This is a genomic window from Enterococcus gallinarum NBRC 100675, from assembly GCF_001544275.1.
Lineage (GTDB): Bacteria > Bacillota > Bacilli > Lactobacillales > Enterococcaceae > Enterococcus_D > Enterococcus_D gallinarum.
Map to the genome: position 1 here is coordinate 57,672 of NZ_BCQE01000005.1, position 115,343 is coordinate 173,014.

At 41.6% G+C, this 115,343-nt stretch carries 109 protein-coding genes and 1 tRNA gene (2 of these 110 cut by a window edge); 31 read left to right on the forward strand and 79 right to left on the reverse strand.

The annotated features are described in order from the left end of the window. Positions 1-157: the start of an accessory Sec system protein translocase subunit SecY2 gene (locus tag EG2_RS03535; protein ID WP_060813510.1), read on the reverse strand. 1,061 nt of this gene lie to the left of the window's left edge; only the first 157 of its 1,218 coding nucleotides appear in the window; the start codon lies at positions 155-157; the stop codon falls past the left edge of the window. 263 nt (positions 158-420) lie between these two features. Here EG2_RS03535 and EG2_RS03540 point away from each other — a divergent pair, with 263 nt between their 5' ends. Further along, positions 421-876, forward strand: coding sequence for a hypothetical protein (locus EG2_RS03540; protein ID WP_060813512.1), 456 nt, complete (start codon positions 421-423; stop codon positions 874-876). A 41-nt stretch (positions 877-917) separates the two neighbouring features. Then, positions 918-3,287 (forward strand): accessory Sec system translocase SecA2, encoded by a 2,370-nt coding sequence (gene secA2 / locus EG2_RS03545; RefSeq protein WP_060813514.1) that lies wholly within the window; start codon positions 918-920, stop codon positions 3,285-3,287. Positions 3,288-3,422: 135 nt separating this feature from the next. Here the strand turns inward: secA2 and EG2_RS03550 are convergent, their stop codons facing one another. The 8 genes from EG2_RS03550 to rpoN all read right to left on the reverse strand — a co-directional run bounded on the left by EG2_RS03550 (position 3,423) and on the right by rpoN (position 20,681). Next, the gene (locus EG2_RS03550; RefSeq protein WP_060813516.1) at positions 3,423-11,807 is read right to left on the reverse strand and encodes a pectate lyase-like adhesive domain-containing protein; all 8,385 of its coding nucleotides are present in this window, start codon (positions 11,805-11,807) and stop codon (positions 3,423-3,425) included. A 161-nt stretch (positions 11,808-11,968) separates the two neighbouring features. Further along, the gene (glf, locus tag EG2_RS03555) at positions 11,969-13,081 is read right to left on the reverse strand and encodes a UDP-galactopyranose mutase (protein ID WP_060813518.1); all 1,113 of its coding nucleotides are present in this window, start codon (positions 13,079-13,081) and stop codon (positions 11,969-11,971) included. Positions 13,082-13,312: 231 nt separating this feature from the next. Then, positions 13,313-14,614 (reverse strand): surface-displayed alpha-enolase, encoded by a 1,302-nt coding sequence (eno, locus tag EG2_RS03560; protein WP_003127565.1) that lies wholly within the window; start codon positions 14,612-14,614, stop codon positions 13,313-13,315. Positions 14,615-14,725: 111 nt separating this feature from the next. After that, a complete protein-coding gene (tpiA, locus tag EG2_RS03565) occupies positions 14,726-15,481 on the reverse strand; it encodes a triose-phosphate isomerase (RefSeq protein WP_003127564.1) in 756 nt (251 codons plus the stop codon). Between the two features lie 69 nt (positions 15,482-15,550). Further along, complete coding sequence (locus EG2_RS03570) at positions 15,551-16,741, reverse strand: phosphoglycerate kinase (protein ID WP_003127563.1); 1,191 nt, start codon at positions 16,739-16,741, stop codon at positions 15,551-15,553. A 99-nt stretch (positions 16,742-16,840) separates the two neighbouring features. After that, positions 16,841-17,842, reverse strand: coding sequence for a type I glyceraldehyde-3-phosphate dehydrogenase (gene gap, locus EG2_RS03575; RefSeq protein WP_003127561.1), 1,002 nt, complete (start codon positions 17,840-17,842; stop codon positions 16,841-16,843). 40 nt (positions 17,843-17,882) lie between these two features. After that, complete coding sequence (locus EG2_RS03580; RefSeq protein ID WP_003127560.1) at positions 17,883-18,920, reverse strand: sugar-binding transcriptional regulator; 1,038 nt, start codon at positions 18,918-18,920, stop codon at positions 17,883-17,885. A 447-nt stretch (positions 18,921-19,367) separates the two neighbouring features. Beyond that, entirely contained in the window at positions 19,368-20,681 is a 1,314-nt protein-coding gene (gene rpoN, locus EG2_RS03585) for an RNA polymerase factor sigma-54 (protein ID WP_060813521.1), read from the reverse strand. A 54-nt stretch (positions 20,682-20,735) separates the two neighbouring features. Between rpoN and EG2_RS03590 the strand changes: the two genes are divergently transcribed. Then, positions 20,736-20,807, forward strand: a tRNA-Arg gene (locus tag EG2_RS03590). Between the two features lie 155 nt (positions 20,808-20,962). On the opposite strand, the gene rpoE is transcribed toward EG2_RS03590, so the two are convergent. Beyond that, positions 20,963-21,568 (reverse strand): DNA-directed RNA polymerase subunit delta, encoded by a 606-nt coding sequence (gene rpoE, locus EG2_RS03595; RefSeq protein ID WP_005471809.1) that lies wholly within the window; start codon positions 21,566-21,568, stop codon positions 20,963-20,965. A gap of 86 nt (positions 21,569-21,654) precedes the next feature. After that, on the reverse strand, positions 21,655-22,092 hold the full coding sequence (locus EG2_RS03600) for a YwiB family protein (RefSeq protein WP_005471808.1): 438 nt from the start codon (positions 22,090-22,092) through the stop codon (positions 21,655-21,657). A 179-nt stretch (positions 22,093-22,271) separates the two neighbouring features. Between EG2_RS03600 and EG2_RS03605 the strand changes: the two genes are divergently transcribed. The 3 genes from EG2_RS03605 to yidA are packed head-to-tail and all read left to right on the forward strand — an operon-like array spanning position 22,272 to position 25,300. Continuing rightward, entirely contained in the window at positions 22,272-23,102 is an 831-nt protein-coding gene (locus EG2_RS03605; RefSeq protein WP_082709509.1) for a lipoate--protein ligase family protein, read from the forward strand. Beyond that, entirely contained in the window at positions 23,099-24,469 is a 1,371-nt protein-coding gene (locus EG2_RS03610; protein ID WP_060813523.1) for an HD domain-containing protein, read from the forward strand. The genes EG2_RS03605 and EG2_RS03610 overlap by 4 nt, the downstream gene beginning before the upstream one ends. Before the next feature lie 9 nt (positions 24,470-24,478). Next, positions 24,479-25,300 (forward strand): sugar-phosphatase, encoded by an 822-nt coding sequence (gene yidA / locus EG2_RS03615; RefSeq protein ID WP_060813525.1) that lies wholly within the window; start codon positions 24,479-24,481, stop codon positions 25,298-25,300. A gap of 29 nt (positions 25,301-25,329) precedes the next feature. On the opposite strand, the gene EG2_RS03620 is transcribed toward yidA, so the two are convergent. Continuing rightward, positions 25,330-25,791: an NUDIX hydrolase gene (locus EG2_RS03620; RefSeq protein ID WP_060813527.1), complete on the reverse strand. Its 462-nt coding sequence runs from the start codon at positions 25,789-25,791 to the stop codon at positions 25,330-25,332. A gap of 145 nt (positions 25,792-25,936) precedes the next feature. Here EG2_RS03620 and gloA point away from each other — a divergent pair, with 145 nt between their 5' ends. Next, the gene (gloA, locus tag EG2_RS03625) at positions 25,937-26,311 is read left to right on the forward strand and encodes a lactoylglutathione lyase (protein WP_003127551.1); all 375 of its coding nucleotides are present in this window, start codon (positions 25,937-25,939) and stop codon (positions 26,309-26,311) included. Positions 26,312-26,496: 185 nt separating this feature from the next. Further along, the gene (locus tag EG2_RS03630) at positions 26,497-27,210 is read left to right on the forward strand and encodes a gamma-glutamyl-gamma-aminobutyrate hydrolase family protein (RefSeq protein ID WP_060813530.1); all 714 of its coding nucleotides are present in this window, start codon (positions 26,497-26,499) and stop codon (positions 27,208-27,210) included. A 303-nt stretch (positions 27,211-27,513) separates the two neighbouring features. Here the strand turns inward: EG2_RS03630 and EG2_RS03635 are convergent, their stop codons facing one another. The 8 genes from EG2_RS03635 to zapA all read right to left on the reverse strand — a co-directional run bounded on the left by EG2_RS03635 (position 27,514) and on the right by zapA (position 35,049). Beyond that, on the reverse strand, positions 27,514-28,767 hold the full coding sequence (locus EG2_RS03635; protein ID WP_060813532.1) for an ABC transporter permease: 1,254 nt from the start codon (positions 28,765-28,767) through the stop codon (positions 27,514-27,516). Then, positions 28,760-29,659 (reverse strand): ABC transporter ATP-binding protein, encoded by a 900-nt coding sequence (locus tag EG2_RS03640; RefSeq protein ID WP_060813535.1) that lies wholly within the window; start codon positions 29,657-29,659, stop codon positions 28,760-28,762. The genes EG2_RS03635 and EG2_RS03640 overlap by 8 nt, the downstream gene beginning before the upstream one ends. A 25-nt stretch (positions 29,660-29,684) precedes the next feature. Beyond that, the gene (locus tag EG2_RS03645; protein ID WP_060813537.1) at positions 29,685-30,365 is read right to left on the reverse strand and encodes a DUF2812 domain-containing protein; all 681 of its coding nucleotides are present in this window, start codon (positions 30,363-30,365) and stop codon (positions 29,685-29,687) included. Next, the gene (locus EG2_RS03650; RefSeq protein ID WP_060813540.1) at positions 30,352-30,678 is read right to left on the reverse strand and encodes a PadR family transcriptional regulator; all 327 of its coding nucleotides are present in this window, start codon (positions 30,676-30,678) and stop codon (positions 30,352-30,354) included. Before EG2_RS03650 ends, EG2_RS03645 begins: the two co-directional genes overlap by 14 nt. A gap of 507 nt (positions 30,679-31,185) precedes the next feature. Beyond that, positions 31,186-31,500 (reverse strand): thioredoxin, encoded by a 315-nt coding sequence (gene trxA, locus EG2_RS03655; RefSeq protein WP_060813542.1) that lies wholly within the window; start codon positions 31,498-31,500, stop codon positions 31,186-31,188. A 94-nt stretch (positions 31,501-31,594) separates the two neighbouring features. Then, positions 31,595-33,958 carry an endonuclease MutS2 gene (locus EG2_RS03660; protein ID WP_060813544.1) on the reverse strand — a complete coding sequence of 788 codons (2,364 nt, stop codon included), beginning with the start codon at positions 33,956-33,958 and terminating at the stop codon, positions 31,595-31,597. A 72-nt stretch (positions 33,959-34,030) separates the two neighbouring features. Further along, a complete protein-coding gene (locus EG2_RS03665; RefSeq protein WP_003127541.1) occupies positions 34,031-34,585 on the reverse strand; it encodes a CvpA family protein in 555 nt (184 codons plus the stop codon). Positions 34,586-34,608: 23 nt separating this feature from the next. Further along, a complete protein-coding gene (zapA, locus tag EG2_RS03670) occupies positions 34,609-35,049 on the reverse strand; it encodes a cell division protein ZapA (RefSeq protein ID WP_003127539.1) in 441 nt (146 codons plus the stop codon). Between the two features lie 205 nt (positions 35,050-35,254). Here zapA and rnhC point away from each other — a divergent pair, with 205 nt between their 5' ends. Beyond that, entirely contained in the window at positions 35,255-36,190 is a 936-nt protein-coding gene (gene rnhC, locus EG2_RS03675; protein ID WP_060813547.1) for a ribonuclease HIII, read from the forward strand. 115 nt (positions 36,191-36,305) lie between these two features. Here rnhC and EG2_RS03680 read toward each other — a convergent pair whose 3' ends face one another. The 3 genes from EG2_RS03680 to EG2_RS03690 form a co-directional block, all read right to left on the reverse strand. Next, positions 36,306-38,033 (reverse strand): ABC transporter permease/substrate binding protein, encoded by a 1,728-nt coding sequence (locus EG2_RS03680; protein ID WP_060813548.1) that lies wholly within the window; start codon positions 38,031-38,033, stop codon positions 36,306-36,308. Then, positions 38,026-39,237, reverse strand: coding sequence for a quaternary amine ABC transporter ATP-binding protein (locus tag EG2_RS03685; protein WP_003127535.1), 1,212 nt, complete (start codon positions 39,235-39,237; stop codon positions 38,026-38,028). Before EG2_RS03685 ends, EG2_RS03680 begins: the two co-directional genes overlap by 8 nt. A 118-nt stretch (positions 39,238-39,355) precedes the next feature. Continuing rightward, positions 39,356-40,009, reverse strand: a complete 654-nt coding sequence (locus tag EG2_RS03690; protein WP_003127534.1) for a GntR family transcriptional regulator — start codon at positions 40,007-40,009, stop codon at positions 39,356-39,358. A 346-nt stretch (positions 40,010-40,355) separates the two neighbouring features. Here EG2_RS03690 and EG2_RS03695 point away from each other — a divergent pair, with 346 nt between their 5' ends. Further along, positions 40,356-41,882 (forward strand): AMP-binding protein, encoded by a 1,527-nt coding sequence (locus tag EG2_RS03695; RefSeq protein ID WP_060813551.1) that lies wholly within the window; start codon positions 40,356-40,358, stop codon positions 41,880-41,882. 119 nt (positions 41,883-42,001) lie between these two features. Here the strand turns inward: EG2_RS03695 and menC are convergent, their stop codons facing one another. The 6 genes from menC to menB are packed head-to-tail and all read right to left on the reverse strand — an operon-like array spanning position 42,002 to position 49,257. Continuing rightward, on the reverse strand, positions 42,002-43,105 hold the full coding sequence (menC, locus tag EG2_RS03700; RefSeq protein WP_060813554.1) for an o-succinylbenzoate synthase: 1,104 nt from the start codon (positions 43,103-43,105) through the stop codon (positions 42,002-42,004). A 21-nt stretch (positions 43,106-43,126) separates the two neighbouring features. Further along, positions 43,127-43,945, reverse strand: a complete 819-nt coding sequence (menH, locus tag EG2_RS03705; protein WP_060813556.1) for a 2-succinyl-6-hydroxy-2,4-cyclohexadiene-1-carboxylate synthase — start codon at positions 43,943-43,945, stop codon at positions 43,127-43,129. Continuing rightward, entirely contained in the window at positions 43,929-45,647 is a 1,719-nt protein-coding gene (gene menD, locus EG2_RS03710) for a 2-succinyl-5-enolpyruvyl-6-hydroxy-3-cyclohexene-1-carboxylic-acid synthase (protein WP_060813558.1), read from the reverse strand. The genes menH and menD overlap by 17 nt, the downstream gene beginning before the upstream one ends. After that, positions 45,625-47,001 (reverse strand): isochorismate synthase, encoded by a 1,377-nt coding sequence (locus EG2_RS03715; protein WP_060813561.1) that lies wholly within the window; start codon positions 46,999-47,001, stop codon positions 45,625-45,627. Before EG2_RS03715 ends, menD begins: the two co-directional genes overlap by 23 nt. Beyond that, the gene (gene menE / locus EG2_RS03720) at positions 46,979-48,442 is read right to left on the reverse strand and encodes an o-succinylbenzoate--CoA ligase (protein WP_060813563.1); all 1,464 of its coding nucleotides are present in this window, start codon (positions 48,440-48,442) and stop codon (positions 46,979-46,981) included. The genes EG2_RS03715 and menE overlap by 23 nt, the downstream gene beginning before the upstream one ends. Further along, entirely contained in the window at positions 48,442-49,257 is an 816-nt protein-coding gene (gene menB, locus EG2_RS03725) for a 1,4-dihydroxy-2-naphthoyl-CoA synthase (protein ID WP_003127527.1), read from the reverse strand. Before menB ends, menE begins: the two co-directional genes overlap by 1 nt. A 126-nt stretch (positions 49,258-49,383) precedes the next feature. Between menB and EG2_RS03730 the strand changes: the two genes are divergently transcribed. Beyond that, a complete protein-coding gene (locus tag EG2_RS03730) occupies positions 49,384-49,749 on the forward strand; it encodes a PaaI family thioesterase (protein ID WP_060813566.1) in 366 nt (121 codons plus the stop codon). A gap of 79 nt (positions 49,750-49,828) precedes the next feature. Here the strand turns inward: EG2_RS03730 and EG2_RS03735 are convergent, their stop codons facing one another. Continuing rightward, the gene (locus EG2_RS03735) at positions 49,829-50,041 is read right to left on the reverse strand and encodes a DUF2922 domain-containing protein (protein WP_060813567.1); all 213 of its coding nucleotides are present in this window, start codon (positions 50,039-50,041) and stop codon (positions 49,829-49,831) included. A 17-nt stretch (positions 50,042-50,058) separates the two neighbouring features. Beyond that, positions 50,059-50,262: a hypothetical protein gene (locus tag EG2_RS03740; RefSeq protein WP_003127523.1), complete on the reverse strand. Its 204-nt coding sequence runs from the start codon at positions 50,260-50,262 to the stop codon at positions 50,059-50,061. Between the two features lie 170 nt (positions 50,263-50,432). Between EG2_RS03740 and EG2_RS03745 the strand changes: the two genes are divergently transcribed. Continuing rightward, positions 50,433-51,611: an AI-2E family transporter gene (locus EG2_RS03745; protein WP_060813570.1), complete on the forward strand. Its 1,179-nt coding sequence runs from the start codon at positions 50,433-50,435 to the stop codon at positions 51,609-51,611. 78 nt (positions 51,612-51,689) lie between these two features. Here the strand turns inward: EG2_RS03745 and EG2_RS03750 are convergent, their stop codons facing one another. The 10 genes from EG2_RS03750 to EG2_RS03800 form a co-directional block, all read right to left on the reverse strand. Then, a complete protein-coding gene (locus tag EG2_RS03750) occupies positions 51,690-52,331 on the reverse strand; it encodes a GyrI-like domain-containing protein (RefSeq protein WP_060813572.1) in 642 nt (213 codons plus the stop codon). 94 nt (positions 52,332-52,425) lie between these two features. Beyond that, positions 52,426-53,097, reverse strand: coding sequence for an amino acid ABC transporter permease (locus tag EG2_RS03755; protein ID WP_060813574.1), 672 nt, complete (start codon positions 53,095-53,097; stop codon positions 52,426-52,428). Then, positions 53,097-53,939, reverse strand: coding sequence for a transporter substrate-binding domain-containing protein (locus EG2_RS03760; RefSeq protein WP_060813577.1), 843 nt, complete (start codon positions 53,937-53,939; stop codon positions 53,097-53,099). The genes EG2_RS03755 and EG2_RS03760 overlap by 1 nt, the downstream gene beginning before the upstream one ends. A 46-nt stretch (positions 53,940-53,985) precedes the next feature. Continuing rightward, a complete protein-coding gene (locus tag EG2_RS03765; protein WP_060813579.1) occupies positions 53,986-55,437 on the reverse strand; it encodes an amidase in 1,452 nt (483 codons plus the stop codon). A gap of 353 nt (positions 55,438-55,790) precedes the next feature. Continuing rightward, entirely contained in the window at positions 55,791-57,563 is a 1,773-nt protein-coding gene (locus EG2_RS03770; RefSeq protein ID WP_060813581.1) for an oleate hydratase, read from the reverse strand. 488 nt (positions 57,564-58,051) lie between these two features. Continuing rightward, positions 58,052-58,876: an alkaline phosphatase family protein gene (locus tag EG2_RS03775; RefSeq protein ID WP_060813583.1), complete on the reverse strand. Its 825-nt coding sequence runs from the start codon at positions 58,874-58,876 to the stop codon at positions 58,052-58,054. Between the two features lie 1,039 nt (positions 58,877-59,915). Then, on the reverse strand, positions 59,916-60,758 hold the full coding sequence (locus tag EG2_RS03785) for a DUF368 domain-containing protein (RefSeq protein WP_060813588.1): 843 nt from the start codon (positions 60,756-60,758) through the stop codon (positions 59,916-59,918). 197 nt (positions 60,759-60,955) lie between these two features. After that, the gene (locus EG2_RS03790) at positions 60,956-61,462 is read right to left on the reverse strand and encodes a GNAT family N-acetyltransferase (RefSeq protein ID WP_060813591.1); all 507 of its coding nucleotides are present in this window, start codon (positions 61,460-61,462) and stop codon (positions 60,956-60,958) included. Between the two features lie 147 nt (positions 61,463-61,609). Then, positions 61,610-62,236, reverse strand: a complete 627-nt coding sequence (locus EG2_RS03795) for a glycosyltransferase family 32 protein (protein ID WP_060813594.1) — start codon at positions 62,234-62,236, stop codon at positions 61,610-61,612. A 246-nt stretch (positions 62,237-62,482) separates the two neighbouring features. Then, the gene (locus EG2_RS03800) at positions 62,483-63,586 is read right to left on the reverse strand and encodes an alpha-hydroxy-acid oxidizing protein (RefSeq protein WP_060813596.1); all 1,104 of its coding nucleotides are present in this window, start codon (positions 63,584-63,586) and stop codon (positions 62,483-62,485) included. A 248-nt stretch (positions 63,587-63,834) separates the two neighbouring features. Here EG2_RS03800 and EG2_RS03805 point away from each other — a divergent pair, with 248 nt between their 5' ends. After that, positions 63,835-64,356 (forward strand): FUSC family protein, encoded by a 522-nt coding sequence (locus tag EG2_RS03805; RefSeq protein ID WP_003127505.1) that lies wholly within the window; start codon positions 63,835-63,837, stop codon positions 64,354-64,356. A gap of 180 nt (positions 64,357-64,536) precedes the next feature. Here the strand turns inward: EG2_RS03805 and trhA are convergent, their stop codons facing one another. From trhA to EG2_RS03835, 6 genes are all read right to left on the reverse strand, one after another. Then, the gene (trhA, locus tag EG2_RS03810) at positions 64,537-65,178 is read right to left on the reverse strand and encodes a PAQR family membrane homeostasis protein TrhA (protein ID WP_060813600.1); all 642 of its coding nucleotides are present in this window, start codon (positions 65,176-65,178) and stop codon (positions 64,537-64,539) included. A gap of 424 nt (positions 65,179-65,602) precedes the next feature. Then, positions 65,603-65,929 (reverse strand): DUF1292 domain-containing protein, encoded by a 327-nt coding sequence (locus tag EG2_RS03815; RefSeq protein ID WP_003127498.1) that lies wholly within the window; start codon positions 65,927-65,929, stop codon positions 65,603-65,605. A 22-nt stretch (positions 65,930-65,951) separates the two neighbouring features. After that, a complete protein-coding gene (gene ruvX, locus EG2_RS03820; RefSeq protein ID WP_005471772.1) occupies positions 65,952-66,383 on the reverse strand; it encodes a Holliday junction resolvase RuvX in 432 nt (143 codons plus the stop codon). After that, on the reverse strand, positions 66,383-66,649 hold the full coding sequence (locus EG2_RS03825; RefSeq protein WP_003127496.1) for an IreB family regulatory phosphoprotein: 267 nt from the start codon (positions 66,647-66,649) through the stop codon (positions 66,383-66,385). Before EG2_RS03825 ends, ruvX begins: the two co-directional genes overlap by 1 nt. A 165-nt stretch (positions 66,650-66,814) precedes the next feature. Continuing rightward, on the reverse strand, positions 66,815-67,642 hold the full coding sequence (locus EG2_RS03830; RefSeq protein ID WP_060813602.1) for a TIGR03943 family putative permease subunit: 828 nt from the start codon (positions 67,640-67,642) through the stop codon (positions 66,815-66,817). A gap of 3 nt (positions 67,643-67,645) precedes the next feature. After that, positions 67,646-68,572 carry a permease gene (locus EG2_RS03835; RefSeq protein ID WP_060813605.1) on the reverse strand — a complete coding sequence of 309 codons (927 nt, stop codon included), beginning with the start codon at positions 68,570-68,572 and terminating at the stop codon, positions 67,646-67,648. A 196-nt stretch (positions 68,573-68,768) separates the two neighbouring features. On the opposite strand from EG2_RS03835, the gene EG2_RS03840 reads away from it, so the two are divergent. After that, positions 68,769-69,137: a thioredoxin family protein gene (locus EG2_RS03840; protein WP_082709510.1), complete on the forward strand. Its 369-nt coding sequence runs from the start codon at positions 68,769-68,771 to the stop codon at positions 69,135-69,137. A 65-nt stretch (positions 69,138-69,202) separates the two neighbouring features. Here EG2_RS03840 and EG2_RS03845 read toward each other — a convergent pair whose 3' ends face one another. Next, positions 69,203-69,880 (reverse strand): redox-sensing transcriptional repressor Rex, encoded by a 678-nt coding sequence (locus EG2_RS03845; RefSeq protein ID WP_060813607.1) that lies wholly within the window; start codon positions 69,878-69,880, stop codon positions 69,203-69,205. 215 nt (positions 69,881-70,095) lie between these two features. Here EG2_RS03845 and EG2_RS03850 point away from each other — a divergent pair, with 215 nt between their 5' ends. From EG2_RS03850 to add, 4 genes are all read left to right on the forward strand, one after another. Next, positions 70,096-72,054 (forward strand): ABC-F family ATP-binding cassette domain-containing protein, encoded by a 1,959-nt coding sequence (locus tag EG2_RS03850; RefSeq protein WP_060813609.1) that lies wholly within the window; start codon positions 70,096-70,098, stop codon positions 72,052-72,054. Between the two features lie 67 nt (positions 72,055-72,121). Beyond that, positions 72,122-72,838 carry a C39 family peptidase gene (locus tag EG2_RS03855; RefSeq protein WP_060813610.1) on the forward strand — a complete coding sequence of 239 codons (717 nt, stop codon included), beginning with the start codon at positions 72,122-72,124 and terminating at the stop codon, positions 72,836-72,838. 207 nt (positions 72,839-73,045) lie between these two features. Beyond that, complete coding sequence (gene ald / locus EG2_RS03860) at positions 73,046-74,155, forward strand: alanine dehydrogenase (RefSeq protein WP_060813611.1); 1,110 nt, start codon at positions 73,046-73,048, stop codon at positions 74,153-74,155. A gap of 241 nt (positions 74,156-74,396) precedes the next feature. After that, positions 74,397-75,413: an adenosine deaminase gene (gene add / locus EG2_RS03865; protein WP_060813612.1), complete on the forward strand. Its 1,017-nt coding sequence runs from the start codon at positions 74,397-74,399 to the stop codon at positions 75,411-75,413. A gap of 268 nt (positions 75,414-75,681) precedes the next feature. Here add and EG2_RS03870 read toward each other — a convergent pair whose 3' ends face one another. From EG2_RS03870 to EG2_RS03905, 8 genes are all read right to left on the reverse strand, one after another. Then, positions 75,682-76,512 carry a sugar phosphate isomerase/epimerase family protein gene (locus EG2_RS03870; RefSeq protein WP_060813613.1) on the reverse strand — a complete coding sequence of 277 codons (831 nt, stop codon included), beginning with the start codon at positions 76,510-76,512 and terminating at the stop codon, positions 75,682-75,684. 68 nt (positions 76,513-76,580) lie between these two features. Beyond that, positions 76,581-77,390, reverse strand: a complete 810-nt coding sequence (locus tag EG2_RS03875; protein WP_060813614.1) for a restriction endonuclease — start codon at positions 77,388-77,390, stop codon at positions 76,581-76,583. Positions 77,391-77,682: 292 nt separating this feature from the next. After that, positions 77,683-77,976, reverse strand: a complete 294-nt coding sequence (locus EG2_RS03880; protein WP_005471757.1) for a hypothetical protein — start codon at positions 77,974-77,976, stop codon at positions 77,683-77,685. Between the two features lie 686 nt (positions 77,977-78,662). Next, the gene (locus tag EG2_RS03885; RefSeq protein WP_060813615.1) at positions 78,663-79,736 is read right to left on the reverse strand and encodes an ABC transporter substrate-binding protein; all 1,074 of its coding nucleotides are present in this window, start codon (positions 79,734-79,736) and stop codon (positions 78,663-78,665) included. Further along, the gene (locus tag EG2_RS03890; protein WP_003127479.1) at positions 79,733-80,569 is read right to left on the reverse strand and encodes an ABC transporter permease; all 837 of its coding nucleotides are present in this window, start codon (positions 80,567-80,569) and stop codon (positions 79,733-79,735) included. The genes EG2_RS03885 and EG2_RS03890 overlap by 4 nt, the downstream gene beginning before the upstream one ends. After that, positions 80,566-81,375: an ABC transporter permease gene (locus EG2_RS03895; protein WP_003127478.1), complete on the reverse strand. Its 810-nt coding sequence runs from the start codon at positions 81,373-81,375 to the stop codon at positions 80,566-80,568. Before EG2_RS03895 ends, EG2_RS03890 begins: the two co-directional genes overlap by 4 nt. Before the next feature lie 10 nt (positions 81,376-81,385). Continuing rightward, positions 81,386-82,474 (reverse strand): ABC transporter ATP-binding protein, encoded by a 1,089-nt coding sequence (locus EG2_RS03900; protein WP_003127477.1) that lies wholly within the window; start codon positions 82,472-82,474, stop codon positions 81,386-81,388. Between the two features lie 16 nt (positions 82,475-82,490). Beyond that, complete coding sequence (locus EG2_RS03905; protein ID WP_003127476.1) at positions 82,491-83,033, reverse strand: helix-turn-helix domain-containing protein; 543 nt, start codon at positions 83,031-83,033, stop codon at positions 82,491-82,493. Positions 83,034-83,394: 361 nt separating this feature from the next. Between EG2_RS03905 and EG2_RS03910 the strand changes: the two genes are divergently transcribed. From EG2_RS03910 to EG2_RS03925, 4 genes are read left to right on the forward strand one after another with little or no spacing between them, the layout of a single operon-like run. After that, positions 83,395-84,384, forward strand: coding sequence for an acrylyl-CoA reductase family protein (locus EG2_RS03910; RefSeq protein WP_060813616.1), 990 nt, complete (start codon positions 83,395-83,397; stop codon positions 84,382-84,384). Continuing rightward, positions 84,381-85,133 carry a phosphopantothenate--cysteine ligase gene (locus tag EG2_RS03915; protein WP_060813617.1) on the forward strand — a complete coding sequence of 251 codons (753 nt, stop codon included), beginning with the start codon at positions 84,381-84,383 and terminating at the stop codon, positions 85,131-85,133. The genes EG2_RS03910 and EG2_RS03915 overlap by 4 nt, the downstream gene beginning before the upstream one ends. 12 nt (positions 85,134-85,145) lie before the next feature. Then, entirely contained in the window at positions 85,146-85,703 is a 558-nt protein-coding gene (coaC, locus tag EG2_RS03920) for a phosphopantothenoylcysteine decarboxylase (RefSeq protein WP_003127471.1), read from the forward strand. Between the two features lies 1 nt (position 85,704). Further along, positions 85,705-86,340, forward strand: coding sequence for an ECF transporter S component (locus EG2_RS03925; protein WP_060813618.1), 636 nt, complete (start codon positions 85,705-85,707; stop codon positions 86,338-86,340). A 92-nt stretch (positions 86,341-86,432) separates the two neighbouring features. Here the strand turns inward: EG2_RS03925 and EG2_RS03930 are convergent, their stop codons facing one another. The 3 genes from EG2_RS03930 to EG2_RS03940 form a co-directional block, all read right to left on the reverse strand. Further along, positions 86,433-87,593, reverse strand: coding sequence for a hypothetical protein (locus tag EG2_RS03930; RefSeq protein WP_060813619.1), 1,161 nt, complete (start codon positions 87,591-87,593; stop codon positions 86,433-86,435). A gap of 251 nt (positions 87,594-87,844) precedes the next feature. Next, a complete protein-coding gene (gene murB, locus EG2_RS03935; protein WP_369914735.1) occupies positions 87,845-88,735 on the reverse strand; it encodes a UDP-N-acetylmuramate dehydrogenase in 891 nt (296 codons plus the stop codon). Between the two features lie 75 nt (positions 88,736-88,810). After that, a complete protein-coding gene (locus EG2_RS03940) occupies positions 88,811-89,740 on the reverse strand; it encodes a Gfo/Idh/MocA family protein (protein ID WP_003127467.1) in 930 nt (309 codons plus the stop codon). A 90-nt stretch (positions 89,741-89,830) separates the two neighbouring features. Between EG2_RS03940 and EG2_RS03945 the strand changes: the two genes are divergently transcribed. Beyond that, the gene (locus EG2_RS03945) at positions 89,831-90,583 is read left to right on the forward strand and encodes an exodeoxyribonuclease III (protein ID WP_060813620.1); all 753 of its coding nucleotides are present in this window, start codon (positions 89,831-89,833) and stop codon (positions 90,581-90,583) included. Between the two features lie 105 nt (positions 90,584-90,688). Then, positions 90,689-91,222 carry a 3'-5' exonuclease gene (locus tag EG2_RS03950; protein WP_005471732.1) on the forward strand — a complete coding sequence of 178 codons (534 nt, stop codon included), beginning with the start codon at positions 90,689-90,691 and terminating at the stop codon, positions 91,220-91,222. Between the two features lie 46 nt (positions 91,223-91,268). Here the strand turns inward: EG2_RS03950 and EG2_RS03955 are convergent, their stop codons facing one another. The 5 genes from EG2_RS03955 to EG2_RS03975 all read right to left on the reverse strand — a co-directional run bounded on the left by EG2_RS03955 (position 91,269) and on the right by EG2_RS03975 (position 95,302). Then, positions 91,269-91,790 (reverse strand): GNAT family N-acetyltransferase, encoded by a 522-nt coding sequence (locus EG2_RS03955; protein WP_060813621.1) that lies wholly within the window; start codon positions 91,788-91,790, stop codon positions 91,269-91,271. A 5-nt stretch (positions 91,791-91,795) separates the two neighbouring features. Next, positions 91,796-92,323: a GNAT family N-acetyltransferase gene (locus EG2_RS03960; RefSeq protein WP_060813622.1), complete on the reverse strand. Its 528-nt coding sequence runs from the start codon at positions 92,321-92,323 to the stop codon at positions 91,796-91,798. After that, positions 92,316-92,789 carry a tRNA (adenosine(37)-N6)-threonylcarbamoyltransferase complex ATPase subunit type 1 TsaE gene (tsaE, locus tag EG2_RS03965; protein ID WP_003127460.1) on the reverse strand — a complete coding sequence of 158 codons (474 nt, stop codon included), beginning with the start codon at positions 92,787-92,789 and terminating at the stop codon, positions 92,316-92,318. The genes EG2_RS03960 and tsaE overlap by 8 nt, the downstream gene beginning before the upstream one ends. A 698-nt stretch (positions 92,790-93,487) precedes the next feature. After that, a complete protein-coding gene (pta, locus tag EG2_RS03970; protein ID WP_003127459.1) occupies positions 93,488-94,471 on the reverse strand; it encodes a phosphate acetyltransferase in 984 nt (327 codons plus the stop codon). Between the two features lie 141 nt (positions 94,472-94,612). Continuing rightward, positions 94,613-95,302, reverse strand: a complete 690-nt coding sequence (locus EG2_RS03975) for a uracil-DNA glycosylase (protein ID WP_029487220.1) — start codon at positions 95,300-95,302, stop codon at positions 94,613-94,615. Positions 95,303-95,430: 128 nt separating this feature from the next. Between EG2_RS03975 and EG2_RS03980 the strand changes: the two genes are divergently transcribed. Both EG2_RS03980 and EG2_RS03985 read left to right on the forward strand, forming a co-directional pair. Then, positions 95,431-96,300 (forward strand): Cof-type HAD-IIB family hydrolase, encoded by an 870-nt coding sequence (locus EG2_RS03980; RefSeq protein ID WP_005471720.1) that lies wholly within the window; start codon positions 95,431-95,433, stop codon positions 96,298-96,300. Positions 96,301-96,338: 38 nt separating this feature from the next. Then, positions 96,339-96,860: an LURP-one-related/scramblase family protein gene (locus EG2_RS03985; protein ID WP_003127456.1), complete on the forward strand. Its 522-nt coding sequence runs from the start codon at positions 96,339-96,341 to the stop codon at positions 96,858-96,860. A gap of 5 nt (positions 96,861-96,865) precedes the next feature. On the opposite strand, the gene EG2_RS03990 is transcribed toward EG2_RS03985, so the two are convergent. Together EG2_RS03990 and gloA2 are read right to left on the reverse strand one after the other, a co-directional pair. Beyond that, entirely contained in the window at positions 96,866-97,432 is a 567-nt protein-coding gene (locus tag EG2_RS03990; protein ID WP_005471718.1) for a GNAT family N-acetyltransferase, read from the reverse strand. A 93-nt stretch (positions 97,433-97,525) separates the two neighbouring features. Next, the gene (gloA2, locus tag EG2_RS03995; RefSeq protein ID WP_060813623.1) at positions 97,526-97,903 is read right to left on the reverse strand and encodes an SMU1112c/YaeR family gloxylase I-like metalloprotein; all 378 of its coding nucleotides are present in this window, start codon (positions 97,901-97,903) and stop codon (positions 97,526-97,528) included. Between the two features lie 112 nt (positions 97,904-98,015). On the opposite strand from gloA2, the gene nrdI reads away from it, so the two are divergent. Both nrdI and EG2_RS04005 read left to right on the forward strand, forming a co-directional pair. Continuing rightward, a complete protein-coding gene (nrdI, locus tag EG2_RS04000) occupies positions 98,016-98,453 on the forward strand; it encodes a class Ib ribonucleoside-diphosphate reductase assembly flavoprotein NrdI (protein WP_005471716.1) in 438 nt (145 codons plus the stop codon). A 54-nt stretch (positions 98,454-98,507) separates the two neighbouring features. Further along, positions 98,508-100,154: a MutS-related protein gene (locus tag EG2_RS04005; protein WP_060813624.1), complete on the forward strand. Its 1,647-nt coding sequence runs from the start codon at positions 98,508-98,510 to the stop codon at positions 100,152-100,154. 192 nt (positions 100,155-100,346) lie between these two features. Here the strand turns inward: EG2_RS04005 and EG2_RS04010 are convergent, their stop codons facing one another. The 5 genes from EG2_RS04010 to EG2_RS04030 all read right to left on the reverse strand — a co-directional run bounded on the left by EG2_RS04010 (position 100,347) and on the right by EG2_RS04030 (position 106,212). Beyond that, positions 100,347-102,176 (reverse strand): LTA synthase family protein, encoded by a 1,830-nt coding sequence (locus tag EG2_RS04010; RefSeq protein WP_060813625.1) that lies wholly within the window; start codon positions 102,174-102,176, stop codon positions 100,347-100,349. Between the two features lie 277 nt (positions 102,177-102,453). Then, positions 102,454-103,278, reverse strand: a complete 825-nt coding sequence (gene nadE / locus EG2_RS04015; protein WP_060813626.1) for an ammonia-dependent NAD(+) synthetase — start codon at positions 103,276-103,278, stop codon at positions 102,454-102,456. A gap of 51 nt (positions 103,279-103,329) precedes the next feature. Continuing rightward, positions 103,330-104,796 (reverse strand): nicotinate phosphoribosyltransferase, encoded by a 1,467-nt coding sequence (locus EG2_RS04020; RefSeq protein ID WP_003127448.1) that lies wholly within the window; start codon positions 104,794-104,796, stop codon positions 103,330-103,332. A 200-nt stretch (positions 104,797-104,996) separates the two neighbouring features. Next, positions 104,997-105,347, reverse strand: coding sequence for a DUF1827 family protein (locus EG2_RS04025; RefSeq protein WP_005471710.1), 351 nt, complete (start codon positions 105,345-105,347; stop codon positions 104,997-104,999). Further along, on the reverse strand, positions 105,334-106,212 hold the full coding sequence (locus EG2_RS04030; RefSeq protein ID WP_029487224.1) for an HAD-IIB family hydrolase: 879 nt from the start codon (positions 106,210-106,212) through the stop codon (positions 105,334-105,336). Before EG2_RS04030 ends, EG2_RS04025 begins: the two co-directional genes overlap by 14 nt. A gap of 112 nt (positions 106,213-106,324) precedes the next feature. Between EG2_RS04030 and EG2_RS04035 the strand changes: the two genes are divergently transcribed. Beyond that, positions 106,325-107,086 (forward strand): MerR family transcriptional regulator, encoded by a 762-nt coding sequence (locus tag EG2_RS04035; RefSeq protein WP_060813627.1) that lies wholly within the window; start codon positions 106,325-106,327, stop codon positions 107,084-107,086. Between the two features lie 27 nt (positions 107,087-107,113). Here EG2_RS04035 and EG2_RS04040 read toward each other — a convergent pair whose 3' ends face one another. Further along, positions 107,114-108,049 (reverse strand): LacI family DNA-binding transcriptional regulator, encoded by a 936-nt coding sequence (locus EG2_RS04040; RefSeq protein ID WP_005471706.1) that lies wholly within the window; start codon positions 108,047-108,049, stop codon positions 107,114-107,116. A gap of 10 nt (positions 108,050-108,059) precedes the next feature. After that, positions 108,060-108,332 carry a hypothetical protein gene (locus tag EG2_RS04045; RefSeq protein ID WP_003127443.1) on the reverse strand — a complete coding sequence of 91 codons (273 nt, stop codon included), beginning with the start codon at positions 108,330-108,332 and terminating at the stop codon, positions 108,060-108,062. A gap of 187 nt (positions 108,333-108,519) precedes the next feature. On the opposite strand from EG2_RS04045, the gene EG2_RS04050 reads away from it, so the two are divergent. Then, positions 108,520-108,771, forward strand: a complete 252-nt coding sequence (locus EG2_RS04050) for a helix-turn-helix domain-containing protein (RefSeq protein WP_060813628.1) — start codon at positions 108,520-108,522, stop codon at positions 108,769-108,771. Between the two features lie 394 nt (positions 108,772-109,165). On the opposite strand, the gene groL is transcribed toward EG2_RS04050, so the two are convergent. Beyond that, on the reverse strand, positions 109,166-110,794 hold the full coding sequence (gene groL / locus EG2_RS04055; protein WP_060813629.1) for a chaperonin GroEL: 1,629 nt from the start codon (positions 110,792-110,794) through the stop codon (positions 109,166-109,168). Positions 110,795-110,822: 28 nt separating this feature from the next. After that, complete coding sequence (groES, locus tag EG2_RS04060; protein WP_003127440.1) at positions 110,823-111,107, reverse strand: co-chaperone GroES; 285 nt, start codon at positions 111,105-111,107, stop codon at positions 110,823-110,825. A gap of 232 nt (positions 111,108-111,339) precedes the next feature. Between groES and EG2_RS04065 the strand changes: the two genes are divergently transcribed. Continuing rightward, a complete protein-coding gene (locus EG2_RS04065) occupies positions 111,340-111,984 on the forward strand; it encodes a CPBP family intramembrane glutamic endopeptidase (RefSeq protein WP_060813630.1) in 645 nt (214 codons plus the stop codon). A gap of 132 nt (positions 111,985-112,116) precedes the next feature. Here EG2_RS04065 and EG2_RS04070 read toward each other — a convergent pair whose 3' ends face one another. The 4 genes in view from EG2_RS04070 to walK are tightly spaced (at most 53 nt apart) and all read right to left on the reverse strand, a layout consistent with a single transcriptional unit that may run on beyond the window. After that, complete coding sequence (locus EG2_RS04070) at positions 112,117-112,923, reverse strand: MBL fold metallo-hydrolase (protein WP_003127437.1); 807 nt, start codon at positions 112,921-112,923, stop codon at positions 112,117-112,119. A 53-nt stretch (positions 112,924-112,976) separates the two neighbouring features. Beyond that, on the reverse strand, positions 112,977-113,831 hold the full coding sequence (locus EG2_RS04075) for a two-component system regulatory protein YycI (RefSeq protein WP_060813631.1): 855 nt from the start codon (positions 113,829-113,831) through the stop codon (positions 112,977-112,979). Next, positions 113,832-115,136 carry a YycH family regulatory protein gene (locus tag EG2_RS04080; protein WP_060813632.1) on the reverse strand — a complete coding sequence of 435 codons (1,305 nt, stop codon included), beginning with the start codon at positions 115,134-115,136 and terminating at the stop codon, positions 113,832-113,834. It lies immediately after the preceding gene. After that, on the reverse strand, positions 115,133-115,343 hold the 3' portion of the coding sequence (walK, locus tag EG2_RS04085; protein WP_003127434.1) for a cell wall metabolism sensor histidine kinase WalK. It continues 1,631 nt past the right edge of the window; only the last 211 of its 1,842 coding nucleotides appear in the window; its start codon lies off the right edge, out of view — the gene reads right to left on this strand; its stop codon occupies positions 115,133-115,135. Before walK ends, EG2_RS04080 begins: the two co-directional genes overlap by 4 nt.

Genomic DNA, 115,343 nt, shown 5'->3' on the forward strand with positions numbered 1-115,343 from the left:
TTGATGTTGCTAAGAATTTCAGAATCAAGCTAGTTGATTCCTCTGGTATCTTTTCTGAAATAAAAAAAGGAATCGGAATATGCTTTCCTATCTCAACGATGAACAACAGGAAGAAACTCGCGATGATCCTACGAATAAGTTCTTTTTGATTCTTCATTTTCATCTCCAATTTTTCTTACTTTTTTTCATCTGTAAGGATTAACAAAATAATAGCAAGTTTAAATCCCCCTTTTTTATTTGTTTTTTTGTTGAAACGAAAAAAAAAATGAAAAGCTGGTGATAGTCATTGTGGTATCATCGTTTTAAATTCAAATAAGAAAACAACGCTTCATTTTTAGATGATTGTCTGAGAATGACGAGGATTGGAAAAAAAAAGGGGAGAAAATTCCGTAGAAACATCCCTAAAAAGAAGGATTTCATATGAAGAAACTAATTGAACTCATCATACCTCTTGTTTTGCTGTTAGGAGGTATCTTTTTTTTGAAAGATACTTTGACGAATAATGAAACACAGACTGCAGAATCAAGGACTCCTGACAATGAACCTAGTCCTAGATTAGACTTGAAAGCTGTCGTTTTACGGACTGAAGATACTTTGGAGGTAGCTGATCAAGAGTCCATCTATCATGGGGAATTTCCCTACTATAATATGGACACCACCAAAACCTATACGTTTTCCCTTCACTTCGTAACAAGTTCTGGTGAAGCATTGCTTGATCAAAACAAGGAACCACTTATTGCGTCAAAAAAAATGAAACTAGCTGCTCCGAAGGGAAAAATCGTCTTTTTTTTAGAAGCCAATGATTTGATGCAGGATTATCTTTTTGAACTAGAGGACGTAATGATTCGTGCTAAATTAGCCAGTAATACAAATTAATCTGCTCACACTATCAATTTTTTGGGGAAGGATCAGCAAAAATGAAAGATAAAAAATTCCGCAAATATATGCGGTTAGCGAGAAAGGTTCAAAATCTCGCAGACAAGTATCGGCAATTGTCGGACCAAGAATTACAAATGCAAACTATTCTTTTTCGTCAACAACTCGAACTAGGAAAAAAGTTAGAGAGTATACTCCCACAAGCCTATGCTGTAGTTGTCGAAGCAGACCGTCGTGTTTTAGGAATGGAACCTTATTTTGTCCAAATTCTTGGCGCGATTGCTCTTTTTTATGGCAATGTTGCTGAGATGAAAACCGGTGAAGGAAAAACATTGACAGCCACCATGCCGATGTACTTACACGGTCTGGGAGGCAAAGGCAATTTTTTGATTACTTCCAATACTTATTTAGCATTGCGGGATATTGAGGAAACCGGGAAAGTCTATCGTTTTCTAGGACTAACCGTGGCTGCTGGAGTCCCCGAACATGAAGATGAAGGAGAAGAAATCGACAAAGAGGTCGTCTATGCAGCAGACATTGTCTATACTACCCATAGCGCATTGGGATTTGACTACTTGTTTGACAACTTGGCGGTTTCTCCAGATGAACAATACGTTACTCACTTCAATTATGTATTGATTGATGAAATCGATGCAATATTACTCGATATGGCTCAAACACCATTAATCATTTCAGGAGCTCCCAAAGTCCAGTCCAACTTTTTTACACTATCTGATTGGTTTGTAAAGAGCCTGATTGAAGGGAAAGACTACCTAAGGAGCGAAAATAAGCGCCACGCCTGGTTTACAGAAACAGGTATTCAAAAAGCAGAAGACTATTTAGGTATCGAAAACATTCTTTCAGAAAAATGGAAAAATCTTTACCGCCATTTAGTCATTGCCTTGCGGGCCAATTATCTCTTGCACTTAAACAAAGACTATGTTGTGGAAGACAATGAAATTCTTTTACTTGACGAAGCAAACGGGCGCAAGTTGATCGGAACAAAACTACAAGCTGGGCTTCATCAAGCAATCGAAGCCAAAGAAGGTGTAGAGATCACCACGGAAAGCCGATCCATGGGCTCCATTACCTATCAGAATCTCTTCCGAAAATTCAAGATTTTATCCGGAATGACCGGGACAGCCAAAACAGACGCTGACGAATTTCGTGAAACTTATGATATTGACGTAATCGAAATTCCAACGAATAAACCCATTCGCCGAAAAGATCATCAGGACCTCGTATATGTTACCAATCAGTCAAAGATCATGGCTTCTTTGGAAGCAGTAAAAAATGCTTTGATCCAAGAACGTCCCGTTTTGATTGAAACAGGATCGGTCTCAATGTCGACTTTATACTCCCTGATTCTTTTAAAGCATCGAATTCCTCATAACCTTTTAAATGCTACAACAGCGACCAAAGAATCCTGGATCATCTCAGAAGCGGGCAAAAAAGGAGCCGTAACAGTAGCCACTTCAATGGCTGGACGCGGTACAGACATTAAACTTGAACAAGACGCGCGGGAAAATGGTGGTCTGTTAGTAGTTGGAACAGAACGAATGACCAGTGACCGAATCGATAATCAGCTACGAGGGCGCTCCGGACGTCAAGGAGACCCTGGTGATAGCATTTTTTATGTATCCATGGAGGATAAAATCGTTGTTGAAAGTGCACCTAAATGGGCAGCCCAGGAACGAGAACTATTAACTGAACAAGAAAAATTAGCCAATGGTTTAAAGCCATTAAAAAAGAAAAAATACAATAAATTGATCAATCAGTCTCAAAGCAATCGCAAAAATCAAGAAATTGCTGGACGTCAAACAACGCTAGAATTTGACTCAATCATTACCATTCAAAGAGACAAAATGTACAGCATGAGGAACAGTATCATGACAGGCACGCCAGTTGAGTTAGAAAAAATCTTCAACAAATGCATGGAAGAAGCAATCAATCAATTCATCACCAAGAAAGAGAATCTAAATAAACAAGCGATCCTTGATTTCATCTTTAATAATTTGGACTATAATTTTGATATTTTTGAAATCGAGAAACTTGATAAATTTAATAAACGAACCGTCAAAAAATTCTTATTCGCTCTGATTTCAGATCGTTTGACTCACATTCAACAATTCATGCCGGACAGTTTCCAACAGCTGTTCTTCAAGCGAATCGTTCTTTTAAAAGCGTTGGATACTCTTTGGATCGAACAATCAGACAACTTGCAGCAATTGAAAACAGTCATCAATGGAAGAAACTGGGGACAACACCGTCCCATCTATGAGTTTCAAGTAGAGGCACACCGTTCTTTCACTCAAATGCGTGAAGCAATTTATCTGGAAGCAATCAGAAATTTATTATTATCCGAGTTGGTAAAAACAGAAGATGGTTCATTCGATGTTGAATTTCCATAATCGACTATAGCGAATAAAAAGCGTCACAGTTAGGCAAATCTAACTGTGACGCTTTTTTATTGAGTAGTAACACTTCCATCATTTTAGAAGAGCTAGGAAATTTATCCCAGCCCTTCATAAACTGAAAGGAACTGATTAATCCGTTTCACGCTTTGCTGCATCTTTTTTCTTTTTCATTAAAGCAATCGCAGCTAACAGCGCGGCAATTCCAGCAAGAGACATTTGACTACCGCTTGCATCAGATTCACCAGTCTTAGGAAGAGTAGCTCCAGTCGCATGTCCCCCCACTCCTATGTTGCCTTGTGACGTTCCTGTATTTCCATTCGTTGCATTATTCTGCTCGGAATTTGTAGGAGTTGAAGTAGATCCGCTGATCGATGCACTTTCTGAAAGTGAATGATCTTGACTAGCTGATTGTGATTGTAACTCTGAGAGACTTTCAGAGAGACTGTTACTATGGTATTCGCTGACGATATCAGAGTTGACATCACTTGTGCTTGTGCTTAACGAAGCAGATTCGCTAACGCTTGTACTATCACTGATTGATTCGCTAGCACTCATAGAGACTGAGCCCCGATCAGAAGCACTAAAGCTTTCACTCAGACTAGCAGAGTTGCTAGCACTTGTACTATCGCTTGTAGAGCCAGATTCACTTGTCTCAGCACTGCTCGACATTGAATCACGTTCACTATCACTGGTGCTTGTGCTTTCGCTAGCTGACTCACTCACACTTAGACTTTCAATTGTTGAGTTCGAATCACTTACACTTGCACTATTCGACATTGAATCACGTTCGCTATCACTGATACTTGTGCTTTCACTAGCTGATTCACTCATATCCAGGCTTTCACTTGTTGAGTTCGAATCACTCACACTTGCACTATTCGACACTGAATCACGTTCACTGTCACTAATGCTTGTGCTTTCACTGACGGATTCACTCGTACTTGTACTTTCACTCGTTGAATTCGAATCACTTACACTCGCACTATTCGACGTTGAGTCACGTTCACTGTCACTAATGCTTGTGCTTTCGCTAACGGATTCACTCGTACTTGTACTTTCACTCATTGAATTCGAATCACTTACACTTGCACTATTCGACATTGAGTCACGTTCACTGTCACTCGTACTTGTACTTTCACTAGCTGATTCACTCGTACTTGCACTTTCGCTTTGACTAATCGATGTGCTTTCACTTGCAGAAATTGACTCACTTGTACTGAAACTGCGGCTTTCTTCCGTAGAAATACTTGCGCTTTCAGACTCAGAATCACGAGTGCTGGAGCTGTCGCTTGTACTCTCAGAAGCAGAGACTTGGTCGCTAGTGCTCATCGATTGACTCAAACTTGTACTGTCACTTGCACTAACCGATTCAGAATCTCGGAAACTTTCACTCATACTAATACTTTCACTAATCGAAGTTGATTCGCTAGGTGAAACCACCGTACTATTCCGCTCACTTTCGCTAGTACTGATGCTGACGCTAACTGATTCACTTATACTCGAACTTTGTGAATCACTTGTTGAAGCACTCACACTTTGAGACTCAATCACTTCTTGTTTTTCGCTAAGCGACGTACTGATTGATGCCGATTCGCTTAGACTCGTACTAGTTGATTGTGAGATGCTAGTGCTTTCACTAGCACTTGCTGAGACAGAATCATTCGTACTTGTACTGTCACTTGTTGAAAGGCTAGAACTATTCGATCTTGAATATAGATCACTTAAGCTGTCACTTGCACTAGCGCTATTGCTGATTGATGTGCTAGCACTATCACTCGTGCTGAAACTACGTGATTCGCTTGCACTTTCAGATCTAGATACTAAATCACTTAGGCTCGTGCTTAAACTTAAGCTGTTACTAATCGATGTGCTGCCGCTATAGCTCAGGCTGTCACTTCGCGATTCGCTTGCACTTTCAGATCTAGATAGTAAATCACTTAAGCTAGTACTTGCACTCAAGCTATCACTGATTGAAGTGCTCATGCTGTTGCTTACACTATCACTCCGTGACTCACTAGCACTTGTTGATTGAGAGTTCATTTCACTTAAACTTAAGCTAGTACTGCTGCTTCCGCTAAAGGAAGTACTTGTGCTTTGACTTAAGCTATTGCTCCGCGATTCACTGGCACTGGCTGAACGAGATAGTAATTCGCTCAAGCTAGTACTGCTGCTTTCACTCGTACTAATTGACGTGCTGCTGCTATAGCTGACGCTATCGCTCCGTGACTCGCTGGCACTTACTGATTGAGATAGTTGTTCACTTAGACTTGTACTAGAGCTCAAACTCGTACTAGCTGAAGTACTATTACTGAAACTATTACTTAGACTATTACTTAAGCTAATCCCTTCGGAAAGCGAGTCGCTTGTCAATTGGCTCAAGCTAGTACTCAAGCTGGTACTGTTGCTCATGCTAATTGACGATGAATCACTCAATGAAATACTAGTACTTGTGCTGAGACTCAGACTTGCAGAAGTACTACTGCTGTAGCTTTGACTTTCACTTGCTAATGATTTGCTTTCTGAAAGACTATCGCTATTGCTCAAGCTTGCACTGATTGACAACGAGTCACTCATTGATGTGCTGATACTCAAACTTTCACTCATACTTACAGAAGCACTATTACTAATACTTGTACTATCACTAGTGCTTGCACTAATGCTTGCTGAGGTACTACTGCTGTAGCTAGAACTGTCACTAGTACTTTGACTAATACTTGCCGAAGTACTGCTGCTATAGCTTTCACTCATACTAGAACGTGAATCACTGATTGACGTACTCAAACTATTCGATTCACTATTGCTGATACTTGAACTAATTGAAGCAGAATCACTGACTGAAGTGCTGACACTTGTGCTCAGGCTCAAGCTGGCTGAAGTACTACTGCTATAACTTTGACTTTCACTAGCCCGCGAATCGCTAACTGACGTACTTGTACTTGTTGATTCACTAATACTTGCACTGGTACTACCGCTGTAGCTTACAGAGTCGCTCGCACTTTGTGAAACCAAACCACTAGTACTCAATGAGGATGAATCACTGATTGATGTGCTCACACTTGCTGATTCGCTGTTACTGATACTTGTGCTTACAGATAATGAATCACTTAGCGATGTGCTTGTACTTATCGAGTCACTGTTACTTACACTTGTGCTGCCGCTATAGCTTGCAGAATCACTCGCACTTAACGATGCGGAAATACTTGTGCTCAATGACATGGAGTCACTGATTGATGTGCTCACACTTGCTGATTCGCTGTTACTGATACTTGTACTTAGTGACGATGAGTCACTTAATGACGTGCTTACACTCGTGGAATCACTATTACTGATACTTGTGCTTACAGATAATGAATCACTGATCGACGTACTTGCACTTGTCGACTCACTGTTGCTTACGCTTGTGCTGCCACTATAGCTTGCAGAATCACTCGCACTTAACGATGCGGAAATACTTGTGCTTAGAGACAACGAATCGCTGATTGATGTACTTGTACTTGTCGAATCACTGTTACTTACGCTTGTACTGCCACTGTAACTTGCAGAAATGCTTGCGCTTTGTGATACGGAAATACTTGTACTCAATGAGGATGACTCACTGATTGACGTACTTTCGCTTGTTGAATCGCTACTGCTTACACTTGTGCTGCCACTGTAGCTTGCAGAATCACTGGCACTCAGTGATGCAGAAATACTCGTACTCAATGAGGATGACTCACTGATTGACGTACTTGCACTTGCGGATTCACTGTTACTGATACTTGTGCTTACAGATGACGAATCACTGATCGAGGTGCTTGCACTTGTTGACTCACTGTTACTTACACTGGTACTTCGTGATGATGAGTCGCTTAATGATATACTTTCACTTGTCGATTCACTATTACTTACACTTGTGCTGCCACTGAAGCTTGCGGAATCGCTCGCACTTAGTGATGCAGAAATGCTTGTGCTCAAAGATGACGAATCACTGATCGAGGTGCTTGCACTTGTTGACTCACTGATACTTACTGATAGCGAATTACTTGCAGATATACTTTCACTTGTTGAATCGCTATTACTTACACTCGTACTGCCGCTATAGCTGGCTGATTCACTGCTAGACTCACTATTACTATCGCTAACGCTCAATGACATCGACGTACTAATTGAATTTGAGATCGATTCTGACTCCGATAAACTTTCGGATAAACTCATGCTTGCACTCAATGAATCAGAAATAGATTCACTCAAACTAATGCTTCCACTGAGGGAAGAAGAATCCGATTCACTGATAGCGACAGATAATGATTCTGAGGCCGAAATACTTTCTGATACTGAGTCACTTTCTGACAGAGATAGTGACGTGGATTCACTTAGTGATTCCGAGAGTGAAACTGATACTGACTCTGATAAAGATAAACTTTCAGAATCACTTGTACTGTTGCTCAATGATCCAGAAACAGACGCACTTAAGCTGGAACTATCACTTTCCGAATCAGACTCTGATACACTAGCTGATACAGATAACGATTCTGAGGCCGAAAGGCTTTCTGACATTGAATCACTATCCGATAATGAAATAGATGTTGAAATACTTTCAGATAGGGATTCTGACAACGATTCTGAATCACTAATAGAAATTGATAGAGACATTGATTCGCTTTCTGAAATAGATGTAGATAACGAACCACTTTCTGAGTCTGATACTGAAACAGATTCACTGATAGAAAGAGACGTTGACTCTGAGTCGCTCAATGAAATCGAAACCGATTCTGAATCACTTAAAGAAGTTGAAGTAGAGATTGATGTTGATAATGATTCAGAAGTCGAGTCATTCATGTCAGATTCACTTTCTGAAATAGACGATGACACTGAGTTGCTCTCTGAATCTGATACTGAAACAGACTCACTAATTGATGTAGAAATTGATTCTGAATCACTAACAGAGATCGATTCTGATAATGAGTCACTTTCTGAAATTGATTGAGAAAGAGAAACACTTTCTGATTCAGAAGTAGAAGTAACAATGGATTCTGATAATGATTCGCTTCCCGAAATAGACTCGGACGTAGACAATGATACCGGGTCTTGTTCATAATTGACCGTAAACATCTGAGGCGAAGAATCCGTTTGAGATGCTCCATTGCTGGTAGTATCAAAAGTTTGATTGGCAGCCATAGCTTCCGCTAATGTATTGTAGACTACTCCATCTGGTCCTGTAACCGTATAGATATACCCATTTCTCTCTAAATCTGCATCTGTCACCCCAAGAGTGAAACTTTCATTTGAAACACCGGAAGTGCCATATTTTCCAACAGTGACAGTTCCTGGGATTTGCTCAAATGCTTCCCCTGTAGCAGGATCTGATTCAGGTTGATTATTACCAACGACACCGACTTCTTGATAGGATGGATAAAGAGTGATCGTAATAAATTGTTGATCACTATCTGTTGTACTGCCACTATTACTAGTACTATCAAAAACAAATGTTCCAGTTTGATCTGCATAATAACCAGCTTGAGTTAGGTAATCCGCGATTAAGTCAGAATAGCTTAGTTCTTGACCTGTCGTCCCATTGATAGCAACTGTACCAACTTGGTTTTGTAATGGACGGCCATCTGAATTAACAAAAGTTACATTGACAGTTTGTGTGTCTGCTGCAACGTAAATGGTTGTCAGACTCGCTTCAGTTCCGACTGTAGTAGATCCAGGCTGTACATTGCCATTCAATACGGCACCTGTTGCATAATAGTAACCTGGAGGCAAATTAGTCGAAGTGTAGTAACTATTTGTCCAATCGATAACATTCCCGTAGTTTGCAGGAATTCTATCTGTTCCGGAAGCTTCGGTACCAGCATTCATATACTCAGAAGAGATCACTTGACCAGTCTTAACGTCGACATATTGGTACTGAACCGAATGATTGGCAACACCATATACATAAATATTATAAGTATAATTTGTGTTCTCCATTGGAACAATCGCAACCGTCGCTTGCCCATAGCTGTCCCCATTATCGGCATTAGTCGTACTATCTCCGCCGCTTTGACCATCATTTTTAGCTGAACTAGCAACTTGGGTACCGATTGCCCACATATAATTTTCAGGCATTAACTCATTGGCATACTCCAATGTTTGCAAATCAAGATACTCACCAATGTAATTAACGTCTGGATCAATTGGCATATCAACAGTTTTAATAATATTGCCGTACTGATCAACATAATTTACGGTTACGGTTCCTGGCGCAATCGCAACAGTCGCTAATTCACGGGTAGAAGTGTCTACAATGTTAGATGTAGTAACATTTCCAGCCGTATCTTTAATAGTTGTTGTCGAACCTGAAATAGTCATTTCCACGAATTTTAAGTTACGGTTGCCTTCTGGAGCAGCGGTTTGGCTACTGCTGCCTTGCCATGTACTGATCTGAGAATTATTCATGACAAATGTTCCCGAACCGGTAATCAATCGGCCTGCCGAAACAGCTCCTGAAGAAGTGAGACGTGCTAAGTGCAATGCTCTTGGTGAAATAAAACGAACTGTTGCGCCGGAAGCCACGTTCACAACAGTGTTGGCATTCCATTGTTGCAGATCAAGTACCGTTCCTGCATTAAATGTAACAACCGCTCTATTCGTGACGTTTAGCGAGTTGGAGCCTACTGTACGAGTTGCCGTCATTTGCAGATTTTGACCAAATGTTGCGGTTCGGTCATTTGATTGACTTCCCGAATAACGAGAAAAATCGAGTAACATTTGGAAACCATCTTGTTTCCAAGTCACGTCATCTCCGACAGTGATTGAGTTAAATCCATAATAGACAAGGGGATAGTTATTACTATTGTAAGAACTAAGTTCGTTCCCAATAATTGTCGCGCCATCGCCAACTTTAAAGGTATGATTGAATCCTGTATCACTCGCATTATTGCCACGGATTGCCATATAGTAAAACATGGAGTAACCGGTAGTACCAGCTGTCCGATTCAATTCTACATGGGCGCCATTAGCGATTGCCACTTCACCAATTTGCATCAATTCTTGTTTTACATTCGCTACGATTTTACCTGATAAAGTAACGTGACTATCCTCTGCATCCAGTAGACGTCGTGGTTGATAAGCGGTATCTGTCCCGCTAACACCATCCCGACCTTCAAGAGTCACATTATTGATATTGAAGTACCAGTAACCATAACCTCCAGTTGCTGACCTTGAATCGATCACTCCATCTGCATTACCTGTTCCACTGTCTCCCGAGAGAGTTCCTGATTGCCAATGAATCAAGTTGACATCTGTGATCGTAAAGACAGAACCCCGAACCGTAGAACTTGTCCCTACATTAAATGCTGCTCCTGCCATATTGACTGTAAAACCATTTCCGTCAATAAGCACACTTGTTGCGCGCCAACCTAAGTCACGCGTAGCCACATTGGTAGCAGCCGTAATATTAGCGGTGACCTCAATATAAGTAATCGAAGTATTTCCATATGCTGCTTTCAGCGTAGCCCAGTCATTTACTGCTGCATAAGTGCCATTAGCAATAGCTGTTTGCTTGTATAATTCCTTATTTTTCACTTGGTCTGGCACATCAACTGTCACCCCAGAAGGTGAATTGGTTTTGTTACCATCGTTGATTGCCTGCTCAAATTCTTCTCGGCCCATATCTGGATCCGCAGAAACATTGATTTTAACAATCTGCCCTGATTGGGTGGTGATGGCAAAACTAGCAATCAAATTATTGGCACTAGCATATTGTTGTGCTGCCCGAATCAAAGATGTGCTTGGTGATTTGCCATCTTTGACAACAATTTCTAATGCATTCGTCGTGGTGTCAACCGACGCTTGTACTTTCTTGGGTACTAATTGATCGAAGAGATCTTGTGCTTTTTGTGACTCCACTTTATTTTTTTCGGAGACAGTTTGTTTTGGTTGGTTCTTTTGACTTACTGAAGTTGAATGAGAGCCACTTGTCGATTGTGACAACGATAGACTTGTCGATTCTGAGGCACTTGACGACAATGAGCCACTTTCAGAAATCGAGGCACTTTCAGAGATACTCAAACTTTCTGATTCAGATCCACTCTTCTCTTCCGAAAGACTCATTGATTCAGAAACACTTTGAGATGCTTCAATACTGGTAGCATTGTTTTCAGCTTCTGAATCACTCACACTCTGTGATTCTGTTACACTCGTTGACTCTGTCGCACTTTGTGACTGGGTGTTGCTTTCGGATTCAGAAAAACTTTCCGATGGACGCATGCTTTCAGATTGTGAAGTAGCCTCACTTTCTTGCGTCGATGAAGCAGGAATTTTGGCATTCGTTTTATTTGCCAAGACGTTCTCGGCATTTGCTTCTTTACTTGCATCTAAAGGCGGTGTGATTTCTGACGCATGCGCCACGATTGGTGTGATACTCAATCCAGCAATGCCAGTAAAAGAAGTGATCGTTGCATAGACCCAATGTTTTCCGCTTTTATACATCTTGTAGCGTTCACTCTTATTGGAGCGTAACAACTTTCGATAATTATTCTTTTTACTCATTACGTTTATTATTCTCCCCTTTCATAAAAATGATTTTATAAGCTTCCCCTAGTCCTATTTTTTTATAAGATAGGACAATTCATTATTTCATAGCTAGTAAAAAAGTTACGTTTTGTCCCGGAATTGGGACAAAAAAAGAGCAACCTCTTCAATAAAAGAAGTTACTCTGCTTGAAATTCATGTTTGACAAGTTTTAAAGCTGCTGCAATCGTATCGTCCATATCATAATAACGATAGTTTGCTAGGCGCCCACCAAACAAACATTTTTTTTGCTGATGCGCTAATTTTTCATACTTGCGATACAGTGCATGATTGATTTGATCGTTAATTGGGTAGTAAGGAATGTCTCCCTTCCGCCAAGTTTTTGGAAATTCTTTCGTGACAACTGTTTTTTTTGTCACAACTGGACAAAAATGTTTATGCTCAATGATTCGCGTATAGGGCGTTTGACTGTCTGTAAAGTTCATGACTGCTGTTCCTTGATAATTATCTGTATCATAAGTTTCAGTTTCAAAATGTAAAGAACGATAGGCCAACTCCCCGTAACAATAATCAAAATATTGGTCAATCATTCCAGTATAAACGATCTTCTTAGAAGATGCTTCATGACGCATACGGTCTGCAAAAAAATCAGTTTCTAAAGAAACTTCAATCAGTGGATTTGAAAGCATTTTTTGAATTATTTCTGTATAGCCCAATTTTGGAATTCCTTGAAAAGTATCCGTAAAATAATTGTTGTTAAATGTATACCGGACCGGCAGTCTTTTAATAATAAAAGAAGGTAGCTGAGCACATCCTCGTCCCCACTGTTTTTCCGTATAGCCTTTGATCAGCTTATGATAAATATCTGTCCCCACCAAGGAAAGAGCTTGTTCTTCTAAATTTCGGGGTCTTTTTATTCCTGTCTTTTCAATTTGAGCCATTAGTTTGATGCGAGCTTCATCTGGTCTTTTGGTTCCCCATAATTGGTAAAACGTGTTCATATTGAAAGGGAGATTATATAGCTCACCTTTATAGTTTGCAATAGGTTCATGAATATAGGGATAAAAATCAGCAAACTGATTAATATAATCCCAAATTTTTTTGCTCGATGTGTGAAAGATATGCGCACCATATTTATGTATGTCAATTCCGACTTGTTTTTCTGTATAACAGTTGCCACCGATATGTGCTCGTTTTTCCAACATTTTCACCGAGTGTCCCCGTTTAGCTGCTTCATAAGCAAAAACCGAGCCAAATAGTCCTGTACCAACGATTAGATAATCATACGCCATGTATTTCTCCTAAATTTATTTTTTCTTTTATTATAGAGTTTCGCTAAATCAGAACTATAATTTCTTTTTTTAGAAAAAGAAAATAAAGAAGAAAAGACTGCTCTCTGTTCCATGAGAAAAATATGTATTGATTCAAATCACTTAATCCAGACAGCAAAAAAGCTCTGAAATCACAGCGGTTGATGCTTAAATCAACCGCTGCTCTTTCAGAGCAATGTAATCATCGAAAGATTACTTGTTTTTCAAGTTGTAGAAAGCTTGCAAGCCTTTGTATTCAGCAACTTCACCAAGTTGGTCTTCGATACGTAATAATTGGTTGTATTTTGCAATACGGTCAGTACGTGATAGAGAACCAGTTTTGATTTGGCCAGCATTTGTTGCAACTGCGATATCAGAGATTGTTGAATCTTCTGTTTCACCTGAACGGTGAGAAACAACAGCAGTGTAACCAGCTTCTTTAGCCATTTCAATCGCATTGAATGTTTCAGTCAATGTACCGATTTGGTTTACTTTGATTAGGATTGAGTTACCGATACCGTTTTTGATTCCTTTTTCAAGGATTTCAGTATTTGTAACAAACAAGTCGTCACCAACTAATTGAACTTTGTCGCCTAGGCGTTCAGTCAATAGTTTCCAACCATCCCAGTCGTTTTCATCCATACCATCTTCGATTGTGATGATTGGGTATTTGTTAACTAACTCTTCTAAGTAGTCAACTTGTTCTGCAGCTGTACGTTTCACACCGTTTTCGCCTTCAAATTTCGTGTAATCGTACACGCCATTTTCGTAGAATTCAGAAGAAGCACAGTCAAATCCTAGGTAAACATCTTTACCTGGTTCTAAACCAGCAGCTTTGATAGCTTCTAAGATTGTTTCAACACCATCTTCAGTTCCTTCAAAACGAGGAGCGAAACCACCTTCGTCACCTACTGATGTTTCTAAACCACGTTTAGATAAGATTGATTTCAACGCATGGAATACTTCAGCACCCCAACGTAGACCTTCTTTGAATGTAGGTGCGCCTACAGGCAAGATCATGAATTCTTGGAAAGCGATCGGAGCATCTGAGTGAGATCCGCCGTTGATGATGTTCATCATAGGTGTTGGCAATACTTTTGTATTGAATCCGCCTAAGTAGTGGTATAAAGGTACTTCTAAATAATCAGCAGCTGCACGAGCAACGGCAATAGAAACACCAAGAATTGCGTTAGCACCTAATTTGCCTTTGTTAGGAGTTCCATCTAAAGCGATCATTGCTTTATCGATAGCCATTTGGTCACGTACATCGTAGCCGATGATTGCTTCAGCAATGACGTTATTTACATTGTCAACTGCTTTCGTTACACCTTTACCACCATAACGAGCTTTGTCGCCGTCACGTAATTCAACTGCTTCGTGTTCACCTGTTGAAGCTCCTGAAGGAACCATTCCACGGCCGAAAGCACCTGATTCTGTGTAGACTTCTACTTCGATAGTTGGGTTACCACGTGAGTCTAGGACTTCGCGTGCGTAAACATCAGTAATAATTGACATGTTTTGTCTCTCCTTTGAGTTTGTTTTATCTTAAGGGAATCTCCCTTGCGAACATCTTAATTGTAGTGAAAAAAGCTGTTTTCTGCAAACAATATTTTCATGAGAATGAAATTATTTTACTGCATCCAACAATGCTAGGAATGAATCAGCTTGCAAGCTTGCGCCGCCAACTAATGCTCCGTCTACATTTTCTTTTGCCATGTATTCTGCAATATTTTCAGGTTTTACAGAACCACCGTATTGGATACGTACAGCATCAGAAACTTCTTTACCGTATAATTTTTCAACTGTTTGACGTACAACACCACAGATTTCATCAGCAATTTGTGCATCTGCTGATTTACCTGTACCGATCGCCCAAATTGGTTCGTAAGCAATGACTAGATTGCTGACTTGGCCATCTGTCAATCCTTCTAAACCGGCAGTGATTTGTCCTTCGATCCATTCAGCTGTTTTTCCAGCTTCATAAGTTTCTAAAGATTCACCACAACATAGGATTGGGATCATACCATTTGCGAAAATTGCTTTCGCTTTTTTGTTGATGTCTTCGTCAGTTTCATGGAAATATTCACGGCGTTCTGAGTGACCGATGATCACATAGTCAACACCTAAGTCAGCTAAAGCAGCCGGTGAAGTTTCTCCTGTAAAGGCACCTTCATTTTCCCAGTAGCTGTTTTGAGCAGCAATTTTTAATTCTGTACCTTCTGCAGCTGTTACTAATGTTTCCAAGAACAACGCTGGTGCTCCGATAACAGAATCTACTTTATCGTTGCTAGGAATTTTTGTTTTGACTGCTTCAGCAAATTCTTTTGCTTCTTTCGCAGTTTTATTCATTTTCCAGTTTCCGGCAATAATTGGTTTGCGCATTTTTCTGGCACTCCTTTGTTATTTAAGGGTCACGGCTGCTTATTGCAACGCAGCCGCGTCATTGTTTGATTATTTGTCGTTGATTGCTGCTAATCCAGGAAGAGTTTTACCTTCTAGAAGTTCTAAACTAGCACCGCCACCTGTTGAGATGTGAGTGAATTTATCAGCAAAACCTAATTGTTCTGCAGCTGCAGCTGAATCTCCGCCACCGATGATTGTTGTTGCATCTTCAAGGTTTGCGATTGCTTCACAAACACCGATGGTACCATTAGCAAAGTTTGACATTTCGAACACACCCATTGGTCCGTTCCAAACAACTGTTTTTGCACCTTTTAATGTTTCAGCGAACAATGCAATTGTTTCAGGTCCGATATCTAAGCCCATTTGACCTTCAGGAACATCACCAGTATGTTCTTCTGTTGGAACATCATTTGAAAATTCAGCAGCTGTGATTGAATCAACTGGTAAAACAAGTTTGTCGCCAGCTTTTTCGATCAATTCTTTTGCCAACTCAACTTTATCCGCTTCAACAAGAGAGTTACCAATTTCCATTCCTTTTGCTTTATAGAATGTATAAGTCATTCCGCCACCGATCAAGATCTTGTCTGCTTTAGGAATCAAGTTTTCAATGACACCGATTTTGTCAGATACTTTCGCACCACCAAGAATCGCTACCATTGGACGTTTTGGTTCTTCGACTGCTTCACCAATAAATTTGATTTCTTTTTCCATTAAGAATCCAGCAACTGTTGGGATTCCTGTAGAAGCGATTCCGACGTTTGAAGCATGGGCACGGTGAGCTGTACCAAATGCATCATTGACAAAAACATCCCCTAATGAAGCCCAATATTTACCAAGCTCTGGATCGTTTTTGCTTTCTTTTTTGCCGTCAACATCTTCAAAACGAGTGTTTTCGAAAACAACGACATCGCCGTCTTTCATGTTGTTGATTGCTGCTTCCAATTTTTCCCCACGTGTTTCAGGAACGAAAGTCACTTCTTTACCTAACAATTCGCCTAGACGTTTTGCTACTGGTGCTAAAGATTTACCTTCTTTATCTGCTTCTTCTTTGACACGACCTAAGTGAGAGAAAAGAATTGCTTTTCCGCCATTTTCGATCACGTAATTAATTGTTGGAAGTGCTGCTTTGATACGAGTGTCGTCACCGATCACACCGTCTTTCAATGGAACATTGAAATCCACACGCACAAGAACTTTTTTATCTTTTAAATCGATATCTTGAACTGTCATTTTAGCCATGAACAGATTCCTCCTAATGTAATTGTTAAAAAAAGCGGAGAAGCGCGCTGCTTCCCCGCTTTCTCTTGCGATGGTTTAAATGAATGTACGACGCAAATCTTATAATTTAGCGAAGTATTCTAAAGTACGTACTAATTGTGCAGTGTATGACATTTCGTTATCATACCAAGCAACAGTTTTAACTAATTGTTTGTCGCCAACAGTCATAACTTTTGTTTGAGTTGCATCAAATAGTGAACCGTAAGTCATACCAACGATATCAGAAGAAACGATTTCGTCTGTGTTGTAACCGTAAGATTCGTTTGAAGCTTCTTTCATTGCTGCGTTTACTTCGTCAACAGTTACTTCTTTGTCAAGAACTGTAACTAATTCAGTTAATGAACCAGTTGCAACAGGAACACGTTGAGCAGCTCCGTCTAATTTACCGTTCAATTCAGGAATTACCAAGCCAATAGCTTTAGCAGCACCAGTTGAGTTAGGAACGATGTTTGCTGCAGCAGCACGCGCACGGCGGAAGTCACCTTTAGGGTGTGGTCCGTCTAGAGTCATTTGGTCACCTGTGTAAGCATGGATCGTAGTCATCAAGCCTTCGATCACACCAAATTTGTCATTCAATGTTTTAGCCATAGGAGCTAAACAGTTAGTTGTACATGAAGCGCCAGAAATTACTGTTTCATCACCTGTTAAAGTTTCGTGGTTTGTGTTGTAAACGATTGTTGGTACATCGTTTCCGCCAGGAGCTGAGATAACTACACGTTTTGCACCAGCTGTTAAGTGTTTTTCAGCAGCTGATTTAGAAGTGAAGAATCCAGTACATTCTAGCACGATTTCAACACCTAATTCGCCCCAAGGCAATTCTTCAGGGTTGCGGTTTGCTAGAACTTTGATTTCGTTTCCGTTCACGTTGAATGATCCTTCATGAACTTCAACTGTACCGTTGAAACGTCCTTGTGTTGTATCATATTTTAACAAGTGTGCTAACATTTTAGCGTCTGTTAAGTCGTTGATAGCCACAACTTCGATTCCTTCTACTTCTTGGATACGACGAAATGCTAAGCGTCCGATACGTCCAAATCCATTAATACCTACTTTAACTGTCATTTAAGATTTCCTCCTTATGAAAATCATAAAAATATTTATTTTAAAGGGTTGCCCCTTTTAAAATCTCATTGGCACAGGCTTCATCTGTGATGAGCCATGTTTGTTTTGGTGCATTTTTCATGTATGCATTGATCGCTTTGGCTTTTGATTTACCACCTGCGATTGCGAAAATGATCGGCACGTTCTGCAAGTCCTTCAACTGCAGTCCGATACGAGGAATCTTATAAACGACCTCGCCTGCTTCATTAAAGAAATAACCGAAGGATTCCGCTACTGCATTCTTTTGTTTCAGCATCAGGATCTCTTTTTCTGACATCTTTCTTCGAGCTGCCATATGCAATGCTCGTCCAATACTATGAATAACACAATTTGCTTGACTTATCAAGTTTAAGACATCAAGGATCGCTGGTTCTTTCAACAAAAATTCATAGGTGTTCGTGCTTAATTGTTCCGGTACAAATAGGGAACGATAATTACCATTGGTACGCATCGCCATCACTGATCCGACTGAATTTGCCTGAACATTGACTGCTTCTCCGATGCCCCCTCTGGCTGGGACAAACAAGTTATGGCGTTTGCCAGTTTCAAGATTGCCTAGTTCTTCGGCAACTTTTGCCATTGTTGTACCGCCCATCACAGCGATCGTATTCTCACCATCTGGCAGCAATAAGTCTAACGACTCATTAAGCAGCTGACCGAATTCAGCAATCACTTTTGGTTGACGGTCCCCATCACCGCTGGCAATCAAGCAACGATCAATCCCGAAGTACTCGGATAACCGCTTCTCTGTTTGATGCATGCCAAACAATTGATCCATCAAACTGCCGATTTTTGTATAGATTTCTTCGCCATAGGCCGTTAATTGCATACCGCTTTTAGACGAATCAATCAATTTAAGTTTTTTGAGGATATCCGTTTCAGACCTCAACACACGTTCCGTCATTGCTAAGCTTTCAGACAATGTCCGCCGTCCTACTGGTTGCATCCAATAGATAGTCCGTAAAATACGGTAACGTTCTTGAAGCACCGCGAGGATATCCGGGGTGATTGCCTCAATCAATTTCAATTCATCGAGCATTTTGCATCCTCCCGTTGGACTTTTTTTGTCCTACAATGACTTAAAATGACCCATCTATTCCAAAAAAAATTTAATTCATCTCTTACACCAATAATAGTAGCACTTCTGGACGCCTCATGCAACTATTTCAATTATAAAAAATGATTCTCCAAACTTTTTTTAACCGTAAAGCGGATTCTTATCACAGCCAAAAATAGCTTTCAAACGAGTAAAAGAAATCAACAAAGAAAAACCCGAGCAAAAGGATTAGTGACCGCCTATGAAAAGCGGGCAGAGCTATTTATCACAAGTAGCCCTGCCTTTGCTACGGTTATATGAAACCCAAATTGCTTACCTGTCTTCTTATGTATGAGAGTGTATGAGAGGCGGGGGCATTGGACTTTTTGCCGTCATTCTTGTTGAATCTTTCTTCAATAGCTAGACCAGAACAAGAACTGTATCGAAAAATCAATCAAACCGCTTTCGTTTAGAAGATCCGGGAATATTAAGAGCCTCACGATACTTGGCAACAGTCCGGCGAGAAATTTCCACTTCTTCCGCTTTTAACAAATCAGCCAATTTTTGATCAGAAAGCGGCTTCTGCTTATTCTCTTCGTTGATCAAAGCTGCCAATCGCCGCTTGATCGCTTCCGTGGTGACATCCTCTCCACTTTGGGTGGACACTTTTTGGCCAAAGAAGGACTTCAGTTCAAAAACACCAAATTCTGTCTCCAAATATTTCCCATTGACGGCACGACTGACTGTCGATTCGTGAATACCTAATTCGTCAGCGATTTCTTTGAGGATCAATGGCTTCAATGGTCGATCAGCTTTTAAGAAGAAGGCTTGCTGATGATGAACGATCGCTTCTCCCACTCGATAGATAGTATCCCCTCGCTGTTGGAGTGTCTTTTTTAACCATGCAAATTCTTGGGCTTTGTTGTCTAAATATTTCTTTACCTCAGCATCGCCACTTTGTTTTAATTGATCAAAATAGTGTTGTTGGAAACGGACTTCCGGCATTGCTCGTCGATTAGAGGTAACCACTGGCTGGCCTTCAGTAATCGTAACTCGCAAATCTGGGATGATATACAAACCATCTGTAGACCCAAAGGCCGCCCCTGGTGTCGGGGTCAACGTTTGAATATAGTCAAACACCTTCTGAATTTCTGAAAGCGAAACTGCTAGATTTTTCGCTATTTTGTCCCACTTACGCTCTGCTAATTCCGTGAACCATTCTTCAAGAACGATATAGGCGAGTTCTGGTGCAGCATCGTCCCGTTCAGTTTGAAGCATGAGGCATTCTCGTAGATCTCGTGCGCCGACACCCGCTGGATCCAACTGCTGAATCAATGTCAATGCATCGAGCATCTGAATTTCTGAAGCTCCGATCATTTGACCAGCCTTCACCAAATCAATGGTCAAAAATCCATTCAAATCAATATATTCCACTAGAAATAACACGACGGTGCGTAGAAAGGTGTCACGGTAATTTAAATGGATTTGATCGATCAAATACTCAAAGAGCGAACTTCCTCTATTTGGGATCTGATTCAAATATTCATTGAATTGCTCAGGTGTCCCACTGCCTTGGGTATAACTCGTCGGATATTCATGGTCCGTTAAATCGATCAGAGGATTCTCTAATGCCTGATTATCTACGAAAGCAAGCAGTTCATCTGATGAAAATTGCAGCACTTGGATCGACTGCTGTAATTTCTGCGTCATCGCCAACTTTTGTGTCTGTTTTTGTTGTTGCGAAAATTGTTGTTGAAATTTCATCATTTTACCTCTTGTTTTTTCTGAGAAAATTGGTTAAACTGTTATTTGTGCTTCGCGCCTTTAGTGTAGTGGATATCACGTAAGATTCCGGTTCTTGAGACGGGGGTTCGATTCCCTCAAGGCGCGTTTTTCATTTCATTTATAGTATACTTTATCTCAAGGGATAATTCAAAAGACCACGGAAGTGCTGTCAGCACTTCCGTTTTTTTGTTTTTATTTTGATTGGTCTCTTGCCATCTTCCATACACTGTTGCCTTTGCTAGACACAAAAAAGAAGAGGATTATTCCTCTTCTTCCTCGTCATCAAATTCGTCTTCTTCATCATCATCGATGATCGTTAGATCTTCTTCAATGTTCCCTGGTAGTTCCTCTTCGTCATCATCGTTATTGTCTGCACCAATTTCTTGCAGATCTGAGTTATATGCGGAGATTTCTTCATCCTCATCGTCATCATCGTCAAAAAGATCCTCTTCATCGTCATCAGACAAATCAGTATCCTCTGGGTCATCATCGTTATAATCGATCGCGTCTTCATCGTCACTAATAAAGGCATTAACTTTCTTACGTTTGCGACGACGCGGTGTATCTTCATCTTCATCATCGATTCCGTGGTTGACTTCTTCATCGATTGAGTCGATCGCATACCATGAACGCAATCCCCAGCGATTGTCTCCCAAAGAAATAAAACTGCCATCGATATTCAAGTCTGTATAAAACTGCGCCAAAGAATCACGAATCTCGCTGTCCGAAGTTTCTAGATAGTTTTGGATTTGGTTGACTAAATCAGAAAAATCCATCACGTCACCGCGTTGCTCTAAAATCGCATGGGCAACTTCGATCATTGACAATTCGTTTTTATTTACACCTTCAAATACATTAATTTCCAAACGGGACACGTCCTTTCACAGTCTACTCCTAATCATACAAAAATGTGAGGCAAATTGCAATTTATTCTTTCAAAATTTGCATTTATTTAAGCAGTAAACTCCAAAGAAAGTTTGTATTCTCCTACTTTGTCTTCCATCATAAATAAATCATAATGGACATCGACTTTACCTGAATAAGGACGATCTTTCAGACTGACATGTAGGTGACTTGTATATGTATGGAAATGCATCGTGCCATAAGGCGTTTGATAACTTGTTTCTAAACGCTCTTTGTAAGCGAATTTCAAGCGTGTCCGCATTTCTCCCGAGCGAATCAGTTGGATCACGCCATCTGGCATAATTTTCATCGTCACTGGTACTTCGGCTCCTTCTGGTTGAATCTCTTTGTATCTCAGATACAGCGTATCGCCGATTTTGACCGCCTGTCCTTGTAAATCAAACAAAAAATCTTGTGTTTCTCCCGCTTGTTCGACCTTTGTCGTTAAATGGATCGAAATCGGAATTCCTTGTGACAATTCCCTCATGATAGTGTGCCTCCTTAGCAGATTTCAGTTCCATTTTTCCTTTTTTCCCCTCTTTTGTCAATCATTTCAGCTAAAACATCCACTATAGAACGTTTTCTTAGCTTTTTGATTAAGTTTTTTCATGATCTTCATATATAATAGTAGGAGATCTTATTATTGAAGGAGAATCCAAGCCTACCGTGACCATTGAAATGATTGATCAAATGTTGCCATTTGATCCCCAAACTACCGAGAATCGTTTTTTACCGTTTGCATTGACCGATGTATTGAGTGAATATGCAGGCGTTCATCATCAGGAATTTTTACACTTTTGGCAGTTGCCTGATACCATGATTTTAGGAATGAAAGATACCCGAGTGCCTTATTTCACCGAAGGGATATCCGCTTTGACGACTGCTGGCTTTCAACCAATCATCCGCAACTCAGGCGGGCTTGGGGTCATCAACGATGCCGGCGTTCTGAATGTATCGTGGATTTTCCCAAAAGCGTTAGCTGCTACTACAGATGCGGCTTATCAGCGAATGGTCGACTTGATGCGAGAAGCATTTCCCGAAAAAGAAATTGCTGCCTATGAAATCCCAAACTCTTATTGTCCTGGTACCTTTGACTTGAGTATGGACGGAAAGAAAATCGCAGGGACTGCCCAGCGCAGGATCAAAGCAGGTATTGCAGTCATGATGTACCTTAGTGTCAATGGCGACCAACACTATCGAGGAGAAGTAGTAAGAACGTTTTATCAAACAAGCTTGAAAGAGCAGTTTGGTACGAATGGCTATCCCGCCGTTGAACCTACCAGTATGACGACACTCCAAGATGTGCTTCAGTGCTCTTTCTCTGTATCAGAAGCTGCCTCACGTCTGCAAGAGGCCTTGATGCGGCTAACTAAGTCCTCTCTCAGCCCTGTGACTGCATCCGATTGGGTTGAAAAAAATGATCAAGCGGCATTATTAGAGACTCGTATGACCAGTATGTATCAACGAAATCAACCGATAAAGGAGAGTTCACAATGAGCATCCCATATAAATATCAAACTCTTGCTATTGAAAAAGTATTCCGTGATCCTGTACACAACTATGTGCATGTGCAGCATCAAGTGATCTTGGACTTGATCAATTCGAAAGAAGTACAGCGCCTGCGAAGGATCAAACAACTAGGAACTTCTTCGTTTACTTTTCATGGTGCTGAACATAGTCGCTTCTCACATTCGTTAGGGGTTTACGAAATTAGCCGCCGTATCTGTGATTTGTTTCAACGAAATTTCCCAGTTGAAAAAGTTGGGTCTGATGGCTGGGATGACCGGGAACGCTTGGTCACGCTTTGTGCTGCTTTGTTGCATGATGTTGGCCATGGCCCTTATTCTCACACTTTTGAACATATTTTTCATACCGATCACGAAGCCATCACTGTAGCGATCATTACTTCTCCAGAAACAGAAGTCTATCAAATCCTCAATCGTGTGGAAGAAGGTTTTCCTGAAAAAGTGGCCAGTGTTATTACTAAGACATACCCAAACCCACAAGTGGTGCAAATGATTTCCAGTCAGATCGATGCGGATCGCATGGATTATTTACTGCGGGATGCATATTTCACGGGAACGGAATACGGCACATTTGATTTGACGCGTATTCTGCGAGTCATTCGTCCCTATGCTGGCGGGATCGCATTCTCTATGAGTGGCATGCATGCGGTAGAAGATTATATTGTCAGCCGCTATCAAATGTATGTCCAAGTCTATTTCCATGCCAGTTCTCGGGGAATGGAAGTTATCTTGGCACATTTACTAAATCGCGCTGCCGAATTGTATCAAGAACATGAAGAACTTTTCCAATCGCATTCCCAGCTTTTGCTGCCCTTTCTTAAACAGCACTTTACTTTGGAAGAATACCTAAAACTAGACGATGGCGTCTTGAATACGTACTTCACTCAGTGGACGGAAGAAAATGATCCGATTCTTAGTGACTTAGCCAAACGATTCTTGAACCGCAAACCGCTGAAGTCTGCACGTTTTGAAGAAGACACTCAATTGCCATTGATTCATGAACTGCAATCTCTTGTCGAAAAAGTCGGTTTTAACCCCGACTATTACACAGCAATCAATTCTAGTTTCGATTTACCTTATGACTTTTATCGCCCAACTTCCGGCATGCATCGGACACAAATCGAACTGCAAGAAAAAGACGGCTCCCTAGTGGAATTATCCAAGGCTAGTCAACTAGTAGCTGCACTTGCTGGGCAAACACAAGGAGACCAGCGCTTTTATTTCCCAAAAGAAATGATTGACCCCGCACTACAAAATCACTATGATTTATTTTGGGATACGTATCAAGAGTTTGCGAAACATATTCGCAATGGTGCCTTGATCAATACGAACAACTAGGAGGAAGTTATGAGCATCAAACTGATTGCTATCGATATCGATGGCACGTTACTGAACAATGATCGAAAAATCACACCTGGAGTGTATCAAGCACTAAAAGCTGCGGAGGCACAGGGTGTTCGAATCGTCTTATGTACTGGCCGTCCCTTAACAGGTGTCCAAGATTTATTAAGTGAACTAGACTTGTTTTCAGAAACGGACTACGTAATCACATATAATGGTTCTCTCGTACAGAAGACTAAAACAAAAGAAATCGTTTCTGAATTCGGATTGACGCATGAAGAATACTTAGAAGTAGAAATGACTGCCCGTAAATTAGGGGTTCATTTGCATGTGGAAACCCAAGATACGATGTACACAGCGAATCGAGACATCAGTCCTTATACCGTCTATGAAGCCTTTTTGGTCAATATGCCTTTGAAATATCGTACACCGGAAGAAATGACTGCGGATCTGAATATCATCAAAATGATGATGATCGATGAGCCTGAATTGATCGATGCTATTATTCCGCAATTACCAACTTCATTGACTGAGCGTTTCAATATCGTCAAAAGTGCGCCATTTTTCTTAGAAGTCTTGAATAAGAAAGCTCATAAAGGGGCTGCGGTTCAGAAGCTAGCTGAGGAATTAGACATCTCACAAGCAGAAGTCATGGCGATTGGTGATAACGAAAATGATCTAACGATGGTCGAATATGCGGGTCTTGGCGTTGCAATGGCTAATGCAACAGAAAACGTCAAACAAGCGGCCGACATTATCACTGCTTCCAATGAAGAAGACGGTGTAGCTAAAGTTATCAATGACTATGTGTTAAATGAACTAAAATAAGAGAGTAAAAAAGACAACGATCACTGCCTTTATGCATGATCGTTGTCTTTTTGATTTACCCATTGTTTCACTGCCCAGGCATGACTGCCGCGTTTCAATAAATGAATGGCTTCTTCTGATGTATGCCACGAAAGTTGGTTGTGTTGTTCTGTTGGCTCACCTATTTTTTGCCAATCGGTCATCAAATAAAAATAGGCCGGATGATGGTAATACGTTTCTCGATGTCGCGAGTAAAAATAATCAACCGCCTCCCCTAAATAACTGGCGATCTTTCCTGCAAATCCTACTTCTTCGACCAATTCCCGTTTGATCGTTTCTTCCTTCGATTCACCGGGTTCAATCTCCCCTCCTGGTAAAAAAAAGGCGCCATTTGGCGCTTGGACCAAAATCACTTGTTGGTGTTCATTCGGAATCACGACATAGGCACCGAATCGTGAAATATAGTCAGCCCCCGGCTCTTTTTGCCCAAACACTTTCTCCTTGTTCCCCATGTTTCCCTCCATCATCTCTTTCTTTCCATTCTACCTTAGGAAGCCACTGGCGACAAGCTGCAACTTGACGGGGTGCACTTTTCTTACCACAAAAAATCGGGTTGTGTTATCATAGGCTTACCACAATTGAAAGGATGAATGACAAATGAAAATGGCACATACTTGTGTGCGAGTGAAAGATCTTGAAGCATCACTTGCATTTTATCAAGAAGCATTCGGTTTTGAAGAATCGCGCCGTCGTGATTTTCCAGAAAATAAATTTACGTTGGTTTACTTGACATTACCAGGAGATGATTATGAATTAGAATTAACTTATAACTATGATCATCCCGGCTATGATCTAGGTGACGGCTATGGTCATATCGCGATCAGTACCGATGATTTAGAGAAACTTCACGAGCAGCATAAAGCAGCTGGTTTTGATGTTACTGACTTAAAAGGCTTGCCTGGTACTTCTCCTTCTTACTATTTCGTGAAAGACCCAGATGGCTACAAAATAGAAGTGATTCGCGAAAAATAAAAAAAGTACTGTGACTTAAGTGCAGCAACAAATGGACGATCCGAACGATAGCGAAATTGCATCTACTCTCTGGTAGGTCCTCGCAATTTCGTGGAAAAAGTCAGTTCGGATAGCTTCCTTTGTTTTCCTTTTGTCACAGTTTTTTATTCATTGCTGCTGTCAAAACAGCTGGAAGGAGAATGCTTATGAAACCAGTGATTGGAATTGCTGGCAACGAACGAACGATGATTGATGGGGAAGCCCATTGGATTACATATACCCCGAGAAATTTTGTGACACAGATTCAACAAGCCGCTGGCCTTCCCCTTATTTTACCAATGGGAGCTCCCGAAAATGCCGCCCAATATATTGCCCAGATCGATAAATTACTTTTGGCAGGTGGTCATGATGTGACTCCTCGCTATTATGGCGAAGAGATGCATCCACTGATCCAAGGTACACATCCTGAGCGAGACGCATTTGAATTGGCGTTGATCAAAGAAGCCGTCGCACAAGAAAAACCAATTTTTGGTGTCTGTCGTGGTATGCAGCTATTGAATGTTGCCTTCGGCGGCAGCCTCTATCAAGACTTGTCATTGGTCGAGCAACCAACCATCAAACATGTGCAAGCACCGACACCCTTTCGCTTTCCTACACATGCCGTTGAGATCGTTGCTGACAGTCGTTTAGGAAAATTATTAGGAACCACCTATCAAGTGAATTCGTTTCACCACCAAGCCATTAAAGATGTCGCAAAAGATTTCCAAGTGATCGCAACCGCCCCTGACGGTATCGTAGAAGCCATTGAAACTTCTGCCTTTGCGGCGCCGATTTTAGGGATCCAATGGCATCCTGAATTAACCGCACAAGAGATTGCTTCAGAACAGCAAATTTTCGACTACTTTGTTCATCAGTTTTGACATTATGCCAACAAAGATTTCGCTAGCGGAGTCGATGCCTGCTTGAAAAAAGACTTGGATATATTTGAAACTAGTAGTTTAAATGACTCGTTTAGCTTTAATAGTTAGTAATTAAAGGCTGATTGGATACTAGCTTGATCAATTGGCGGTCTTGACTCATTAAAGCTACTTTACCTAATTCTACGTAGTAAAAAACCGATGAAAAGCAGAGTATTTTCTGGATACCATTTGGTAATCAGAAAGCGCAAGCTTTTCATCGGTTTCTTTATTGAAGCCTAACTAATCGGAGGATTTGTTGGCTGGTCATTTTTCATTCTTCATCAAAACGAAAGATTGTTTCAATGAAGCCAAAATGCCGTTATCGTTATAAATCAGTACGTTTGACTTATACATTCTTGCTGAAATCAGCATCAATGCCAATGTACTTACTGCTAAGATGGCTACAGAGACTGCCGCGCCTCCGATACCTACTGTGTCGTTAGCCAATCGGACTGGCATGATAAATGAAGATAAAAATGGGATATAAGAAGTGACCCGCAAAATGATATTGTTAGGATCTGTACCGCCTAGAATCAAACCTAACATATAACCGGCTAAAGAAAGGTAAGTGACAGGAATGATCGCCTTGGCAGTATCCTCTGCTTTATTGACTAATGAACCGCACAAAGCAGACAGGACAGAGTAAATCAAAATTCCTAATAGGACAAAGATGACCGAGTAAATCAAGAATGGACCGAATAATCCATCAATTGAGAAATTGGCTAATACATCTTTGACCATTGAAATGTCTTTGATCCAATAATAACTGATAGCAAAGATACCGGCGTAAGCCAATAACTGAGCTAATGCGACCATGATTACACCGGTTAATTTGGCATAAAAGTGAACCTGTGCTCTCGTACTGGACAAAATAACTTCCATGATCCGGGTCCCTTTTTCGGAAGCAATCTCTTGGGCAATGATTTGAGCGTAAGTTAAAATAAACATGAATAAAATAATTGTTCCGACATAACTCACAATGTATTGGATCGAACTATGGTCTTCCCCAAGCTCCATTTTGCCATCTTCGGTGAAAGTAACTTTTTGTTTACTGAAGTTTGCTGGCTCACTTAAACTAGCCACTTGCTCCTGATTTAATCCGAGTGCTGCGGCCCGTCCCGAGGCTTGCAATCCAGACAATAATTGTTGAACCGTCAACTCTGTGGTTTGTCCCATAGAAGATTCACTCAATAATTCACCTTTGATACTGTCGGCCTCTGAAGTAACGATCAAGAATGCATCGACCTTTTCATCCGCTAATTGTTTTTTTCCAGCTTCTTCAGAATCCACCACTTCAAAGTGATAGTCTTCATTTTTCTGAGCTGCGATTGTTTGTGCAATAGCTGGTTCATTCGCATAAACAGCAATTTTATCGGCACTGTTCATTCCATCCGTAAAAATTCCTACCACATAAATAATGCCCAATGCAATAAATGGAATCAATATCATGATCAAAAACGAGATCGATTTCACGTTTTTCTTAAACACATCGAGCGCGATCACCCAAAATTTACTCATTGTCTTTTCCCGCCTTTCTCTTAAAGATTTCTTCTAATGTCGGCGGTTGTTGGTTAAACATCGGGATATAGCCATCAGCTGTGGCCAAATCAAACAATGTGCGACCGACTTCAGGATGCGATAATGTAATGTCATAACTCCCATCTTCTTTACGAAGAACTTTTTCGACACCTTCAACTGCTAGGATGGTTTCTTTTGACAATGAAGATTCCAAGAAGACTTTCGTCCGCCCAAACGATTCACGGATCTCATGAACTTTTCCGTTGAGAACCGTTTGACCATCTCGTAGCATGATCAAATGATCGCAGATTTTCTCAACATTATCCATGTTATGACTAGAAAAAATGACACATGACCCTTTTTCTTTTAGTTCAATAATGCCATCTTTCAGCAACTCAGCATTGACAGGGTCCAATCCGCTAAATGGTTCATCCAAAATGACTAATTTAGGTTCATGAATCAATGTTGCAATCAATTGGACTTTTTGCTGATTCCCCTTCGATAATGATTTAACTTTATCTGTCTTTTTCCCTTTTACTTGGAATTTTTCCATCCATTCGTCGATCTTAGGTTCAATTTCTTCTTTCTTTTTTCCACGCAAGCGTGCAAAATAAATCAATTGATCTTGGATGGTTACTTTAGGGTAAAGTCCCCGTTCTTCTGGCAAATAACCAATCAAACTGTATTCCTTTTCTGTGATTTGATGGCCATTCCAGAGTACTTCTCCTTGTTCAGCCCGCAAGAAATCTAGAATCAATCGGAATGTCGTGGTTTTACCAGCACCATTTTGACCGATCAACCCCATGATCTCGCCATCGTTGATTTGAAAGGACAATTGATCCACTGCCCGATAGTCCCCAAATGTTTTCACTAAATTCTTTGCTTCTAACACAATTTCACCTTCCTTGTCTTTTAAGTTAGTATAAATAACCGGCTAAAAAGCCGATAATTCCTCCAATTAATGCGCCGACTCCCATAAAGAGCAGCGTATCCCGTAACACGTGTTGCCGCTTAGCTAGTTTCTCTGGTTCTTTGTAAAAAGAGGCGCGGTTCTTGTACAAGCGACGCATGAGAAATGACACCACACCGATGACAAGAGGCGCACAAATCAGCCCAACTGCAACACCATATGAGAAACCTAGTATCTCATTATAGGTAAGTACTAGCCAGCGAGCGAGGAGATAAATCAAAAGCAGAATAACCAAGCCAACACCTGTTATGCCAAAAGAACGTTTCATAAGATAGCGTGCCTCACTATCGATTCGTTCTTGATAACTTTGCTGATCACTAAAAATAGCTGGTGTCTCTAAAGGAGCCTGAAAATAGTAGTAACGTTTTTTGTAGGAACTAATATACTCCCATCCGCCGGCTTCATACATTGCCAAGTAATCGTCAACATCAGATTTATCTCCTTGAAAAAAATCGACAGCAAACTTCTTCTCTTGTGGTTGGCTTCGAATAAACTTCAAAAAACCGAACTGATTCATATGCACAAACTGCCAACCTTTTGCTGCTTGCTCTTGCAGCCGCATCATTTCTTTTTCTGGATAGTAGGCAACACCTAATGAATATAAGTATTTTGTCTTACGTTTGCTCATCTGCCAGTCCCCCCAACTCACCCATAATCTGTTCACCAATCTCAAAGAAATGTTTTCGTCGCTGAATGTCCTTTTCTAAAGCCGCTTTTCCTTTGGCTGTGATCTGATAGATTTTTTTACGATCTGTCGTCTCTTCTAAACTGATCATTTCATTTTTGGTCAATTTTTTCAATATAGTATACATTGTTGCCGGACCGATTTCATAGGTACCTTGGCTTAATTCATTGATTTGCTTCATGATCACATAGCCATGTTTTGGCTTTAATAAAGCCAACAAAATCAAGTAAGTTGAATCGGTCAATGGTTCATCCATGTGTTTTCCCCCATCCTAGGAAACTATATCACTTATTGATATATTATCGAATGATATAATAAGTGTCAATCTCTTTTTATAAGCAATTTTCTCCCGGATTTGGGTATTTTTCTGATTAATGGTAGTTATAAACTTATCTTGTCATACTAAAAACAACCAAAAAAGAGTGCTAGGATTTTAACGCATAAGTAGGCAACGACATTTGGCAGAAAAAACAAGGACAACTTGTCCAATTTGATTGCCAGTGCCCTATTTTTTTTACAGTAATACTACCAATAGATAACGCTCAAAAGGATCCTTTCTCTGTCAAACCTTTAGCGAATATCTCCTCGCTACAAATAGTACTATCGAGAAATAAGCTTATTTGATATAAAAAATGAGCTAGAGGAGTAGCAGCTATCTTAGAACAAAGATTAGCCATAAAATCATTAGAAAGCAATTTTACATTAAAAAACTACTCAAAAAAAGCAGCGATCTTAATCGATCGCTGCTTACTATAAAACTTTCTTACATGTGGCTTGCTACCATTTCTTTCAATTGATCTTTGGTGTGAACACCAACGGCTTTATCTACCACTTGACCATCTTTTTTTAACAATAGCGTAGGGATCGACATGATACCAAATGAAGCTGGCGTTTCAGGATTTTCATCCACATCCATTTTAACGATTTTCAACTCGTCTTCTTCATATTCATTTGCTAATTGTTCCAAGATTGGTGCTTGCATCCGACATGGACCACACCATGTTGCCCAAAAATCAATAAGGACTAAGCCTTTATCGGTTTCTTCTGAAAAAGTTTTATCTGTAATTTCTTTTGACATATTGTTCGCCTCCATTTGATTGCTAAAAAAAGTATAGCATGTTCACGTGCTTTTTTGAAATCCTCTGCTTACAAAAGGTAAGAAGCCTTAACGATTATTTAAATTTTACGATGGTCGCCCCATTGCCTCCTTGATTTGCCGGAGCAAACTCAAAGCTTTTGACACTACGATGAATTTTCAAATATTCCGTAATTCCTTGCCGTAATGCCCCCGTCCCTTTTCCGTGAACGATCGTCACTTGTGGGTAACCAGCAAGAATCGCCGCATCGAGATACTGATCGACTTCATTCAATGCCTCTTCATAGCGTTTGCCACGAAGATCCAGCTGATTAGGAACATGCGAAGACTCCGCTGAACGGACGGTATGAACGACGCGCTGCACAGGTTCTTTGACAGGTGCTGCCGGCTGCAGATCTGATTCAGGCAGCGTCATTTTTAAGATTCCCAATTGCACTTGCCATTGCGATTCTCCCATCTTTTTGATCAAAGTTCCTCGCTGACCATAGGAAGTAACTAACACTTCATCGCCGACTTTCAATGTTTTCGCAGCTTTGGCTTTTTGCAAGACCTTGTTCTTTTGCAAATGTTCTTCTTGATGAAGATCAGACAATTTTGTGCGGGCTGCGATCAACTCATGTTCTTTGACATGACTCTGTCCGCTGCTCAATTGCATGTTGCGGATATCCGAAATGATTTTTTCCGATTCCTCTTTCGCTTCTTCAACGATTTGATTTGCTTTCTTGCGGGCTTTTGCTAGTTCTGCTTCGCGTTCTTCAAAGAAAAAGCTATATGCTTGTTTCAGTTCTTTTTGCAGCCGTTCTGCTTCTTCTACATAATGCCGCATTTCCAAATACTCTGTTTCGGTCATCTTGCGCCGGTTTTCTAAGTCGGCGATCATCTCATTCAAGTCCTGACTTTCGCCATCCATGATTTGCTTGGCTTGCTCAATGATCTGAGTGTCCAAGCCCAGACGTTTGGAGATTTCAAAAGCATTACTGCGACCAGGCACACCGATCAGCAAACGATATGTTGGGCTTAGGGTATCGACATCAAACTCCATTGAAGCATTGATGGTATTGGCACGATTGTAACCGTACACTTTCAATTCCGGATAATGAGTCGTCGCCATCACATAGGCAGAGCGTGCACCAAGTTCATCAAGAATAGCAATCGCTAACGCCGCGCCTTCTTGCGGATCAGTCCCAGCTCCCAGTTCATCGAATAAGACCAAACTTGTATGGTCCACTTTTTTGAGAACATCGACGATCGTCGTCATGTGAGAAGAGAAGGTAGATAAACTTTGTTCGATGGATTGCTCATCCCCAATATCAGCAAATATTTCTTGGAAAATGCCCATTTGACTCTCTTCATCGACTAAAATCGGCAATCCAGATTGCCCCATGATTTGAAGTAGTCCCAGTGTCTTCAGGGTGATTGTTTTCCCACCAGTATTCGGACCGGTAATTACCACCGCTTGATAGTCTTCACCAATAGCAATATCATTCGGTACGACTTTTTCTTGATCAATCAGCGGATGACGTGCTTGTTTGAACACCACGTGATTATCTGTATTAATTGCCGGTACGATTGCATGTAGCTCTTTTCCAAAACGAGCTTTTGCATTCATGAAATCCATCATTCCGATCACATAGGCGTTGTGCAGAATTTCGCGTTGATAAGGAGCTAGCTCTGCAGAAAGTTCCGCTAAGATTCGTTCAATCTCCGTACGCTCAGCGATTTGATGTTGGCGCAGTCGATTATTCTGATCCACCACTTGTTTTGGTTCAATAAATAATGTCTGCCCAGAAGAACTCTGATCATGCACAACCCCGCCAAACACACCACGATATTCTTGCTTCACCGGAATCACGTAACGCTCATTTCGCATCGTGACAATGGTATCGCTCAAATACTTGGCATTTCCGCCACGTACGAGACTATCTAACGTTTCTCTGATCGTTCGTTCAGAACGACGAATATTTTGTCGAATGACACGTAGCTCTGGAGATGCTTCGTCAGTCAACCGACCGTCTTCATCCACTGCTTCTTTCAGGCGACGGCTAAGCGTGGGCAGCGTTACTAACTGCTTTTCCCATTCATACAGTCGCTCGAACTCGATTTCGCTGTCAGATAGATCTTCAAAGAAACGCTTCAATTCATTGGCTGTCACCAACACTCGACCTACTTGCGCTAATTCTAAACCATTCAGGTCCGCTCCGATTTCGATTCGTTTCATTTGCGGACGAATATTTTCAATTTTTGGTACAGGAATACCGCCCCGCAAGCGCTGCACTTTTAACGCATCTTCTGTTTCAGCCAGCCAAGTGGAAATTTGCTGGGCATCTGCTGATGGCGCTAATTGAGCTAATTCTTCTTTCCCTTGGGCGGTCACTAGATACTGCCCCACCAATTGTTTTACTTGATCGAAAGCTAAAACATCAAGAATTTTTTTATTCATAGTCTCACCTACTTTTTCATTTTTTTACTTAAGAAAAAAAGCAGCATGGTTCTAATGACCAGCTGCCTTATACTAACCAATCACATTAGTGATCCACAAACGGTAAAAGTAATCAGAAATGATTGGCGAACTTTCAACGATAAAGTGTGCCGTGCTGCTCTTATCAAACAAATTTTGGATAGTCGCTAAAGGAATCATCGAGAGGATCATAAAAAAGAAATAGATATTCAGGTAAACTAATAGCGTATTCAAGATCCCTGCTACGACCCAATCATAGCCTTTCAAAAAACGCAGACGTTTGAAACGCAGTCCATTTGCAAAAATGCAAATCAATTTTGTCACTAACCAGCCAGCAAAAAGGATCATAATAAAAGCGACAGCTGCATAGTACGCTTTATCTAGGTCTAGAGCAAGATCTAGGTTATAAAAGACCAACTTTGAGTCTGCGGTCACAGACATATAAGGAACATATAATTCAATTTTTTTTGCCAAAGCTTGGTAATTTGCCACTGCAACTAAAAAAGAAAAAAGGTATCCCAAAACAGAGACTAGCTGCAATGAAGTCCCTCGCCGCGCACCACCATAAAATGCCGCTAACAAAAGAACCAGAACCAAAAATCCTATCATTTCAGAGTCCTTTCCGCGCCTACTTAACCATGAGCTGCTTTTTCTTGGATTTTGCGCTTACGTTGTTCATTTAGTATTTGTTGAGCCTCCACATGATTATGGATCTCCACATCTCCGCGACCTGTCTCATCCAACACTTGTCGCGCTTCAGACTCAATCGCTTCGATTCGCTTGATCCGATTCTCTAGTTCGGTCGCCTTAATCGCTTGACTGCGTAACTCTTCTACCTTATTTTGCAAACTTAATACTTGCTCTTGTTTTTTCAACTGATCAGAAATCGCATTGATTGCTAATAGAATTGCTGCTTGCTCTTTATCGACTTGAGAAGACAGCCCCATGATTTCTGTCAATTGGTCATTGACTAATTTCGTTACCATATCCATATGTTGTTTACTTTCACGCCCAATAATCGTGTAGCTTTGATTGGCGATTACTGCTTTATAACGTTTCTTTTGCTCCGTCATAGGAAAGATTCCTCCCATTGCTGTTCTGTACTATTTTATCACTTTCTGCACGCGTATCGCAAACTCCTACCTATTATACGTGATTTCTAGTGTAATTTCCATGCCAATCGTTTTTTTAGAAAGAGGCTTCGTAAAATTTTTACCTATGGTAGAATCTAAGAAGATGTTCTATTCAAATAACCAGTATGTATATTGGAGGAAGACAATGAGTAATATCGTCATTAAAGTATCTCAAAAAACTATCGCAGAAATGATGAACTTCTATCAGCAAGCGCTATTGAATAAAAAAGTTCCTTATACCGTGTTTGTTGCCAAAAAAGAGCAAACGACCATCACCGCTTATACTTCTGGTAAAGTGATGTTTCAAGGCAGTAGCGCAGAAGCTGAAGCAGCTCGTTGGAGCAATTCTGCCGACTTGTCCAAAACAGCAAATGCGAACAACAAGGCTCCTTCATCCTCCTTGCCTGCTGACTTTTCACAGTGGAGTGTCGTTGGTAGTGATGAAGTTGGCAATGGCAGTTATTTTGGTCCTTTAGTCGTTTGCGCTGTCTATGCCAGTAAAGATCAGTTACCCGTATTGAAAGCATTAGGTGTCAAAGACTCCAAAATGTTGACTGATCCACAAATTCGGGCAATGGCCCCTAAAATAAAAAAACTTGTGCCTTATCAATTACTGACAGTTGAACCAACTAAATACAATGAGATCCAACCTAAATACAACACCGTTCGAATGAAAGTTGCGCTACACAATCAAGCCATTCGGCTACTGTTGCAAAAAATCGCACCAGAAACACCGGATGCCATCTTGATTGATCAATTCACTAGCGAAAAAAATTACCGTACCTATCTAAAATCAGAAAAAAACCAAATCACAGAAAAATTGTTTTTTGCAACAAAAGGAGAGCAATATCATTTAGCAGTGGCTGCGGCCTCCATTCTATGCCGCACTGTTTTTCTGGAGGAACTAGAGAAGGCCTCACAAGAAGTTGGACTACAGCTTCCTTCAGGTGCCGGCAGCAAATCCGATCAGGTCGCTGCTCAGCTTTTGCAAAAAGGTGGAATGCCTTTATTAGCGAAGTATACCAAACTGCATTTCGCCAATACTGAAAAAGCACAAAAAATTGCTGGCTACTATCAGTAGAAAATCAGTAGACAGTAAAAAAAACGAAAGTCTCACACCTGAACTCGGCCACCGAGTCTAGATGCGAAACTTTCGTTTTTTGTTTATTTATCTGATCCTTTCATGCTTCCTTGACTTACTTCGTCCAAGCTGCCACTTCTTCTGGGTGATTGGTTACCCAATCTTTTGCAGCATCTTCAGCAGAAGTTCCATCGTTGATTGCCAGCATGACTTCTTCCATATCTTCTTGTGTCCAATTGAATTTATCCAGTACTTCATAAACTTCTGGCAGATCATCAGCTAATCCTTGGCGTACCATCGTATTGATACTCTCCGCTTCTCCCATCGTTCCTTCGGGATCATCTAGATATTTCAAATCATATTTTGCAAACATCCAGTGAGGCGACCAGCCAGTGATCACAATGTCTTCTTTATTCTTGATGGCTTGTCCTAACGCCACAGTCATTGCCCCGGAAGAAGATGTCGCCACATTCCAATCAGAAAGATTATCATATGTTGCAACTGTCTTTTCAGCAGCAGCGACCACACCTGCACCTGGTTCAATTCCCGTGATCGTTTTTCCTGCCTCATCCGATAGATCTGCGATAGAGTCAACTGCCATGTAGCTAGGAACTGCAATTCCCAGTTTAGCTCCCTCTAAGTTTGGTCCTAGATTTTCTACTTGGTCTTTGTATTGTTCATATTGAGCTTGGTGAGTCGAAGGCAACCAGGCAGCTACCATCCCGTCAACTTCGCCTTTAGCCACAGATTCCCACATGATCGCATTGTCTAATGGTGTCGTCTTGACTTCATAGCCCATTTCCTTTAGCACTTCAGCTACCACATGAGTGGAAGCCACTTCTGTATCCCATTCGACATATGCTAAGTTGACTGTTCCTTTATTGTCTGAAACACGACCAAAAGCTACAGAAGCACCAATCAGCGCAACAACAGCTGCAGCAGCGATCCCGCCAAAGAGACGTTTTTGCTTGCGGCTTTTCGCGGACACGGCTTTTTTCTTATGAGCGGGTTTATTCAAGTTTTGGGTAAACCGATCCATAATGATCGCTAAGATCACTAATGAAACCCCACTAACAAATCCATTTCCGACTTGTGCCCGCTGCAGTGCAGATAGGACACCTCGTCCAAGACCAGGGGCACCAATCATCGAAGCAATCACTACCATTGAAAGAGCAAGCATCGTGGTTTGATTGACACCTGCTAAAATCGTGCTTTTCGCTAATGGCAATTCTAACTTGACCAATTTCTGCCAGCCAGTTCCCCCAAAGGAATCCGAAGCTTCGACTAATTCACGAGAAATTTGACGGATTCCTAAATTAGTCATCCGTACAGTCGGCGGCAATGCAAAGATCACTGAGGCAAAAACCCCTGGTACCATGCCGATCCCAAAGAAAGCGACTGCTGGGATCAGATAGACGAAGCCAGGCATCGTTTGCATGAAATCTAAGATTGGCGTAACGATGCTTTGCGCCTTTTCGCTTTTTGCCATTAAGATTCCGAGGGGAATACCGATAATGATCGATACCAGACTAGAGAGCAGAACCAATGTGACAGTATTCATCAAATCAGTCCACAACCCTTGATTGTAGATAAACAGTAGCCCGACAAATGTAAATGCCGTCAGCCCCCATTTTTTACTTGAAACAAAAAATGCAGCGATTGTCAGTATCAGGATCATGACTAGTGGTGGCACAAAAAGCAAAGTATTGGTCATTCCATCCATCACGAACTGACCAAAAGACTGCAATGCGGAAAAGAGCCCACTAAAAGTTCCTGTTAGCCAATCTGTAAAGGACTCTACCCAATCAGCAACTGGAATCGTTTGTTGAAGAAAATTACCCATTGACGACCACTCCTTCCTCTGTCACTGATGAATCCGTTTCTGCCAGTGCTTCGATCACACTGCCGCGAATAACCACACCGATCAGACGATCATTTTCAACCACCGCTAACGGTGTCGGGGAATCATAAATTAAATTGAAAATATCCGTCACTAGCATATCTTTGTCGATTTTTTGTACATTTTTATCGATGACTTCTTTTAGGGTCAAATTGTTTTTGCGTGCTTCGCGAGCCGACTCAGCTGTCAAACTACCTTTTAGATGACGTTTTTTGTCTACCGCCAGCAACATACTAACTTCCTCTTTACGCATTCGATTTAGCGCAACACTTGGCCCATCGATTTCGATATTTGTCGTTAATGCTGGTACCATGATGTTTTGAGCCGTCAAAACTTTCGAGCGATCGACATCTTCGACGAAATCTCTCACATATTGGTTCGCAGGATTGGTCAAAATCTCTTCTCCTGTCCCAATTTGCATGATTTGTCCATCTTTCATCAAAGCGATGCGATCACCAATTCGCAAAGCTTCATTCAAATCATGAGTGATAAAAATAATCGTCTTTTGGACATTGGCTTGTAATTCTAACAACTCATCTTGCATTTCGCGACGAATCAACGGATCTAACGCTGAGAATGCTTCGTCCATCAATAAGATCTCTGGGTCATTTGCTAATGCTCGCGCCAGACCAACCCGTTGTTGCATCCCACCAGACAGTTGATCAGGATATTGATCCTTGAAAGATAATAGCCCAGAATTAGCTAAAGCTTTTTCGGCTTTGGCTACTCGCTCTTCTTTGGGAACCCCTCGCACCTCTAAGCCATATTCTGTATTCTCAAGAATCGTTCGGTGAGGGAACAAACCAAAGCTTTGGAAAACCATGTTGATCTTATGGCGTCGGACTTCACGTAATTCTTCTTTACTCATCTTCGCAATGTCTTCCCCATCAATATAAATGTCCCCACCGGAAGGCTCGATCAACCGATTCAATAAACGGATCAAGGTTGACTTCCCACTACCAGAAAGTCCCATAATCACAAAGATTTCTCCTTCATTGACTTCAAAATTTACATCATAGACACCAACTGTGGCCCCAGTTTTTTCTAGAATTTCATTCTTGCTGCGTTGTTCTTGGATCATGGCAAACGCTTGTTGCTTCTTCTTGCCAAAGATTTTCGTTAAATGTGCAACTTTAACTTTACTCACTTATACTGACTCCTTTTTCTGAAAAATTTCACGAAAGTGACCATACTATACTAACAGCATGTGGTCACTTTGTCAAAAAAAGATTCCATCTCTTCTTAGAAATGGAATCTTTTGCTCTTCAATTAGCGGAGTCTTGTGGATAAAAAAAGTTCGTCATACGTTGCAGTGCCAACTCATTTCCGACAAAATAAATCGTATTGCCGGCACTAAACTTGGCGTAAGGGCCTGGTGAGAGCAATAACTCCTGTTCCGTTTGGATTGCCACGATGGTTGCTCCCGTTACTTGCCAAATATTCAGCTCGTGGACACTTTTTTCTAAGTGCTGGGCATCTTCTTTCAACAACAATTCAAATGGCAGAAAAGGGCTCATATTATGCACTTTTTTCGTTTGCCGAACCAAAACATTCAATAGTTCCGAAAAATTATCCAGCTCTTGTTGCTGCCGTTCAACGCTTTCTAAAATGTCTTTACGAATCTCTTGGATCGATTGAACATCTTTGTACTGATCCAAAAAAGATTGCGCCTTTTCTTTTGAGGCAATATACGCGCCGCTCCCATGACGGACATCCATGATCCCCAAATCGACCAAGACATTGATTGCTTTACGGGCTGTTTCTGGCGACACATTGAAGTTACTGGCTAATGTCGAACGGGCATGAACCTTTTGTCCAACTTCGTAGCGATTTTCCACGATTCTTTCCGCGATCTCCACAGCGATCTGCTGGTATCGAGGAAGCGAAACATGTTTTTTATTTTGTATCTTTTTGGCCATCGGGATCTTCCTTTGCTTTTTTTTCATGATAGCAATAAAAAGACATACTGACAACTATCGTCCTGCTGATGTTCGCAATAGAATCTTTTGTTCTAACTCTCCTCGGTTGCCCTTGTGCCAATCAAATCATACCAATCGGAGTATCGCTAATCAAACTTGATTGTCTCAAAATAGCCCTACCCGGCTTGTAAGTCAGTTGATTTAAGACGTTATGTGAAAAAAATCCCAAAGTAACTATTCTTAAAAAAAAACGCTATGTTAAAATGAACCATAGTTTGAGAAAGGTGACTTTATTAACCATCGAAGTTAACAAAACACCGTCATCAATTTAAAGGAGTGTGTTATTTTGTCTATTTTAGCGTATCAACCATTGAATCTTTATACCAATTACCGCGATGCGGCGGCGGCTTATCCAGACGTCCCAATCATTCATGATGAAATCTTGCCAGCTTTTCCTGAATTGGGTTACCGCAGCACATATCATTCAAGTCATGAAATGATCTTAAAGCGGGCGTACCAACTTGCCCACCTTGGTGTCCAAGCCGGAGATAAAATCATTATCTATAAATCATCAAAATTTGATACGTATCTTTTAGCTACAGCTGCTGCTTATTTAGGCGCTGTCCCAGCAATGATTTCTTATCATTTTCCAGCTTCAACGATCGAAGTCTTTGTTGACCGCTTAGAAGATCCTTATATCCTTTTTGATGAAGAGACAGAAAACCGAGTGGCAGCTGTCAAAAACAGCAGCTCGAACAAGCAGATTGCTGTCCGCAATCTATTATTGCAACCAGCTGAACCTGTTGGTCAAACCGAATTGCCTCACGATCAAATTTCTTATATGACCCACACCTCAGGCACAACAGGAATACCAAAATTGATTTGTCATTCGGCCAATTCTATGGGGTGGCGGACAAAGTGGCAGCGAACTGTCTTCACAAAAATCGCAGAAACAAAATTAGTGGCGTTCCATATTTCACCGGTTCATTCTCGCTTCAATATTGGGATCTCTTCTTTGATGTCTATGGGCTTTCCAATGATGCCTCTTGCTAGTGCGAATGGTCCTCACGTCGTTCGGATGTTGAAAGAGAATCCACCGATTGCCTTAGAGACACACCCAAATAACTTCGTGCAATGGCGATTCGTTGCAGAAGAACATCCTGAAGCTTTTGCTGGAATACGTTATTATCACTCCACATTCGATGCCATCAATAATCAAACAATGGCAGCTTTCTTACAAACTTCTGCTAATCAAGATGCCATCTTCTTGCAAGTATACGGCCAAAGCGAGTGCGGACCAATGATTCTAAAAGCACATACGCTAGAAAGTATCCAATCAAATGATGCTCGCGATATGGGGATTGGTTTAGGCGATTTGACCAAAGCACGAATCGCAGATGCTGACGGCAATGAATTGCCTGCAAATACAGACGGACATATCCACTTCCTATCCAAAGGACGGGCATTGACTTATTATAAAGAAGATCAGCGTTTTACTGAGAATGTTTATGGAGATTGGTGGGATAGCGGCGATTATGGCAGCATGAATGAAGAAGGCCATTTATTCTTGAAAGACCGCCAAGTGGATCTGATTGAGTCCATCGATAGTAATTTAGCTTTAGAAGATCTGCTTTTAGATACATTGGATTTTCTAGCTGAAGTGGTCATCGTTCGTGACAAAGAAAATTCACCGCAACCGATCATTGCCTTAGCACCAAACCGTGAAATGGATTGGACAGCTTGGTGGCAAGCAGTAGAAGATCTTCCTCGTTTGAATCAGCCAATTCTCTGGGACTTTGAAAAGATCCCTCGTACAGCAACAATGAAAGTTCGCCGTTTGCAAATTGAGAAAGAATTTAAAGAACAGGCTTAGCAACAGGCGCTTGCACGCCCTTTTATCCAAATAGCAGCAAAAAGCACCTTCTCGCTTTTAAAGAGGGTGCTTTTTGCTGCTTGATAATTGATCTGCTGATCAAAAACTATTTCTAAAGTTCAACCTAACAAACGAGTGCGGGAAACACAATAGGCAGCTATTTTCTCTTCATCTAGTGTGAAGCCCGCTCCCACACCAACAGGCACCTGAAGACAGCCATTTTTGATCTTCGCAGGTTCAGTGACGATATCATCGTAAAAATAACGATCAGAAGCAGATAGATCACCAGGGAAGTGGAAGGGAGCTTGGCTGGCAAACTGCAGATTCAACGCTCGTCCCACCCCTGATTCGAACATTCCACCTAGCCAGACATCCAATCCATAATGTTGGCAGGCTGAAACAATTCGCATCGCTTCGGTGATTCCTCCCACTCGCGGAATTTTTAGATTGATTGCTCGGCAACTATCTAATGAGGCCACAACAGCGACATCTTCTGCAGTACGTATATCTTCATCTAAACATAGCGGCGTCTTTAACTGCTTCTGCAGACGGCGATGCCCTACTAGATCCCGGATTTTCAACGGTTGCTCGATCATTGCCAGCCCCAATTCATCTAATGCGAGAATCTTTTCCGGCTGATCTTCATAAGCGCCGTTCGCATCAGCCATCAGCAATAGCTCGGGAAAGGTTTCCCGAACGGCCGCCAATGGCTCTAAGTCGACTCCCGGCTTGATTTTGATTTTTACTCGCTGATATCCTTGCGCGACATAATCAGCGACTTGTGCGACTAGCTGTTCTGTGGATGCTTGAATCCCCACACTGACCCCTACAGCAAGCTTGTCTCTTGTTGTAGGATAAAAAGAGGTCAGACTGCAATGTTTTTGGCGGCCATATAAATCCCAAATCGCCGTTTCAACTGCTGATTTGGCCATAAAATTTCCTTGAACTGTTTGAAATAACGTCCAAACATCTCGCGGATGATCGATGTTTCCTGTCAGCAATGGGAATAAGAACTTGCTAATGGCTTCTCGAGCTGAAGCCAACGTTTCTTCAATATAATCTGGTTGCTGAAAAGCCACCAATTCTCCAACACCCACGGTTCCGTCTTGGTCGGTCAGTACAAGCAGGTCAAATGCTTTTTCCGTCAAGCGACCATAACTCGTCTCAAAAGGCTGCCTCAATGGGAGTCGACAAGCAATCCGTTCTGCTTTGACGATTTTCATACGCGCGCTCCTTTTCCAATATCAGTGTGCGGTCAACCAAGCATGCACTTCATTTGCCACTACATCTGGACGTTCCAAATGCACGCAATGACCGGCTTTTGACACCGAGATGATATTCAACGCTGGTTGTTGCTGCTGCATTTTTTTTGCGATCAGGAAAAATTTTTCATCCCATTCTCCAGTGAGAACCAGAAATGGGCACTGAATGTCTGCCAAATTTTGCCAGAAGCTAGGTTGTGTTCCTGTTCCGCTATAGTACAAACTCATCGCCAAACCAAACGCCTGTTGGCTCAAACGTGTCGCTCGTACTTGCTGCTGTATTTCCTTTGGTAATCGTTTTTGACTAGCAAACAATGGCAGTTCTTGCCAATAATCAACAAAGTCAACCAGCGGTTGCTGAATCAATCGTACCGCCAAACGTTGATCATTGCGTCGGCGAAGACTGCGGGCAGATTCTGATTCCAGTCCCGGAGAGCCGCTCTCCATGATCAAGCCAGCGATCTTGTCTGGGAAAGCAACCGTCCATGCCAATGCCGTACGAGCACCCATTGAATAGCCATAAAGATAATAACGGTCAACCGTTAAACGATCCACCAATTCTGCCAGATCCGTTACCATCTGAATCATCTCATAGCGTAACGGATGCACATGACTGGCGGAACCACCATGACCCAACAAATCGATTGCTAAGACATTGAAGGACGTTTCTTGAGCAAACACTGGGCGAAAAGAATCTGAAGTGCCAGTAAATCCGTGCAGAACTACGAGGGTCGGCAGATCAGCCAGATAAGGTCGATACCATTGATACGAATAGTTCACACCGTTAACGTTTATTTTCATTGGAGATCCTTTCCTGAAACTCCTGTTGCAACGCTTGCCAAGCGATCACAGGATCTTTTTGCAGGCCTGCTACTTCAATGATCTGAAAACAAGGCGTCGTTAATGATTGCTCGATTTGGGAGGCAAAATCAGTCAAAGTTGCTGGAGCGTGCCATTTCGCGCCATAAAGTTTTGCAGCTTGCTGAAAGTCAAGATCCAACGGGGTGCCAAATAGCGGCACAAAGTCACTTTCTGACAAGGTATTTTGCGATAAGAAGGAAAAAATCCCCCCACCGTTATTATTCAGTAAAATGATCGTGACTGGCAGCTGATACTGTTTGAGCAATTGCAGCCCATTCATATCATGAAAGAAAGCTAGATCGCCAATCAATAAATAGGTCGGTTTTTGGCTGGCAGCTGCGATCCCAGCAACGGTCGAAATCAACCCATCGATACCATTCACACCGCGATTGCCAAATACTTGGTAAGCACTACCTGTAACCGTTCCGTATCGATCAACAAAGCGGATCGCATTACTATTTGCTAAGAGCAATTGGGCATCATGTCCCAATGTTTGTTGCAAGATCCGTACAGCAGCAGTTTCATTCCACTCCGTTAAAGAATGAGTCGTTGCCAATGCTTCCTCAGCGACGGCTTGCAGCTTTTGCCATGGCTGAAACCATTCTGGTTGTGGTCTGCTAGGCAACTTGCTTACTTGCTCCACAAAATCCTCTATCGTAAGCTGTAGCAAAAAGGCTGAGCGATGCAATTGATCTTGCCACTGTCCAGATTCATCCACAAAAAGCCAGTCGATGCCTTCCGGCAGACCGCTTAACCAAAGCAAGACATTTTTGGTCATTGGCAAGCGACCAAAACGAAGAACGACTTCGGGAATAAAGTCCGCATCTAGTTGTGGAAAAATCAAATCAGCCTGTGGGAGAAAATAAGCCGACGTTTCCCCGCAAGTAGCCAAATTTGTCAGTGGATCCCCCACTAGCGGCCAGCCAAGATGATTGGCAAGCGCATGTAGTGTTTCTGCTTCAGAAGGTGTCAAACTTTCGCCCACCACTAGGAGCCCTTTTTTCATAAACAATGGTGCCAGTTCTGTCAAAACAGCTGCAGGTAGTGATTGCTGTGTAGGGAGGTAAGCGATATTTTGTTGGATCGAACAAATCCGCGTGAAATCAGGCAGTAATGGTTCCCGCAAAGGAAAATTCAGGTGCACGGGACCACTTGGCTGCTTTAATGCTTCGATCGTTGTCGTGGCAGCCTGCCAAAAGCTGTACTTCAGCATGTTGGGAGTATTCTCCGGCACAGTCATTTCTACCATTTTTTTTACATGAGAAGCATACAGACTTTGCTGATCCATGGCTTGCGGTGCACCAACACCACGTAGTTCCGGTGGCCGATCAGCAGTTAAGACGATCAATGGCAAATTTGTGGCTTCCGCCTCACAAATTGCTGGATAGTAATTGGCTGCAGCAGTACCTGATGTACATAGTAAAAGTGTCGGCTGCAAATCGACTTTGGTCATTCCCAACGCAAAAAAGGCTGCTGAACGTTCATCGACATCGATCCAACAAGTGATTTCTGGATCCCGATGCAAAAGCAATGCCAACGGTGTCGACCGCGATCCGGGACTGATCACCGCTCGCTTTATTCCAGCGGCTTTAAACCCATGGATCGCTGCCAACAAGTAGTCAGTCATGACTTGCTGATTCATTCTCTATCACTCCTCTTAGCATAGGTTGGAATTTCAAGGCTGTCTCTTGGCGTTCTTCTTCTGCAACAGAATCGGCGACGATCCCGCATCCTGCGTAAAGGATGCCTTCTGTCCCATGAAAAACACCAGAACGAATCGCTACTGCAAATTCTCCGATATCTTCTTGGATCCCTAGCCACCCGATTGGTCCTCCATATAATCCCCGACGCGCAGGTTCGTGGCTACGAATCCATGCCAGCGCATCAGCTTTTGGCTCCCCACCTAGGGCTGGTGTCGGATGCAGCTTAGCCACTGCTTCTAAAAAAGAAACAGCGGGCTTCCGCTTGCCAGACAAAGGCACGAATAAGTGCTGAATGTCGCGATTCTTGATGATCGATCGAGCCTCTGAATGGAACCCTTCCGCCAATAAGGAAGACAACGCCTGCTCCAGGCGATTGACAACTACTTGATGCTCATGGGTATTTTTGGGATCAGTTAATAATGCATCAGCTATTTGCTGATCTTCTGCTGGTGTGCTGCCTCGAGGCGCAGACCCTGCAATGCTGACTGTCTCGAAATGACTGGCAGTCGCCTTTAACAAGCGCTCCGGTGTGGCACCAATAAACGAAACCTCGTCTTCAAAAGCAAAGAGATAGGTATTGGTTTGTTGCTCTGCAAGACGGGCCAACACCGCAAAGGAATCAATCTCCTGCTTGGTAGTGATTTTCATTCGCCGAGCTAAAACAACCTTCTCCAAAGGCGTTTTTGCAGAGCGTATCGCTGCGACTGTCTCATCGACCGCTTTTACCCATTGTGGTACGTCTAATTCTGTTTGCTGCAACAAACAAGCCCCTACAGGCTGTTGCGTTTGTTTTCCCCATTGCTCAACGAGTTGTTGTAAATCAGCAAACTGTGCGAACAGCGTTTCCACGTCATTCGTATCCTTCGCTTCGACGGTCAAGACCACACCATACACATCATTTATTTTTCTAAAAAGAATTTTCGGCAACACAAAAAGACCATTGCCGATTGTGCCCCATTCTGCTGCTCCTTGGTTTTGTTCATCAAAAGCAAAAGCACCTAATAATGTAGCAGACATTTGGTCCGTATTTGGTTGAAAATGCTGCTTTTTAAGGTTTCGACGCTGCCGCTCAAAATCAGTCAATGATGGGTTCGCGTAGCGTTTCACACTGCCGATACCCAAAAAACAGGTTGCTTGATCTGATGATCGCCAAAAATAACGTTCACCAATAAATTGACTGGCAGCAGCATATAACTGAACAAAATCACAAGGTGCAAGTGGGTAATAATGACTAAACACCTTTTTGCCAGCAGCTAATGCATGTTGATACTCATTCTTTGATTTGCTGTTCAATGTAGTTCACTCTTTCTTCTGTCAGCAATACACGCTTTACTATTTTCCCGCTAGCGGTACGCGGCATTTCTTTTACTTGATAATAGCGGCGGGGGTGTTTGTACCGAGCAAGCTGTGGAGTTAGATAGGCGATCAATTCTGGTAATGTAATCGGCTCTTTGAGTGTAAGATAAGCAACCGGCTCTTGTCCCCACACTCCACTTGGCTCACCCACCACTGCCGCTTCTTCAATTGCAGGGTGGCTAACTAATGCCTGTTCAACTTCAGCTGGATAAATATTTTCGCCACCGGAAATAATCAATTCACTCAAACGAGATACCACATATAAATACCCTTCAGAATCCAAATAGCCAAGATCACCGGTGGCAAACCAGCCATCCTGCGTCCACTGCTCCTCCCCGCGATCATTCAAATAGCACGTAACGATCGCAGGTCCTTGCAACTGGATTTCCCCCAGTTTTCCTTCTTTTTCGACAACAGATTCCTTCAAAGACTGCGACTGAATCCGCAAATTGACTTGTGCTAATGGTAATCCAGCAGAACCAATTTTTTCCTCGGCTTTATCTGGAGGCAAAGCAACGACTTGCGAACAAGTTTCAGTCATCCCATAGGATTGAATAACTGATAAGCACTTGTCTTGGCATTGCATCAAGACTGATCGGGCAATCGGACCACCACCTAAAAGAATATAGCGCAATGAAGGATAACCAGTGTCTCCAGTCAAAGGCAAAAGATCGGTCAGCATTTTGGTCACTAACGAGAGCAACGTTCCTTTACCAACAGCCAGGTCTGATGCGATTTGCTGCGCATCGAATCGATCATATAATCGAACACTGATCCCTAAAATCAAGGAACGCAACAAAATTGATAAACCGCTAATATGATACAACGGAACTACACAACACCAGCAGTCGTCAGCAATCACCGACAAGTTGATCTGCGTAGCTTGTGCACTGGCAAAATGGTTGCCAAATGTTTGAGGCACGCCTTTGGGATTACCCGTCGTGCCAGAAGTGTACATGATCGATGCAACTTGTGTTTTTTGGTAAATCGAAATCGGCGCAGAAAAAATTCGTTCTTGCAATTTGCCAAAAGGTAGGAGCTTGATTGTCGGCAAGGTAAGCGATCGATTTGTGACTACCCACTGACAAGCAGCATCATTTAATTGATAGTACAGCTCTTTTTCAGTCAATCGAGTGTTTAAGAACTGAATTTGTTTTCCTAATTCCCAAAGTGCCAAAATCGTGAAATACATCTCAGGAGAGTTATTGCTTAAAATCGCTACTCGCTCGATTGTTTGAGGAATCCGATGTTCATAATAGCAAGCATAAGCCGTGACTTCTTTTTGCAAGGCAGCAAACGACCAGCTTTTATCTTGCCAATAAAAAGCTGGTCGTTCTGGATGAAGTTGTGCTTGCCGTTGCAGCCAACTACCATTCATTAAGGGAATTTAGGGAATTGGTCGAAATTAGGCTGACGTTTTTCTTTAAACGCATCGCGGCCTTCTTTTGCTTCATCCATTGTGTAATACAATAAGGTCGCATCGCCAGCAAGTTGTTGGATTCCGGCTAGCCCATCTGTATCGGCATTCATTGAGGCTTTGATCATGCGCAAAGCCAATGGGCTTTTTTGCAGCATCGTTTCTGCCCATTCCATCGTCACATCTTCCACTTGATCAAGAGGAACGACTGTATTGATCCAGTTCATTGCTAAAGCTTCTTCTGCTGTATACTGTTTCGTCATAAACCAAACTTCTTTGGCTTTCTTGTGGCCAATCGTTCGAGCAAGATAGCCTGAACCGTAACCACCATCGAAACTGCCGACATTCGGTCCTGTTTGACCAAATTTCGCATTATCTGCCGCGATCGTTAGATCACAAACCAGCTGCAGCACGTTTCCGCCGCCAATAGACCAACCTTTGACCATAGCGATCACCGGTTTTGGTAATGTCCGGATCAAACGTTGCAAGTCCAGCACATTGAGACGAGGAACTTGATCTTCACCAACATAGCCGCCATGTCCGCGAACTTTTTGGTCACCGCCAGAACAAAAAGCTTTGTCGCCAGCCCCTGTTAGAATGATCACACCAATGCCAGGTTCATCGCGACTGATTGAAAAAGCATCGATCATTTCAAACACCGTTTTCGGTGTAAAGGCGTTGTGGACTTCTGGACGATTGATCGTGATCTTCGCCACTTTGCCGTGCTGTTCAAATAAAATTTCATCGTATTCCTTTAAGGTTTTCCATTCTCTCATTACAGGTTCCTCCTTATGTCACATGTTTCCATTATACACATTTCTGAGCGAATTTCGTCAGAAATTGCTTTCTGTCAAACGTTTGTTATAATCAAATCATCAAATTCTCAGAAAACGAGGGACTCCATGAACTTACTTGACTATTTAGGCATCCAGATCGAAGAAACAACCGCTACTCAGGTTCGGTTATCTTTAGTGGTCACCGATCGGCATAAACAACCTTTTGGTATTCTGCACGGTGGTATCAATGCCGTCTTGATTGAAACAGCTTGTAGCCTAGGGGCAAATCAAGCCGTAGCTGAAGACCAGTTTGCCGCCGCGATTGATCTGCAAGTCAATCATTTAAAAGCGGTCAAACAAGGAACTGTTACTGTGGAAGCTGTCCCTGATCGAATCGGTGGAAAGATCCAAACTTGGCAAGCTACGATCAGACAATCCGACGGCACGAAAACGGCTGTCGGACGTTGTACATTAACTGCCGTCACCAAATAAAAAGAAGAAGTACTGCAACCAGTACTTCTTCTTTTTGATTGTCGAGCATTTCTTGATGAACTTTCTATTTCAACTTATTTCAAAACAATGGCGTCTCAATCGTCTCTACGATTTTGGCGCCAGACAGCTCCTCGTAATAACGGACACCATCTGATTCAAAGATACCGATTTTTGTAATATTCTCCATTGCTGTCCGTGCTGCTTCTGCCGTTATCTCTTCATCAAAAACTTTTGGCTGCAATGTGTGTTTTTTGCCCTCACTAGTCAAAAATAATGCATGAAGCTTTTTCATTGCTTTCTCTCCTTTCGTTATTTTACGTACTCATTCTGGATCGTTTCTACCACGCCAGCCAAAGACGCATTCTTAGAAAATCCTGCCATGGCTTCACCAAACGCTAACATCTTAGCCTCCTCTGGAGCATTCATGACTTGATTGACGGTCTGGCTGACAGTTTTTTCTGCATCTGGTGCTTGGATTCGAATCGTCAGCCTTGTGGTGGTTTTGGTCTTCATCGCTTCTTTTCCTCCTCTATTGAGTTTTGATTGCTTCGTAAGTGGCGCCCTTACATATCTATAAACGAATCAAATACGCAAAAGTAAAAAATAAAATTGGTTTGACTCGCTCTTTTTTTACAGAAAGTGCTGCTTTCGTTATAATGAGGCTAAGAAAGTGAGGCTCTTCTATGAAAAAAAACCGTTTAATCCAATTTTTAGGAGGAAAAACCAGCTATTATGTACTGGGATTGATCATTCTCTGTGCGATCGCTGCTTTTTTACTTAAACAAATCTCGTTTCTTTTTGATCCTTTTTTTGTCATTATTTCTACTCTTATTCCACCATTTTTATTCGGCCTGATCTTGTACTATTTGTTCAATCCGTTGGTTGATCGCTTAGAAACGAAAAAGATTCCCCGCATTGTTTCCATTGGCGGGATCTATCTTCTGATTCTTTTAGTGATCGTTTTGGCTGGGTTTCAGCTTTATCCAATCATCCAAAAACAAACAACCGATTTGATCAATCAATTCCCAGATTTGATTGCTGATTTCGAGCGAAATGCTGACTCATTCCTAGCGAATACGCCATTTGGTACTCAAATTGATCAAATCACGGATACTCTTCAAAAAGTTGCCAACAATATCATGGATTTCATTGGTGACTATTGGCAAACTGGTGCTGCAGGGCTTAGCAGTATCTTTTCGACGATCTCAACGTTGTTTATCGCATTGTTTACAGGACCGATCATTGCTTTTTTCTTACTAAGAAATCCAAACAAGTTTTATTATTCTCTCCTGTCAATCGTACCACCGCGATTTCGTAAAGATTTCAACACGATCGTAAAGATCGCTGACCTACAAGTTGGTGCCTTTCTGAAAGGACAGATTATTTCTTCCTTTATTTTAGGCGGAATTTATTGGGTGATTTTTTTGCTGATTGGTTTAGAATATGCAAGTATCTTGGCGATCGCTGCCGGGATTTTATGTATCATTCCATATATCGGTCCATTTATCGTCTTCTTCCCGGCCCTTTTCATCGCGGCACAAGATTCAACAGGAATGCTGATCAAATTCCTGATTGCTTGGTTCGCCGTACAACTGCTTCATGGTGACTTGGTCGTTCCTCGTGTAATGGGAGATCGTCTGCAGATCCATCCGATCACGATTCTCGTTGTTTTATTAGTTATGGGGGATTTGATGGGGATCGTAGGTGTCATTTTCGGAATACCGATCTACTGTCTCTTAAAAGTATTAGTGGTGTATGGATTCCGCAAATTCAAACAACGGTACAATACCTATTACGGCGACGAAGGCAAGTATTTTCACAGTGAATTCACCAGTGAAGACTATTTAAAAGATGAGCAGTAAAAGAGAGAGAATCGCTTAAGCGCGGTTCTCTCTCTTTTCATTATGTGTTTTCATTTAGTACACCAACGGCTAAATGGATCAAGCGGGTTCTTTGTTTGTTCCGGTTACCCGCCAGCGTAAGACGGTTTTTGCTTTTTCTGGTACTGTCTTTCGCGGATCTGACAGATAGATCTCCCGATGCTGATAATTGCCCATCGTGGGAACAATTGATAGACCGTGGGCTTCGCAATAGCCTTGCATTTTCGCAAACGTTTCTGTTTCTGTGTCAAAAGGACCGATGTGACAAGCTTGCACAGACCAGCCTTCTCGGTATTCTTCGAAACGAATTCGTTCCAAAAAACGATTTTCTTTTTTCTTCATGACTTGTGTCAACTGTTCGGCGGCTAAATCAGCAGTTACTTGTTCCGGTTGCCGAATCATGATTTTATAGATCAACTCTTCTTTAGCAATCGGTCCTTGTGGTTTTTCAGGTAAAGTCCATACGCCTTCTAACGGGTACACCGTATACTCAAAAGGCGTATTGCCGAAGGAGCCTTTTTTCAATCCCATGCGCAATCCATAGGCCATCATATAAAGTGCACTGACCTGCTCGGAAAATTCAGGACGGTTAGGATTTCCTTCGCCAGTCAACGTAATGAACTGATAAGCAGGCACTTCGATCAGCTGTGGTTCTTTTGGTAAATAGTAAGCTTTTTCTTGTTTTCGCCATTCATATTTCATTGTCCAAACTCCTTTTTTGTAAAGTGTACCACAATCAAAGAGATTGGTTCATAAATAATCCAACCAGCGAATTTTTTGGCTGCTTTTTTGACGATCAGCCTTTTTGACTTTCAAAGCGGGCAGCAAATCGTTTTTCTAAGCGATGTTGGAGCGCTTCGATCCCGATACACAACAACCAATAAATGATCGCCACTAACACGTACATCGACATATAATCAAACGTCCGGCCGCCAACAATTTTGGCTTTTTGAAAAATGTCCGGGATCGTGATCATTGCCGCTAACGAGGTTCCTTTCAATAGGTCCATCGCGACATTGCTCAATGCTGGGACCGATATGCGAAATGCCTGAGGCAGAATGATCAACCGCAATGTTTTAGAAAAACTCAATCCCAGAGCATACGCTGCATCCCATTGCCCGCGATCCACTCCGGCGATCGATCCTCGATAAATTTCTCCAATAAAGGCACTGCTAGTCAAACTAAAACAAATAATGGCAGCTGTCAATGCGGGTAATTGATACGGCAATCCGAAATAGAGCAAAAACAACAGCACCAATGCAGGTACTCCTCGCAGAAAGGAGATATAGCCTCGAACGATCCCTCTTACCCAAGGGTTTTGAAGCATCCCCAGAAAAGTCAGCAATAAACCTAATGCATTTCCTGCGAGAAAAGAAGCAATGGCAATCCCTAACGTATAGGATAACCCTGTCAGTAAAAAAGGAAGCGACTCCCACATCAGTGGAAGATCAAGAGTTGGGATATACATTACTTCTCAACCTTTTGGATCTCTTTGTCAGATGGTACAGATACATCTGTTTGGAAGTATTTTTCGGAAATTTCTTTTAACGTTCCGTCTGCTTTCATCTCTTTTAAAACACGATTGACTTCGTCATGCAATGCTTGGTTGTCTTTCGCAAAAAGAAAGCCTGTTTCGTTCGGATTGAAGTAGACATCTTCCAAGATTTTAACTGGAATATCTGGCAAAGCTGCCACCGACATTTTTTGCAGATAATAATCATTAAGAATCACATCGGTCCGTCCGTTTGCCACATCGGTCAGATACTGGTCATTCGTGGCGTTATCATAGGTCACAAGTTTCGCACCATATTCTTCGGCTAACTTCATGTAGCTTGTATTGGGTTCTCCCGCTGCTTTTTTGCCTGCTAAATCATCGAGAGAGGCAATGCCAGAATCATCGCTTTTTCGCACGATCATACTGTCAAATGAATACTTGATTGGTTCAGACAGACGAAACTTATCCCCACGGTCTCCGCTGAGACCGAAATCATTTGCGGCAAAGTCCGCTTCACCTCTAGTCAAGGACGCCACTTGTCCGTCTACGTTGTATTCTTTGAACTGGATCGAAACACCCATCCGCTTGGCTACTTCTTTTGCAACGTCTACGTCATAGCCAACTAATTGATTGTCATCATTGTAATAAGAGGAAGGAAATAACGTACCTGACGTAGCAACCGTCAATTCTTTTGACTCTTGAACACGACTTAAACTATTGTCCTCTTTAGCCTTACTTCCGCAAGCACCTAACAACATCACAAAGGCACCTAATACAACGATATTTTTCCACTTGTTTATTTTGTTTGTTTTCATCTTTATCCCCCTAGAAAATCATTCTTGAACCGTCATTCATCGACAGTTATTTTTTAGGCAAATGAAATTGCTCCCATCGTTCAAACAATTCACCCACTTGAAAAAGTAAATCTTCGCGGCCTTTTGATGCCATAAACTGAATTCCCAATGGCAAACCTTCCTCACTAACAGCTGTTGGAAGGCTGATTGCAGGTTGGCCCGTTAAATTGGCCAATTGCGTATAGGGCGTCAGTGCCAAACTTTTGTCGAACATCTGATAAATCAAGTCTCCGGCAGCGGCAGCTGTTCGTCTTTCTATTTCTTGCAGTTCGCGACGAATCGTATCACTTTGCAAATCTTCTTCAATCAATGGCGCCGTTTGTGCTGTTGCAGGGGTCAAAAATAACTCATAATCTGCAAACAAAGCTTCCATCGTTACTGCCAGCTGATCCCAATATTGCAATGCCTGAATATAATCGGCAGCCGCTAATTTTTTGCCATATTGGTACAGCCCCCAAGTCATCAGCTCCATATCTTTCTGTTCCACTGGTCGTTGCAGCATTGCCTCGATTTCAGCAAACATTGCCGCTGTCTCTCCACCATTCATGCGATAATAACTTGCCATCATCGTTTGACCGTCAACAGGATATCGGATTTCTGTAACCTGATGTCCTTGATCTTCCAAAAATGCGACAGCTTTTTTGACAGCTGAGACAGCAGTTTGTGAAACCGGACTCCCGACTGGAGACTCGGTTGTGTACGCAACTCTCAGTGTTCGATTCTGACTGGGTCCATGATGTTTCCATTCGATTCTAGGTGCCTGATAGGGAGCCGCCGGTTGAGACGTTCGTAATCCATAAAACAAACGTTCCGTATCTCTCATAGAAAGCGTCAATGCAAAATTGATCGAAGCACCTTGCCAACTACGCCATTCTTGCGGCCCCACTGGCATAGTTCCTCGCGTCGGTTTTAACCCAATTAGTCCGTTGAAAGAAGCTGGGATACGGATGGAACCGCCTCCATCACTAGCAGCAGCTAATGGAAATAGTCCAGCCGCTACGACGGCCGCCGCTCCACCGCTGGATCCCCCTGCCGAATAGGCGGACTGCCACGGATTGCGTGTTGGACCGTACAATACTGGATCGGTAATATTTTTGAAACCAAATTCCGGGGCATTGGTTTGTCCCAAAGGAATCAATCCCAGCTGTTCCAGCCCGTTGACAAATGCACTCGTCTGCTCTGCTTTTGCATTTGCAAACAATGCAGCCGCCGATGTGGCCGGCCATCCCGCTTTACTTTGACCTAATATTTTAAGTGGTATTGGCAGCCCGCCGAATAAAGCCGCTTTTGCTTGCGGATTTTGTTCATATTGTTTAATTGCTGCTTGTCGATCAAAAGAAACAAGCGCATTTAACGTTGGCTCAACTTGCTGAATTTTTTCTTCGATCCTAGCTGTCAATTCCGAAAAACTGATTTTCTTCTGCGTTAATTGCTCTGCCCAATAGGTCGCATCTTCCATAAACCCCCCGCCTTTCACCGTAACAATTATATATTCTGTACTAAAAACCAAAAAAGCTTTTAATTAACAACCAATATACCAAACAGAGTAAAAAAGTTCAATACAAATATAACAGAATAACACTCTGTATTATTAAAAAGAAGCGATTTGTTTGATAGCGGTTCCCTTATTTTTCGCTACTCTTGTGTACATCACACAGGGGATTTTTCTACAGCATGGAAATCGTTCCCAAAAAAACTGTGCCATCCGTCAGACATATGTAACCCCAAAGAAAAGAGAGGCCGTTTAATGGCCTCTCTGGTTCTTTCGGGTATCCTGTCTTTAAGTAACGGATGTCACAGCATTCAAGTGTGTTAAACTAAATGATTTTCTTCAAGGATTTCGCCAATATAGGTATCTTTCGTCTTCTTAACAAACCCTTCCACTAATTTGCGTTCGATAAATGGCAATTCCATCTCCGTCAATTTCTTCTTATCCGATAAATAGTAAATCGCATTGGCCAATGTACGCAGATCATAGGCGGAAGCAAAGACTTCTGGAACACCTCGTTCAATAGCTAATAATTGGTAGACAGCTTCCATCGCCGTTCGTACAGAATATTCAGTCGTAAAGACGGTATCACGTTGCGTTTCGGCAAAGTTGCCGATGAAGGCTAGGTTTCGTGAACCATTCGGTATCACAAGCGGACGATCGCCAGGTTCCCGCAACATGAAGTAAGAAGTGATGAAAGGCATATACACAGGGATCGCTGAACATGATTCATTAGAGATCCGTAGAATTTCATCTTCTGGAACACCTAAGTGATACAATAGTTCTTGAACGATTTCTTGTCCGGAACAGTGTTCAATCGGTTTTTTGATATAATTTCCTGGTGTATTAGACAATAGACCATAAACCCAAGTCACCGTTTGTTGATCGCCTTGCTCTTTGAAATGAGGTTGACGATGGGTCGCAAAACTCATCAGCCAATTTGAATCTTTGATGGTGACGATCCCACCGGTCACTACCCTCCCTGTCCGTAATTTCCGTTTTGTCAAACGAGAAATATAAGGTTCAATATCAAAGTTTTGCCATGTGACTGTCGCTGATACAAACCAACTTTCTGCTGGCAGATTGTCATAAAAGACTTCTGGGCGACCAAATTCAGGAGATTGAGCAGCCAAGTTCTTCCAAAGATTCCAACTGCCGCCTAATTCATGAGTAATAGGGGCAGGTGTATGATGATCCCCTTCAGTCGAACTCTCCGTGATTGAGCCATTTGTTACAAACACCAGATCATCTGCTGTCAAAGTGATTTCTTGGGCTTTGCCATTTCTCATCAGTGTGATACTTTGGGCGATTTTCTCTCCTTCAGTGATCTTCACGTCAATATTCATGACTTTGGTTTCATATTGGAAATCGACACCTTGTGCATCAAGGTAAGCTAATAATGGTTTAACTAACGATTCATATTGATTGTAACGAGTAAATTTCAAAGCCGTAAAATCGGGCAATCCATCGATATGGTGAATGAATCTTAAAACATATCTACGCATTTCGATGGCAGAATGCCATTTTTCAAAAGCAAACATCGTACACCAATAAAGCCAAAAGTTTGATTCAAAGAACTCGTCTCCAAAAACATCCTCGATCCGTTTGCCAACAAGCTGATCTTCTGAAGTCATAAATAGTTGGACCAACTCTTTTTGGGCTGCTGCTGATAAAGTGAATTCTCCGTCATCTGCTGCTCGTTGGCCACGATCATGAATGATCCGGCAATTGGATGAGTTTGGATCGTCATGATCCAACCAATAAAATTCATCTAAGACGGAGGCATCTTCTACCTCCAATGATGGAATCGAACGGAATAAATCCCATAAACATTCAAAATGATTTTCCATTTCACGGCCGCCTCGAGTGACAAAGCCATCATGAGGAATAAATTTGCCGTCGAGTGAGCCGCCTGAAAGAGACAGCTCCTCCAGCACATGGATTTTCTTTCCCTCCATGTGTCCGTCACGAATCAAAAAGACTGCTGCTGCTAATCCAGCTAATCCGCCACCAACAATATAGGCCTGTTTCTTTTCGACATCTTTCGGTTTTCTGCTTCTTGCAAAAGCTTCATAATTTCCGTTTGTATATCTCATATGATCCCCTCCTAATATTGGTACGAATCCATGGTAGCAGTATCTTCTATTTGTGACAAAAATAACAACCGCCATTTTTCACAGATTTAGACAAATAAAGTCGTTTGTCCAAAAGTGCAAAGAATAGAAGCACTTCGTTGCCTGGTTCTAATTAAAAAAAGACGGTCCCATAAACAGTCAACAAACAGACGGAACCACCGGATCTAAACAAAACCCAATAAATTCTAACGATCGCAACTGCTGCTATAGTACCTAGGCACTCTCACAGTTTCCAAGACGCGGCAGCCACTTTCTCTCATTTACAACGTCCGTTTATTTTCACTCATGGTACAGTTCTCTGTAGGGGAACCAACAATCGATTGCTTTTTTGCTCATTCATCTGATATAAGCCATCTATTTATGCCTGTTAAGCCAAACCCAATAGACTTCCAGCAATGATGCCTTAATTTATGTTCCCTGACTTTAGCGGTTTTGTTCGTTTCTACAAATCAGCTGCGCCCAATCTGCATGCGTTCAGAAGTATCGATTTTCAATAAACTACAAATCAGTGGTGCCAACTCTAATTGATTCATTTTTTCGATCCCACAGTCTGGCGGAAAAATATCTGAAAAAATATAGAGGGGGACTTCGCGATGAGCAGCCATGCTTCCGCCATGCAACCCATATTCATCCATCCCGTGGTCCGCAGTAACAATCACTTGATATCCTGCAGCCAACCAATCGTGCAAATAAAGACCAATCAATTGGTCTGCTTGGTTGACGGCTTTTCGGTATTCTTTTGAAACAGCCGTATAACGATGTCCCGCTGTATCGATATTCATGGAATGTATCAGTAACAAATTCGGCTGATACGTGTGCAGTAAATAATGACCATCTGCAAATACATGTGAATCAGGATACTGGTTTTCACTATAAAAAATTCCATGTTGGATACTTTTTTTGTGGTCATGTTGAATACGATCTCGCTTGATTGAATAAGGTGCTTGATTGAATAATTCACTTTGCCAATAATGTGCTGCAGCTGCAGTGCTTCCGCCGGCAGCTTTGACAAGATCAAAAATCGAGAGTTCTTTGGAAGGTTGACCATCGGCATTGGTCAGAATCCCATTCCGATAGCTTGGTACACCAGTAGCCAACACTTCATACAGTGGCCGAGAACTGCTGGGCATTTCAGCATGGACTTTGATCAGTTGTGCTTGCTTATAATCCACATGATGATTCAAGATCCCCATCTGCTCAACCGCGGTATCGTATCGGCAGCCATCCAAAACCAGTAAAAGCAGCTTTTCGGTCATTTGCGATTTAATGGACATAGCTTGTCACCCCCATTTGTCTTGCTGATTCTCAAAAGCCATTTCCTAATTACTATTATAGCTAGGCCATTTCGCATCTTTTTCTTAGCAAGTCCACGTTGGAACCGGATACTTTTTTGAGGATCCAAAATCCGTTTGCTTTTTGAGGTGTTTCGTTTACAATCCCATGCAAGGATATGGGTCAGTCTCTTTTCAATAAGTACTTTTAGACTATCATAATTCATCTTTTCACCTCATTACTCATTTACTCCATCCTATCAAGCGATCGTTAACATCCAGTAAGTGTTATGAAAAGTTCATGTTAAGTTGGTAAACTTTTGCCTAACACAATAAAGGGCTCGTAAGTGTCCCCCCTTAAAAAAGCGACAAAAAAAAGCCAAATCAACACTTTGATGGCTTGGCTCTCTCAGGAAAAAATTTATTTTTTCAGTCTTTCTCATATCAATAAACAAATATTGACTTTTATTGACAAATCTCACAGAATTCTGTTATCTTTTCACGTTTTTCTAATAAAACACTTGCATTTTTTCATTAAATATGGAAACGTTCCCTTGATTTATACCCTCGCTTTCTATAAAATAAAAGCGAATAGAAACCAAAAAAGGCACCCCATCCCTTAGCGGCAACTAAGGAATAGGGCCTTGATTTGTCAGCAGCAACTGACCATCAAGTTTGCCATAGTCAATGCAGTACATCAACGTGTTTATTGTACCCAATTTTCTGGGTGATTTCTACCTCTTTTTAGGTAAATCAACACGCTTTGATCTGCTTATTTCACTATGACAAAGGTATTGGGCAGGATCGTCCGATACCTCTTTTTTATATATATCCTTTTTTAAATTTGGGCGCTTAGTGATCAGATGTAAGTTGTCCCGTTCGATCCTGTCCCCTTTTTCCAGCGACGTTTCATGATTATCTTCCAAGGGGGAGTGAGGATAGTACGTGTGAACGTCGCTATTCAGACAAAGGTTGCCTCGGTTTCTATTCCATAAAAAAACAATCGATCATCTGACCGATTGTTTTTTTGTCCACGCAGTGGTTATTTATATTTTTCTTCTAATTTACTCATCCAAGCCCCTAACCAGTACCCCAAAACAAACAGTATCACACCGCTGACCGCAGTCAGCCAGGTAAATCCGCTATAATCAGCCACTGGTGGCAAGACGATCAACACTGTTGACGCAATCACAATTCCCAAAATAAAGTGATAGACTTTCGAATGATAATGCTCCAAGAGCCACTCCATCAATTTTGAGAACAGCAGCATCACGAGTAGACCACCAATTGCGATTGGCAAGAAGACGCCTAAAATATCGAACCCCTTGAAGCCTTTTAACATTGGATCATACAAACCTAATACGAGCAATAAGTTAGATGGGCTTAATCCAGGTACCAACACACCTAATGCAATCAATCCGCCGGCCAAAACAAATCCTAAAAAGTTTGCTGGGATCGTTCCTAGAATATCACCCATGAAATAAAGAAATAAGAAACCGATGATCATTGTACCAAAGAACCAAAATAGATCCCCCATGGTTCGTTTGCTTTTAAGAGTCGATTCTTTTGCAAGTGCAGGCAATGTGCCAATAATGGCTCCGGCAAATCCCCATAAGACGACAATCTGATAATTTTGCAACAGCCATTCTAACGGTTTCGATAAAAGCCCGATCCCAACGATTCCGCCGATCCCTACTGGCAAGAAAAAGAGCAGATTTTCTTTGAAGTTTTTCGTTAAATGTGCCATAAAACGCAGCATTCGTTCATAGATCCCTAAAATTGCCGCTAGAACTCCACCGGAGACCCCCGGCAAAATAAATCCTAAAGCAATAACGACTCCTTTTAAAAATCGTGATAATACACTTTCAGTTTTTTGTTGTTCCATTCTTGTCTCCTTCATCTGTCACCATAATTTTCATTTTTTAGTTAGTCATTTACTACTATACTGGAAGCTCTATTAATTGAAAAGGAATTTTCATCCTCCTCTTGCTCCCTCTTTCGAAGTCACTAATGGCATCTCTCATCGACAGATTTTCGACTTTGATTTTTCAACAACAACGAATCGAAGAAGAGTGACTCGTTTCATATTTGTTTTTCCATTAAATAATCGGTCTGTTCGTCATCCCCCATGAAGAAAGAATGGCTGCCTACTCGTCGAAAGCCCATCTTGTTATAAAAAGCCAATGCATTGGCATTGTGTTCCCATACGCCTAACCACAAAGACGTCTTTTGTTTTGCCTTGGCAAACTCTTCCGCAAAAGACAACAATTGCTGACCATAGCCGCGGCGTTTGTAGTCACTTCGGATGTAGATCCGCTCAACTTCAAGTCCCTCTGGTGCAATCGGCTCAGTTTGAGCTGTTCCCCAATTAAGCTTTAGATAACCAGCAATAGCTTCTTCTTGCAAAAAGAAAAAAGCAGACTGCGGATTTTTCAGTTCTTTGTGCAATTTTTCTGAATGATAAGCAGCTTCTAAATAAGCTTGCATATTTTCTTCCGTATTATATGGCGCAAATGTGTCCTGATACGTCTCAATACTGATGGCTTTCAACTCAACAAGGTCAGCCGGTGTACATTGAATAATTTCCATGATAAACTTTCACTCCGATCCATTTCATTTCGTTCTATTGTGGCATAATTCATTGCCAAAGACAATAAAAAATAGTTCGTCAGCAGGCGCCCAGTCAACTGTTGCTGGGATTCTGCTTGACGAACTATTGGATCAGTAAAAAACTGTTTATAGCCAAGATCCGGAAAATTGGTGGATCACCATAGTAGTTGGGTCTTCCTCAACTTCACCAGTAATATAACTTTTTGGCGAGAAAGTCATTTGCGGGAAAATTTCTACCCCTTTAACCGTTTGACGCTGATTGTTCAGTTGTAGACCATATTCCTGCAGCAATTCAGTGACTCGAATGACGTTGGTTACTACATCTTCCGTTTTTTCTGCTCGCACAAATTCACGATCATCATAGTCATGGTACCACTCTTCCATGAAAGGATGATGGGGCACTGCACCGATGATACCGGTGGAAATTTTTGTTTCGATCTCAAATCCCATAAATGCCTCATAGTTTAATAGATTATCTAATGGTTTCACCACTTCGACATCGGTATCCATATAAATGCCGCCTTCTGTCACTAATGCATACAAACGAACAACGTCAGAAACAAAGGCCCATTCTTCTTGTTCGTAGGCTTCTTGTAAGTAAGAACCAAATTTTGAAAGATCGATCGTTGATTCGTCCCAGCGTTTGATCTCATAGTCTGGGCAAAATTTGCGCCAGGTTTCGATATATTTCTGTTCGCTTTCCCCTAATTCATTGCCCCCAAACCAGCAATAATGAATGATTTTTGGAATCATTTTACCCTCTCCTTTTTGATTTCGTTAATTTAAGTGTACAGGGTTTTCTCTCCTTTTCAAAATCATATACATTGTTACTAAAAAAAACCTTAGCAGCTCGTTCTTGATACCGGTGATTTCCTATAATCAACCCAGATTCAAAAAAGCCATAAAAAAAGCCCCGCTGCCGTGGCTTTCAAAGGTTTCAGTTCTTTGAATTTCTGGCTGCGTGCGGCAGAGGAAGGCTCTTTTTATTACTATTTTTTATTACATATAATGATTGTCCCGAAGTTTTGCTTGTCGAATATCCGCAATCGTTTGAGTCCCTGCTAATTGCATCACCATCTCTAATTCCTTTTTGAAGAAATCGAACACTTGCTGAACGCCTGTTGTACCGCCTAACGCTAATCCGTAAATCACTGGACGTCCAATCGCCACTAGATCAGCGCCAGAGGCGATTGCTTTAAAGACGTGCTGTCCACGGCGCACACCGCTGTCAAAGACGATCGGAACTCTGCCAGCGACGGCATCTGCTACGATCTGTAAAGAATCAAAAGCAGCTGGTCCACCATCTAACTGACGGCCACCATGATTTGAGACCCAAATCCCTTGTGCTCCAGCATCTAATGCACGTGCTACATCTTCTTCTGATTGAACCCCTTTGACATAAACAGGTAAGTCAGATTCCTTGGCAATGAACGCCACATCTTGAGGACTCAGTTTTTGTTTGGAGGAGCCATATACCGCATCCATTGTTTGTCCGATTCCAGACTGATAAGCTTGCACAATTGGCATAGCCAATGGAAAGGTAAAGCCGTTACGGCGATCCGTTTCTCGGTTGCCACCAACTGTAGCATCCGCCGTTAAAACAATCGCTTTGGCACCATTGCGTTTCGCCATCGCCAAAATATCCCGATTGATGCCATCATCTTTGCTCATATAGAATTGAAACCACTGAGGTGCTTGTTCTCCGCCGGCTGCCCGAATTTCTTCTAACGTACAGGAAGCATAAGAACTAGCTGTGTAAATCGTACCGAAGCGCGCAACTCCTTTTGCCGAGGCTTTCTCCGCATTGACATTGGCCAAGCCATGAGCGGCCACCGGAGCCATGATGATCGGTGCATTTAATGTATCACCGGAAAAAGTAATCCTTGTGTCTGGTAATTCAATGTCTTTGAGGACATGAGGAATAATCAGCTTATGATTGAATGCGCGTTCATTTTCTCGATAAGTGAAGGTATCCCCCGCACCGCTGGCAATGTAGCCATAGCCTCCTTTGGGAATCACTTCTTTTGCTGCCTCTTCTAAATCACGCATGTTGATAAAATCGACTGCGCCTTCTGCCGTACTTGCTTGATAAATTTTTTCCATCCCTATCCCTGCTCTCCAATAAGATAACGTTTACAATATTATGTTACGCTTGTTTGGTCAGCCAAGCAACTGATTTGCTCCAACGCTGGTAGTCACTCTTTTTTGATCACTCTCAAGCTGATTGACGTATTCTACAGGAGAGCCACGAAGGTTTTTCACAAAGAGAAGCCTTTACAGCAACCTTGCGGACTTTTTTTCACTAGCAAATACGGCTTATGGTATGATATGATTCGTTTGAAAGGGTTAAGATGATTTCTTATGAAAGGATGGCATTATTGAATCTATTTGGATTAAAATTTGGTTTACGAAATCTAAAAACGGGGATCAGCGTCTTCATTTGTATTCTTCTAAGTTTTCTTCTACAGCGTGAGACATACGTTGTTTCAACGATCACAGCTGTCTTTACCTTAAGAGAAGATCATGGGACCACTGTCAAATACGGCCGGCACCGGATTGCTGGAAATACCTTTGGCGCATTAGCATCGATCATCTGTATCGGAATTTTTAAATTTTTTGGCTACACACACCTTGTTCAGCTGCTATCGATTCCTTTCGTTATCATGCTGATGATCGCATTATTAGTGAAATTCGACTATCACGAAGGAACGGTCGGTGCCTGTGCTACCCTATTGACGATTTTATTTATGGTTCCTCAAACTGAATCCTATCTTTATGCCTTTAACCGGGTGATCGATAGTTTCATTGGGATGGCTGTTGCGATTGCCGTCAACCGCTGCTTGCCTGCATCAGCTAAAATAGTGGAAGAATAAGGTAAAAAAACGTGCTGAGCCAAATTGCTCGGCACGTTTTTGTTTTAGTCATAAAGGATTCCCTTTTCAAACAAGAAGCACTCGAAAACAAACCATTTTCGAGTGCTTCAGTTTTTTTGAGAGTGTAACGAACCTACGTTCCAACAATTTGTTCATCCTTATTTCATCATGCGCAATGTCTTAATTACTTACGTAAATCGCAAAAAACATCAATGCTGCACCTAACATGACAAACAAATGCCAGATTACATGGGTGAATCGTCTATTTTTCATACTATAAAAGAGCGAACCTACAGAATAAGCGATTCCTCCAGCAACTAACAATAGTAATCCAGTCAAATCGATATTCTGATAGAGCTTAGGTAAGACAACAATGATTGCCCACCCCATCACATTGTAGATGATCGTTGAAACTTTCGATACTTTGTTTGTTTTTGTTAATGTCAAGGATTTGTAAATAATCCCTATTACTGCAGTGGTCCAAATGACACTAAGCAAGATCAACCCAGCCATTCCTTGAACGACTAAGAGGCAAAATGGGGTATACGTACCAGCAATCAAGAGATAGATCGAGCAATGATCGAATACTTGGAAAACTTTCTTTGCCTTCGTAAAAATCAGGCTATGAAATAACGTAGAGGAAAAGAAAAGCAGAAAAAGCGAACTTCCATAAATCGCAAAAGCGATATAATCTAAGGTAGTATGGGCGCGATCCATCAGCAAATTAAAGCAAAACAAACTTAACAACGCTGCGATCCCATGTGTCACTGCATTTAATACTTCATTGATGATTTGATACTTTCGACTAAATTCTATCTCCATCTTGATCCACTCCGTTTCATTTCTTCGACTCCATTATACTCGAAAAACCATCTCATTATCAAAACTTTTTCATCTAGTTTTTAAAACTACATGTATTTTTAACTTTTGTAAAATGTTTTATCACCATCACCAAAGACAGCATCAAAAGGACACCGATCAAACCAGTCACGAGTAAAAAGGTCGTTCGTTTTGCTTGCTGTACTTTTGACAATGACGCGCTTATTTCCTCTTGCTCAACTGCGACCCTGTGTCCACGAACTAGCAAACGGTGACTATTGATCATATAAGGAGGTTCTAATTAACTGAATTATGTAAAAAAAGTGTACGATAAGTCCCTAAAATAATTTAGTCCACATCATTTCTGACGGTTTTTTAGATAAAAAAAGCTGAACCCTTGACTATCAAAGGTTCAGCCATCATTTCTTTATTCAGATTCTTCTTCAGCCATGAATGTGTTAAAGACTTCTTCGATCATGTCCCATTCAGCTTCTGTTTCAATTTGTTCTAATTCGCCTTCTGTACCATCTTCGTTTTCAACGTAGGCATAGGCTTGTAATTCGACATCTTCTTCTTCTGGTACTCCAGCTGGATAAAGCAACACGTAGTTGCGTCCAAATTCTTCTTGTCCATCTACTGTCAAAAGAATTTCGTATAATGTTTCATTGCCTTGATCATCGACCAATGTAATGTGTTCGTGACCTTCATGGTCGTGGTTGTGATCATGATTGTGATCATGCGTATGTTCTGACATATTTTTTCCTCTTTTCTGTAAACTAAAACAGTTGTTTTCCAGCACCATCTAAATAATTCTGCAAAATCATTACTGCTGCTAATTTGTCAATGACTTTCTTACGTTTGGCACGAGATGTGTTGGCTTGTTCAACTAGCATTCGTTCTGCTTGAACAGTCGTCAAGCGTTCGTCTTGGTAGTCAACAGGCAAATCAAAACGTTCTTCGATTGCTTTGCCGTAAGCTAGTGAAGCCTCTGCTCTTGGACCAATGGTGTTATTCATATTCTTGGGCAGTCCCACCACAAAACGAGTCACTTCATACTCTTTGACTAATTCTCCAAGACGATCATAGCCAAAGTCGTTTTCATCTTCGTTGATTCGAATGATCTCGATCCCTTGCGCAGTCCATCCCATAGGATCACTAACAGCTACACCAACTGTTCGTGAACCGACATCTAAACCCATGACTCTCATTATAGGTTGATCCCGTGATTTCCTAAGTAATAACGAATCAAAACTTCCAAAATCTCATCGCGTTCATGACGACGAATCAAGTTCCGGGCATCCCGATAACGAGGAATGTAAGCCGGGTCGCCAGAAAGGAGATAACCGACGATTTGATTGATTGGATTATAACCTTTTTCTTCTAATGCACGATACACGATAGCCAGTGTTTCACTGATTTCTTTCTTGCGGCTATCATCAAAATCAAACCGTACTGTTTCATCTGTAAAACCCATTTCACGACACCTCTCTTTGTGTTGTTTTTTAGCACATTGTACGTTTCTATTGTACTCGACGTTTTGTAAAACTACAAACATCTGCACTAGTTTATCTTTATTATAACAAAGCTTTATGATATTTTTGTGAACTTTTTCAAAAAAACCGATATTTCTCTCATTTCGCTAGAATGATCGATAAACATATTGGTTAGCCGGTGCCTCGATGGTTTGTTCTTGGTCAACGACTACCATTGGCAAGTCTCGTTTAAAGGGTTGATAGTATTGCGACTGGATGGTTCCTTCAATGTGCAGCCATTGGTCATTCTCGGTAACCGTTTGTTCAGGTAATTCAACACGTAATCCAAAAACACCGGAATCCGCTACACAATGGATGATCCCAAAACGAAACAGAAAGATTTCATTACGATCATCTTGCGCTGCGTGATAAACAAAACCTTCATAGCTGATTTTTTTTCCGATAAATTCACTTGGATACGTATAGATCAATTCCATGAGTTCCAAATAATTCTCGTCGGTGACAGCAATTGTTTGTTTATCAGCATACTTCGCTAACGAAGTCGTCATTTGCTCGTCATAATCATCTTTATTGTAGTAAAGACTAGTATCTGGTTTAAGGTATTGGGTATTCATTTCGGGATCGCCGACAGACTCTTCACTCAGCGGGAAATTAAACCCTTTTGCTTCAACAATGGTCGTATCCAGACTGACTGTGGGGAAAAACAAACCAACAATGATTGGCAGTGCTAATAAGAAATACGCAATGATGCGCTGAGATTTTTTTTCGAGTCCATGGTGATGCTCATCTTCATGTTCATCAGGCGTTTGCTTGACCCAAAAATACAACTGGACTAATGCCAAAAATAAAGCGACAATCATCGAAAGAATCGCTAGATAACGATAGTGGACATTGATGAACTGATTCAGTTTTCCTGATACCTGCAAGTACATCATCAACTCAAAATATCCAGATAAAATCAAAAAACGGATCATTGTTTACACCACCCATGCATAAATTGAGACCACAACAGCAATTAATCCCACCATTGTTGCAATAAAACGACCGGTAAAATATCGTTTCATCATCAGAAGATTCTTGATGTCCACCATAGGACCAAAGACCAGAAAACCCACGACTGGACCGGCGCCGAACAGACTAAGCAGCGAAGAACCGATAAACGCATCTGCTTCAGAGCACAGCGACATCGTCAATGCCAAAACAAGCATGACCAATACCGCCAAGAATTTCGTAGAACCCAAAGTCAACATCATTCCCGTTGGCAAATACGTCTGCATCGCTGCTGCAATCAATCCGCCAATGATCAAATACCGACCAGTATCGAAGAATTCATCAATACTGTGTTGCAACAAATGCCGTATTTGATGGGACCATTTTCGTTTCACAGAACCTGTATCATGAGCATGCCCATGGTGATGTCCTTGATGGGTATCCTCTGAAGCTGTGATCAATTGGGTTTTCAAAATCTCTTGCTTGCTGAAATAAGCCAGCCAAACGCCTACCACCATTGCCACCAACAAGCTGCCAAGCACTCGCAAAAAGGCAAACTTCGCTGAATTGCCAAATGCGATGAATGTCGAAAAAATCACAATGGGATTCACAATAGGGGCTGTCAGCATAAAAGCAAAAGCCGTGTAGACTGGTACGTCTTTTTTGACGAATTGATTGACGATCGGAACGATTCCACATTCACAAGACGGGAAGAAAACGCCTAAACCACACCCCATTGCAATGGAGGCCAATTTATTCTTTGGCAGGATTTTCGTCACTCGTTCTGGCGTCAGAAAAACTTGCAGCGCCCCTGAAATCAAGCAGCCTAATAAGACAAAAGGCAAGGCTTCAATGACGATAGAGAGAAAGATCACGCTCATCTGCAGAACAGAATTAGGTAAGCTTTGTAACATATATTCAACCTTCTTTATGAAAAAAATAATTGCGCTGGAACTACTATACGTTTTTTTGCCTCAATGCACAATGTTTTTTACAGTCTTTGCTGGCACCTTAAAGCTTGCTTTAGTTTTTATTCCTTTCCAGCAGTTTCTTTGACAAGTTGTCCCTCAAAACGTACATTAGACAGAGAATCTGCTTGGAGGAATTTGCATGATACAAATGAATACATTAGATGAACTGCTGACGAAGATAAAAGAAACCCCATTGGCACTTATCTATCTCTCACAGCCGACTTGCAGTGTCTGCTTAGCAGACAAACCTCGTCTTAATAAATTAGCTTTAGAGAAGCAGGTGCCGCTTTATGCTGTCGATGTAGCGGAAGTCCCAGAGGCGGCTGGCCAATTTTCAGCATTGACTGCTCCTGTCGTCCTTCTTTATTTTCAAGGAGATGAACGCCACAGAGAAGCACGAATCATTGATTTTAATAGGTTGGCTGCTATTATTGATCGCTATAGGACTGCCTTGACCAAAACTGAGACCATCTCTTATGACGATCTTTTTGATCAACTGATGGAATAAAAAAACACTGTCTTTCCATCACCTGCTAGACGCGAAGGTTGATGGAAAGACAGTGTTTTTGGGTTTTATTCTGATTCAGTCGTTTCATGGTTTTCCGGTTCATCTGTCGTTAAGACGTTGCCAGAATGCAAGAAATAAATCAGTGTTTGTAATTCATTGGTCAAATCAACATTTTGGATCAGCACACCTTTTGGTGCAGTGATACGCGCAGGCGTAAAGTTCAAGATTCCTTTGATCCCTGCTTTCACAAGCTCATTGACTAAGTCTTGCGAATGTTGTGCGGGAACCGTCAAGATCGCGACATCGATCTGTTGGATCTTCACTTGTTCTTTCATATCGCTCATTGGATAGACAGGAACGCCATCCACGATTCGACCTACGATATCTTCATTCACATCAAATGCAGCACTGATCCGAATGCTATTGCTCTGATGGAATTTGTATTTTAACAGTGCGCTACCTAAATTACCAACACCTACTAGCGCGACATTTGTCATGTGGTCTTCATTCAACGTTTTAGCAAAAAACTGCATCAGGCTTTCCACGTCATAGCCATAGCCGCGTTTTCCCAATTCCCCAAAATAAGAGAAGTCGCGACGAATCGTTGCGCTATCCACTTGGACAGCTTCGCTTAATTCAGTAGATGAAACCTTCAACTTGCCAGCATTGTGCAAGATGCGTAAATAGCGGTAATACAAAGGCAAACGTTTCGCTGTTGCCTTTGGAATTTGATGATCTTTCAAGAAATACTCCCCCATTGTGAAAAATTCACGTGTGATGTAGCTATCATATCAAATAGTTTGCTCAAAAATCAATTTGATTGCTCACAATTTGAAATTTTTTTTATTTAATGATACAATCATTCTTTTTTCATAATCGCTGTTTATCACAAAATATGATAGACTGATAGTATTGCAACCAAGGAGACAAGTGACTTCAAGAATAGGAATGAATACATATGATACTATTACAAGCAAATCAAATCGCCAGACTATTTGGCGCTGAAGTTTTATTTGAGAATATCAACTTAGAGATTGCCAGCCATTCCCGGATCGCGCTTGTGGGAAGAAATGGCGCCGGAAAATCGACACTGTTAAAAATCATTGCCGGGATCGAAAGCCCCGATAAAGGAACGATCGCCAAAAATAAAACTGCGACACTAGGGTATCTTGCCCAAGACACTGGTTTAAACAGTACTGCTACAGTCTGGGAAGAAATGTTGACGGCTTTTGCCGGCATTCGACAGATGGAACAGCGGATGCGCTCATTAGAAGTCGCCATTTCAGAAACAGACCCGACAGCAGTCAATTATGAAGGTCTATTAAAAGAATATGACCAGCTACAACATGAATTTGCCGAAAAAAATGGCTACGGATATGAAAATGAGATCCGTTCTGTTCTACACGGCTTTAAGTTCGACGGCACTTTTTATGAGCAATCCATTGAAACATTGTCTGGTGGTCAAAAAACTCGTCTAGCACTAGCGAAGATGCTGTTGCAAAAGCCAGATATTTTGATTTTGGATGAACCGACTAACCACCTGGATATTGAGACATTGTCTTGGCTTGAAAACTATCTTCAAGGGTATGCCGGTGCTCTTTTGATTGTGTCTCATGACCGGTATTTCTTAGATAAAGTCGTCAATGAGGTCTATGAGCTTAGCCGACGGAAAATGCACCATTACAAAGGGAATTACAGTCGTTATCTGGTTTTGAAAGCCGAGCAGCTACAAAGTGAATGGAAAGCTTTCGAAAAACAACAAGAAGAAATCAATAAATTAGAAGACTTTGTAGCGCGTAATTTAGTTCGTGCCTCCACAACTAAACGGGCGCAAAGCCGGCGCAAACAATTAGAAAAAATGGAGCGGCTCGATCGGCCTCAAGGAGATGAAAAATCCGCAAACTTCCTTTTTTCAATCAGTAAACCTTCTGGCAATGTGGTAATGCAAGTAGACAACGCAGCCATCGGTTATCAAGAGACTGTTCTATCCGAGCCGATCGATTTGGATGTTCGCCGGAAAGATGCCATTGCATTAGTCGGCCCTAATGGAATTGGCAAATCGACATTATTAAAATCACTGATCCACAAGATTCCTTTGATTCGCGGTGACGTTCATCTAGGTGCCAATGTCTCAATTGGGTATTATGATCAAACCCAATCAGATCTCCATTCAACAAAAACAATCTTGAAAGAATTATGGGATGAGCACCCCACTACGCCAGAAGTAGAGATCCGCACAATTTTGGGAAGTTTCCTTTTTTCTGGTGAAGATGTCGAAAAACCCATCACATTGCTCAGTGGCGGCGAAAAGGCTCGGGTCGCTTTAGCAAAACTTGCGATGGATCATGACAACTTCCTGATCTTAGATGAACCGACTAACCACTTGGACATCGACAGCAAAGAAGTACTCGAAAATGCCTTGATCGATTATGAAGGCACATTGTTTTTTGTTTCTCATGACCGCTACTTTATCAATCGAATCGCGACCAAAGTCATTGAATTATCTGAAACTGGCAGCAAATTGTATTTAGGGGACTATGATTATTACGTGGAGAAAAAACTGGAAGAAACAGAACTAGCTGCGATGCAGCAATCTGATGTTCAAGAGAAAACCATCTCACAAGGCAAACAATCTTTCTTCCAGAGCAAAGAACAACAAAAAGCCATTCGTTCATTGCAGCGTAAAGTCACTCAAATTGAAGCAGACCTAGCCAAAATCGAAGCAGAGCTTGAAGAAATCGAACAAGCAATGACTCTTCCTGACGCATTGAACGACCACGTCCGTTTGTCTTCGCTGAATCAAGCAATGGAGACTGCCCAAGCCACGCAAGAACAGCTGATGGAAGCTTGGGAAAACACGAGTCTGGAATTGGAAGAACTAGAAACAACTGACACGAATCAGTCCACAGGCGGATGACAACCTTCCTTCCCTCTGCTTTACTTGGAGTAAGGCAAAAAAGGCACGATACTTCGGGAGGGAAGCTATGAAGAAAAAAGGGAACCAAAGAAAGCGTTATGTCTTTCTTGTTTTGTTGGGTTTATTATTGATTTTTGCTGCATTTATCCGACTTTCTCATGTGAGCTATTCCAGCCAAGATTATGAAGAATATCCCATGATGGATGACATGGATTTTGATCAAGCAGCTTACAATGAACAAGCGAACGAGTACTTACAAGAACATGGAGTGACTACGCCTCTTTACCTACAAACAAATGAAGAATGGGCTGATTATTCCTATGGTTCAGATGGTACGCAAACTTTAAGCGATAACGGCTGTGCCCTGCTCTCTCTTTCAATGGTACTCGCTTATTTGCGAGAGGATGACGTTTCGCCGCTTGAAGTTTTGGATTGGGCACAAGATAGCTACTATGTCGATGGGCAAGGAACCGATTGGCGGATTTTCTCTGATTTTGCGGATTCCTTTGGTTACTCGTATCACGATTTGGGCACAGACACAGCGCAAGTAGCCAATTATCTGGCAGTTGGACAGCCAGTGATCGTCTCTGTGACCAGTGGAGATTTCACAGATACTGGTCATATCATGGTGCTGGCTGCTATGCAAGACGAAAATGTGGTTGTTTTAGATCCAAACGATACGCCGGAAAAAAACCATTATTTAACGTCCTATTCATTGGAAGAAATCGCTGCTCAAAGTTTACATTTTTGGACATTTACAGAGGACGAAAGTACCAATTTATAAAAAAGAAACTACCTATAAGTTGTCAGGAAGGATCAAGCACGATTACCTCTTTCTTGACATTCTATAGGTAGTTTTTTTATAAATAGTCCTCATCAATGCATGTTGATAATAACCACGCCTCTTGACAGCTACCTTGAGAAATCTTCGCTTTCTCCTTACAATGGATCCGCTTTCCTTTATAATAGAAGAAAGAAAGGTGTGACGCATATGAAAATCGGAATTCCTAAAGAAATCAAGAACAATGAAAATCGTGTAGCTTTGCCGCCAGCTGGCGTCTATGAATTGGTTCAAGAAGGGCACGAGGTCTTGGTTGAAGCAAATGCAGGTATCGGATCAACTTTTTCAGACGAAGCCTATCGAGCAGTCGGCGCAACGATCGTTGCTAACGCTGCAGACGTCTGGGCGGCTGACATGGTGATGAAAGTCAAAGAACCGCTGCCAGAAGAGTATTCCTACTTAAGAGCGGGATTACTGTTGTTTACTTACCTACATGTTGCTGCCAATCCAGAATTAGCAAAAGCGCTCATGTCCTCCAAGGTTCGAGCAATTGGCTATGAGAATGTCCAATTGGCTAATGGAACGCTGCCTCTCCTCTCTCCCATGAGTGAAATCGCGGGTCGAATGGCAGTTCAGATCGGCGCACAATTCTTAGAAAAAATCTATGGCGGCAAAGGAATCCTCCTGTCCGGTGTCCCGGGTGTTCGAAAAGGTCAGGTCACGATTATTGGTGGTGGCGTTGCCGGAACCAATGCCGCGAAAATGGCGTTGGGGCTTGGTGCGCAAGTCACGATTCTCGATGTATCCATCCCACGCTTACAACAATTAGACCAGCTATTTGACGGACAAGTTCAGACACTCTTCTCTAATCGTTTCAACATTGAAGCGGCTATTCAACAAGCAGACTTGGTGATTGGCGCCGTCTTGCTGCCAGGCAAAAAAGCACCAAATCTAGTAACTCGTGAGATGGTGAAAACAATGGCAGAAAAATCAGTGATTGTAGATATTGCGATTGATCAAGGAGGCATTTTTGAGACAGAAGATCGTGTCACTACACATGACGATCCTACCTACACCCAAGAAAATGTGATCCATTATGCTGTTGCCAATATGCCTGGCGCAGTTCCACAGACTGCTACATTGGCATTGAGTATCGCCACATTGCCCTACGCTAAACAATTGGCTGCCGATCCTGAAAAGGCATTAAGAACAAACGCTGCACTGGCGCGTGGTGTCATCGCATTTGACGGTCACTTCACGTTGAAGGAAGCCGCACAAGATCTGGCGATCGATGCCGTCGAACTCTCAGAGCTGATTTAGTTTTTTCAGCAAAAAAAGTGCCAACTCAACAAAATCGTACGCTGCCATGAGACAAGCCTCCCATGGCAGCGGCTTTTTTGATACGAGCTTTTTTATAGAGGGCTTTTTTATAAAGGCTTTTTTTGAGAGAGAGAGTTTTTATCATGAGAATTTCCTTTTTTCACTAGCACATAACCCTTATCTATGCTATATTCATACATAAAAAAATTCAGCGTACCCTGCGTATGCGAGGAGGAATGACGTGTTAACGAAAAGCCAAATCCAAGCCTTCCCTAAAGTAGAATTGCATTGCCATTTGGATGGATCGATTCGTCCAGAAACATTACTTAAGATCGCCAATCAGCAAAATCTGCCTATCCCACAAGAACTGTCGATCCTTGAAGAACGGATGCAAGCCCCCCAAGACTGTTCTGATCTTAATGAGTACTTGGAACGCTTTGATTTCGTTCTTCCTTATCTCCAAAGTGAATTTGCATTAGAAGCCGCAGCGTTTGATGTCATGGAACAAGCGTTTGAAGATGGCGTCGCGTATATCGAAATCCGCTTTGCTCCTAGTCAGTCAATGGAACAGGGTCTTTCCTGCCCGCAAACGATTCAAGCAGTAGCCAGAGGGATCGCTCGTGCGGAGTCCATCTATCCGGTAAAAGGGAATATTTTGATCATTGGGATGCGGCAAGAGTCTGTTGTCGCAATCTCCCAGATTTTTTCGGAGTCTATTTCTGAAGAGAAAGTCGTGGGCATCGATTTAGCTGGTCCTGAAGAAGATGACTATGTTCTCAAATTAGCGCAAACTTACCAACTTCTCATAGATGGTCAAAACGTGCAATTGACATTGCATGCCGGGGAATGCGGCTGTATCCGTAATGTCTATCAAGCAATCGAAAGCGGTGCAAAACGCATTGGCCACGGTATCATTTTGAAAGGGGATAAGAAAGCCCAAGAATTTGTCTCCCGCAATCAAATCTGTATTGAAGGTTGTCCTACTAGTAATGTGCATACCAAAGCCATCACGGATTATCACCAATATCCTTTCAGGGAATGGCTGACAGCTGGGGTCCCTTTTTGCTTAAACACAGATAACCGCACCGTTTCTAAAACAACATTGACTGATGAATATGTACACATGACCCGTCACTGCCAAATGTCGGAAAGTGAACTGCGCCTATTGAATGAGACCGCCGCCCGCCATTCCTTTGCCAGTGAAAAAGAGAAAGAACAGCTGATCCATAGGATTCGTCATTGGCAGATCAACGAATAAAACAGCCTCAATTAGAACGTATCATTCTCAACAAAAAAAGAAGCGACAGATTAACGTTTAACGGGACAGAACACAAACATCCTCATCGCATATTTTGAGCGTTAATTCAGAATATTGGCAGGATTATGCGCTAGTGTCTGTTTGTCCCATTCTAACTTATGCTGTCGCTTCTTTTAAACATTTCACCTAAATAGTTTATTTATTAAAGGCAATCAACTGTTTGTACCCTTCAACTTTAATTGTTAATTTGCAAATATAGCCATTCGACTCAGCTCAGCCCCTCAATCATAGCAACCGCTCGCTTGATCCCTTCATCTTTCGTTCCTTCTAAGACGACATAGCAGTAAGGTTTGTATTGGTCAACGATTTGTAAAATGGCTTGATAAGGAATGACTCCTTCTCCTAAAGGGACAGAAACAATGCGGTCACCTTCAATCACATAGTCTTTCAAGTGGAGGCAGACAATTCGTTCACCAAATTTCTCAAAGGCCTCTGCAACGATTTCCACTTGTTTACTTGCCGTTTCTGGAGTGATGAGATTGGTAGGGTCATAGACGATACCCAGAAAATCAGAAGGAACTCTTGTGATCAATTCCTGAATTCGGTCATTGGAAAATAGAGGATGATTTAATCCTGCTTCGATCCCAACCATTGTTTGATAACGTTCCCCGGTTTTTACCAACCGCTGTGCGACAGTTACAAGGTCATCGAAAACTTCATCTGTGAAATTTTCTTCACTGTAACCAAGTGTAGGAATAACAGAACCCGTTTCCGAAGCAACCATTGACGCCCCAAAATAGCGTGCATGAAAAAGATAGCGTTCAAACTTTTGCAAAATCTTTTCTCGTTTATCCGCATCGGGATGAATCAAATTACTATAACAGCTTAATAATGCCACTTGAATCCCTTGTTGCCCAAATTCATTTTTGAAAAAGGTACCCATTCCAGGACTGATCAATGGGGCTGCACTAAGTTCCGGAAATGAGGCATTTAGTGCAAATTGAACATTTTTGATGCCTTTTTCAGCGACTTGACAAGCGAGATCTTGTGGATCACAAGCCTTGGTTAAGTCGTGGCCACGAACAGCGAGATTAAACATCTTTTCATTCCTTTCTTCTACTAAGTGTCTGATTCGTTCAACAAATGAGCATTAGAGTACCAGTTATCCTAAGAAGAAATGCTCTGATCTAGTTCTTTTGAGGACGTAGTAAAACTCTTACGTGTGTGCCTGAATGAGACACTTTCCGTATGGGCACACTCTGGAAACATCGTACATCCTTTGAAATAGCTATGTTTTTGCTTATTCCATTTTTGGACAATAAACCCTGATTCACATTCCGGACATTTGACTACTTGTTCTGGCAAACTATTTAAAAACATGTGCTTTTCCATTGTTTCTGGGATCAATGTGTTCAACAACTGCAATAACCCGTACCTATCATACCATTCAATGTTTTGTGCTTTTTCATTCTTCTCGATCTCTAAATAAACATGGGGATTAAATAAAGATGTTGTGATAAAAAGTTTATTTGTCCAATTTTTATCTGAGATTCCTGAATATTTATTGACAAACTCTTTTGTGATCAAGTTGGGTGCTTTCGTGTTCAAGCGGTAATGTTTGGCTTGAACAGCAATCCGTTCCGCATCTTTGGTTAAAATCAAGTCTACATTGTCATCACCAGTGTAGACCTGTTTGCCTTGCAGATAGCTTTTTCTGGTGATCTCAACATCGTAGTTTGCTAGCCGAAAGACCGCTGCCAAAAATTGCTCAAAGGCATCCCCTTGCTGTTTCCGTCCTGCTGGCGTTGCGTCATACTCTCTGTCCATATGATTCAAAAAATCCATAACGATCGATTCATCTTCGTTTTGTTCAAAAGAAAGCCCTTTTATTTCTCTGTGTTCTTTAGATACTACTTCGAATGATTGTTCTACTTTCCCAGTTTTTCGTGTAAATTTTTGCAAAAATTGTTGAATCATGCTTCCTCCTCCAGATTGTTTATCCACTTTGTCGCTATATTTATAATACCCCTAAATAAACTAGATTCATAGATTTTTATGAAATCCTGTCTTTGATAAGCAGCATTGCATATCTAGCTAGACTCTTTAAAAATTCTACTATTACCACTACTACTACCAGTAGAAGCGCAGAGACGATGTTCCATCAAAAAAAATAGAGCCCTCTTCACAAAATTGCAAAGAAGGATCTATTTTTAGTCGTATCCATGTTTGATATCACTTATCAGAAAAATCAGTGACCTTAAAATTTCTTTTATAGCAAGTTTCTTTTTTCCATTTCATCTCGATACAACTTGTACACTTCATTACTTTGTTTTTCATGACTTTTGTAAAAGATTCCATAAGAAAATATGGCTTGCATCGTATTATATTGATTTGACTTTGCCACTGAATGATACAAGTTTACAAGTTGTTGATCTGTCATCTTATTACTCTTCAGTCGTTTTTTAACAGCTTTTTGCGACAAGCTAAATAAAACAGAAGTAACCAATTGATAAATGACCCAAATAACTAAAATAACCAATACAAACTTTACTAAATCTGGCACAACATTCCACTCCTTAGGCAAACGGTTCAGCAAAGCGACTGATAGCTGTCATCAAGCATTCGCTTTCCCATTCATTTGTTTTCTAATTCAGGAGTTGTTTCGTATCTACCTAACAAGTCACTAAATTAGCTATAAAAATTAGTATAAATTTAATCTTCCAAAAAAACAAACTATTTTGCCCTTTAAGCCAAAGAAAATCAGATTCCAAAATCATCCAGTCTTCTTTGGAAAGAAGAGACAGCTTTCGCTTATATGCACAACTGCATTTCTCCCACCTTTCATGGCGTTCTCAATCAAGAGATATTTCATGCGATAATTTCTAGAAAAATTTCATATTCATATCTTCGAATTAGCTGATTCATTCTAAAAACTACGGCTATAAACCCATGGCCCTTTTCAAAAAAAGTTACTGTAACTGACGCATTGTATTTTTAGTTTTTATAGAATAGCGCTTTGTTTAGGACTATTCCTTGTTTCGACCTAGTATTGCTTAGTATTTCTTCTGCATGGCAGCTGCTTCCAGATGTCTTAGCGACTCTTTTCTAAGACAAAAAAAAACCTGTAGACAAAGACTTTTGCTGTCTCTCTACAGGTCGCTAGGAAGCTGTAACTATTTTAAAACACAATGGGGAAAGATATTTTTAAAACTTGCTTCCTTCCCTTGTATCAGTCAATCAGCTGCATACTTACTTTCGATACATCTTCAACTCCAAAAATAGGTCATTATAAATGCCTAAATATTGGGCGCCTAGATTTTCATAGACTTCCAAATGCTTCATCAGCTCATCTGAAGGATAAAACTGTTTGTCTTGCGTGATTTCATCTGGCAACAAAGCGAGTGCTTTTTTGTTTGGTGTGGAATAGCCGATGTACTCAGCATTTTGGGCAGCATTTTCTGGTTCAAGCATAAAGTTCAAAAATGCATAGGCCCCTTCTTCATTTTTTGACGTTTTGGGAATAACCATATTATCAAACCAAAGATTGGATCCTTCGGATGGGATCACATAATGGATATGTTCATTCTCATACATCATATCGGCTGCTTCGCCCGAGAAAGTCACAGCGACAGAGGCTTCTTCGTTTGCCATATACATTTTGATTTCGTCTGCTACGATTGCTTTGATGTTTGGCGTCATTTTGCGCAATTTGTTGAAGGCTGCTTCAAGCTGTTTGTCGTCTTTGCTGTTCAATGAATACCCCAAGCTGTTTAACCCTAAACCGATGACTTCCCGCGCGCCATCGATCAGCATGATACTGTCTTTTAGTTCTGGTTTCCACAGATCATCCCATTCCTTGATTTCACCTTCAGCAAAAAATTTATCATTATAGACGATACCAAGAGTTCCCCAAAAATATGGGATCGAATAGCGGTTGTCAGGATCAAAACTTAGATCCAAGAATCGGGGGTCAATATTGTCTAGCCCTTTGATCTTGCTGTGATCAAGAGGTTTCAGCAAGTTTTCTTCCATCATTTTTTGGATCATATATTCACTTGGGATGGCAATGTCATACGACGTTCCTCCTTGCTGAATTTTCGTAAACATCGCTTCATTGGAATCGAAGGTTTCATAATTGACCTTATAGCCGGTCTCTTTCTCAAACTTCTTCAAAAGATCTGGATCGATATAATCGCCCCAGTTATAGATATTCAAAACTTTGGCGCCCGCCATTCCTGAAGAATGTTCCAACTCCCGTACACCAAACAGCAGTACCAAAATGATGGCGACAATTCCTATGATCAAAGATTGTAATCTTTTCATCGCAGATTTGCCACCTCCGCTCGCCGATTTTTACGTAGTTTTTTCGACACATTTTCTTTGCTGATAAAGTAGTACCCTACGACTAGAATCATAGAGAATAAGAAGACCAATGTGCTCAAGGCATTGATTTCCAGGCTGATCCCCTGACGGGCACGAGAATAGATTTCTACAGAAAGTGTGCTAAAGCCATTCCCTGTTACAAAGAACGTCACAGCAAAATCGTCCAGTGAATAAGTGAAAGCCATGAAATAGCCGGCAATGACCCCCGGTGTCAGAAACGGCAAAATAATGTTCTTGATTACTTGCAGATTATTGGCACCTAAGTCGCGAGCGGCATCAATCATGGAATCATTCATTTCTTGTAGCTTTGGTAAAACCATCAAAACAACGATGGGAATACTAAAGGCCACATGAGACAGTAACACACTAAAGAAACCTAGGCTAAAGCCGCGGAACAAATTTCCGATCATCGTGAAGAAAATCAGAAAACTGGCACCAATGATGACATCTGGAGAAACCAGTAAGACATTGTTCAAACTTAACAACGCTGTTCGTGTTCGCCGTTTTTTCGTATAGTAGATCCCCATAGCACCGAACGTGCCGATCACTGTTGCTAAAAGGGCGGATAAAAATGCCAGCATAAAGGTATTCAATACAATGATCATCAGACGTGTATCTTGAAAGACGGACTGGTAATGTTCAAACGTAAACCCAGTAAAGTCATTCATTGTACCGCCATCATTGAAGGAATAAAAAATCAAATAAAAAATCGGGACGTACAATAGGATAAAGACAACGACAAGATAAAGATTTGACCAGCGGAATTTTTTCATTTTCGTTGTCCTCCTTTTTTCTTCTCACCTGTCAGGAGCATCACTAAGAACATAGCAATAATCAAAATCACACCGATCGTCGAACCCATGCCCCAGTTTTGTGTCACAAGGAAATGCTGCTCAATCGCAGTTCCTAACGTGATTACACGGTTTCCTCCAATCAAACGTGTCAGCATGAAAAGTGAAAGAGAAGGAATGAAAACTGCTTGTACGCCGCTTTTGACACCGTTCAATGACAAAGGCAGAATGACCCGGCGAAAAGTCTCATAGCTGTTCGCTCCTAAGTCACGGCTCGCACTAATCAATGAAGGATTCATCTCCTCTAGTGCATTGAAAATCGGCATGATCATAAAGGGCAGCTCAATATAGACCGCCACCGTTAAAAAGCTAAAATCGGTGAACAAAATCTGTTTTGGCCCGACACCCATGATCTCCAGAAAATGATTGACGCTGCCATGAATCCCAAAAATACCAATAAAGGCATAGGCTTTTAACAGCAAATTGACCCATGTAGGTAAAATAATCAGCAGTAACCATAAGTCTTTATGACGTAGTTTTGTCAAAAAGTAAGCCGTAGGATAACTGATGACCAGCGTGATCAATGTGATCAAAAAGGCATACCACACGGAGTTCAATGTCATGATCAAATACTTGCCGGAACCTAAATAACTTTGATAATTGACCAGTGAAAAATTCCCGTCCATATCGAAAAAGGACTGATAGACAATCAATAACACTGGTGCGATAACAAATAGCAATAACCAAAAGACATAGGGTATTGCATAGAAACGACGCATTTTCGTCATGTGCTCCCTCCTAATCTTCGTAGCTCTCTAAACGAGCATCAAAATCTTCTTCTGATTCATTGAAACGCATGACATGAATGTCTTCAGGCTCAAAAAACAAACCGATCTTGCTGCCTTCTTTGGCTTTTCTAGTCGAATGGACCATCCATTCATTGCCTTGTTCATCGTAACAAATGATTTCATAATGTACGCCACGGAACAATTGCGTGTCTACCTCAACGATCAATTTCCCTTTCTCAGCGGTGGTCAAACTTAGATCTTCTGGGCGGATCACGATTTCAACGGGTTCATTCGCCCGCATACCGCCATCCACGCACTCGAAGCGTTTGCCGACAAACTCGACTAAATTATCATCGATCATCGTGCCATTCACGATATTACTTTCGCCGACGAAGTCCGCCACAAAATGATTGATCGGCTCGTCATAAATGTCTACCGGTGTCCCACTTTGAATGATCTTTCCTTTATTCATGACGAAGATCTCATCACTCATCGCTAATGCTTCTTCTTGATCGTGGGTCACAAAGATAAATGTAATTCCTAATCGCTGCTGCAGTTCCCGCAGTTCGTACTGCATGTCTGTTCGTAATTTCAAGTCTAAAGCAGACAAAGGTTCATCTAAGAGCAAAACTTTCGGCTCATTGACGATCGCTCGCGCAATCGCCACCCGTTGACGCTGTCCACCGGACATTTCACTGATCTCACGATTTTCGTAACCTGGAAGTTGGACCAATCGCAATGCTTCTTTGACTTTCTTTGTGACTTCGTCTTTCGGCAGCTTCTTGATCCGTAAGCCAAAAGCCACATTCTCGAACACGTTCATATGTGGAAACAACGCATAGTCCTGAAAAACAGTATTAACTTGTCGCTGATTTGCCGGAACATCGTTTATACGCTGGCCATCAAAATAAACATCGCCTTCCGTTGCTTCGGAAAATCCGGCAATGATCCGTAAGATCGTGGTTTTCCCACATCCTGAAGGACCTAAAAGCGTATAAAAACGCCCTTCTTCAATATCAAAACTAACATTTTTCAAGACGGTTTCATCGTCATCAAATCGCTTGACCACGTTATTGAACGAAATAATTGTTTTTCCCACACTTTTTCCCCCTAAATCATAAATAAGAATCAGTTACAACGATCAAGGCGCGACTTTTTTGCCGGCCGATATTTCTCAATTGATGCGGTTCTGTTGCTTGGTAATAAATGGACTGTCCCTTGCGTGCTTTGTATTCTGATTCCCCGAGGCTCAGTGCAATCGTTCCTTCCAAAACATAAATAAAAGTTTCCGCTAAAGAAGGTTCAAATGTCTTATACTCGCCGGCTTTCTCAAAAGTCAACACGACTGGCTCCATCTCTTTTTCATTCGAGTCTGGAATCAGCCACCGCAGTTCATAGCCATTTTCTTCATCATAATAACTCGTACTGTCTTCTTCTCGATAGACCACTTGATGGTCTGCATTTTCTTGACGGAAAAATTCTTCCGGGGTCACTCCAAGGACTTCTAAAATCGTAAAAAAAGTTTCCATTGAAGGTGAACTTAAATCTCTTTCTAATTGGGAGATGTACCCTTTGGATAAATCGGTTCGTTCCCCTAATTCTTCTTGTGTCAGATTTTTTTGGACCCGCAAATTGCGGAGCTTCTCGCCAATCTCCATCTACATTCCCCCTCGATCAAAAATATAGTAAAAAAATCCCATAAAAAAGTTTGCTAATAGTAAACTTCAAGTTTAATTTCACTTTTTCCAGTATACAAACTTTTCTAAAAAAAACAAGTCTTTTTTTACCTTTTTTGAAGAGAATTTTTCGAAGCTTTCTTATTGACTAAATGAGCTGCAGCCAATGGGCAGCTGTCACATAATGCCTTTATTTAGCCATTTTCATTCAGTAGCTCTCAATACCCTTCTCTCATTCTAACGAAGAAATTGGCTCATGAATAATCATCTGTTTCGCAACAATGATTAAAAATCAACCAGATTATGGTATCATGAGTTCAAACCATTAAAGGAGTTGCCTTGAATGACAGAATTTTCGTCTTATATCGTAACAAATGAACCAACATTTACTGCCACTTTAAAGACCTGCAAACTGACAGATTTACCTGAGGGAGACGTTCTTGTCAAAGTCGCTTATTCCGATGTCAATTATAAAGATGCTTTAGCAGCTAAAGAAAATGGCGGTGTTATCCGTACTTATCCGATGACACCAGGCATCGACTTGGCTGGTGAAGTCATTGAAAGTCAAAGTCCGGATTTTTCAACCGGCGACCAAGTACTGCTGACAGGTTACGGCCTAGGTGTTTCTCATCCCGGTGGCTTCAGCCAATACCAACGGGTACCGGCTGATTGGCTGATCAAACGACCAGAAACTTTATCGGCTAAAGATAGTATGTGTTATGGTACTGCTGGCTTTACTGCGGCACTGGCTGTCACCGAACTTGAAAAACTTGCCCTTGAAAAAGAAGCGCCGATCGTCATTACCGGAGCTTCCGGAGGTGTCGGAAGTATCAGCATCGCATTGCTGCATAAGTTAGGCTATACAAACATCGTCGCACTTTCTCGTAAAAAAGAGGCAGACTGGTTATTGGCACTAGGAGCAACCAAAATCACTGATCCAGCTGATTGGCAACCAGAAAAAATCAAACCGCTGGCGAAGCAGACAGTAGCGGCAGTTATTGATACCGTCGGTGGTTCCCTTCTTTCCGCATTATTGCCGCAAATCCGTTACGGCGGCGGTGCCTTTTTATGCGGAAATGCTGGGGGGATCAACATCGAAACGACGGTTTTACCCTTTATTCTTCGCGGCATCCGCGTGATCGGTATTGACTCGGTCAATGTTGACACTGCCACTCGTAACGAACTTTGGCAACGTCTAGCAACAGGCTGGTATGTCGCAGATCAGTTGCATAGTCATGAGATTACCTTTGAAACATTGCCGGAAACACTCGCATCCTTATTAGCCGGTACCCATCAAGGTCGGACGATCGTCAAGGTGGCATCAGAAACATGAGAATATTGATCACTGCCGGCGGAACTTCCGAAAAAATTGATTCAGTACGGGCGATCACGAATCATTCAACAGGTTCATTAGGCAAAGCCATCGCTGAAGCGTTATTAGAAAAAGGGATTGAAATTGATTATGTCACAACTCGTCAAGCAAAACAGCCAGCTAACGATTCACGATTGACGGTCCACTATATCGAAGGCACTCTTGGATTACTGAATTGTCTTGAGTCCTTATTATCGGCACATACTTACTTTGCAGTGATCCACAGCATGGCGGTCAGTGATTTCACACCTGCTAACAGTTGGTCACAAGAAGCATTCTTGACAGCGATCAATCAGTTGCTTCCACAATTTGACAACCAAGTATCTCCTGAGTTGTTAGAGACATTAGTAGCACAGTCAATGGAACAGTCAGGCAAACTCTCTTCGAATACTGATCATCTAGTGATGGTCTTAAAGAAAACACCTAAAGTGATCCAGCGAATCAAAGCAAAACAACCTCAGACAAAGTTGGTGGGTTTCAAATTATTAGTCGATGTTTCGGAAGAAACACTTTTTCAAGTAGCCCGTGATAGTCTAGCTAAAAATCAAGCAGATTATGTCTTGGCCAATGACTTGACTACGATCAAAGAAGATCAGCATATTGGTCACTTACTAACTGCCGATAAAAAAATCGGTACCGGCCATACTAAGCTAGAAATTGCCGCATTGATCGTAGATACATTATTGAAAAATGAAGAGCCCCTTGGATAAGGAGGAATTAAAATGAAACAAAAACATGTATTATTAGGTATTAGCGGAAGTATCTCCGCTTATAAAGCAGCGGATATCGCGAATGAGTTGACAAAACGAGGGTATGCAGTCGACGTGATGATGACTGCTAATAGTACGCAATTCATCACACCATTGACTCTCCAGTCATTATCTAAGCGACCAATCCATGTGGATGTGATGCAAGAACGCCAACCTGACCGGATCAACCATATCGAATTAGCGAAGCAAGCGGACCTTTTCTTGATCGCACCAGCCAGTGCCAACTTGATTGGTAAATTGGCTCATGGTTTAGCAGATGATCTGATCTCAACGGTCGCTTTGGCATTGACTGCGGAGGTACCAAAACTGATTGCACCAGCGATGAATACCAATATGTATCAAAATCCAATCGTGCAACGAAATCTAGCCATTTTGAAAGAGGTCGGTTATCAAGAGATCGCTCCTCGCGAGGCCTTGTTGGCTTGCGGGGATTTCGGCCGCGGCGCGCTGGCGACCGTGGAAGCGATCGTTGAACAAGCTGTTGCAGCATTGGAAGTACGAGGAGTCTAACATGAAAAAAATAGCCACTTTTGATTTAGTTTTAACTGCATTTTTCCTGGGGATCTTGATTCTTTTAGCATCCGTTCCTTTTCTAGGGTTCATTCCTTTAGGTCCGATCAATGCTACTACGATGCACATTCCCGTGATCATTGCTTCCATCATTTTAGGACCACGGATCGGCGGCTTTCTGGGAGGGGCTTTTGGCATCATTAGTATGGTCCGTTCAACGTGGATCATCTCGCCGCTTTCTTTTGTGTTCTCGCCATTTGTCCCAGTCTATGGCATGGATCATGGAAGTTGGAAAGCGATCTTGGTTGCTCTGATTCCTCGCATTCTGATCGGAATCGTCCCTTATTTTGTCTTTAAAGCCTGCCAGAAAATGTGGCAAAACAAGCGGCAAAGCACTTCGTTGCTGATTGCTGGAATCGCTGGAGGATTGACGAATACGATTCTCGTGATGAACCTCATCTACTTTTTATTCCAACAAGAATATGCCGCTGCGATCGGTAATGCCGGAACTGCCGTCTATACCGCCATCCTTGGCGTTATTTTGACACAAGGTATCCCAGAGGCGATCGTTGCAGGAATTGCGACCATGACTGTTGCTTCTGTGTTACTGAGATTGACGAAAAAGCCACGTTTTTGATTCATTTGAAAGAACTTCAAACAAAAAGAGCCATTGAAGCAGCTTGATAAGCTTGCTTCAATGGCTCTTTTTTTAGTGTTCCTTTATGCTGCTCATAAATTTTGGCTTACTTGCAATGCCTCAGCCAAACGCTGGTACTGTTCTTCGGTCAGTAAGTCTTCATAAATCAACAAAAAATCAGCGATTTCTTCATCCGTCATGCCCTGTAGATCAGTGGCAACCATCTCTAATAATTGGTCAAACTCCTCGTCTGTTAGCGTATAATTTGTCCAATCTTCATCAGAGAGGGGATCATCGCCGTAATAACTGTCATCCCAAAAAGAGTCTTCTTGATAGGAATCAAAAAACTCTTGCTGATCAACGACATTTTCTGAAGCAGGTAACTGGACTTTTTCATCACTTTGTTTGCCGCTGATAGTAAACGTGATCCCAATAGCCAAAGGCAGCTCGCCAGATTGGGTCATGTTCATCACAACTTTTTGGTTTTGTTTCTTTGCATTGATAGATATAGTCAAATCAATACGTTCACTGTCTTTCAGCAGATCTTCCCATTGCGTAATCTCACTAGTGTCTGCCTTTTGTTTTTTGGCATAGTCAACAAAGTCCAACAGCTCTTGTTTTGTGAATGTATGCGTGATGGTGTCACCATCTCTTTTAAAAGATTCACGATCCAACGTTTTGACATACTCTGCCAATGTCTCAGAAGAAAATAAGCTATTGTTCAATAGCTGGTCCGTGTCAAGATCTGACATCTCATCTGGTGACAGACGAATATATTTATCTTTACCCGTCGTATCTGGCGTTTCGCTACTATCAAATGTATCCGATGCAAACGTATCCGATGTACCGAATGTATCAAATGCAAACAGATTGCTCATTGCCTCAACGATTTCTGCAGAAAGGTAGGTGTCATGGCTCTTCCCATCGATCAAAAGATTCAGTGGGACATCGATTTCTCCAGAAGACAGTGAGGCATCCAAACGAATATTTTTGCTTTTTGGATCTTCAACAAAATTTCCCGTGATCTTGGTTCCCGCCAACTGGGAGAAAATCATCCCTGCGATCATGCTTTCTTGTGAATTTTGGCTGTCCTCGCCAGCAAATTCAAATGTATCGATCGTCACGCTAAAGTCACCAGCATTCATATCTTTTTGTACTGTTAACCCATCAGCAAACTGATCCTGCGGTAATTTCGTACAACCGGTTAAAAAGAATAGCCCAACCAACAAGCCAATACCCAACCACTTTTTCATACTATCCCTCCATTTTCCCCTTTTCTTTATTGTAGCCAAAACGGAATGGGTAGACAAATAGTACAGCCTTCCCATTGCCTTTTTTAATAAAAAATGTGACAACTGCCCAAATAAACAACCGTTCTGAAAGATTCAAGTAATGCTATAGGTTCTCGATACATCGCAACGATGCCTTACGAAGCCTTGCAATACATTCATTCTTCAGATATCGATTTGTCATCAGACGTTGTCACAATTACGAACATGTTGAATTATTTTGCTTCTTCTCCGATAATACGCACTTCTGTCTCTAACTGGACATCAAATCGCTCCTTGATCACTTGTTGGATATGAGCGATCAGTTCCACATAGTCCGTCGCTGTAGCATGATCGACATTGACGATGAAGCCAGCATGCTTTTCAGAAATTTGCGCGCCGCCCCATTTCAATCCTTGTAAACCGGCGTCTTGAATCAACTTGCCAGTGAAATGACCAACAGGCCGCTTGAAGACACTGCCGCAAGAAGGATATTCTAATGGTTGTTTCAGCTGACGGAGTTCCGTCAACTCATCCATTCGTTTCTTGATTTGATCTTGATCCCCTTGCGCCAAATCAAAACGAGCCGACAGAATGATCGCATGTTGGTCTTGAAGCGTACTGTGGCGATAAGAAAACGCCATCTCTTCTTTCATCATAGTCACGACGCGGCCATCTGCGAGCAAGACATCACAGGACGCAAAAATATCTTGAATCTCACCATCATAAGCACCGGCATTCATAAATACCGCTCCCCCGACGCTTCCTGGAATCCCGCAAGCAAACTCAAATCCTGTCAACGATTCATGGAGTGCCACATACGTTGTATCGATCAGCTTCGCGCCTGCTTCGACGATCAAAGTGGTATCTTCTACCGTTATCTGATTCATTTCTGATAGCATGATCACAACACCGCGAATCCCACCATCACGAACGATCAAGTTGCTAGCATTGCCTAAGACCAACCAAGGAGTATCAGTTTCTCGACAATAGGCGACAATTTGTTCTACTTCTTTTGCTGATTTGGGAAAAGCCAGGATATCTGCAGGCCCTCCTGTTTTCGTATACGTATAATTCAATAAAGCTTCATCTTTTAGTAACGCAATTTCTGGAAATTGCTTGATCATTAATTCTTTATTCACAAGAAAGAGTCCTTTCACATTAAACATCTTCCTTATTTTAGCATGTTCATTGAAAAGTTGCTACTTCTCTAAAGAATCACTTTTTGCCCGATGATTGGCAGCGATCATTTCTTGGCAAAGCTGGTGACTGTCTATCACTTGCGCTTGTCGCAGATCGATAGCTGTTGGATCGGCGACTGCTGCAATAAATGCCGAAACTAATGGATAGAACCCTCGTTTGTTCAACGTTGTTTCCCAATCGCCAAACTCATGTTCCACCGTTTTCCCCTCCACATACTCCGTAAGAGCAGTCAAATTCCTCACATCATAGGTTCCGCTTTTGGCGGTGATCCGGTAATCTTCCGTATTGGCACCACTCTTGAGATCCATCGTCAAAATCGCCGTTGTATGTGCTGTTTCCAAGATCAGTGTGGCCGTCTCCAATCCATCCGCTGATTCTTTGATCTGACTAGTATGCGCGATGATCGGTTCATCCAATAAATAGACACCAGTATCCACCAAATGTAAGAAGAGATCATAGATCACATACTTGGTATCATGACTAGCGGCTTGCCGGTGTTTTGACAGATAAATCATCCGCTTATCTGGAATTTGTTTTAATTGATCGACCATCGGGGCAAAGCGGCGATTGAAGCCGACCATCAACAACTTTTGTTTTGCTTTAGCTAGAGCAAACAATTCTTCTACTTCAGCAAAATTCTCGCTGACCGGTTTATCGACAAAGACATGGATTCCTTCTGTCAGACATTTTTTGATCAACTCATAGTGGCTGCCAGTAGCTGTATGAATGAAACAAGCCTCGATTCCCTGATCGATCAGCTCGTCTAAATTGGTGTACATATGCGCCAACCGATAACGTTGCTGCAATTCTTTCTGAACGGATTCACGCCGAGTGGCAAAATAAAAATCCGCTTGATCCTGCAATGCAATATAACTTGGCAAGTATGCTTTTTGTGCAATATTTCCTAACCCGATAACACCGATCTTCATGACTGATTCCTCCTAAACGTTACGTCTTGCTTTAATCTTACACTTTTTTTCGGTAGAATGGAAAATATAGTTGAACCGAGGAGGACAAATATGAAATTTATTTCTTGGAACGTGAATGGCTTACGAGCAATCGTCAAAAAGAACTTTTTAGAAGCCTTTGAGACCTTCGATGCAGACTTCTTTTGTTTGCAAGAAACGAAGCTGCAAGCAGGGCAGATCGAGTTGGATCTGCCAGGATACACGCAATACTGGAATTATGCAGAAAAGAAAGGATACTCTGGTACAGCGATCTTTGCTAAAGAACCGGCACTTACTGCCCATTATGGGATTGGCATCGAGGAACATGATGCCGAAGGCCGGGTGATCACACTGGAATACCCCGAATTCTTTTTAGTCACTTGCTATACACCAAACGCCCAAAATGAATTGCGTCGTCTCGATTATCGCATGACATGGGAAGATGCTTTTCGTGCCTATCTGACCGATCTGAAACAGCAAAAGCCAGTTATCCTATGCGGTGACTTGAACGTCGCTCATCAAAACATTGATCTTAAAAACTGGAAAACCAACCAAAAAAACGCCGGCTTCACTCCTGAAGAACGAGAAAAATTTTCAACCTTACTTTCAGCAGGCTTTACGGATACTTTCCGCTACTTTTATCCCGATACTGAAGGGATTTATTCTTGGTGGAGTTACCGGTTTAATGCGCGCAAAAATAATGCTGGATGGCGCATCGATTACTTCGTTGTTTCAGACGATTTAAATGACCGCCTGGTTGATGCAAAAATCCATACAGAAATCTTAGGCAGTGATCATTGCCCCGTCGAATTACAGTTAAACTAATTGCTTACCTTATTCTTTCGCTGTGTCCTGTCGGCCATCCTGCCAAAAAATCTTGTATCTTTTCATTTCAAAGATTTGTGCTAGAATAGCTTTGAGGTGAAGGCAATGAATTTTATCGCAATGGACTTTGAAACAGCCAATTATCAAAAGCACAGTGCTTGTTCATTGGCATTAGTCATGGTTCGGGACAGTAAAATTGTTGGAGAGTACTACACGTTGATCCAGCCGGAGACAGATTTCTTTTGGAAAAATATCCAAATCCATGGCATTCATCCGGAAGACGTCGTCAATGCTCCTAAATTTCCTGACATTTGGAAACAAATCCAGCAATATTATAATCTCAACAGTCTGATCGTTGCCCACAATGCTGGTTTCGATACTGGCGTTTTAGCTGGATGTCTTGATTACTATGGGATAGAACAGCCAAATTATCTTTCACTCTGTACAGTACGTACAAGCCGCAAACTCTATCCTGAATTCGAGAATCACAAGCTGAATACTGTCTGCCAACAGCTGCAGATTCCTTTGCTGAATCACCACGATGCCCTTGAAGATAGTCGTGCCTGTGCTCAGATCTTATTACGTCAAGAAAACGATTTTGGGATCGACCCATTAAAAAAACTGGTACTCGTAAAATGAGTATCAGTTTTTTACTTTTCTTCTTACTTTCTTACTCTTTTGTCTTTCAGTTATTTGTTGAAAGCCAATAACGACGAGTACTATTCCCATTTACCCGATCGATCCATATATCTTCTAATTGACCACCATTTTTTTCAATGACCTTAGCAGATGCTTGATTGTGAGCATCGCATGTCACCAGTACTTTTTCTATTCCGAAGCTTTTGGCAATCGACAAGGATTGAGCAAGCATTGCTGTCCCATATCCTTTTTGGCGATACGTTTTTTTCACAGAATAACCGACATGACCGCCTTGCTGCAACAAATAGTCGTTGAGCTCTAGCCGAAGATTCAAGATTCCGATGACTGTATCTGCTTGTTTTGCAAGATAAACCCGACTAATGACATGACCAGCTGGAACAGTTGCCGGTGATTTGTAGGCTTCTTGCAGTTCAAGCCATTTTTCGATTGTCTCCGCTGTTTCCAGCCCAGAACCTCCGTGGATAGTTTCATTGTCTTCTAAAAATGATGCGCGATAAGCTGTTAACTGTTCTTTGTCTGCTAGGGCCGGTTCAACAAGCAGGATCATCCTTCTCACTCCTCATCAACTAATTTTGCCATCATTAGAACATCAATTCGTTGCCCATCTTTTGTTTGGGCGGCTTGTTTCATACAACCTTCAATTTCAAATCCGTACTTCTGATATAAATGGATAGCTCGTTCATTGCGCGCTTGGACTGTCAACTCCAAGCGTGTCAACAACCCTACTTCACTGACCCATTCAAGCAATTCTTCTAAAAGAAGTGACCCTAGTCCCATTCCCCAATAGTCTTTTAAAATCGATAGACCTATTTCTCCTACATGGGCCATGCGCCATTCCGAATAATTTTTGATAGAAGCCATACCAATAATTCGTTCTCCATCAAGAGCTAACAATAGGAGGTGATTGTCTTGTTCATACAAGCTTTCTAGTTGCTGTGCCAACATTGCTTCAGGCAGGGCGAGGCCTGTTTCATCCATGACCAAAAAGTCAGTTTCTTGACCAATCTTTTGACTGACTGCCAAGAGTTCTGCCGCATCTTCGCCCCGAGCCTCACGCAACGTCAAGTGAATGTCACTCATTATCTGCCTCCCATTGCGCCAAAATACGCTGTTGGAAGGCCTCAGCTTTTGGACCAAATGTAAGCAATTTCACAAAGCGTTTTTGCTCTTCTGTATTATCTTTTTCCAAAATCAGTTCCAAATAATCTTCCGGTAAAGACTCTTCTAGAAGATTTCCCCACTCGATCACAGAAAGACCATCACCTTCAAAATAATCATCTAATCCCAAGTCTGATGCGCCAAATTCTACCCGGTAAATATCCATATGATAGAGTGGCAACCGACCTTCAGTATATTCACGAATAATCGTATAGGTTGGGCTTTTGATCAGTTGACTGATCCCCAGACCTCGAGCGATCCCTTTGGTCAACGTCGTTTTACCGGCTCCCAGTTCCCCAGTTAACACCAAATTGTCTCCAGGCAGGGCCACTCTGCCAATCACTTCGGCAAATTTTTCTGTTGCATCTAAATCAGCGATCGTTATCATGTTTGATCCGTCCTTTATCTTTTCACTTGCTGTTAGTAGTTAGTATAGCTTGTTTTAGAAACAAAAGTAAAGAGCGTACCGTCGCAAGGAGTTTGAAAGAAAAGCCATTTTTATCCTGCTGTGGGCAGTATTTTTGGAAGCGACGCCCCTCATCTTGCTTTGCCTGCAATTGTTTCTAAGCTTGTTGCGCTAAGTAGACTTCCATGCCACTCTAAGGGCAATCGTTGTGATTCATACTGAGGTTACTACGCTTTCTTTGGTCCCCGCTGCTCACCATCTGCTCTCTGCTTCGCAAGCCAATCGCAGTGATTCAGGCTGAAGGTTATCACGCTTTCTTTGATCCCCGCTGCTCACCATCTGCTCTCTGCTTCGCAAGCCAATCGTTGTGATTCATACTGAAGGTTACTACGCTTTCTTTGGTCCCCGCTGCTCATCATCTGCTCTGTCTTGCTATGCAAGCCAATCGCAGTGATTCAGGCTGAAGGTTACTACGCTTTCTTTGGTCCCCGCTGCTCATCATCTGCTCTCTGCTTCGCAAGCCAATCGCAGTGATTCAGGCTGAAGGTTACTACGCTCCCTTTGGTCGCCTAGTACTGCTCATAATCAACTCTGTCTTGCTATGCAAGCCAATCGTTGTGATTCGCAGCAAAAAGCCGTTCCTTGACAAAAGGAACGGCTTGGTTGTTTGATTAGTTATCTTATTTATCCATCAATGTTTGTGCTGCTGTGATGATGGATAGTTTGTAGACGTCTTCTTCGTTTGATCCGCGAGAAAGGTCTGAGATTGGTTTGTTCAATCCTTGCAGGATTGGTCCAATTGCTTCGAAGTTACCGAAGCGTTGTGCGATTTTGTAGCCAATGTTTCCAGATTGTAAATCTGGGAAGACAAAGACCGTTGCTTTACCAGCTACTTCTGATTCTGGTGCTTTTAATTGAGCGACAGCTGAAATGTAAGCAGCATCGAATTGCAATTCACCATCGATTTCGTACTCAGGCGCCAATTCTTGGGCAATTTTTGTTGCTTCAACCACTTTATCGACTTCTGGTGCTTTAGCTGAACCTTTTGTCGAGAAGCTAAGCATAGCAACTTTTGGATCGATATCAAATAATTCCGCTGTTTTTGCTGAATCAACAGCGATCTCTGCTAATTCTTGTGCAGAAGGGTTCACATTGATGGCACAGTCAGAAAATAGGTATTTTTCTTGATCACGACCACGAACCATCAAAAAGGCACCACTTGTGCGGCTCACGCCTGGTTTTGTTTTAATGATCTGCAATGCAGGTCTAACCGTATCGCCCGTTGAATGGATCGCACCTGAAACCATTCCTTCAGTGATCCCCATGTAAGTTAACATCGTACCAAAATAATTAACATCTTTTAAGATTTCTTCGGCTTGCTCTTTTGTTGCTTTGCCGTTTCGGCGCTCAACAAAAGCTTCGACCATTTCATCCCACCGGTCATAGTTTTCAGGATCTAGGATCTCAAAATTAGCGATGTTGATTCCTCGAGCTTCCGCTGCTTTTTCAATCTCAGCAGGGTTACCAATCAAAACTGGTTCTACCAATTCTTCTGAACGTAGACGGCTTGCTGCACCAAGGATACGAGGATCCGTTGCTTCTGGGAAAACGATTTTGATATGACGACGCACGATTTTAAATTTTAAACTTTCGAATAGTTCCACGGGTAAAGACCTCCAGTTTTTTTATACCCTTACATTGTACAATAGTTGCAAAAAAAAGAACAGATAAAAATGCTGTACTAATCGAAAAAGATAATTTTTGTTACACAATTCACAGTCTGTCTCTTCTGCACTACTACAGTTTCACACCTGTACTATTTTTTCTGGTAATTGCCAGTTGATGGGTGTTTCACCTAACGCAATCAATGCTTGATTGATTTTTGAAAATGGTTTCGATCCAAAGAAACCACGACTGGCAGATAACGGACTTGGATGGGGAGATTCTATGATGATATGCTTTTTCGTATCGATCAACGCTTTCTTTTGCTGGGCTGGTTTTCCCCATAATACAAAGATCACTGGTTTATCCCGTTGATTCAGTTTTTCGATGATAGTATCTGTCAATCGTTCCCATCCTTTGCCTCGATGCGAATAAGCCTGTCCTTCACGAACTGTCAACACCGTATTTAGTAGTAAAATTCCTTGTTGCGCCCAAGGAACCAAATAACCGTGAGAGACTGGCGCGATGCCTAGATCACTTTGCAATTCCTTATAGATATTGCGTAAAGAAGGCGGAATCCGTACTCCGGGTTGGACTGAAAAAGATAACCCATGGGCTTGATGCGGACCATGATATGGATCTTGTCCTAAGATCACTACTTTCACTTCATGATACGGAGTCAGCTTCAGTGCTTCATAAATATGGTCCATTGCCGGGTGGATCTTCTGTGTTGCATATTCTACTTTCAAAAATTCCCGTAACTGTTGGTAATAGGTTTGATCGAATGAAGCTTGCAAAACTTCTTGCCAATCATTTTCTAAAATCTTTCTCATCGTCTCGCTCCTTTGCTTTTAGTTAAGGATAACAAAAGATCTGCCTAAGAAACAAGAAGACATTCTCAAAAATAATTGCTGATTTGTGGTACACTATTCTATAGAAACCATAAGAAAGGACGCTGACAATGATAAAATTAATCGCTTCTGATATGGATGGTACTTTACTAAACGCCAACATGCAGATTTCAGAAGAAAATATCCAAGCGATCAAATATGCCCAATCCCAAGGAGTCGAATTCATGGTGGCCACTGGGCGCAACCGGAAAGAAGCTCTGCCGCCTTTGCAAGAAGCCGGTATTGATTGTGCTATGATCACACTTAATGGTGCACAAGTGTTTGACAAATCAGGAACTTCTTTATTCACCGTTCCTATTTCTAAAGAAAAAACCCGTTCATTGATGGACTTATTAAGAGAAAAAGACATTTATTTTGAGATTTCCACGAGCAATGGCATTTATTCAGAAAGCCAGACGCGCCGAATCGAGAATTTTGCGATCCATACAGCAGAAGCAATGCCCCATCTGACCCACAAAATGGCCATTGCCATGACTGCTGCACGACTAGCTTTTCTTCCCATCAATTATGTCAAAGACTTCAATGAACTGTTTGCGATTGAAGATCTGGAAATCTTAAAAATCATTTGCTTCCATCAAGATGGCGCGCGTGTTTTAGGACCGATCACACAAGAAATCGATGGTTATGGCGACTTAGTGGTTACTTCTTCCGGACAAAACAATATTGAAATCAATCATCGCAATGCCCAAAAAGGGATCGCGGTGGCACACGTTGCTAAAGAGCGAGCGATTCAACTGTCGGATGTCATGACGATTGGTGACAACTTGAATGATGTCAGCATGATACAGCTTGCTGGTGTCAGCTTTGCTATGGGTAACGGGGAAATCGAAGTCAAAGAATATGCGAAGTATCTGACGGATACTAACATTGAATCAGGAGTCGGCAAAGCAATTATTCGGGCAATCGATGAGAATTTATAATTGACGCAGCTTTTCGGGATACAAGAGGAGGCGTAGATATGTCGGAATTTTTTATTCAAGACAGGCAACTCAGCAGTATCACGCGAACGATCGTTAAAGACGAAAAGGGCAAATCGTTATTCTTGATGGTCGGGCGCTGGGGAACTAAAGGCGATGCACTTTCCCTCTATCGTTTGGACGGCACACTGGTCGCCAGTATTAAGCAAATCAGTTTTACCTTTGGCACACGATTTGAGATCTACAAGGACTTTGAGAAAGTAGGTACGTTACAAAAAATTTTCAACTGGCCTGGGGATTTTTATTATATCCAACAGCTCCATTGGGCTGTCCATGGGGATATCTACAATCATCGGTATGCGATCCATCATTTCAACAAGAAGATCATGGAAATGGATAAAGCAACGCTATTGACTGGCGATTATTATGTGATCGATGTGGTCAACGATGAGGATGCGCCAGTTTGCATTTGTATTGCTGCGATTATGGATTATTGGCTCTACAATCGCAAACGCAAGACCCAGCAACATTTGGAGTTACGATTAACGAACGAAACCAGCTGAGATACTCAACTGGTTTCTTTTTGCATATGATCATATAGATGACCACTGATCTTTCGTTCAGCAACCACTTGAAAACCGTGACGTTCATAGAGACGTTTGGCGTGTGGATTGGCTTTATCGACACTTAAACCAATTGTGGTATAGCCATCTCGTTGGGCAATTTTTGGCAGTGCAGCCAATAAAGCTGAGCCAACCCCTTTTCCCCGGAATTTTTCATCGACACAAATGGTATCTAAGTACCATTCGTTCTGCAACGTTTCTTGATCAACGAACAGTTTCATTTCTTTATCCAAACCGTAGGACTCCAGAATCTTCGTTAACGGTTCATCAATGGTAGGTTCATCTTTATCTGGGTAACCAAAAGCAACCCCAGCCACTTGTCCATCGATTTCATTGACCAATCCTCTGGTATAACCATAACGATAATCAGGCTCTAACATCGCTTCAGCCAAGATCTCGAGCGTTTTTTCTTCTCCTATTTCTGCCACAAACGGTAATTCCATATCTTTTAAAATGACTAAAACAAGTTTCGCCATAGCAAAACGATCTTCTTTTTGTGCAAATCGAATCACGATTTCTCCTCCTTGTGTTTTCTTCAGAATAACAGCATTTTTTTGTCATCCCAAGTAAAAAAGTGTCGTTGCGCTTCGAATGAATCCTTGATACTATTCGTGTAGTTCCAGTGGCAACCCATCTGGGTCTTGGAAGAAGGTCATTTTTTTATTCGTAAAGCTGTCAAAGCGAATCGGCTCACACGTAATTCCTTTTGTTTCAAGTTCTGCTACCACTTTCTCAATGTTTGTTACTCGAAAAGCCAAGTGTCGTAAGCCGGTTGCTTCCGGATAACTTGCTCGTTTAGGTGGTTGATCCACGATAAACAACTCAATCTCAGATGAGCCAAAAGCCAAATCGATTTTGGTATCGTTTTTTTCGGGACGATGGTGCTCACGGATCACCTTAAATCCTAATTTGTCGACATAAAATGATTTTGCTCGTTGGTAATCACTGGCAATAATGGCCACATGATGCATCTCAGAAAACATATGCTCACTCCTTTTCTATCTACTTAGTTTACCTATTTTTCCTTCCTTTGGCTACAAAAGACCTGCTCTATTTTATTTTGATTCTGTTATACTGGATACGGAAGGTGATGACATGAAACTACTTTATATTTCAATCTCAGGAAATACCCGGGCATTTGTCAAACGACTAATGGACTATGCCGCCCAGCAGCCAACAGCGCATCCTCTAGAATGGTCCGTCAAAGAAATTGATGACAATTCCATTTTCGAAGAAGAAAGCGAACCTTTTGTCGTGTTTGTGCCGACCTATCTTGAAGGCGGCAACGGCGTAGATAATGGGGATCAGGAAATTTTGACAGAAACCATGCGGGAGTATATTGATTATGCGGATAATGCCCGCTATTGTCGCGGTGTGATCGGCAGCGGCAACAAAAATTTCAATTATCAATACTGCCTGACTGCCAAACAATATGCTGAACAGTTCCAGATTCCATTTCTAGCTGATTTTGAACTGCGAGGAACAACGCAGGACATCGCACGCATTTACGATGTCTTGCGTAAAATCAATTAACTTGGAAGGAGCAGGAGCTAGATCCTGCTTTTGCTCCTAGAAACGGAGAAAAACATGGACGCAAAATATATGGTTATCTTGATTATCTTGTTCGTTAGTGCACTTATTATTGGCTTAGATACTTGGAACCGAATAAAATTAAGACGTCGTGTCAAACAAGAATGGGGAAAATTCCCCCGTCAGCCTCGCTTTGACAAAGAAGAAAGCCTCAAAAAGGCCTGGATGGTAGAGAAAGATTTTTATCCCCATGATAGTGAGATCGATGACATTACTTGGTATGACTTAGACTTATTCGAGGTTTTTGAAATGATCAACAGTACTTACTCCAGTGTAGGTTCTGAAGCTCTCTATCAGCAGTTGCGCAACTTTCAATTTAAGCCGGATCGACAGCTGACCGCGTTAATTGATTTTTTCGCAGCCAATCCAAAAATTCGCGAAGATACCCAATATACCTTTGCCCAACTTGGGAAACTGGATAATAACTTTTCCAAAAACTATCTGGCATCAGGGAAGAAAGAAAGTATTGGCAACTTGCCTGTCTTTATTTTATTGGGCTGTTTGCCGATTGTTGGGCTGATTTTGATAGCTTTTGGCTTTTTGCCAGGAATTGCAGTGATTTTGATAAGCGTCCTCTTTAATACGGTTTACTATTCGATCAAAAAAGCCACACTAGAAACAGAACTCAACAGTATGCGCTATCTAGTTCAGACAGTGGCCTGCGGCAACAAGATTGCCAAACTTGCCACACCATTACAAGAGCAAATCAAAAAAGAACTGCTGCCTCTGAAAAAAATCCCCCGATTCGGCGTTTCTTTTCGTTCAAAAAATGGCAGTGAAGGCGATATGCTTTTTGAATACATCAATATCATCTTTATGCTGCCTTTTATCTCGTACCATTACGTTGTTACCTTATTGGCTCGATACAATCAACAAGCTATCGCATTATGGGAATTGTTAGGCAAGTTGGAAATTGCTTGCGCGATCCTTAATTTCCGTACCTATATGCCGATCACTTGTATCCCTGAATTCAAAAAAGGAACGGTCAGCGCAAAAGGGACCTATCATCCCCTTCTGACTGAAGCTGTCATGAATGATGTCGACTGGCAAACCAATACACTGGTAACCGGGTCGAACGCTTCTGGCAAATCGACCTATGTCAAAAGCATCGCTATCAATTGTCTATTGGCGCAAACTGTCCAAACAGCTGTTGCTGAATCCTTTACGATGGAACCTGGTCATGTGTTGACCTCAATGGCGGTCGAAGACGATTTGTTTGAGGGCGATAGCTATTTTGTTGCAGAAATCAAGTCGATCAAACGATTGTTGGAACAAGTTCAGCAAAAAGAACGCTGCTATTGCTTTGTCGATGAGATACTGAAGGGAACCAATACGATTGAGCGGATCGCTGCTTCTGCTAGTATCATTCATTGGTTGAGCCGTTATCCAAGTTTGGCTTTTATTGCGACTCATGATATTGAACTGACTGAAATATTGAAAAATGACTGCAGCAATATCCATTTTTCTGAACAAGTCACAGCCGATGACGGTATCTCTTTTGACTATAAGGTCAAACAAGGTCCTTCAACAAGCCGTAATGCGATTGCCCTACTGCGAGTGCTTGGTTATCCGAAATCAATCGTTGAACAGGCTGAAAATGAAGCAGCTTACTTCAATCAGCAACGGACTTGGCAAGATCTATAATGACCTACAAGAAATCTGTGATCCTTAGTAAAGACATGCTGCTTAAAACACATCGCTAGGATTGCTCAATAAATAAAGGCTATGACAAAAGAAAGACTTTTAGCGAAGAAACCAGCCTACTCTGAATAAGAGCAATGTGTTTCTTCCTTGATCCTTCTTTTGTCACAGCCTTTTTATGTTAGACAATTTTTCTTAGCCAAATAAATCTGTCTGTAAACTATATTGTTTTCCTTGTAAAATGTCATATTGAATCATCTGATAGTCTTCATAGAGCTGCCGTGATTTCGCATCTAAACTTAGCTCACTCCGCCACTGTTCGCCTTGGTAATATTGCCCGTGTTCAAAAGCCGGCAATTTTTCTTGCAGTGCTAGCAGCAATGCATAAAATCCATTGATTGGTTGCTGACTTTCATTCAACACGTTAGGTGCAAAGTAAAAGGGACTCGTTACCGGAACAGTGTCAGTTGAAAAGGTTCCATCAGAATCCACCATCAAGAATTCCGTTTCATGCAGCGCAGCAGTATCATTTTGATCTTTAATCGCATCCGAGTAGATGCCTGGCAGGTGATCCCCCCAGAAAACGACTACTGTTCTTCGATTCAGCTGCTTCAATTGTTCAATAAAGTCTTTTAGTGCGGTACTACTGTAAGAAACATCTTGCAGATAATTTTCAAGAGCAGTCCTATTTCCATCGCCTGCGGCTTGATAATTTAATGTCTGATACTTTCCTTCATAAGGCATATGGGTCTGCATCGTCACCAAGTGAACGAATTGCGGCTTTTTCTCATCTGACAAAAGAGACAGAACTTCTTTATAAGCAGAAGCATCCGAGATATAAGGATTGTTCTCGATCTTGTCCGTGTAAGTCATCGTGTCTTGATCCAAAAAGGTTTGAAAACCCATCACATCATAGACATCTTTACGTTTGTACATCGATGTATCATAGGGGTGGATCGCAGTCGCATCATATCCTTGTTTTTGCAAGAATGAGACCACTGAAGGCAATTGTGTCAATTTAGGGACCAGCATCGTGTAAGGCGTTGTCATTTGCGGATTCAACAGCCCCATTGAAAAACTGGTCAATGCTTCAAATTCAATGTTTGCAGTCCCACCGCCATAATTTTGCGACAACATTTTCCCACTGATCGTTTGATCGGCTACCGCATAATAATCCTTTAACGGATCTCCCGTGATCGTCAGTCCTTTTAGATGACTTGGATCAGAAAAACTTTCACTCATGACATAAACGATATTTGGCGCTTCTTGGTCACGCGTTTTGTTTGTTTCGGCAGCTTCCGCGGTATATTTTTTTGCGATCTCTTTTATCGCAGCTTCAGAATAATCTGCTGGTCTCTCCATTGCCTCCACTCGTAGATTGAATAGAAACCCACCAATAAAACCGGTATTGTAATAATTCATTTTTTGTGAATAAGGAATCCATAATGCGGTCCGGTTATACGCTTTTCTAAGCAGATTATTGCTGTCATTAAAATGCGAAACATAAACTAAACCAACTGTACAAACGAGCATTGTCAGCCCTCTGAGGATCTGTTTCTTTTTTGATAATTTACGGCTTCGGTAAATACTCCAGATAATTGCTCCCAATGCGAGTATCACACAAAGCATCGCCAAAACGAAAGGTCCAGTTCCGATCATTGTATGCAGCAAGTCAAACTGAGTAATCATTTTCAAATCATCTGGATAAATTGGTTCTTGACGATAAGCCATCTTGAGGTAATTTGCATAACCCAAGATCCCGATCACAATACTATAGAACAGCGCTCCGACTCCTAGCGAGCCAGCAAGACTTGCCAATAATCCGTAGAAAAGCAGCAGCACCAGACAAGCTAAGAAAAACTTTTCTGTATGCCAAGAAAAAGCAAATTTTAATGCTAGCTCAACAGAAAGGTTGTTTTGACACCATTGTAGGTATAGATTACTAAAGATGATCAGAATAAAACTAGCGATTAGTTTTATTGCCAACTTCAAATTGGGATGAATCTTTCTTTTCACGAAGGACATTCCTCCTTTTCTAACCATAACCTGTATTTTATGCTTTGTGATTTAGAATGTAAAGAGCCGTTTGCTTGTTTTGTTTTTTTATTCTTGCCATTCTTCCTTGACGAGAGTTATGACTAAGACAAAAAAAACAAAAAATCCCGAACAATCTATGAATTCCAGAAGCCCTTGCTGATTGATACAGCGAAGGCTTTCCAGAGAAGGTTCATTCATAAATCGTTCGGATATTTATTTTCTCCTAGATGCGATGGACCAAAAACTATCACAGAGTAAAAAAGATTTATTTCCAGAAGTCGTCAAAGATTGATATTGGCAGATGCCGTTTATGCTGTGTTTTGCGCCACCAATTTTCAATCGTTTGTTGCGCATTTGGTGAAACGGTCTTTCCTTCCAAGTAATCATCGATCTCATCATAAGTCACACCAAGTGCTACTTCGTCAGCGATCATTGGTTTGCCATCTTCCAAATCAGCAGTAGGAACCTTTTTGTACAGTGCTTCCGGCGCTCCTAATTCTTGCAACAATTGACGTCCTTGACGTTTATTCAACCGAAATAGCGGCAAGAGGTCAGCTCCGCCATCACCAAATTTTGTAAAGAAACCGGTGATGTTTTCGGCCGCGTGATCTGTTCCTAAAACAGCGCCAGCTTTTTCGCCTGCAACGGCATATTGAGTAATCATCCGCTGACGTGCCTTGATGTTGCCTTTATTAAAATCAGAAACAGGTAAGCCAGCTTCTTCGACGGCTGCCACTTGCGCATCAACGGCTGCTTTGATATTCACTCGTAATGTAATGTCCGGTTTGATAAATTCGATGGCTTTTTTGGCATCTTCTTCGTCAGCCTGTTCTCCATAAGGTAAGCGGATCGCAATGAACTGATAATTGGGATCATTCGTCTCACTGCGCATTTCTTCCATTGTCAACTGAGCCAATCGACCAGCCAGTGTTGAATCTTGTCCACCGCTGATCCCTAAAACAAGAGTTTTCAAAAAGGGATTTTTTTGAAGATATGCTTTTAAAAATTCAATGCTATTACGAATCTCTGCTTTCGCATCAATTGTTGGAACTACGCCTAACTCGCGAATGATTTCTTGTTGCAATGTCATAGAAACGCCTCCTAATTTTTTTGAAGATTGGTCCTAGCTTTCTAGGACCAATTAAATAATTTCTGTTTTGGTTTGCGTACGCACTTTTTCAATGGTCCGCATCTTGTGATTCCAGCACTCTTGAGAGAGATCGACTGGGTATTTTTGCGGATTCAAATCTCGTTTGTACTCATCCCATAATGAATCCAAACAATTTGTAGCATAGGCTTTGATGTGTTCAAGATCCGGCAATTGATAGACTTGCTGTCCTTCTACAAAAATGTCTTGCAGCAAAGGTCGAGCATCAAAATCTGTCACTGTTTTATTGATAAAGGTGTGAACCGGATGGAACATGAACAACTCTTTTTCTTCCTGGGGGTTTTCGTCCCAAAGAGTCACATAATCCCCTTCAGACTTGCCGTCTTTTTTACGTGTGATACGCCAGACTTGTTTCTTGCCTGGTGTAGAAACTTTTTCAGCATTACCGGATAATTTGATCGTATCGATCATTTCGCCTTGTTCGTTTTCAATCGAAACCAGTTTATAAACGGCTCCCAATGCCGGTTGATCATAGGCGGTGATCAACTTTGTACCGACACCCCAAACATCGATTTTGGCTTTTTGCATTTTTAGACTTAGAATCGTGCTTTCATCCAAATCATTTGATGCGTAGATCTTAGCTTCTGTAAAGCCAGCTTCATCTAGTTGTTCTCGGACTTTTTTGGAGATATAAGCCATGTCTCCACTATCGATCCGTACTCCTAAAAAGTTGATTTGGTCCCCTAGTTCTTTTGCGACACGAATCGCATTTGGTACACCTAAGCGCAATGTATCATACGTATCGACTAAAAAGACACAGTCTTTGTGCGTCTTGGCATACGCCATAAAGGCATCATAATCATTGCCATAGGATTGCACAAGAGAATGAGCATGCGTCCCGCTTGCAGGGATGCCAAAGATCTTGCCTGCTCGAACATTACTTGTGGCACCCGCACCTCCGATATAAGCCGCACGAGTTCCCCAAATCGCTGCGTCCAGTTCTTGCGCACGACGAGACCCAAATTCTAATAAGGGATCATCTCCGATCACAGACTTGATCCGAGCAGCTTTTGTTGCAATCAATGTTTGGAAATTAACCATGTTCAATAAGGCTGTTTCGATCAATTGAGCTTGTGCCAAAGGTCCTTCAACTTGAATGATCGGCTCATTGTTGAAGACGAGATCGCCTTCTAAAGCTGAACGAACCGTGCAGGCAAATTTGAATTCTTTCAGATAATCCAAGAAAGCCTCCGGATATCCGCCGATTTCTCTTAAATAATCGATATCTGAATCTGAAAAGGTCAAATTGTTCAAATAATCGACTAAGCGTTCTAACCCTGCAAAGATAGCATAGCCATTCTCAAAGGGCATGTCACGGAAATAGCACTCGAAGACTGCATTCAAATCCGCACGTCCTAATTCCCAATAGGTTTGCATCATGTTGATCTGATAGAGATCAGTATGCAAAGTGAAACTATCATCTTTAAATAATTTTTGCATCGTTTTGCTCCCTCATACTTACTTCTCCCTATTATAGCAAAAAAATAAAAAAAGAAAGTATTTCTTGTTTTTTTCCTCAAAAAAAGTCTGTGCCATAAGTTAGAAAAAGACCGAAAAACTTCATGATACGATGGGGTATTCCACCAGTTTCACTCGAATCATTGGGTCTTGCTTCAACTTATAACACAGGCTGCTAATGGTTAATCAACTGCTAATTGAACTAGGATGATATCTTTGCGAGGTTTCGCAAACTTGACTCCCGCTGCTTCCATCTTTTTACGGATATTAACATCTACAGTGACATCCTTGCGGTCAACTTTTAGTAAGCGATGAATCGCTGTATCCACTTCTCCGCGGCTGATCTTCTTTTTATTGTTGATCAAAACCAGTGTGATCTTGTCAAAAGTATCCACATACATGATCTGGGTTCGATCAAGAGAATAAAGTTTGTAGTATTTAATCGCGACTTTATCAAAAATAAATTTTGAGATGACCGGATAAAATGTCTCCAAATTCAAATTTTGGTTGACTGGTGTTTCAATCAATTTCATATACAACATCCTCTCGTATTAGTTCATCCATGATAAATTGGCCGACTCCGCCGTCAGCTGCACTAGGAATCATACGATCGCAAACGTTACGGATCGATTCACTCGCATTGGCTACTGCAACAGAGACATCTACCACTTCAAACATGGCTAAGTCATTCTCACCATCCCCGATCCCAAAACTCTTTGCATGAGGGAAAGCCTGCATAAAATTCGTGATCGCGGCTCCTTTTGTTGCTAAGGGATCAACGACTTCCAATGTCTGAACAAATGACTGAAACGCACTGACTGGTTCAGTCTGCAGCAATAGACGCAACTGTTCGATCTTTTCATCCGATGCTTCCATCAGTTCGATCTTTAGGACATTGATCGTCGGCCGTTCCTGAATGTAGGCTAAAAGATCCGGTGCATGAATGCAGTCATGCACAAAATAGGCTTGCTTGTATTCAGCAATCATCGCCCCTCTCTCACCGAGATCTGTAACTAATTTATTGGTCAATGCGGTCAATTGTTCTTGATAATCCGCAGGATCTTTGCAGATCACTCCTTGATCGGTGTGCAGAAAATAAAAAACATTTTCTTTCTCTAAAATAGCTGTCACCGCTTCTAAGGTAGCTAGCGGCAAACAATTGGCTAAAACAGGCGCCTGACCTTCCAACTTCAAGCCGGCGCCATTGCCAAAGATGACATCACAGGAGATTCCTTCTTCTATCATCAGTGCTTCTACCAGATCATACCCTCGACCAGTCACAAAAACAAAATGATCGCCTTGTGCTTTCAGATAGTTGATCGCTGTTTTATTGATTTCAGGGACAGGCTGACCCATTTCCTGAAATGTCCCGTCTATATCGGAAAAAACTATTTGCATCGAATCTTCCTTTCTTTGCTATAATTATAACATAATTTGACGAAGCAAAAAATTTTTTGTTGACATTGACGTTACGTAAACCTTTATGATGAGAGCATAAGGAGGGAGAAATTTGGAATATAGTATAACAGCACTGGCTAAAATTTCTGGCGTCAGCAGCCGTACATTGCGCTACTATGATCAAATCGGATTATTAAAACCACAAAGGATCAATTCAGCCGGCTATCGTATTTATGGGGGACAGCAAGTGGATCGTCTGCAACAGATTTTGTACTTTAAATCCTTTGGCCTCCCTCTAGAAGAAATCCGTCATTTGCTAGATGATCCCAAACAAGATGTTCAAACACTGTTGGTTGCTCATTACAACCGATTGTCTCAGGAACGAGCAGCGCTTGATCGCTTATTGACAACATTAGCCCAAACAATCAATTATTATGAAGGAGAACAGACTATGTCAGATAAAGAAAAATTCACTTATTTTAAACAACAACAACTCGCAGCCAATGAAGAAACCTATGGCGAAGAGATCCGTGCCGCTTATGGGGAAGAAGTCGTTGAACAAAGCAATCAAAAATGGCAGAACATGTCATTTGAAACCTACCAAGAATTGGAACAAACCGAAAACGAACTAATTCAAACATTGAAACAAGTGGTACAAGAGCCATTTGACGTGACTTCTTCTTTGGCAAAAACAGCCTTCCAGTTGCACAAAAAATGGCTGCAGCTTGCAGCGCCATTTTATTCTGCCGATTATCATCGCAGTTTAGGTGAAATGTACATTCATGATGCACGTTTTACTGACTATTACGATCAAAAAGCAGGCCAAGGCGCAGCCAGCTGTTTACAGGCAGTCATCGCTCATTACGCAGATTAATGACCAATAAAAAGGACTTGAGCCGCATTATGTGTGCTCAAGTCCTCTTCGTTTGATAAACGTATAAGGAATCCGGATGGACCCTTGTTCTTCCTGGATTGCTAACTTCAACGCCATTTCTCCACATTCATGCAAATGATAGTCGATGGTTGACAATTGAAGAACTTCACTAATAAATAAATTGTCTCTGCCAATAAGTAGTCGTTCGGAGGAAGAAGCCAATTTGATACCAGCAGCTACCTGATCCCCATTGGTAAAAATCGCTTGGACATTTTTATCAGCAAAGAAAGCGGCTGCCTCTCGCCCATCTTCTTCCGTCAAACAATCCCAAAAAATCAATTCTTCGGTAAAAGCTGGGAAATATTCCTGACACAAACGAACTGTGATCTTCGAATTGCTGCTCAGCTTACGACTTCTTCCAAGTGTAATTCCAATACGCTCGATACCATTTTCTTTCAAATAAGCAAACACTTCCCGAATGGATTGCTCACGATCGATATAGGTGCAACCATCTTGGACAGAGTCGATCTTTTCACAAAAAACGATACGACCATAAGCACGATAGGGCAATAGTTTTTCGAGCGGATTTGCTCTCGATGTGATAATCAGAGCATCAAACCCTTTTGCCGCAAATTCCTGCAGGTACTTTTCTTCCATTTCTGGTTCATAGCGGGTAGGCAACAAAGTCACCTTATACCCACGGGAAAAAGCACTTGCAGTAATCCCGCTTAGAAGGATATCAAAATACGGATGATTGACAAATGGGAGAATCACTCCGATGTTCTTCGTTTTTCCCGAGCTTAGTACACGTGCAGTATGATTCGGGATATAGTTGACTTGTTCCATTACCCGCAAAATCTCCTGACGCTTCTGCTCATCCACATAAGGATTATTATTGATGACTCGTGAAATCGTTGAGACCGAATAACCGGTCAACTTAGCAATATCCCGAATGTTCGCCATGCGCTTCTCCTTAGACAAATAATTGTTCTTTCATATAGTCTATCACACTTGCCCCACATTCATAAAATTGGTAATAATCATTCTGATGAATGAAACTGATTCGTTGCGCACCAAAATATTCATCCTGTACCAGGTGTCCAATTTCTGCAAGCGGTATTTGTGCGACCTTTTCCCTAAAAAATCCCTTGGGCTTTGTGAGAATCAAGTTCATCCCATCAAATTCAAGTGCAACATAGCAGCGTTGTATTCCATTGTTTCCCTTTACTTCCATATAAGTGTGCATCTTCATACGCCCCTTTCATGAATAGAATAATCTATGAAACGCGTACCAGAGCAAGCACTTTGTTTTCTTTTTTTCTCCTTGTTTATTTCTGAGGTTGTGAATCATTTCGCTTATTTCTAGAATGTTGTTACAATAGAAATGGAGAAAGAAGTCATCAATCATTTTTCCATTCGAGGAGGAACGCAAATTGACATTAGAAGAAGCTTTTTTATTGGATACATTGCGTTGCCGATTCAAATTTTTGCGAGAAGGGCAAGCATTGACGCAAAAAGAGGTATCGCAGCAAATCGATGTATCGTTGGAAGACTATTTGGATTACGAAGCTGGTGATCGTCTACCAGACGTTATGACGATTTTGCATCTTGCTGCCTTTTATGATGTCTCAGTAGATTACATTTTAGGCCAAACAGAAATTATGCAGCGCTATCCGCTGTCTTGATAAAAAAGTGCTACATGAAACTGCTCCTTGCTAGTTAGAATAAAAATCAAGCTAGTAAGGCGCACGTTCATTTTGAGTAAAAGGACTACTTTTTAAGCAAAAATACCCACTCTTGTAGGAAGAGTGGGTGTCTCAAAAAGAGAATGAAAATGAAATAGATTTGATAGATTGATCATAAACTTCTTCACTGAATCATTCAACATGAAGTTAATTCCTATTTGGTGTAAAAATATGGAGTATCTCTTTTGAGCTATGTTAGCAGTGAATACCAAAATGATTAAGAATTCAATATACCAATGAGCAAGCAATGGATCATTGGTATTGGCTCCTTTCTATCATAGAAATAGAAGCATAAAGAAAAGAACCCCTTCGCTAAGGGGTTCTTTTAGTATAATTACATCATGCCGCCCATGCCCATGGATGGATCCATTGCTGGAGCTGCTGGTGCAGCAGGTTCAGGTTTGTCAGCAACGACTGCTTCAGTTGTTAACAGTAATGCGGCTACAGAAGCGGCATTTTGTAACGCAGAACGTGTTACTTTTGTTGGGTCAACGATTCCTGCTTCAAGCATGTTTACCCATTCGCCAGTTGCGGCATTGAAACCAACGCCAAGATCTGCGTGTTTCAATTTATCGATGATCACTGATCCTTCATATCCAGCATTTTCAGCGATTTGACGTACTGGTTCTTCTAACGCACGCAAGACGATTTTCACACCGGTTGCTGCATCGCCGTCTGCTTCGATGGCTGCTACTTTGTTGATGACATTGACAAGAGCAGTTCCCCCACCAGACACCATACCTTCTTCAACCGCTGCACGCGTAGCGTTCAATGCGTCTTCGATACGTAATTTCAATTCTTTTAATTCTGTTTCAGTTGGTGCACCCACTTTGATGACTGCAACACCGCCTGCTAATTTCGCTAGGCGTTCTTGTAATTTTTCGCGGTCAAAATCAGACGTTGTGTCAGCAATTTGATTTTTGATCAATTGCACACGAGCATCGATCGCTGATTTGTCGCCAGCACCTTCAACAATAGTTGTATTATCTTTGTCCACAACAACTTTACTTGCTTGTCCTAAGTTGTCGATCGTCGCATCTTTCAATTCTAACCCTAAGTCTTCAGTAATGACTGTACCGCCAGTCAAGATCGCAATGTCTTCTAGCATTGCTTTACGACGGTCACCAAAGCCTGGAGCTTTAACTGCTACGACATTGAATGTTCCGCGGATTTTGTTCAAGACCAATGTTGGTAATGCTTCGCCGTCTACATCGTCAGCGATGATCAACAATGGTTTTGATTGTTGTAAGATTTGTTCTAACAATGGCAAGATATCTTGAATGTTAGAGATTTTTTTGTCTGTGATCAAGATGTATGGATTTTCCAAAGCAGCTTCCATTTTATCATTGTCAGTGACCATGTATTGTGAAAGGTAGCCACGATCGAACTGCATTCCTTCAACTACATCTAATTCTGTTTCGATCCCTTTTGATTCTTCAATGGTGATCACGCCGTCATTGCCGACTTTTTCCATCGCGTCTGCAATGTATTTTCCGACTTGTTCGCTACCAGAAGACACAGCACCAACTTGTGCAATAGCTTCTTTTGAGTCAACGATGGAAGAAATGTTGTGTAATTCTTCAACCGCAACTTTAGTTGCCATTTCGATCCCACGGCGAATGCCTAATGGATTCGCACCAGCTGTCACGTTTTTTAGTCCTTCACGAACGATCGCTTGTGTTAGCAATGTCGCTGTCGTCGTTCCGTCACCAGCGATGTCATTTGTTTTAGATGCAACTTCAGAAACAAGTTTTGCACCCATATTTTCAAAATGATCTTCTAATTCGATTTCTTTTGCGATCGTTACGCCATCATTTGTGATCAATGGTGAACCATAAGATTTTTCTAAAACGACGTTACGACCTTTAGGGCCTAAGGTTACTTTTACTGTATCTGCTAATTTATCTACCCCGCGCAACATTGCTGCACGTGCATCTTCTGCAAATTTGATTTCTTTTGCCATGATTCATTCACCTCAACTAAATTATTTTTTATTCAACTACTGCAATAATGTCTTTTGCAGCAACGATCAAATATTCGTTACCTTCAAATTTCACTTCTGTGCCAGCGTATTTTTCGAACATAACTTGTTCGCCCACGTTGACAGCAACAGGAGCTTTTTCACCGTTTTCTAGCGTGCGTCCTTCACCGACTGCAATGACGGTTCCTGTTTGAGGTTTTTCTTTGGCTGCTGAAGCAAGCACGATCCCTCCCACAGTTTTTTCTTCTTCTTTTGCGACTTCGATAATCACGCGATCACCTAATGGTCTTAACACGATAAATCCCTCCAATTGTATTTGATAGATTTTCTATTAGCACTCTCACACATAGAGTGCTAACTCACAAAATTAATATTACTCATTTTCTGTTTTTTTTGCAAGCCTTTTGATTAAATTTATTTTGGCTTTTTCTTTTTATCGATCCATACTGCAAAAACCTAGGGAAAAATTTTGTTTCTAATGAGTCAGTAGTCTATAATAGAAAAAAAGGAGTGTGATGATTTCACTTATGTCTCTAAAAAAATACGCACTATCGACGATTTTGATTTATGGGGTCGCATTTTTTATTCCTGTCGCTTTTATATCTAGTGGTGCCACGATCCCTGCAACGACTGTTTCGTATATCGTCGGCGCAATCTTGATGATTTTTCTTTATTTCAAACAAAATGAACCCTTATCGTTTGAACGTAAGGAGCCAAAAGTATCGGCTATTATTATTTATGGTCTAACAGGAATCATTGCTGCCATTCTTTTGCAAAACTTCGCTGTCTTTATTGAGTCGCTATTTGGCGAAGTAGCGGCATCGGAAAATACAGAAAATATTATCTCTATTATTCTGCAAAATCCGATTTTTGCCCTTGCCGCTATGGTCGGCGGGCCTATCATGGAAGAATTTGTATTTCGCCGTGCCCTTGTGGGAATCGTTGCGAAATATTCAAATATCTGGGTTGGTGTCATTGTCAGCGCTGTTGCCTTTGCCTTTGCCCACAGCGACAATCATCTATTGGTGTATATTCTATTGGGTCTCTTTTTCTCTGGACTCTACGCGTTGACAGGGCGTATCTGGACATCCATGATTACCCACGTGGGAATGAATACACTAGTTATTATCATTCAACTATTGGTTCATGCCGGCTATATCAATGTGCCCTAAGCACTAAAAACAAAAAAACGATGTTGAAAAATTTCAACATCGTTTTTTTATAAGATAAATTTCTAGCTTTGTAAAAACTGTCTGCATTCAATCGCTATTGCTTTTCTACAAAAACTTGCTAGCCAATCATCCTCAAATACTGAATAATTCGGTCGCTTTATCTGGATCAGTGTCATAAACCTCAAAGGCTTCACCGACACCTAAGTCGTGTTCTTTCATCGTATTGACCATGGTTAGATGGGCCAATTCTTTTAGATTGTTTTCTTTACTCAAATGCCCTAAATAGACGCGCTTCGTATTATCCGTCAATATGTCTGCCATGACTAATGCCCCATCTTCATTGGAGAGGTGCCCACGATCCCCGAGAATACGCTGCTTGAGGCTCCATGGATATGGACCCATCCGCAACATTTCTAAATCATGGTTGCTTTCGACCAGATACGCATCGGCTCCTTTGATAATCCCCCGGACATGATCACTGCAGTAACCAGTATCAGTCAACATCACAAAAGATTTGCCATCTTTATGGAACCGATAGAACTGCGGTGCTGCCGCATCATGGGAAACGCCAAAACTTTCGATGTCCATATCTCCCATCGTCAAAACTTTTCCCATCTCAAAAACATGTTTTTGTTCAACCGCAATATTGCCTACCATATTGTCCATCGCCTGCCATGTTTTCGTGTTGGCGTAGACATCCAACTTGTATTTGCGAGCCAAGACCCCTACGCCGTGGATATGGTCACGATGCTCATGCGTGACTAAAATAGCATCCAGATCCTCTGGCTTGCGTCCAACTTCATCCAATAATGAAGTGATCTTTTTGCCGCTCAGTCCTGCGTCCACCAGGATTCGTTTTTTATTGCTCTCGATATATAACGAATTTCCTGAACTTCCGCTAGCTAAAATGCTTACTTGAAAGGCACTTTCCTTCATCATTGTTTCTGTCTTCCTCTCTCTTACTTTCAACGAGTTCCATTATACCTATTTTTCTATGGATTTTCTACTTTTTGTACTGCATTGTTTGTAATGATTCGATTACTAAAGGCATTGACAGTTTCGATCTGAATATTTTCATCCGCATCTGCTTTGACAGCAACGAACCAAGCCGGAATGTACACATTCCGATCACCAACAATCAAAATCCTTGTGTAAGCCAGCTCTGTCCATAATATCTTAGAATGACTAGGCAACTTATTATTCAAATAAAGCGTGTTGACGGCTTCTTTCTCTGAATAGAGAGTCATTTTCTCCCGCAGCGGGGTGATATTGGAAATGTGGGTCTGAGTATACTTAGCGATCTGCAACAGTTTATCTGACGATTCTAAAGTCATATCGATCCGGCTTGAGCTGTCATTGAACGGGATATTTTCATAGGACTGACTGGCAACAATGGTTGGGTATTCTTGATCTAATAGCGACAAGTTCTTCATATAGTGATATTCCTCTCCATAGAGGACTTGATCTTTTCGCTGAAGGTATTCATTGACCGTCTTTTCCGCCTGTGTGTCATCACTAATGTAGAATCCTCCGGAAGAAATATGGGTCAACTGCTGCCCTTTGACAGTAGTCGCCTCGACTAACCGCTTGTCCCCTTGCGCTTCTTTCAAAGCAGCAGCCAAATCGGTTTGTTCACCACTTAAATAGTACCCGCTCAAATACTCGTCAGAAAGTTCTCCTGAATATTTGATGTCTTCTGAGGCTAGTCGCTGTTCAATCGGGATCGTCTGATTTGACTGCAAAACGTTCTGCTGTTCACTGCGGGCTTCACTGTAAATGTTGAACAAAAAGACATTCAACCCCAAAAACGCTAGGAAAAAAATCCATTCGATTCGCTTGAAATCCAATCAAACTCCCCCCGTTTCTGTCAATTTAGCCATTAATTCCTGATAATTGAACCAGTTATTCTCATACTTTACATACCAAGTTGGTGTCAAATCGACGACAGAAGCCCCTTTGATGTCGCCCCATTGATAGCCAACAATAATCTGCTGCAGCTGATCCGTCTCTGCCCCTGCAGAAAGCAAGTCACTGCGAACGGTTAAGCTTGAAGGCAGCTCCACCTCGGTCTCAGAAGGAATCGGCACTTGGATCGCATTTAAACTAGATTCGATTGCCATCTCTCGATTCCCTAATTGCCCACTGTTAGAAAAAGTTACTTTCATCAATCCCTGAGCACCACTGCTGAAGACTGGATACCCTTCTACAAAAATACGATAATCTAGTTGATTGCTTAACCGATCAAAAAAGCGTATCGTTCCGAAATTGTTGCCCAAACGACGAATATAGTCCGCACTTTGCATAAACAGATCCGTTTCATCACTTTCTGAAACAGTGGTTTCAAATTTGACTACTTGATCATCATGCAAAACCGCCATATTCTGTCCACCTTCATAATAATAAGTATCCACACTATCATCATTGACTTTGACATCTTTTGGCGAAGTAAAAAATGCTTCTCGAAAGAGATTCGCCGATTGCAAAGAGGAAACATAGCTGTATTTTTTCAGCTTGATCGTGTCCTGTGTATAGAACTGATTGCTTTTTCCTGATTCTTCCTGGCGCATCGCTGTCCATTCTCTTGGATTATCTTTCAAAATGCGATTCACATCATTTTTATCCCAGTCAATCTTGCCTTCAATGATCCGTGATTCTTCCAAATTCACAAACTGGATTTTATTCTCTTTCAAATCGATTTGAATACGGGAGAAAGCCATTTTGTTGGCTTCGTTGTCACCTAATGCCAATTCAACATCAAAGGTCTCCGCGTAATCATTTAGTAAGAACGGCGTGTAATACGCCAACGTCACTCCCTCATCCAATGTTGCTGCCTCTGAAAAAGACTTGGAATCATAATTTTGTACCGTCAGATCATTGACTTGAGCATCCGAGAGCAGTCCCTGAACGTCACGAATCAACGTTTCAGAATTGGTTTCCTTGACTTCATCTTGGTGGATCCAGGTTAAATACAATGGCAAAAATAAATCACTTTTTTGTTTGTAGGTCTGAATACTCGTATTGACTGTATCTGTAGCTTGTTCGACTGAACGATCGTAACCGGTGGGATTCAGCCAAATCATGTAGGAAAAGTAAAAGCTTAGGGCAACCATAACGATCAGACCTAAACGAATCATTTTTTCTGAGACTTTCATTCCCACCAATCCTCCTCATACGGTTCATATGGCAACATGATATAAAATGTTGAACCGCGGTTTTCTCGGCTTTCTGCCCAAATGGCTCCCCCATGAGATTTGATCACTTCGCGGGAAATGGCTAATCCTAAACCAGTACCACCTTGTTGCCGGGCGCGGGCTTTATCAACACGGTAAAAGCGGTCAAAGATTTTGGTAAGATCCTTT

Excerpts from the sequence above, each read along its gene's own strand:
- EG2_RS03840 (WP_082709510.1), top strand. The coding sequence starts at position 68,769 with ATGATACAAATGAATACATTAGATGAACTGCTGACGAAGATAAAAGAA.
- EG2_RS04005 (WP_060813624.1), top strand. The coding sequence starts at position 98,508 with ATGGACGCAAAATATATGGTTATCTTGATTATCTTGTTCGTTAGTGCA.
- rpoN (WP_060813521.1), bottom strand. The coding sequence starts at position 20,681 with ATGAAATTTCAACAACAATTTTCGCAACAACAAAAACAGACACAAAAG.
- EG2_RS03770 (WP_060813581.1), bottom strand. The coding sequence starts at position 57,563 with ATGAGATATACAAACGGAAATTATGAAGCTTTTGCAAGAAGCAGAAAA.
- EG2_RS03955 (WP_060813621.1), bottom strand. The coding sequence starts at position 91,790 with ATGATCCTGCTTGTTGAACCGGCCCTAGCAGACAAAGAACAGTTAACA.
- gloA (WP_003127551.1), top strand. The coding sequence starts at position 25,937 with ATGAAAATGGCACATACTTGTGTGCGAGTGAAAGATCTTGAAGCATCA.
- EG2_RS03550 (WP_060813516.1), bottom strand. The coding sequence starts at position 11,807 with ATGAGTAAAAAGAATAATTATCGAAAGTTGTTACGCTCCAATAAGAGT.
- EG2_RS03915 (WP_060813617.1), top strand. The coding sequence starts at position 84,381 with ATGAGAATATTGATCACTGCCGGCGGAACTTCCGAAAAAATTGATTCA.
- glf (WP_060813518.1), bottom strand. The coding sequence starts at position 13,081 with ATGGCGTATGATTATCTAATCGTTGGTACAGGACTATTTGGCTCGGTT.
- EG2_RS03540 (WP_060813512.1), top strand. The coding sequence starts at position 421 with ATGAAGAAACTAATTGAACTCATCATACCTCTTGTTTTGCTGTTAGGA.
- groL (WP_060813629.1), bottom strand. The coding sequence starts at position 110,794 with ATGGCAAAAGAAATCAAATTTGCAGAAGATGCACGTGCAGCAATGTTG.
- gloA2 (WP_060813623.1), bottom strand. The coding sequence starts at position 97,903 with ATGTTTTCTGAGATGCATCATGTGGCCATTATTGCCAGTGATTACCAA.
- EG2_RS03985 (WP_003127456.1), top strand. The coding sequence starts at position 96,339 with ATGTCGGAATTTTTTATTCAAGACAGGCAACTCAGCAGTATCACGCGA.
- EG2_RS03735 (WP_060813567.1), bottom strand. The coding sequence starts at position 50,041 with ATGAAAAAGCTTCATGCATTATTTTTGACTAGTGAGGGCAAAAAACAC.
- EG2_RS03890 (WP_003127479.1), bottom strand. The coding sequence starts at position 80,569 with ATGAAAAAATTCCGCTGGTCAAATCTTTATCTTGTCGTTGTCTTTATC.
- EG2_RS03805 (WP_003127505.1), top strand. The coding sequence starts at position 63,835 with ATGATTTCTTATGAAAGGATGGCATTATTGAATCTATTTGGATTAAAA.
- EG2_RS03850 (WP_060813609.1), top strand. The coding sequence starts at position 70,096 with ATGATACTATTACAAGCAAATCAAATCGCCAGACTATTTGGCGCTGAA.
- EG2_RS03610 (WP_060813523.1), top strand. The coding sequence starts at position 23,099 with ATGAGCATCCCATATAAATATCAAACTCTTGCTATTGAAAAAGTATTC.
- EG2_RS03885 (WP_060813615.1), bottom strand. The coding sequence starts at position 79,736 with ATGAAAAGATTACAATCTTTGATCATAGGAATTGTCGCCATCATTTTG.
- EG2_RS04070 (WP_003127437.1), bottom strand. The coding sequence starts at position 112,923 with ATGATGAAGGAAAGTGCCTTTCAAGTAAGCATTTTAGCTAGCGGAAGT.
- EG2_RS03650 (WP_060813540.1), bottom strand. The coding sequence starts at position 30,678 with ATGGATGAACCATTGACCGATTCAACTTACTTGATTTTGTTGGCTTTA.
- EG2_RS03930 (WP_060813619.1), bottom strand. The coding sequence starts at position 87,593 with ATGAAAAAGTGGTTGGGTATTGGCTTGTTGGTTGGGCTATTCTTTTTA.
- menC (WP_060813554.1), bottom strand. The coding sequence starts at position 43,105 with ATGAAAATCGTCAAAGCAGAACGGATTGCTTGTCGACTCCCATTGAGG.
- EG2_RS03875 (WP_060813614.1), bottom strand. The coding sequence starts at position 77,390 with ATGATTCAACAATTTTTGCAAAAATTTACACGAAAAACTGGGAAAGTA.
- EG2_RS03895 (WP_003127478.1), bottom strand. The coding sequence starts at position 81,375 with ATGACGAAAATGCGTCGTTTCTATGCAATACCCTATGTCTTTTGGTTA.
- yidA (WP_060813525.1), top strand. The coding sequence starts at position 24,479 with ATGAGCATCAAACTGATTGCTATCGATATCGATGGCACGTTACTGAAC.
- EG2_RS03635 (WP_060813532.1), bottom strand. The coding sequence starts at position 28,767 with ATGAGTAAATTTTGGGTGATCGCGCTCGATGTGTTTAAGAAAAACGTG.
- EG2_RS03945 (WP_060813620.1), top strand. The coding sequence starts at position 89,831 with ATGAAATTTATTTCTTGGAACGTGAATGGCTTACGAGCAATCGTCAAA.
- EG2_RS03800 (WP_060813596.1), bottom strand. The coding sequence starts at position 63,586 with ATGGAAAAAATTTATCAAGCAAGTACGGCAGAAGGCGCAGTCGATTTT.
- EG2_RS03870 (WP_060813613.1), bottom strand. The coding sequence starts at position 76,512 with ATGTTTAATCTCGCTGTTCGTGGCCACGACTTAACCAAGGCTTGTGAT.
- EG2_RS03815 (WP_003127498.1), bottom strand. The coding sequence starts at position 65,929 with ATGTCAGAACATACGCATGATCACAATCATGATCACAACCACGACCAT.
- EG2_RS03910 (WP_060813616.1), top strand. The coding sequence starts at position 83,395 with ATGACAGAATTTTCGTCTTATATCGTAACAAATGAACCAACATTTACT.
- EG2_RS03825 (WP_003127496.1), bottom strand. The coding sequence starts at position 66,649 with ATGGGTTTTACAGATGAAACAGTACGGTTTGATTTTGATGATAGCCGC.
- EG2_RS03580 (WP_003127560.1), bottom strand. The coding sequence starts at position 18,920 with ATGCTCGATGAATTGAAATTGATTGAGGCAATCACCCCGGATATCCTC.
- EG2_RS03830 (WP_060813602.1), bottom strand. The coding sequence starts at position 67,642 with ATGATCCGTTTTTTGATTTTATCTGGATATTTTGAGTTGATGATGTAC.
- nadE (WP_060813626.1), bottom strand. The coding sequence starts at position 103,278 with ATGACATTGCAACAAGAAATCATTCGCGAGTTAGGCGTAGTTCCAACA.
- EG2_RS03660 (WP_060813544.1), bottom strand. The coding sequence starts at position 33,958 with ATGAATAAAAAAATTCTTGATGTTTTAGCTTTCGATCAAGTAAAACAA.
- EG2_RS03905 (WP_003127476.1), bottom strand. The coding sequence starts at position 83,033 with ATGGAGATTGGCGAGAAGCTCCGCAATTTGCGGGTCCAAAAAAATCTG.
- EG2_RS03765 (WP_060813579.1), bottom strand. The coding sequence starts at position 55,437 with ATGGAAGATGCGACCTATTGGGCAGAGCAATTAACGCAGAAGAAAATC.
- trxA (WP_060813542.1), bottom strand. The coding sequence starts at position 31,500 with ATGTCAAAAGAAATTACAGATAAAACTTTTTCAGAAGAAACCGATAAA.
- EG2_RS03760 (WP_060813577.1), bottom strand. The coding sequence starts at position 53,939 with ATGAAAACAAACAAAATAAACAAGTGGAAAAATATCGTTGTATTAGGT.
- EG2_RS03680 (WP_060813548.1), bottom strand. The coding sequence starts at position 38,033 with ATGGGTAATTTTCTTCAACAAACGATTCCAGTTGCTGATTGGGTAGAG.
- EG2_RS04010 (WP_060813625.1), bottom strand. The coding sequence starts at position 102,176 with ATGTCCTTCGTGAAAAGAAAGATTCATCCCAATTTGAAGTTGGCAATA.
- EG2_RS03755 (WP_060813574.1), bottom strand. The coding sequence starts at position 53,097 with ATGTATATCCCAACTCTTGATCTTCCACTGATGTGGGAGTCGCTTCCT.
- menD (WP_060813558.1), bottom strand. The coding sequence starts at position 45,647 with ATGAATCAGCAAGTCATGACTGACTACTTGTTGGCAGCGATCCATGGG.
- murB (WP_369914735.1), bottom strand. The coding sequence starts at position 88,735 with ATGATCAAGCAATTTCCAGAAATTGCGTTACTAAAAGATGAAGCTTTA.
- EG2_RS04025 (WP_005471710.1), bottom strand. The coding sequence starts at position 105,347 with ATGAAATTGATTGAAACACCAGTCAACCAAAATTTGAATTTGGAGACA.
- rnhC (WP_060813547.1), top strand. The coding sequence starts at position 35,255 with ATGAGTAATATCGTCATTAAAGTATCTCAAAAAACTATCGCAGAAATG.
- secA2 (WP_060813514.1), top strand. The coding sequence starts at position 918 with ATGAAAGATAAAAAATTCCGCAAATATATGCGGTTAGCGAGAAAGGTT.
- EG2_RS03740 (WP_003127523.1), bottom strand. The coding sequence starts at position 50,262 with ATGAAGACCAAAACCACCACAAGGCTGACGATTCGAATCCAAGCACCA.
- EG2_RS04020 (WP_003127448.1), bottom strand. The coding sequence starts at position 104,796 with ATGCAAAAATTATTTAAAGATGATAGTTTCACTTTGCATACTGATCTC.
- trhA (WP_060813600.1), bottom strand. The coding sequence starts at position 65,178 with ATGGAGATAGAATTTAGTCGAAAGTATCAAATCATCAATGAAGTATTA.
- EG2_RS03745 (WP_060813570.1), top strand. The coding sequence starts at position 50,433 with ATGAAAAAAAACCGTTTAATCCAATTTTTAGGAGGAAAAACCAGCTAT.
- EG2_RS03630 (WP_060813530.1), top strand. The coding sequence starts at position 26,497 with ATGAAACCAGTGATTGGAATTGCTGGCAACGAACGAACGATGATTGAT.
- EG2_RS03665 (WP_003127541.1), bottom strand. The coding sequence starts at position 34,585 with ATGATAGGATTTTTGGTTCTGGTTCTTTTGTTAGCGGCATTTTATGGT.
- nrdI (WP_005471716.1), top strand. The coding sequence starts at position 98,016 with ATGAAACTACTTTATATTTCAATCTCAGGAAATACCCGGGCATTTGTC.
- EG2_RS03620 (WP_060813527.1), bottom strand. The coding sequence starts at position 25,791 with ATGGGGAACAAGGAGAAAGTGTTTGGGCAAAAAGAGCCGGGGGCTGAC.
- EG2_RS03750 (WP_060813572.1), bottom strand. The coding sequence starts at position 52,331 with ATGAAATATGAATGGCGAAAACAAGAAAAAGCTTACTATTTACCAAAA.
- EG2_RS04045 (WP_003127443.1), bottom strand. The coding sequence starts at position 108,332 with ATGCACACTTATATGGAAGTAAAGGGAAACAATGGAATACAACGCTGC.
- coaC (WP_003127471.1), top strand. The coding sequence starts at position 85,146 with ATGAAACAAAAACATGTATTATTAGGTATTAGCGGAAGTATCTCCGCT.
- tsaE (WP_003127460.1), bottom strand. The coding sequence starts at position 92,789 with ATGATAACGATCGCTGATTTAGATGCAACAGAAAAATTTGCCGAAGTG.
- menH (WP_060813556.1), bottom strand. The coding sequence starts at position 43,945 with ATGAAAATAAACGTTAACGGTGTGAACTATTCGTATCAATGGTATCGA.
- EG2_RS04030 (WP_029487224.1), bottom strand. The coding sequence starts at position 106,212 with ATGCAAATAGTTTTTTCCGATATAGACGGGACATTTCAGGAAATGGGT.
- EG2_RS03950 (WP_005471732.1), top strand. The coding sequence starts at position 90,689 with ATGAATTTTATCGCAATGGACTTTGAAACAGCCAATTATCAAAAGCAC.
- menE (WP_060813563.1), bottom strand. The coding sequence starts at position 48,442 with ATGAATGGTAGTTGGCTGCAACGGCAAGCACAACTTCATCCAGAACGA.
- EG2_RS03960 (WP_060813622.1), bottom strand. The coding sequence starts at position 92,323 with ATGAGTGACATTCACTTGACGTTGCGTGAGGCTCGGGGCGAAGATGCG.
- EG2_RS04080 (WP_060813632.1), bottom strand. The coding sequence starts at position 115,136 with ATGAAAGTCTCAGAAAAAATGATTCGTTTAGGTCTGATCGTTATGGTT.
- EG2_RS03795 (WP_060813594.1), bottom strand. The coding sequence starts at position 62,236 with ATGATTCCAAAAATCATTCATTATTGCTGGTTTGGGGGCAATGAATTA.
- EG2_RS03940 (WP_003127467.1), bottom strand. The coding sequence starts at position 89,740 with ATGAAGATCGGTGTTATCGGGTTAGGAAATATTGCACAAAAAGCATAC.
- EG2_RS03980 (WP_005471720.1), top strand. The coding sequence starts at position 95,431 with ATGATAAAATTAATCGCTTCTGATATGGATGGTACTTTACTAAACGCC.
- EG2_RS03835 (WP_060813605.1), bottom strand. The coding sequence starts at position 68,572 with ATGTTACAAAGCTTACCTAATTCTGTTCTGCAGATGAGCGTGATCTTT.
- ruvX (WP_005471772.1), bottom strand. The coding sequence starts at position 66,383 with ATGAGAGTCATGGGTTTAGATGTCGGTTCACGAACAGTTGGTGTAGCT.
- EG2_RS03775 (WP_060813583.1), bottom strand. The coding sequence starts at position 58,876 with ATGTCCATTAAATCGCAAATGACCGAAAAGCTGCTTTTACTGGTTTTG.
- EG2_RS03855 (WP_060813610.1), top strand. The coding sequence starts at position 72,122 with ATGAAGAAAAAAGGGAACCAAAGAAAGCGTTATGTCTTTCTTGTTTTG.
- EG2_RS03690 (WP_003127534.1), bottom strand. The coding sequence starts at position 40,009 with ATGGCCAAAAAGATACAAAATAAAAAACATGTTTCGCTTCCTCGATAC.
- menB (WP_003127527.1), bottom strand. The coding sequence starts at position 49,257 with ATGAGAGAATGGAAAACCTTAAAGGAATACGATGAAATTTTATTTGAA.
- EG2_RS04040 (WP_005471706.1), bottom strand. The coding sequence starts at position 108,049 with ATGGCGAACATTCGGGATATTGCTAAGTTGACCGGTTATTCGGTCTCA.
- EG2_RS03975 (WP_029487220.1), bottom strand. The coding sequence starts at position 95,302 with ATGAGAAAGATTTTAGAAAATGATTGGCAAGAAGTTTTGCAAGCTTCA.
- zapA (WP_003127539.1), bottom strand. The coding sequence starts at position 35,049 with ATGACGGAGCAAAAGAAACGTTATAAAGCAGTAATCGCCAATCAAAGC.
- gap (WP_003127561.1), bottom strand. The coding sequence starts at position 17,842 with ATGACAGTTAAAGTAGGTATTAATGGATTTGGACGTATCGGACGCTTA.
- EG2_RS03790 (WP_060813591.1), bottom strand. The coding sequence starts at position 61,462 with ATGGAAATTATTCAATGTACACCGGCTGACCTTGTTGAGTTGAAAGCC.
- EG2_RS03925 (WP_060813618.1), top strand. The coding sequence starts at position 85,705 with ATGAAAAAAATAGCCACTTTTGATTTAGTTTTAACTGCATTTTTCCTG.
- EG2_RS03570 (WP_003127563.1), bottom strand. The coding sequence starts at position 16,741 with ATGGCTAAAATGACAGTTCAAGATATCGATTTAAAAGATAAAAAAGTT.
- EG2_RS04065 (WP_060813630.1), top strand. The coding sequence starts at position 111,340 with ATGTCTCTAAAAAAATACGCACTATCGACGATTTTGATTTATGGGGTC.
- EG2_RS03645 (WP_060813537.1), bottom strand. The coding sequence starts at position 30,365 with ATGAGCAAACGTAAGACAAAATACTTATATTCATTAGGTGTTGCCTAC.
- EG2_RS03730 (WP_060813566.1), top strand. The coding sequence starts at position 49,384 with ATGAACTTACTTGACTATTTAGGCATCCAGATCGAAGAAACAACCGCT.
- eno (WP_003127565.1), bottom strand. The coding sequence starts at position 14,614 with ATGTCAATTATTACTGATGTTTACGCACGCGAAGTCCTAGACTCACGT.
- ald (WP_060813611.1), top strand. The coding sequence starts at position 73,046 with ATGAAAATCGGAATTCCTAAAGAAATCAAGAACAATGAAAATCGTGTA.
- EG2_RS03600 (WP_005471808.1), bottom strand. The coding sequence starts at position 22,092 with ATGAGGGAATTGTCACAAGGAATTCCGATTTCGATCCATTTAACGACA.
- EG2_RS03785 (WP_060813588.1), bottom strand. The coding sequence starts at position 60,758 with ATGGAACAACAAAAAACTGAAAGTGTATTATCACGATTTTTAAAAGGA.
- tpiA (WP_003127564.1), bottom strand. The coding sequence starts at position 15,481 with ATGCGCAAACCAATTATTGCCGGAAACTGGAAAATGAATAAAACTGCG.